Here is a 109,841-nt window from a genome sequence, read left to right on the forward strand (position 1 = left end):
GCGCGGAGCTGTGCCGCATCGCGAGCCACATGCTCGCGGTGGGGACGTTCGCGCTCGACGTCTACGGCGACTTCACCGCCATCTTCATGTACGCGACGCGGGACCGCGAGATCGTCCAGAACATCCTGGAGGACCTCACCGGCCAGCGGCTCATGTTCAACTACCTCCGGCTGGGCGGCGTGGCGTGGGACCTGCCGGATCCCCGCGAGGAGTTCTTCGAGAAGACCCGCGACTTCCTCGACGACCTGCCCGCCAAACTCGAGGAGTACCACGACCTCATCACGGGCAACGAGATCTTCCAGCTCCGCTGCGTGAACACCGGCGTCCTCGAACCGGACGTGGCGAAGAGCTACGGGACGACGGGACCGGTCGCGCGTGGGTCGGGCATCGACTACGACCTGCGGCGGGACGATCCCTACGGGTACTACCCCGACCTCGACTGGAACGTCGTCGTCGAGGACGGCTGTGACAACTTCGCGCGCGTGCTCGTCCGCCTCCGCGAGGTCGAAGAATCCGCGAAGATCATCGAACAGTGTCTCGACCTGCTCGAAGACTGGCCGGAAGACGATCGCGAGATCCAGAGCAACGTCCCTCGCACCCTCAAACCCGAGAACGATCGGGAGATCTACCGGGCGGTCGAGGCGGCGAAGGGCGAACTCGGCATCTACATCCGGTCGGACGGCACCGACAAACCCGCGCGCTTCAAGATCCGAAGCCCCTGCTTTTCGAACCTGCAGGCGCTCCCGGAGATGTCCGAAGGCGAGTACGTCCCCGATCTGGTCGCCTCGCTCGGTAGCCTCGACATCGTCCTCGGGGAGGTCGATCGATGAGCGCGGGCGATCTCACCGTCGCGCTGCTCCAGCAGGGTAACGCCTCCAACGCGAGCAACGCGAGCGGTAACGCGACGAACGCGACGAACGCCACCAACGCGACGGCACCCCCCGTCAGCGGGGGGACGCTCACGGACACGATCGGGAACCTGCTCGGCTTCGGCGGGAACATGGGGCCGCTCGAGACGTTCGTCGCGGCGCTGATCGCGGCGTTCATCGTCGGCAACATCATGCTCATCACGACCGCGATCGCGGGGCCGTGGGCGAAGCGGAAGATCACGGCGGCGTTCACCGACCGCATCGCGGTCAACCGGGTCGGGCCGTTCGGCCTGCTCATCATCGTCGCCGACGCGGTGCGCCTCCTCTCGAAGGAACTCATCATCCCCGAGGGCGCGGACCGCCCGGCGTTCGACCTCGCGCCCGTCGTGATGGTCGCCTCCGCCCTGCTCGGGTTCGCGGTCATCCCGATGGGTAGCGGCATCCAGCTCGCCGACCCCGAGGTCGGCCTCGCGTACGTCTTCGCGGTCTCCTCCATCGCCAGCGTCGGACTGGTGATGGGCGGCTACGCGTCGAACAACAAGTACTCGTTCCTCGGCGGTCTGCGCGCGGTGGCGCAGAACATCGCCTACGAGATTCCGCTCGTCGTCACGGCGGCGTCGGTGGTCATCTTCGCCGGCTCGCTCCAGATGAGCACCATCGTGAACATGCAGGCGGAGCCGCTGTTCACGGTGGCGGGCATCACCGTCCCCTCGTGGTACGCGTTCGTCAACCCGTTCGCGTTCGTGCTGTTCATCGCCGCCAACCTCGCCGAGGTCGGGCGCAACCCGTTCGACGTGCCCGAGGCCCCGACCGAGATCGTCGCCGGGTACCAGACGGAGTATTCCTCGGTCTACTTCGTGCTGATGTACCTCGCGGAGTTCCTGCACATCTTCCTCGGCGGGGCGATCATCGCGACGATCTTCCTCGGCGGCCCGGCCGGACCGCTCCTGCCCGGGTTCGTCTGGTTCATGATCAAGATCTGGGCGGTCTTCCTGCTGACGCAGTGGGCCCGCTCTGCGGTCCCGCGCGTCCGCATCGACCAGCTCATCGAGATCGGCTGGAAGGGGATGCTCGTGCTCTCCTTCGCCAACCTCCTGCTCACCGCCGTCATCGTGGGGGTGATCGTCTGAGACGGCCGGCCCCGGGGCGTTCCGGGGCGAGTCGGGCACCGCCCGACGACGCCCGGGCAGGCGGAGATCCCGGGGTTGAAATCCCCCCTTCGAGAAGGGTATACCAATGATTGGAATCCTCAAGGGCATGGCGACCACGATGAAACACGCCCTGGACGGGACGACGTTCACCGTCGAGTACCCCGACCAGGCACCGGAGGTCAGCCCCCGGTTCCGCGGCGTGCACAAGTTCAGCCAGGAGCGCTGCATCTGGTGTCGCCAGTGTGAGAACGTCTGCCCGAACGACACCATCCAGATCGTCACGGACGAACAGCGCAACGGCGAGCAGTACAACCTCCACATCGGCCAGTGCGTCTACTGCCGACTCTGCGAGGAGGTCTGCCCCGTCGACGCCATCCTGCTCACCCAGAACTTCGAGTTCACGGCGGACACGAAGGACGAGTTCGCCTACAACATGGAGCAGTTGAAGAACGTCCCCTGGTACAAGGACATCGACCCGCTCGCCTCCCGCGAGCCCGACCGCGGCGCGTGGATCGGCGAGGGCGAAGGCGACGTGGACTACCAGTAAAGCACCACTTTTTTGGGCGAGGTCCTCCTCGGCGTGGCGAAGCCACGCCTCGTCGAACCCCGCCCAAAAACCTGGACTAAAAACGCCGCTCGCTCGTTCGCTTCGCTCACTCGCTCGCGGTACGACACGGATCGAGCCGCACGCAAAACCTGTTTCCGCGAGCGAGAGCGAGGCGTGAGCGAAGCGAGCGCCTCGAACAGCCGAGCGGCGGAGCCGTGAGGCGAACGCAGTAAGCGGACGCTTGCCGAACGAGAGAAGCGAGTCCAGCAGTGGACGAAAAAGGCCGCTCCGAGCGGTAACGGGAGCGGTGACCCTGCTCTGTGAGGTGCCGCCAACGTTTCGCATCGATGGGTTCACCGCGTGGGGCGGAAAGTGACTAATAGCCGTAGATAGTACGGTACGTATGCCGGTAGTCAGCACGCCGAACGTACTCGGCGGCGACCCCCGTCTCGAAGGACGTCGTATCTCGGTACTACAGGTCGCTGATCTCGTACTCGCGGGGCACGGACCCGAGCACGTCGCCGACCAACTCGGCATCACCCTCGCGGAGGTCCACGAGGCGATGGCTTACTACTACAATCATCCCGACCAGATGGAGGCCGTCCGAGAAGCCTACGAAGACCTCGAAGCGGACCTGGCTGAACGGTCGAACGCGCCACACGCACCACCGTAGATGACTCGACTGGCGTTTCTCGTCGACGAACACGTTCCGCGCGTGTTCACCACCTCCTTACGGTCCAGTGGGTTCGAGGCGACGACCGCCCGAGAACGGTACGGAGAGAGGAGCAACGATCGAACGATCCTCGACGACTGTCGACGGGAGGAGATGGTCGTCGTCACCAACGACCGTGACTTCGTCCGGATGGGCGACGAACACGCGGGCATCGTGATGTATACCGACCGGACCCTATTGCTCGATGCGCCGCTCGAGGCAGTCGAGGCGATCACCCGAATCAATCGGTACTACACGCCGGCGGAGATTCGCAACACCGTCGAATGGTTGGACGACTGGACATAGCCGTCGGCTCGACGGACGACAGCGACTCCTCTAAACCGCTGCCCGTGCATGCGCGCTCGTAGACGATTCTCGAAACGTTGAAACCCCGAGCGCAACGACAGACACCAATGGCAGTAGCAGAGACACTAGCATTCGCGCTGTTCGCCATCGTAACGGTGGGGAGCGCACTCGGCGTCGTGCTCGTGCGTGACGTCTGGCACGCGGCGCTGCTCCTCGGGGTGGCGCTGCTGTCGGTCGCGGTGCACTACGTCATGCTACGCGCCGAGTTCCTGGCGGCGATGCAGGTCCTCGTCTACGTCGGCGGGGTCCTCATCCTCATCACCTTCGCGGTGATGCTGACCCGCGAGTCCGCCAGCGACGAGGAGGTGCCAGCATGACCACGCGTCCACGCTTGAAACTCGACGGCAGTAGCATGGTGCCGGGCCTCGCCGCGGTGGCGTTGTTCGTCGTCATGGCCGCGGTGTTCCTCACTGCGCAGTACGGCCAGCCGCAGGGCTTCGCCGAGGGGAGTATCACCGCGAGCATCGGCTACGCGATGTTCGACCTCGTGAACCTCGCCACCCACGAGTCCGAGGGCTTTCTCATCGCGTTCGAGATCATCGACGTCGTCCTCGTCGCCGCGCTGGTGGCGGCCGTGATGCTGGCGCGCCGCGAAGGCGGCTCCGCTCACGGCCCCGCCGGCGCGTCCGTTCGCACCGACGGCGGACGGGCGGACCGGGACGACTCGACCGAGGACGAACTGGCCGACGAACCGACCGACGGCGAATCCCCGGGGGAGGGCCGCTGATGGCCGTCCCCGTCCAGTACTACCTCGTGCTGTCGGCGGCGGTGTTCTGCATCGGCCTGTTCGGCATCCTGACCCGTCGCAACGCGCTGTTCTTCCTGATGAGCGTCGAACTCATGCTGAACGCGGCGAACATCAACCTCGTCGCGTTCTCCTACCAGTTCGGCAACCTCACCGGGCAGGTGTTCAGCCTGTTCACGATGGCGCTGGCCGCCGCGGAGGTGGCCGTCGGGATCGGCATCATCCTCGTACTGTACCGGAACTTCAGCGACGTGGACGTCACCAAGGCGACCACGATGAGGTGGTAAGATCATGGCAGGAGTATTCGACTACGCGCCGGCGATCGCACTGTTGCCGTTCGTCTCGTTCCTCGTCGCGCTCTTCGGGGGGAAGTACATGCCGAAGAAGGGCGCGCTCGCCGGCATCGTCGCGACCGGCGGCTCGCTCGCGCTGTCCGCCTGGGTGGCGCTGACGGTGCTCGGCGGCGAGACGTACAACCAGGTCATCTACACGTTCGTGGCCACCCAGGACCCGTTCGCCCTGGAGTTCGGCCTGCTGCTCGACCAGCTCTCCTCGCTGATGCTGGTCATCGTCTCGCTCATCGCGTTCCTCGTACACGTGTTCAGCCTCGGCTACATGAACGACGAGGGCGAGATCGGGCTACCGCGGTACTACGCCGAACTCGGCCTGTTCAGCGCGAGCATGCTCGCGTTCGTGATGTCCTCGAACCTGCTGATGGCGTTCATGTTCTTCGAACTGGTCGGGCTCTGCTCGTACCTGCTCATCGGCTTCTGGTTCCGTGACGACGGCCCGGCGTCGGCGGCGAAGAAGGCGTTCCTCGTCACCCGCTTCGGTGACTACTTCTTCCTGATCGGCGTCGTCGCCGTGTTCGCCACGTTCGGCACGGCGGCGTTCGCGGGGGGAGAGAGCTTCCCCCACCTCGCCGAACAGGCCCTGCACGGCGAGGCCCAGGTGAACACCTTCGGCTTCGCGCCGGAGACCTGGTTCACGGTCCTCGGCCTGCTCGTGCTCGGGGGCGTGATGGGCAAGTCCGCCCAGTTCCCGTTCCACACGTGGCTGCCCGACGCGATGGAGGGCCCGACGCCCGTCTCCGCGCTCATCCACGCGGCGACGATGGTCGCCGCTGGCGTCTACCTCGTCGCGCGCATGTACGGCTTCTACGCCCTCTCGCCGACGGCGCTCGCGGTGATCGCCTTCGTCGGCGGCTTCACGGCGCTGTTCGCCGCGACGATGGGCGTCGTCAAGCGCGAGATCAAGCAGGTGCTCGCCTACTCGACCATCTCCCAGTACGGCTACATCATGCTCGCGCTGGGGACGGGCGGATACGTCGCCGCCGTCTTCCACCTGACCACCCACGCGGTGTTCAAGGCGCTGCTGTTCCTCGGCGCGGGGTCGGTCATCATCGCGATGCACCACAACGAGGACATGTGGGACATGGGCGGGCTGAAAGACCGCATGCCCGTCACCTACTGGACGTTCCTCTCGGGGTCGCTCGCGCTCGCGGGCATCGTCCCGTTCTCCGGCTTCTGGTCGAAGGACGAGGTGCTGTTCGAGGCGCTCGTCCACGGCCTCGGCGGGAACCCGCTGCTCCTCGCCGCCTACGCAATGGGCCTGCTCGCCGTCTTCCTGACGGGCTTCTACACCTTCCGGATGGTCATACTGACCTTCCACGGCGAGCCCCGGACGGACACGGCGCGTGATCCCCACGGCGTTCGCTGGAACGTCAAGGGGCCGCTCGTCGTCCTCGGCGTGCTCGCGGCGGTCGTCGGGTTCATCAACGCCGCGCCGATCGCGGAGCTGACCGGCGCGCACGTCGACTTCCTCCACTCGTGGCTGTTCCACGGGCCGGAGAACCTCACCGGCGAGCACTACGAGACGCTGCTCGAGGAGTTCGCCGGCTACGAGGCCGCCTACCCGCTCGGCGAGGTCGGCACGATGCTCGCCTCCGCGGCGGTGTCGCTCGGCCTCGCGCTCGCCGGTGCCGGGCTCGCGGTGGCGCTCTACCGCGGCCCCGCGCCGGTCGAACACACGGACAGACTCGGCTCGATCAAGACGTTGCTCTTCAACAACTACTACCAGGACGAGTACCAGGTGTGGCTCGCCGAGGGCCTGACGGCGAACGTCGCCCGGGGTGCCGACAAGTTCGACCAGGGCGTCATCGACGGCGTGGTCAACGGCGTCTCCAGCGTCTCGCTGTTCTCCGGCAGCCGCATCCGGCGCATCCAGACCGGGATCGTCTCCAACTACGCCGCGCTGCTCACGCTCGGGCTGGTCGCGCTCATCGTCGCGCTCGGGCTGGTCGGGGGGTGGTTCTGAGTGCTGATCGAGGTCCTCATCGCCGCCTGCCTGCTCGGGGCGGCGATCACCTTCCTCGCCCCCGACCGCGTCGCCGGACGCCTCGCGTTCGCGATCAGCCTCGTGCCCGTCGTCGTCAGCGTCTACATGTACTCGGTCTTCGACGGCACGGGTAACGTCCTGCTGCAGGGCGGCCAGCCCGCCTTCGAGACCACGGTCGAGTGGTTCACGCTCGGGGCCTACCAGCTGTCCTACCACACCGGTCTGGACGGCATCTCGATGCCGCTTATCGCGCTCTCGACGATCCTGACGACGCTCGCCATCCTGAGCGCGTGGACGCCGATCGACGAGCGCCAGTCGCAGTTCTACGGGCTGATGTTCGTGATGGAGGCGAGCCTCATCGGCGTCTTCTCCGCGCTCGACTTCTTCGTCTGGTTCGTCTTCTGGGAGGCCGTCCTCATCCCGATGTACTTCCTCATCGGCGTCTGGGGCGGTCCGCGCCGGAAGTACGCCGCGATCAAGTTCTTCGTCTACACGAACGTCGCCTCGCTGGTGATGTTCGTCGGCTTCTTCACCCTCGTGTTCGGGCTGGGCGACTCGATCGCCAGCCTCGGCCTGCCCGAGATCGCGCAGGCGCTCAACCGGGGGGCGCTCGGCTCGGTCTACGGGCTCTCCGGCGACGCGGTCGCGCTGATCGCGTTCGTCCTCATGTTCTTCGGGTTCGCGGTGAAGGTGCCCGTCGTCCCGCTGCACACGTGGCTGCCCGACGCCCACGTCGAGGCCCCCACGCCGGTGTCGGTGATGCTGGCGGGCGTCCTCCTGAAGATGGGGACCTACGCCATGCTCCGGTTCAACTTCACGATGCTGCCGGAGGTGGCGACGGCGCTCGCGCCGTACCTCGCCGCGATCGCGGTGATCAGCGTCATCTACGGCGCGCTGCTCGCGCTCGCCCAGCAGGACCTGAAGCGCATCGTCGCGTACTCCTCGGTCTCGTCGATGGGCTATGTCATCCTCGGTCTCGTCGCCTACACCGTCTACGGGCTGGGCGGCGCGACCTTCCAGATGATCTCCCACGGCCTCATCTCGGGGCTGCTGTTCCTGTGCGTGGGCGTCATCTACAACACGACCCACACGCGCATGGTGGGCGACATGAGCGGGCTGGCCGACCGGATGCCCGTCACGGTCGGCGCGCTGGTCGCCGGCTCGTTCGCCTACATGGGCCTGCCGCTGATGGCCGGCTTCGCCGCGGAGTTCTTCATCTTCGTCGGCACGTTCGACGCCGGGTTCGCCGGCGCGCCCGTGTTCACCGCGCTGGCGATGTTCGGCATCGTCATCGTGGCCGGGTACCTGCTGTTCGCGCTCCAGCGGACGGTGTTCGGCGGGTTCTTCTCCGCGACCGACTACCCGGTGCGTGAGGCCGGCGTCCACGACCTCGTACCGCTGGTCGTGCTCGTCGTGCTCATCGTCGTGCTGGGGACGGCACCCGACATCGCGTTCGCGATGATCCGCGACGCGGTCGGCCCGATCCTCGACCTCGACGCCGCGGGCTACGCCAGCGTCGAGACGCTCAACGCGCTCTCCGCGCTCGGAGGTGTCCAATGATTCCGCTACAAACGACAGAACTCTCCGGGCTGGTCGCGCTCGCGCCGACGCTCGCGTTCGGCCTGACCGCGCTCGGCCTGCTCGTCGTCGACAGCATCGAACCGGAAGCGTCGAACCGCGGCCTGCTCGCGGGGCTCTCCGTCGTGGGGTCGCTGCTCGCGCTGCTCGCGACGGGCTTCGTCCTGTTCGCGACGGGCGGCGAACCGGTCCGGCTGTTCGGCGGACAGCTGATCGTCGACGGGATGAGCCTGTTCTTCACGTTCATCTTCGCGAGCGTGACCGCGCTCGTCAGCCTCGCGAGCTACGACTACCTGCGCGACACCCCCTACCAGGCGGAGTTCTACGCGCTGGTGTTGCTGGCGGCGACGGGCATGTCGCTGATGGCGACGTCGAACTCCTTCGCCACGGTGTTCGTCAGCCTCGAACTGTCCTCGCTTCCCTCCTACGCGCTCGTCGCGTACCTGAAGCGCAACCGCGGGAGCGTCGAGGCGGGCATCAAGTACTTCCTCATCGGGGCGCTCTCGTCTGCGGTACTCGCCTACGGGATCAGCCTCGTCTACGGCGTCACCGGGAGCCTCCTGCTGCCCGAGGTGGCGAGCGCCCTCTCCGGGGGCGTCGGCGACGGCCTGCTCGGCGTGCTCGGCATCGGCGTGCTGATGATCGTCGGCGGGGTCGCGTTCAAGACGGCCTCGGTGCCGTTCCACTTCTGGGCCCCCGAGGCGTACGAGGGCGCGCCCGCACCCATCTCGGCGTTCCTCTCGTCGGCCTCGAAGGCCGCCGGGTTCGTCGTCGCGTTCCGCGTGTTCGTCACCGCGTTCCCGCTCGAGGCGAACATCGGCGTCGACTGGGTGCTCGCGTTCCAGGTGCTCGCGTTCGTGACGATGTTCATCGGGAACTTCGCCGCCGCGACCCAGGAGAACGTAAAGCGCATGCTGGCGTACTCCTCGATCGGGCACGCCGGCTACGTCCTCATCGCGCTCGGCGCGCTCACTGGCGCGGGCGACAGCGGGTTCATCCTCGGCGCGGGGATGCTCCACCTCGTCGTCTACGGGTTCATGAACACGGGCGCGTTCCTGTTCGTCGCGCTCGTCGAGTACTGGGGCGTCGGGCGCACCTTCGAGGACTACAACGGCCTCGCGACCCAGGCACCGGTCGCCTGCGTGGCGATGACCGTCTTCCTGTTCAGCCTCGCGGGGCTGCCCATCGGCGGGGGCTTCCTCTCGAAGTTCTTCCTGCTGATGGCGGCCGTCGACGGCGGCGTGCTCCTGCTCGCCGCCGCGCTCGTCATCAACAGCGCGCTGTCGCTGTACTACTACTCCCGCGTCGTGCGGGCGATGTGGATCGAGGATCCGTCTACGCCCTTCGACATCGAGAGCTACCCGACGGGACTCTACGCCGCGGTCGTCGCCGCGGCCGTCGTCACCGTCGCGCTGCTGCCCGCCCTCGGACTGTTCTCCGACGTGGCGTTCGAGGCGGCCGCGACGCTCTTCTGACGGGCGGGGCGTCGTTCCGACTCGTTCGGTTCCGTTCGCGTTCGTTCCCGTTCTCGCCGTCGCGGGTCCGCCCGTCCCGGCGCTCCCGCCCCGCCGCTCCCATCCGCCTCGAGTACCGTCCGTCCGGCGGGACGCTCCCGCCGGAAGAACCGACCGATGGCGATCGATTCGATGCTCCGCCCGCAGAGTTTTACCCGCTCGCTCCGGTAGGGAGTGTATGACAACCCGGCTCGTCCTCGCCTGCGGGTCGTTCGGCCACTCGCTCTACGACGACCTCGGCGATCTGCCGGGGGAACTTCTCGTCGTCACCGACGAGGAGAGCCGCGTGGAGGCGTTGCGCGAGGAGAGTATCCCGGCGACCCGGGGTGACTGTGGCGACCCGGAGACGATCCGGGCGGTCGTCGACGAGGACGACCGCCCGGTCGAGACCGTCGTCGTGGCGGGCACCGACGCGGCGACGAACCGGCGCGCGGTCGCGGCGGCGCGCGAGGCGTACCCCGACGCGATGCTCCTCGCGTACGTCCCCGCGGAGACCGACGGAGAGACGCGCGACGCCATCGAGGCGGTGGCCGATCGGGTCGTCGACCCCGAGACCGTCCTCGCCCGGCGGATCCTCGAACCGACGCGGCGGGAGGGGCTTCGCGTCCGCCAGTTGCGTCGGCTCCTCCGCGAGATGGAGGGTCCCCTCGCCGTCGTCATGCACGACAACCCCGATCCCGACGCCATCGCGAGCGCCGTCGCGCTCTGCGCCATCGCGGAGACCGCCGGATGCGACGCCGAGGCGATCTACTACGGCGACATCACCCACCAGGAGAACCTCGCGCTCGTGAACCTGCTCGAGTTCGACCTGAAGAACCTCGAGCCGGGGGACGACCTCTCTGCGTACGGCGGGTTCGCGCTCGTCGACCACTCCCGGCCGGGGGTGAACGACCAGCTCCCCGAGGACACGGCCGTCGACGTCGTCATCGACCACCACCCGCCGCGCGAACCGGTCGCGGCGCGCTTCGTCGACCTCCGGAGCGACGTCGGCGCGACCAGCACCCTCCTGGTCGACTACCTCCGACTGCTCGGGGTGCGCCCCTCGACCGAGGTGGCGACGGGCCTGCTCTACGGCATCCGGGTGGACACGAAGGAGTTCAGCCGCGAGGTGTCGACCGACGACTTCGAGGCGGCGGCGTACCTCCTGCCGTACGTCGACCAGGCGACCCTCGAGCGGGTCGAGTCCCCGAGCGTGAGCGTCGACATCCTGGAGACGATCGGGCGGGCCATCCGCAACCGGCGGACGGAGGGGTCCGTGCTCACCTCCTGCGTCGGCCGCCTGCGCTCCCGGGACGCGCTGGCGCAGGCGGCGGATCGCCTGCTCGACATGGAGGACGTCACGACGACGCTCGTCTACGGCATCCAGGACGGCACCATCTACGCCTCGGCGCGCACCCGCGGCGCTGACCTCGACGTGGGCGAGACCCTCCGGGAGGCGTTCTCGCCGATCGGCGAGGCCGGCGGCCACGCCGACATGGCGGGCGCGCAGATCCCCCTCGGCCTCCTCGGGAGCGTCGAGGAGGACAGCGACGAGGAACTCCGGGGAATCATCGAGGACGTCATCACCGATCGCTTCTTCGAGACGCTCCGCTCGCGGCCCCACTGGGACCTCACCGAGCGGTTCGACGACGGGGTCGAGGGACTGCCGGCGGGGACCGGAACGCCCGACGACGAGCGGGGGTGAGACGGGGAGGGAAGGGACGAGAGGAGCGACCGGAGCGAGAACGACGGCCGAAGGGGAGTCGGCAGCCGCGGAGCGAGCACGGAGCACGGAGCGCGGACGAGGTGAGCGGGGTCGTCTCGACCGGGAAGGCTTTTGTCCGCGCGTCGTATGGAGTGGGTGATGCTCGACGCCGAGGAGCGCAAACTCCGCGTGAAGGACTACATGACGCGCGACGTGGTGACGGTGAGCGTCGACGACACCGTCGCGGACGTGAAGCGGCGCATCGCGGAGAACGAGGAGCACAGCGGGTTTCCCGTCTGCGACAGGCGGCGCGTCCACGGGTTCATCACCGCCCGCGACCTCCTGCTCGCCGGCGACGACGAGCCGATGTTCAAGGTGATGAACGACGACCTCATCGTCGCGCACCCGGAGATGGAGATCACGGACGCCGCGCGCGTCATCCTGCGCTCCGGCATCCAGAAGCTCCCGGTCGTCGACGACGCGGGGAACCTCGTGGGCATCATCTCGAACGCCGACGTGGTGCGCAGCCAGATCGAGCGCGCCACCCCGGGGAAGGTGAACAAGCTGATCGAGACGCTCCGGAACATCCACGGCGTCGGCATGCGCCAGGAGCGCCGGAAGGTGCCGCTCGCGTCGCTCACGCCCACGCAGTCGAAGGTCTACACCGACGAACTCGAGGGGCGGTCCTACGAACTGGAGAACGGCCTCGCGGAACCGCTCGTGGTCATCGACAACGGCGGCGATCGCCTCCTGCTCGCCGACGGCCACCACCGCGTGAAGGCGGCCAAGCGCCTCGGCATCGAGGAGATGGACGCCTACGTCATCGTCCTCGAGGAGCGCGTCCCGCTCGGAATGGCCGAGACCGCCCGCAAGGCGAACCTCGAGACCATCGACGACATCCAGGAGGTGGACTACGCCCACCACCCGCTGGTCGAGACGATCGAGCGCCTCCAGAAACAGGACGATTGACATCCTCCCCGCCCTGAAGGGCGAGGATTCCTCACGGTGGAGTCTCAGTCGTCCTGAGTCTCCACGGAGGCAACTTTCCCACTCGGTGTGGTACTCTGGTTTGTGTAGTCCTCGTTGGCCGTTGTCTCCACCGCGATGGAGGGCGGGCTATGATCGTCCCGCCAACTGTGTTTGTTCCACTTGAGGTACACGGGCCGTGCCATCGACCCAACCGCGTTCGTCTGCTGTCTCAGGAACGATTCCGAAGCCACGAGGTCTGCGTGTCCCTCGAATCCACACGGGCACGTCAGCGAATCCTCGTGACGAATCGTCTCCTCGCGCTCTCCGCACTCAGGACACTCCTGACTCGTCCACGCCTCGGACTCCTCCTCAACCGCAATACCGTACTCTTCACAGACGCTTTCGTTGTCTTCGAGGAAGGCTTGGCGGCGAGCGTAGTTCGTCTCGTTCCAGAGACTCGCAGAAGCGTCCAACCAGCGAACGAACACCTCTCGCTCTTTCGCAGAACGAGGGCGAACGTCGAACTGATTGGCTCGCTTCATCACCACATCTCACGAAATGTTCGTTTGTAAACGTATGGATTGGCATTGGAGACTCGACCCTGCTATCGTCGGTTGATTGTGAAGATGACGTCGGATTCATCCCCGCCCTTTAGGGCGGGGATCTCTCCTCGATTCTCCGTAACTCTCCGGATCCGACGTGAGAGACCGCCGCGACCGGCGGTTTTTTGCGCGCTCGGGTGGTACTTCTGTCACTCGGTACCCCGCCACGATGAGCGTCGAGACAGCACAGCGAAAGAGGGGAGGAGAGCGAGCAGCGGTCGTCATCGAGGGGCTGACGAAGACCTACGGCGACGTCCGGGCGGTCGACGACGTGACGCTCAGCGTCGAACCGGGCGAGGTCGTCGGCCTGCTCGGCCCGAACGGCGCGGGCAAGACGACGCTCGTCAAGTGCGCGCTCGGGTTGCTCGTGCCGACAGCGGGGTCGGTCCGCGTCGGCGACGTCGACGTGCTGGCAGACCCCGCCCGCGCGTACCGCCACGTGAGCGCGATGCTTGAGGGCGCTCGCAACGTCTACTGGCGGCTCACCGTCCGTGAGAACGTGCGGTTCTTCGCCGGGCTACAGGGCATCGACCCCCGGACGCGCCGCGAGGAACACGCGGCCCTCCTCGAGTCGCTCGACCTCGCCGAGCGCGCCGACGCCCCCGTGATGGACCTCTCGCGGGGGATGAGACAGCGGACGGCCCTCGCCTGCACGCTCGCGCGCGAGACGCCCGTGGTCTTCCTCGACGAGCCGACGCTCGGCCTCGACGTGGGGGCGTCCTACAGCCTCCGCCAGCGGATACGCCGTCTCGCCGACGAGGAGGGGCGCGCCATCGTCCTGAGCAGCCACGACATGGACGTGGTCCAGGAGGTGTGCGACCGCGTCGTCGTCCTGAGCGAGGGGCGCGTCGCGGCGGCGGGGAGCGTCCGGGAACTGGTCGGCCTGTTCGACGCGCGCGCGTACCGCGTCACCGTCTCGGGGTCGCTCCACGGGGCGACGCGCGATCGCCTCGAACGCGACCACGGCGTCGAGCGGTGGTTCCACACCCCCGAGGGGCTTCGCTTCGAGGTGACGCTCGCCGACTCGGGGGCGCTCTACGCGCTCGTCGAGGACCTCCGGGAGTCGAACGTGGCGCTGGTCTCGGTGGCGGCCATCGAACCGGATCTCGAGGACGCCTTCCTGCAGTTGACCGACCGGGGGGGACCGACGTGAGCGCGTCGTTCGCCGAGACCGTCGTCCTCGTGCGGGCGGTGGCCCGGAAGTCGCTCGTCCTCCGCGCGCGGTACGCGTTCGACACGGTGACGACCCTCCTCGTTGTCTACGCCTTCTTCGCGCTGGCGGTGTTCGGCGGGCGCGAACTCGCCCCGCGGGTCGTCGACGAACACCTCGGCGGGATCGTCGTCGGGTTCTTCCTCCTCCTGATGGCGAGCGTCGCGTACGCCGACCTCTCGTGGGAACTCGTCCGCGAGGCGGAGTGGGGGACGCTCGAACAGCTCTACGTGTCGCCCCACGGGTTCGGTCGCGTCGTCGCCGTCGAGACGGCCGTGACCCTCCTCGTGAGCTTCGCCTACGGCGTTGCCCTCCTGGCGCTGATGCTGGCGACGACGCGGACCCGGCTCCTGCTCGACCCCCTCACCGTCGTCCCGCTCGGCGCGCTCGCGCTCTGCTCGGCGGTGGGGGTCGGCTTCGCCCTCGGCGGCCTCGCCCTCGTCTTCGAGCGCGTCGAGAGCGCCCTCCGGCTGGCGCAGTTCGCGCTCGTCGCGCTCGTCGCCCTGCCCGTCGACGCCTACCCCGTCCTGAAGCTCCTCCCGCTCGCGCTCGGGAGCGACCTGCTCCGGGAGTCGATGGCCGCCGGCCGGCACCTGTGGGGCCTCCCGCCCGCCGACCTCGGGCTGCTCGTCGTCACGGCCGTCGTCTACGCGGGCGGGGGGTACGCCGTCTTCCGGCTGGGGATCCGGCGCGCGCGTACGACGGGGCGGCTGGGCCGGCACTGACCTCCGAGGACGACCGAACGCTCCCGATCGCCCGCGACTCGTCGCCCCCGTCCGAACCTTCATAGCTGTCCTTTACGAACGTCGATGCATGTTCGACGAGGACGACCTGCGCGAGATCCGGTCCGAGCGCGAGCGCTGGGAGGAGGAGACCCTCGATCCCGCGCTCTCCGCGCACGGCGAGCGACGGGAGCGGTTCGCGACGGTCTCGAACCACGAGGTAGATCGCCTCTACACCCCGGAGGACGTCGCCGACCTGGACTACGAGGAGGACGTCGGGTTTCCCGGCGAACCGCCCTACACGCGGGGCCCGTACCCGACGATGTACCGCGGGCGGACGTGGACGATGCGCCAGTTCGCGGGCTTCGGCACCGCGGAGGAGACCAACGAACGGTTCAAGTACCTCGTCGAGGAGGGACAGACCGGCCTCTCGACGGCGTTCGACATGCCGAGCCTGATGGGACTCGACTCCGACGACCCGATGAGCCTCGGGGAGGTCGGAAAGGAGGGCGTCGCGGTCGACACCCTGCGCGACATGGAGGTGCTGTTCGACGGCATCGACGTCGGCGAGGTCTCCACGTCGTTCACGATCAACCCGAGCGCCATCGTCGTCTACGCCATGTACCTCGCGCTGGCCGACAAGCAGGGCGTCCCGCGTGAGCAGGTCCGGGGGACGCTCCAGAACGACATGCTGAAGGAGTTCATCGCCCAGAAGGAGTGGGTCGTCCCGCCGGGACCCTCCCTCGACATCGTCACTGACACCATCGAGTACGCCGTCGAGAACACGCCGAAGTTCTACCCGGTGTCGGTGTCGGGCTACCACATCCGCGAGGCGGGGTCGACGGCGGCCCAGGAACTCGCGTTCACGCTCGCGGACGGCTTCGCCTACGTCGAGGCGGCCGCGGAGCGCGGCCTCGACGCCGACGAGGTCGGGCCGCTTCTCTCCTTCTTCTTCAACTCGCACAACTCCGTGCTGGAGGAGGTGGCCAAGTTCCGCGCCGCCCGCCGCATCTACGCGCGGGTGATGGCCGACCGGTTCGGCGCGACGACCGACGCCGCGAAGCGCCTCAAGTTCCACACGCAGACGGCGGGCCAGTCGCTCACCGCCCAGCAGCCGCTCAACAACGTCATCCGGGTCACGCTGCAGGCGGCCGCCGCCGTCATGGGCGGGACGCAGTCGCTGCACACCAACAGCTACGACGAGGCGCTCGCGCTCCCCTCGGAGGAGGCGGTGCGCATCGCGCTTCGCACCCAGCAGATCATCGCGGAGGAATCCGGCCTCGCGGACACCGTCGACCCGCTCGGGGGCAGTTACGCCGTCGAGGCGCTCACCGACGAGATGGAGGCCGAGGCGATGGCCTACATCGAGGAGATCGAGGAGATGGGCGACGGTTCGATCCGCGACGGCGTCCTCCGGGGCATCGAGGAGGGCTACTTCCACCGCGAGATCCAGGACGCCGCCTACGAGTACCAGTCGCGGGTCGACGATGGCGAGGAGACCGTCGTCGGCGTGAACAAGTACACGACGGGGGGCGAGGACGACGACACGGAACTGCTCCACGTGAGCGACGAGGTGAGAGACCGACAACTCGCCCGGCTGGAGGCCGTGAAGAAGGAGCGCGACGACGAGCGCGTCCGCGAGACCCTCGACGCGCTTCAGGAGGCGATCCGCGGGGGCGAGAACACCATGCCCTACGTCGTCGACGCCGTGAAGGCGTACGCGACGATGGGCGAGATCATGCAGGTGTTCGAGGCCGAACACGGCAGCTACACCGAGACCGTCACGCTGGCCTGACGGGACGAGAGTCGGGGAACTCAGTTCTCTTCTCTATTCAACGAGACGTAGTGCCCGCCGAACCGGGGATCGAACGTGAAACGGCGGAATTCTTTTGCGACGATACGCCGTTGTGTCACGTATGGAAGCGACCGACGGGCGCTCGCGATTGCTCGCCATCCTCGGAGAGTCGCCCTGCCGTGATGCGGACATCGACTTCGCGGTGGCGTTCGGTTCGCGGGTCGCAGGTACCCCGCAGCCGTCGTCCGATCTCGACGTCGCCGTCAAGTTCGCTGACGGCCTCTCCTCCCGCGAGCGATTCCAGAAGCGGTGTTTCCTCTCGGGTGACCTCCAGCGAGAGGACGCCCCGTTCGTCGACGTCTCCGACGTCGAAGCCCTCCCGCTCGACGTGGCCCACGACGCTGTCGACGGCGAGTTCCTCTGTGGCGACGAGCAGACGTTCCGCCGATTCAGGGCGAACGTCGAGGCGACGTTCGAGGAGCGGCGCGACGAGATCCGTCGCCACCAGCGTGGCGTGATAGACCGCATCGCGGAGAACGGACTACATGGCTGACGAGCGGGCCCCCAATCCTCAAACGGCGAGCGGACACCCGTCGCACGGCGTAGAGGAACGGGATTCGACCATCGGATATTCGTGTAACGAGAGTACTTCGACCGTGGTGCGTTAATCCTATTACTACGGCAGTAAACCGCTACCATGGTGATGAAAGTTCATGAGTGACTCAGGGGAGCACGCGCTCGAATCCCGACTGCGGGAGCAGGAGTACTTCCGTCCGTCGCCGAAGTTCGTCGGCCAGGCCAACGTCAGCGACCCGGCGGTCTACGACCGATTCGAAGACTTCCCGGCGGGGTTCGAGGAGTACGCCGACCTCCTCGACTGGGACGAGCACTGGGACGAGGTGCTCGACGCGTCGAACCCGCCGTTCTACGAGTGGTTCGTCGGGGGGAAGCTGAACGCCTCGTACAACTGCATCGACCGCCACCTGGAGGAGCGAAAGAACCAGACCGCCCTGCTGTGGGAGGGCGAGAAGGGCGAGGTCCGGCGGATCGCCTACCAGGACCTCTACCGCGAGGTGAACGAACTCGCCGCGGCGCTTCGGGCGGCCGGCGTCGAGGAGGACGACGTCGTCACCCTCCACCTGCCGATGGTGCCCGCCCTGCCGATCACGATGCTCGCCTGCGCGCGCATCGGCGCGCCCCACAGCGAGGTGTTCGCGGGCTTCTCCGCGACCGCGCTCGCCGATCGCGTCGACAGCGCGGACTCCGACTACGTCGTCACCATCGACGGCTACTACCGCCGCGGGGAGTTCCTCAACCACGTCGAGAAGGCGGACAAGGCGATGGAGGAGGTCGACGGCGACCCCGAGGTGCTCGTCTGGACGCGCCACGACGAACCCCACGAGAGCGTCGACGTGAGCGAGGACTACACGCTCGTCTCCGACCTGCTCTCCGAGCACCGCCGCGAGACGGTCGAACCCGTCTCGCGGGACGCCGAGGACCCCCTGTTCCTGATGTACACGTCGGGGACGACCGGCGAGCCGAAGGGCTGTCAGCACCGCACCGGCGGCTACCTCGCGTACGTGACGGGCACGTCGAAGTACGTCCTCGACATCGAGCCCGAGGACACCTACTGGTGCGCGGCCGACATCGGGTGGATCACCGGCCACTCCTACATCGTCTACGGCCCGCTCGCGCTCGGCACGACGAGCGTCATGTACGAGGGCGCGCCGGACTACCCGCACAAGAGCCGCATCTGGGAGATCGCGGAGAAGTACGACGTGGACGTCTTCCACACCTCCCCCACGGCCGTCCGGCAGTTCATGAAGTGGGGTCCCGAGTACCTGGAGGGCTACGACTTCGACTTCCGCCACATGACGACGGTCGGCGAGCCGATCCAGCCCGAGGCGTGGCTGTGGTACTACAAGCACATCGGGGACGAGGAGGCCGTCATCGTCGACACGTGGTGGCAGACCGAGACGGGCGGCCACCTCATCACGAACCTGCCCGCGCTGGAGGACATGAAACCCGGCAGCGCCGGACTGCCCTGTCCCGGCATCGAACCGGCGCTGCTCGACGACGAGGGCGAGGAGATCGAACCCGCCTCCGGGCAGGCCGGCAACCTCATCATCAAGCGCCCGTGGCCGGGGATGCTCCAGACCGTCTACGGCAACGACGAGCGGTTCATCAGCGAGTACTGGGAGGACTTCTCCGACACGGAGAGCGACGACTGGCGCGACTGGAACTACAAGGCGGGCGACGGGGCGGTCCACGAGCGCGACGGCTACTTCCGCATCCTCGGTCGCCTCGACGACGTGATGAACGTCGCCGGCCACCGGCTCGGCACGATGGAACTCGAGAGCGCGGTGGCGGAGGTCGAGGACGTCGCCGAGGCCGCCGTCGTCTCGCGCGAGCACGCGGAGAAGGGCGAGGTGCCCGACGTGTACGTCATCCTCCGCGAGGGGGTCGAGGAGACCGAGGAGGTCAGAGATCGCATCGTGCGCGCCGTCGAGGACGAGATCGGCAAGTTCGCCCGCCCGTCGAACATCGTCTTCGTCGACGACCTGCCGAAGACGCGCTCGGGGAAGATCATGCGCCGCCTCCTCGAGAACATCTCCAACGACGAGGACCTGGGCGACACGACCACCCTCCGGGACCCGAGCGTCCCCGAGGAGATCCGCCAGCAGATCCGGGGCGACTGAGCGGCCGGCCCGCGACCCACGGCGCACGCGGGGCGCTCCCCCGCCGACCGACCGGATAGTCGTCCTCGTCGGCACATACTCGACGGATTTTCAATCACGTTGACTCCTTTTGCGAAAATATAAATAGAAGATCGTTACACAGTGGTGACGTGGTGGGTGTGAACGGTACACGTGACGGGTCGGCGGGCGGGGGAGCGCAGCGTCGAGGAGGTCCGATCGGACGGCGTTCACCGACGGTCGGCCATCGACACGCGATCGACCACCACGGAGACTGATACTCATGAGTGAAGCCACGCCAGAGAGTGAGGCCGTGACGGAATCACGGGTGGAATCGCGAACGCAACCCGATTTGAACGAGTACTGGCGGCGGAACGTCAGGCTCATCGCCGGACTGTTCGCCGTCTGGTTCGTCGTCTCGTTCCTGATGGCGATCCTCCTCGCCGAACCGCTCAGCGACGTGTATCTCGGCAACCTGCCGATACCCTTCTGGTTCGCCCAGCAGGGTTCGATCATCGTCTTCGTCGTCCTCATCTTCGTCTACGCGCGACGGATGAACAAGCTCGACCGGGAGTTCGGGGTGGAAGACTGAATGTCGTCGCTCGTCACGCCCGTCGTCGCCCAGCTCGGACTCGGCGTGGACCAGTGGAGCCTCGCGCTCATCGTCGGGACCCTCCTCGTCTACTTCGGCGTCGCGATCTACATGCACGTCGGCGACACGGACGACTTCTACGTCGCCGGACGGTCCATCCCGGCGGTGGCGAACGGGGCGGCCGTCGCCGCGGACTGGATGTCGGCGGCGTCGTTCATCTCCATGGCGGGGCTGGTGGCCGTCCTCGGCTACGAGGGGTCGGTTTACCTGATGGGCTGGACCGGTGGGTACGTCGTGCTGGCGCTGCTCATCGCGCCGTACCTGCGGAAGTACGGCCAGTACACCATCCCCGACTTCATCGGCGATCGGTACTACTCGAACACCGCCCGCGGGGTCGCGGCGGTCGCCACGCTGTTCGTCTCGCTCACGTACATCGCGGGGCAGATGCGTGGGGTGGGGATCGTCCTCAGTCGCTTCCTCGGGATCAACATCGCGCTGGGCATCGTCGTCGCGCTCGCGCTCGTCGCGTTCATCGGCGTGCTCGGCGGCATGAAGGCGATCACGTGGACGCAGGCGATCCAGTACTTCGTCCTCATCGTCGCCTACCTCATCGTGACCGTCGCCATCGCCTACTCGCTGACGGGCATGCCCGTCCCGCAGGTGGCGCTCGTCACCGAGGGGATCGCCTCCCGGCTGAGCCAGCTCCAGGCCGAGATCGGCATGGGACGGTACATCCTGCCGTACAACGACTTCACCCTGCTTCAGGTGTTCACCATCACGCTCACGCTGATGATCGGGACCGCCGGCCTGCCGCACGTCATCATGCGCTTCTACACCGTCCCGAAGGCGTCCGACGCGCGCCGGTCCGTCGGCTGGGCGCTCCTGTTCATCGCCATCCTCTACCTGAGCGCCCCGGCGCTCGCCATCTTCGCGAAGTACAACCTGATCAACACGCTCAACGGTATGCCCGTCGAGCAGGCGCAGTCGATCCCGTGGGTCAGGCGCTGGGCCGAGACCGGCCTGCTGTCCATCACGGACAAGAACGGCGACGGGATCGTCCAGATGGCCGGCGGCGCGGCCAACGAGGTCGTCCTCGACCCGGACATCATCGTGCTCTCGACCCCGGAGGTCGCCGGGCTGGCCCCGTTCGTCGTCGGACTGGTCGCCGCGGGCGGGCTCGCGGCCGCGCTCTCGACGGCCGACGGGCTGCTCATCGCCATGTCGAGCGCCGTCTCGCACGACCTCTACTACAAGATCTTCCGCCAGGACGCGAGCCAGCGCGAGCGCCTCATCGTCGCGCGCGTGGTCATCCTCCTCGCGGCGGTCGTTGCGGCGGTCTTCGGCATCTACCCGCCGGGGTTCGTCGCCGAGGTGGTCGCGATCGCGTTCGGCATCGCCGCGGCGAGCCTCTTTCCGCCCATCCTCCTCGGGATCTTCGACAAGCGCATGAACAAGGAGGGGGCGGTCTCCGGCATCGTCGTCGGTCTCGGGTTCACGCTGGTCATGGTCGTGCTGATGCGCGCCCACGTCGTACTCGGACTCGAACGGCCGTTCCTCGACACGTTCCTCGGCATCAACGCCCAGGGGATCGGGCTGGTGGGGGCGATCCTGAACTTCGCCGTGGCGTTCAGCGTCTCGCGCTTCACGCCCGCCCCGCCAGACCGCATCGGGGAGATGGTCGAGGACATCCGCCTGCCCCGCGGCTCCGCGCACACGGTGACCGAAGGCGGCGGGACCGCGGCCGACGGCGGCGAGGACGTCGCGACCGACGGCGGGATCGACGGACCGGTCGACGGACCGGTCGACGGACGAGCCCGACGGGTCGACCGGGAGGACGCGACGACCGACTCGACGACGGACGATCCGACGACGGGCGATCCGATGACGGACGATCCAACGACGGACGATCCGACGACGGACGACCCGACGGCGGTCGACGACGCCCGCCCGGGGGACGAGTAGGTCGGTGTTCGACGCGGTCGGGGCGCGGGTGCCGCCGCGGCGGACGCTCGCGCTCCTCGTAGTCCGTCGGACCCTCGGCGTGTCGGCGTTCGTCTCGCTCTTCTACGTCGCCGCCTACTACCTCTGGGACCAGCCGTTCCCGACGCCGCTCGACCTCGCGGTCATCTTTCTGCTCGTCCTCGCGGGGACGCTCCTCGGCGTCGCGTTCAGCAGGGCCTGGCCGCTCCCGGCGGAGCGGGGACTCCCGCGGGTCATCAGGACCGTCCTGCTCGCGGTCCCGGCACTCGGCATCGGCATCGCGCTGCAGGTGCTCCTCGCGGGTGCCGTCGCCGATCGCGCGTACTACGTCGTCTTCGGGCTGTCCGCGTGGCTCGGCTCGACCTTCATCCGCGAGGGGGAGCGAGAGCCCGGGACGGAAGCGGGGGTAGAGACGGAAGGAGATGCGGAGGCCGAGACGGAGGCGGGAACCGACCGCTCCGACGCCTGAGCGTGCCCGACGCTCGGGCGTTCACGACGCTCAGCGGTCCGCGTCGATCGGTTCGGCGTACCGCTCGGAGACGAACACGATCGCGACGATGAGGACCCCGAGGATCGTCGCGAGCGTGATCGCGCCGTAGGCGGCGACGCCGAGCGACGTCCCCGGGAGCGGAACGACGCCGAACAGCCGCGGGTCCCACGGACCGGGGCGGACGATCGGCAGGATGTAGCCGAGTCCCCCCGCGACGGCGACCACGATGGCGTAGAGGATGAGCACGGCGGTCCGTCCCCGGAGGTGTGGCGTGTCGTCGCTCACACCCGCACTACGGAATCCCGTGTGATTACCCTTTTGAACCGCCCGCTCGAACCCACCCTATGGGCCAGAAGGAACTCATCCTCCTGATTCTCGTCGCCATCGCCGTGTTGATGTTCGTGAGCGGCATCGTCCTCGTCCTGAACACGGTCTAGGCGGGCGATCCGACCCCGCGCGCGGGCGGAGCGCGAATCGAGGGAGCGTGAGAAACAGTCGAATCGGGTGGTCGGGTTCGGTCGCGCTCAGGCGTCCTCGGTCGGACGCCCGCCGTCGGTCACCGCCTCCGTCTCCTCGCCGCCGTCCGCGACGGTCGTCTGGAGGCGGCGGTCGTTCCACAGGAACTCGCGACCCTCCAGGCCGACCTCCTCCAGGTTCCACGGGTCGGGGCCCGCGTCGGGCCCCTCGTACCACGACTGGACGAAGTTGTAGAGGAAGACGATCCCGCCGAACAGCATCAGGAACGCGCCGAGCGTCGCGGCGACGTGCAGCAGCTGGATGAGATCGAGCGACACGAGCTTGTCGTTGAACTCGTAGGTGGCGTACCGCCGCGGCATTCCCTCGTAGCCGAGCAGCAGCATCGCCAGGAACGTGATGTTCGTCCCGATCATCCACGTCCAGAAGTGCACCTTCGCGAGCGTCCGCTGGTACATCTTCCCGGCGTAGATCGGGAACCAGTAGTAGAGTCCCGCGAAGCCGGCGAACGCGATCGCCCCCATCACGATGTAGTGGAAGTGACCGACGACGTAGTAGGTGTCGTGGAGCACGAGGTCGACGGGGATCGACGCGAGGAACACGCCCGTCACCCCGCCGATGATGAAGTTCTGCACGAACCCGATACAGAACAGCATCGGCGTCGTCAGTCGGATGCGCCCGTTCCACATCGTCGTGATCCAGTTGAACACCTTCACGGCGCTCGGGATGGCGATGGCCAGCGAGACGGCCATGAACGACGCGCGGATGCGCGGGTCGATGCCCGTCGAGAACATGTGGTGGGCCCAGACGCCGAAGCTGAGCACGCCAATGGCGAGCGTCGAGTAGACGACGAACTTGAAGCCGAACAGCTTCCGACCCGCGAACCGCGGGAGGACGTAGCTGACGATCCCCATCGGGGGGAGCACCAGGATGTACACCTCGGGGTGGCCGAAGAACCAGAACAGGTGCTGGTAGAGGATGGGCGAGCCGCCCTGGACCGTGAAGAACGTCGTCGCGAAGTTCCGGTCGAGCAGCAGCATGATGAGCACGCTCCCGAGCAGCGGGAAGGAGAACAGGATGAGCCCCGACTGGGTGAGGATGGTCCAGCTGAAGATGTCGAGGTTGGCCCAGTTTACGTCCTCGCCCGCCTCGGTGAAGATGGTGGCGATGAAGTTGATCGCCCCCATGGTCGCCGAGACCCCCGTGAGGTGCAACCCCAGCAGCATCAGGTCCGCGCCGGCCTCGGGCTGTTCGATCGACAGCGGCGTGTACATCGTCCAGGAGAGCTGCGAGGGATCGACGCCGAACGGGGCGAGGAAGAACCCGGCCCAGATGAGGAGCGCCCCCGGCGGGAGCAGCCAGAAGGCGATGGCGTTGATCCGCGGGAACGCCATGTCGTCCGCCCCGATGAGGAGGGGGATCAGGTAGTTGGAGAACGCGGCGATGATCGGCGTCCCGAACAGGAACAGCATCGTGATCCCGTGGGTCGTCAGGAGGGCGTTGTAGAGGTTCTCTCCCTCCCCGACGCCCATCGCCTCCGCCAGGGGTCCGAGCACGTCGGCGGCGGGGGTGAGCAGTTCCGTGCGCATGAGGATGACGGCGAGACCGCCCCACACGAAGGCGATGACGCCGTACGCCCCGTACATCATCCCGATGTCCTTGTGATCGACCGTCGTCAGCCAGCGGATGAGGCCCGCCGGTTTCTCCTCCGTCGCGTACGCCGACTCCTCGCCGTACCCGCCGCCACCCCCGGCGAGCGGCGTGTACGACCGCCAGTCCTCGACGCGGGCGAGCATCACCGCAACGGCGGCGAGGAACACGCCCATGAGGACCGTCAGCGCAAGCTGTGCTGAGACTTCCATACGTTCCCTGCGTACTGGGGGATTAGAAAGGTTGTGTTCGCGCGTCGATCCGCCGACGGCGGGCGATCTCGCTCATCGGATCGACCAGCTCGTCGGGGCGAATCTCGCGTCCGAACCGGTCGCACGCCGGGACGCGACGAGCGGTTTCGCCCACCCGCGCGGTGCGGCCCGGCGGGATCGCTTCACTCGGCTGTCGTGGTCGCCTCGTCGTCGCCGGGCTCGAGGTCCCCGGACGAGCCCTCGACGGCACCCGCCACGGGCTCGCTCTCCCGCGCCTCGGTCTCTCCTTCCGCCTCGGCGATGGCCTTGCCCGCGTAGTACGTGAGGATCGCGAGCGCGAGGAACGGTGCGACGAGCAGCCCCATCTGGATGGTCGTGTCTACCGGACTGTACCCGAACGGGGCCAGGACGAGGAACACCCCGACGAAGAACACGATGATGAACAGGGGGATGATGTTCACCGAGAGGTCGAGCAGAGTCTCCCGGTCGAAGACGTCCGATGCCATACCGACACATTCGCGAGCGTCGTAAATAGTGTGTTGGTTCGACGTATGCCCCGCCCCCGGTCGGTCGCCGATCAGAGCGCGTCGGCGTCACGCTCGACGAGCTGGGCGGCCTGAGCCGCCGCGACCGCGATGACGCCGGCGAAGAGGACGGAAACGCCCCGCTGGATGACGCCGTTCATGTCTGGGCCGACCAGTCCGCTCCAGACGGTGTCGAGCGCCGTCGAGACGCCCTCGAACGGGAGGAGTTGCGACGCGACGACGACGGCCCCCAGGGCGACCAGCAGCCCGCCGACGATCGAGAGGGTGCCCCACGGTCGCTCGGCGTAGCCGGACTCCTGTACGATGCCCGCGACGCTCCCGGCGAACAGCAGGAGACCGCCCACCGACAGCGGAACGACGTTGAGGAAGACGCCGATCTCGGAGATGACGAACCCGAGGGCGACGAACAGCGGCCACGGACTCGACATCCGGTATTGATCGCTCAGTCCCGGTTGATCGTCCATACGGTACCGACGGGGCGACGCCACAAAAGGAGGTCGAATCGCGCGAGCGACGGACGCTCAGGCGAACGTCCGCGAGACGTCCTCGTTCTCCGCCGCCTCCTCCTGCTGGATCTTCTCCCAGGCGGCCTCGAAGTCCGTCATGTACACCTCGGTCCGGTCGTCGCGGATGGCGAACATCCCCGCCTCGGTGCAGACGGCCTTCACGTCGGCACCGCTCGCGTCCTCGGTCGCCTCGGCGAGTTTCGCGAAGTCGACGTCGTCCGCGACGTTCATGCTGCGGGTGTGGATCTGGAAGATGCGCTCGCGACCCTCGACGCCCGGCTTCGGCACCTCGATGAGGCGGTCGAAGCGGCCGGGGCGGAGGATGGCGCGGTCGAGCATGTCGAAGCGGTTCGTCGCCGCGATGATGGAGATCTGCCCGCGCTCGTCGAAGCCGTCCATCTCCGAGAGCAGTTGCATCATGGTGCGCTGGACCTCCGCGTCGCCCGAGGTCTTCGAGTCGGTCCGCTTCGACGCGATCGCGTCGATCTCGTCGATGAAGATCACCGCCGGCTCGTGCTGGCGGGCGAGTTCGAACAGGTCGCGCACGAGCTTCGCGCCCTCGCCGATGAACTTGTGGACGAGTTCGGAGCCGGCCATCTTGATGAACGTCGCGTCGGTCTGGTTCGCGACGGCCTTCGCGAGCATCGTCTTGCCGGTCCCCGGCGGCCCGTACAGCAGTACCCCCGCCGGCGGGTCGATGCCGACGGCGTCGAACATGTCCGGGCTGGTGAGCGGCATCTCGACGGTCTCTCTGACCTCGTCGATCTGTTCGTCGATGCCGCCGATGTCGGCGTAGGTGACCTCGGGCTTGTGTTCGACCTGCATGACGCGGGCGCGAACGTCGGTCTCGTTGTCGAGCGTCTTGACGATGGACAGCGAGTTGTTCACCGCGACGCGGCTGTCCGGCTCGATCTGCGACCGCATCTCCTCGGTGACGTCGGTGAGGGCCTCCTGGTTGTTGCCGTGTTGCTTGATGATGACCCCGTTTTCGGTCACCTCCTGAACGGTGGCGACGAACAGCGGCGACTGCTTGAGCTTCTTGTTCTCGTGGGTCAGCCGCTCGAGCTTCTGCTGGAACTTGTTGTTCTCGGCGTTCGCGTCGAGGAGCTTGTCCCGTATCTCCTCGTTCTGCCGTTCGATGATCTCGAGCCGTTCGCGGAGGGCTGAAATCTTGTCCTGCTGTGACGCGTCGTCGTCGTAGGGCAGGTCGACGTCGTCAACAGTGTCGGTCATTGGACCCGTCTAGCACGTGCGTTCATAAGAGGTTTCGGGTCAGTACAAGACCGCAAAAGCCGCGGTGAGCCGACGCCTGTCGGGCGGTTTCGGTCGGACGACCGTCCGCAGGAAGATTCATGGCGGTAATTTTGAATACAGAAATATTATTACGCAGCATCGAGAAGGGCGGGGCATGAGTACGACGTGCGAACCGGAGTCGGATCGAGGGGACGGCTGGGAATCGGTACGCGACCTGCCGCCGAGTGCGAAGCTCGTCGCGAAGGTACTCGAGTACGACGGACCGCTCACGCAGCGCGAGATCGCCGAGGCGACGCTCCTGCCGACCCGAACGGTCAGGTACGCCCTCACCCGGCTCGAGACGGTCGACGCCGTCGCCTCCCGGGTGTCGTTCACCGACGCGAGAAAGCGGATCTACTCGCTCGAATTATCAGATAATCAGTAACGTGTAACACTCAGACATTTGCCACTGTTCTTCGGACGGAACACTCACCGGTATGTGCGGGTTAGAAGGCCATTTACCGGCTGATACGGCGTTTTTCGGTAGGTCCCGGGTGCAGTGACTAACGCTAAAGACTGTCCAACAAAAACGAAGTCAGCACCTCAATGATCATATGTGTTTCATAACTATCCGAACGGAAAGTGAACGCCGGTGTAATGGCGCACGCAGTCATCTCGCTCGACGCGGAACTCGCCTGGGGGTTCCACGACCACCCCCACCCGCCGGCCCACGAGCGACGGCGCATGGCGGCCGGCCGACGCGGCTGGGAGACGCTCGTGGACCTCCTCGACGAGTTCGATCTCCCGGCGACGTGGGCGATCGTCGGACGGCTGTTCCTCGATCGGACCGACGATCAGCGCTACGCCACCTACGCCGCCGACGGCGGTGCGCCGGTCGACCCCCGGCCGCGTCCGGCGGACGACGATCAGTGGTACGGACGCGACCTCATCGATCGAGTCCGAGACGCGACGGTCGACCACGAGATCGGCTGCCACACGTTCACCCACCTCGACTTCACGGCTAGCACCACGACGGCCGACGTGGCCCACGCCGAACTCCGCGCCTGCGTCGACGTGGCCCGGGAGCGCGGGATCGAGATGAACTCGTTCGTCTACCCGCGAAACCGGGTCGCCCACCGGGACGTGCTCGCTGAGTACGGGTTCACCTGCTACCGCGGTCGGGAACCGTCACGGTGGTACGACGGCACGCCCCTCCGCGCCCTCGGGAAGTTCGCCTCCTACGCTGCCGGACTCTCCGCGCCGCCGGTCACGCACCCCTCCGTCGACGAGTACGGGCTGGTGAACATCCCCGCGTCGCTGCACCTGTTCGGCTTCGAGCGTCATGCCCGACTGTTCTCCCGCCCGTTCAACCGGCGACCGATCGTCACGCAGGCGAGGCTGGGCCTCGAACGCGCCGTCGAGGAGGACGGCGTCTTCCACGTCTGGTTCCACCCGAACGACCTCGTCGGTCCGGAGGAGGTGGGCCGCGTCCGGGACGTCTTCGCGCTCATGGACGCCATGCGCGAGCGCGGCGACCTAACCGTCGAAACCATGGGGGAGGTCGCGAAACGAACGGTCGCATGAGCAGTGACGAGTACACGGTTCGCCCGTTTCGGGCGGGCGACAGGCAGGGATACCTGCGCCTCTACGAGACGGTGTTCGGCGGACGGAAGGACCGCCGGTGGTTCGCCTGGAAGTACGAGGACAACCCGTACGTCGACCACGTCCCCATCTACGTGACCGAACGCGACGGCGACCTCGTCGGCGCGCGGTCGTTCTTCTGTCTCCGCCTCCGTGCCGACGGTCACACCTACGAGAGCCTCCAGCCGTGCGACACGATGGTCCACCCGGACCACCAGCGCAAGGGGCTGTTCACCCGGATGACCGAACGCGCCATCGAGCGCTACGCGGACGAGTCGTTCGACCTCTTCTTCGACTTCCCGAACGAGAAGTCCCTCCCCGGCAACCTCAAACTCGGCTGGGAGGTCGTCGAGACGATCCCGACGTACTACCGGATCCAGCACCCCGGCGCGTTCACCCCGTTCGGCGACGAGAGCCTCGTCGGCCGGGTCGTCGACGGGGTCGGGGCGGCGGCGATGAGCGCCTACTTCGACCTCCGGGGGGCGCGCGCGCGCCGACTCGCCAGGAGCGCGGGCGTCACCGTCTCCCGGTACGACGCGATCCCCGCCGAGACGCTCGTCTCGCTGTACGAGGAGTACGTCCCCGATCGCTTTCACGCCTGCCGCGACGAGACGTTCTACGGCTGGCGGTACGAGAACCCCGAGTACGAGTACACGACCTACGTCGCCCGACGCGGCGACGATCCGGTCGGGGCGGCGGTCGTCGGGACGAGCGCCCGACGCGGCGTCGCCAACCTGATGGACGTCCACCCGCTCACCGGCGGGTCGACCCACGGCCGGGTCTACGCGGCCCTCCTGCGGACGCTCCTGCGCGACGCCGAGGACGTGCCGATAGTGGCCGTCCGTCGGGGCGTCGTCCCCGAACCGGTGCTCTCGAGCTTCGGCTTCTTCCCCGACACGACCGTCCCGCTCTCGCAGTTCACGCAACCCGCGATCCTCGTCGCGCGCCCGCTGACGGACGAGCACTCGTGGACGATCGACGGGAAGGACCTCACGGACCCGGCCAGCTGGGTGGTCTCCATCTGCGAGAAGGACACGACGTAGCGGCGTTCGGCGAGGCGAACGGCGCGGAGCGGTCGACCGTCGCTCCACTGCGGTCACGGTTCGTCGGCCGCCGCCCCCTCGACGCGGTCGCGGTCCGCCGGTCGCCGCGTCGTCTCGGACCGCTCGGTCGGCGACTGCGCGTCGCCGTTCACCAGGTACACCCCGAGCAGCAGGAGGCCCCCGCCGCCGACGAACCCGGGGCCGACCGTCTCGCCGAGGAACGCGACCCCCAGCAGGACGCCGACGAGGGGCTGGGCGAAGAAGAACGCGGCGACCGCGCTCGCGTCCGCGTACTCCATCCCCTTGTACCAGCAGTACCAGGCGGCGGCGGTGCTGAGCAGTCCGAGGTAGAGGACGGCCCCGACGACGGGGGGCGTCGTCGGGATCGACTCGAGGGCACCGGGCCGCAGGGCGAGTTCGACCGGGACCAGCGCGCCGAACAGCGGAACCGACAGCACTGTCGCGTACGTGACCGTCTCGAGCGCGGAGTAACGCCGAACGAGCGGTTTCCCGAACGCGGTGAACGCGGCGAAACAGAACGCGGAGAACAGCAGGAGTCCGGCCCCGAGGAGAGTTCCGCCGGCGAGCGTCCCGAAGTCGTACCGGCCGGCCAGCACGACGAGCGTTCCGACGGCCGCGAGGGCCGTCCCGACGGCCCTCCGACGCGTGAGCCGCTCGTCGAGCGCCGTCACCCCGAGGCCGATGACGAACACCGGCGTCGAGACCGTCAACAGCGCGCCCTGGCTCGCGGTCGTCAGGTCGGTCCCCACGAACTGCGTCGTGAGCGCCGCCGTCAGCCAGACTGCCAGGCCGCCGAGCCGTCGCCACTCCCGCCGGGTGAACGATCGAGTCGGTCGCGTCAGCCGAACGATCGAATAGAGCGCGCCGGCCCCGATCGCGACCCGCAGGAACGCGAGCGTCAGCGGCGGGACCGCGCTGAACCCCCACTTGCTCACGACGTACATCCCGCCCCACAGCGCCGCCGCCAGGAGCGGTGCGGCCGCGAGGAGTCGATCGCGATCCATCGGGCCGACGGACGTTCGCCGGGCCGAAGAGTCGGTCGGTTCGTATCCCCCCTCGTCTGCGCCGGCGCGTCCCGAGATCTGTCGGGGCCGTCGAGGTCGTCAGCCCGAGCGATCCTCGGCGGGTGGCGCTTCTAACCCCGGCGGGAGCCCGAGGTGTTCGATGCCGACGCGCTCTTCGATCTGGAACCGGTAGAGCGTGGTGGCCTCCGACGCGCCCGCCCGTTCGAACACGTCCGGACGCCACTTCATCTCCAGGGCGGACCGAACGGCGTCCCGGTCGCTCGCGGGGACCTCGTCGATCGTCCCGGTGAGGAGGACGCTCCGCCAGTTGAACGGCGTCTCCGCGCGGTACACGAGGAACCGGGCGGCCTCCGCCCGGTCGCTCAGTTCCCCCTTCCGGTTATCGGAGCCGAGGACGTAGACGAAGTAGAGCCGGGCGTCACCGTCGAACCAGAAGGACATGGGACGCATCGCGGGCGCTCCCTCCGCAGGGAGACCGAGCACCCCCACGCTCTGGCTCGACAGGAACCCTCGAATCGCCTCGTCGTCCATGCGGACCATGCCGTAGTCGCCGAGATCGTCAATTGTCATCGAGTAAATAGAAGCGGCCAGGTCCCATAACGGGTTCGCCGGTTCCCGGGCGGCGGAGACGACGTCGTACCCCCTGAACTTCTTATACCGGTACGCACCATCCGACGGCATGGCCGACCCCGTCGCCGTCAAGCGCGCGCTCGCCCGGCTCGCCGCACCGACGGATCACGACAGAACCGTCGTCGAGCGGGCCGTCGCCGCCCGCGAGGACATCGAGCGGGCCGCGACGTTCGTCGAGTCGGTCGGACTGCCGCGGCTCCGCCGGGCCGTGGCGCGTACTCCGGGGGAGGAACGCGAGGGATTCGAGGAGCGCGGGGAACGCGGGGAACGCGGGGAGCGCGACGGACGCGAGAGGCGCGACGGACGTGCGGAACGCGATCCGACCGTCGCTCGGGAGGGGCGGGCCGCGCTCCGCGCGTTCGAGCGCTGTCGCGCCGCCGCCAGGGGGGACCACTTCCGCCCCGGTCACGCAACGGATTTAGGACCGGATACGAAACGAGGAGACAGATGACGCGCGTGATACATACCGGGGACACACACATCGGGTACCGACAGTATCACCGTCCGGAGCGCCGTCAGGACTTCCTCGAGGCGTTCGAGCGGGTCGTCGCGGACGCCGTCGGCGACGGCGTCGACGCGGTGGTCCACGCGGGCGACCTGTTTCACGACCGCCGGCCGGACCTGCCCGATCTCCTCGGCACGCTCTCCGCGCTTCGAACCCTCGACGACGCCGGGGTTCCGTTTCTCGCCGTCGTCGGGAACCACGAGTCGAAGCGGGGCAGGCAGTGGCTCGACCTCTTCGAGTCGCTCGGCCTCGCCGTCCGCCTCGACCGCGAGCCGCACGTGATCGGATCGACGGCGTTCTACGGTCTCGACTTCGTCCCCCGATCACAGCGCGACGCCCTCGACTACGAGTTCGCCGACCACGACGCCGACCACGCGGCGCTCGTCACCCACGGCCTGTTCACGCCCTTCGACTTCGGCGAGTGGGACTCGGCGGAGGTGCTCTCCGAGTCGACCGTCGCGTTCGACGCGATGCTCCTCGGGGACAACCACGCCGCGGACCGGGCGCAGGTCGAGGGGGCGTGGGTCACCTACTGCGGGTCGACCGAGCGCGCCAGCGCGGACGAGCGGGACGCCCGGGGGTACAACGTCGTCACCTTCGACGGCGAGGTGTCGATCGCCCGACGGGGGCTGGACACCCGTGAGTTCGTCTTCGTCGACGTCGAACTCGCGCCGGGGGAGGGGATCGAGCGCGTCCGCGAGCGGGTCGATCAGCACGACCTCGCGGACGCCGTCGTCATCGTCAGCGTCGAGGGCGACGGCGAGGAGATCGCCCCGGCCGAACTGGAACGCCACATCGTCGACCGGGGCGCGCTCGTCGCCCGGGTGAACGACCACCGGGAGTTCGAGGAGGTGCGGGACCTGGAGGTGAGCTTCGCCGACCCCGACGAGGCGGTCACCGAGCGCGTCCGCGAACTCGGCCTCAGCACGGCGGCCCGCCACGTCGACGAGGTGGTCCGGGCGAGCAAGGTCGCCGACGCGAACGTCGCCGAGGAGGTGGAGTCGCTCGTCGCGGAGGTCGTCGAGACGGGCGAGACGGAGGCCTTCGCCCGGACGGAACCCGGGACGGAAGTCGAGAACGCGGCGGACGAAGACGGGCAGGACGAGCAGACGGCGACCGGGAGCGAGGCGGCAGGGGGATCCGATTCCGGGGAGACGGGGACGGGAGCGGAGACGAAGATGGAGACGGGAGCGGAGACAGAGGGAGAGCCGGGGGCGGAGCCGGACCCCGCGACCGCGGCGACGACCGCATCCGACGCCGAGACCGACGAGGCCGGGAGCGAGGGACAGTCCACGATGGGTGAGTACTGATGCAGTTCGAGCGCATCCGGCTGGAGCACTTCAAGTGCTACGACGACGCGGACCTCCACCTCGACCGCGGGGTGACGGTCATCCACGGGCTGAACGGGAGCGGGAAGTCGTCGCTGCTCGAGGCGTGCTTCTTCGCGCTGTACGGCGCGAAGGCCCTCGACACGACGCTCGACGAGGTCGTCACCATCGGGCGGGACGAGGCGACGGTCGAACTCCGGTTCGTCCACGGGGGCGAGCGCTTCCGCCTCGAGCGTCGCGTTCGCGTCAGCGACGACCGCGCGCAGACCGCCTCGTGCGTCCTCGAGACGCCCTCCGGGACCGTCGAGGGCGCTCGCGACGTGCGCGCGTACGTGACCGATCTCCTGCGGATGGACGCGGAGGCGTTCGTCAACTGCGCCTACGTCCGCCAGGGCGAGGTGAACAAGCTCATCAACGCCTCGCCGAGCCAGCGCCAGGACGTGATCGACGACCTCCTCCAGCTCGGGAAGCTCGAGGAGTACCGCCAGCGGGCGAGCCAGGCCCGCGTCGGCGTCGGGCGGGTCCGCCGCGACCGGCGCGCCGTCCTCGACAGCGTCGAGGAGCGCATCGCCGAGAAGGAGGAGGAGGACCTCCACGGTCGCCTGAACGCCCTGGAGACGGAACTCAACGAGGCGAACGAGACGCTGGAGAACTACGAGCAGCAGCGCGAGAGAGCCCGCGAGAGCCGCGACGACGCCGAGGAGGTGCTCGACCGCTACGAGGAGACCCGAGACCGGCTCGACGCCCTCGACGCGGAGATCGACGACCTCCGGTCGGACGTCGCCCGGGCGGAGCGCGAGCGCGAGGAGCACCGTGAGGCCGCGCGGGAGAAACGAGAGCGCATCGCCGACCTGGAGGAGCGGGTCGAGCGCCTGCTCGCGGACACCGCCGTCGGGGAGCGGACCGAGGAGGCGATCGACGCCCGGCTCTCGGCGCTCGCGGAGCGCGACGAGGACCTCGCAGAGCGGGCGAACGAGCGACGGATGCAGGCGCAGGCGTTCGACAACCAGTCAGAGCGCCTCGCCGAGCGCGCCGACGAGCACGAGACCCGGGCGGCGGAGAAGCGCGAGCGCGCCGAGACGCTCGCGGCGGACGCCGAGGAGGCCGAGGCAGCCCTCGAGGCCGACCGCGAGACGATCGAGGACCTCGACGCCGAGGCGGAGATCCTCCGGGAGCGGTTCGTCGAGGCGTCGATCGAACCGGGGGAGGCGGCCGCCCGCCTCCGCGACCTCCGCGAGGAGCACGAGTCCGTCCAGGGGCGAGTCGCGGAACTCGTCGCCGATCGGAACACGACGGCGGAGCGCCTCGAGGAGATCCGGGACCTGCTCGACCAGGGGAAGTGTCCGGAGTGCGGCCAGCCGGTCGACGACTCGCCTCACGTCGAGTCGCAGTCGGAGTACGAATCGAGGGTGAGCGACCTCGACGCGAAGCTCGAGGCGCGGCGCGACGAACTGGCGGCGCTCGACGCGCGCGTCGAGCGCGCCGAGGACCTGCTCGAGGCGGAGAACCGCCTGGGAGAGATCGAGAGCCGCCGCGAGTTGCTCCGGGAACGCATCGCGGAGCGCGCCGAGTCGGTCACCGAGAAGCACGAGCGCGCCGACGAACTCCGCGAGGAGGCCGCCGACCTCGAATCGGCGGCGGCGGAGAAACGCGCGGTCGCGGCGGAGAAGGCCGACGAGGCCGACGCGGAGCGCGAGACGCGCGAGTCGATCGTCGAGGAGCGCGAGACGCTCGCGAGCGAGCGGGAGGCGCTCGAATCGGCCCGCGACCGCCTCGCCGAGATCGCGGAGGCGGAGGCGGCCGTCGAGGACCACCGCGGGAAGCGCGCGCACCTGGACGAACTCAACGACCAGCGCCGCGACCGCCTCGCCGAGAAGCGCGAGCGCCGGTCGGAACTCGCGGAGGAGTTCGACGAGTCGAGCGTAGAGACGGCGCGAGAACGGCTGGAGAACGCCGAGGACTACCTCGAGCGGGTCGCGTCGGCCATCGAGGAGGTGACCGAGCGGCGCGACGACCTCGTCGGCCGCATCGAGCGGACCCGCGGTGAGCTGTCCGACCTCGAACGCCTGCGCGAGGAGCGCGAGGACCTCCTCGCGACCGTCGAGTACCTCGAGTCGCTCTACGACGAGACCCAGCAGCTCCAGGCGATGTACGCCGACCTCCGGGCGGAGCTTCGCCAGCGAAACGTCAGGAAGCTCGAACAGCTACTCAACGAGACGTTCGACCTCGTCTACCAGAACGACTCCTACGCCCGCATCGAACTCGACGGCGAGTACGAACTCACGGTCTACCAGAAGGACGGCGAGCCGCTCGACCCCGAGCTGCTCTCCGGCGGGGAGCGCGCGCTGTTCAACCTCTCGCTCCGGTGCGCCATCTACCGCCTGCTCGCGGAGGGGATCGAGGGGTCGGCACCCATGCCGCCGCTCATCCTCGACGAGCCGACGGTGTTCCTCGATTCGGGGCACGTCTCGAAGCTCGTCGAACTCGTCGAGTCGATGCGTCGGGTGGGCGTCGAGCAGATCGTCGTCGTGAGCCACGACGAGGAACTCGTGGGCGCGGCCGACGAACTCGTCCACGTCGAGAAGGACCCCACGAGCAACCGCTCGACCGTCGAGCACCACGAGGCGGCGTCGCTGACGGCGCTGCGGGCGGAGGGGGACTGACCACCGTCGATCGGGTCGTCGATCGCGCCCGCCGTCCCCGCTCACCGGCGCTCAGCGGAGCGGGTCGAGCGCCTCGCGCGCCCGCGGCGTCGCGTCGTAGCCCGGTTCGCCCGCCACGTCCGCGGGTTCGACGAGGCCCGCCGCGCGGAACTCCGTGAGCAGACCGAGCACGTCGCTCTCGCAGAGGTCGTACGCGCCCATCAGATCGCGGGCGGCGATCGGGCCGCGGCGGTCGAGTTCGAGGAGGAGGCCGAGACCGCGATCGTCGTGGACCGCGGTGAGCAGCCGACGGACAGGGTCGGGCACCGCTCGCGCGGCGGTCTCGAGCGGCGACTCCCCCTCGACGCGTTCGAGGCGGTCGTTCGCGACGTATCGCTCCTCTCCGGTCGCCGGATCGCGAACGCGAGAGGCGTCGCTCGAGCGCTTGAGGAGGAGGTAGATCGTTCCGTCGTCGGCGCGAACCGTCTGCATGCCCGCCCCTTCGGTCCCCACGGATTAGTCCCGTTCGGCGCGGTCGTCCTGGTAGCTCCGGTAGTACCGGTAGCCGAACAGGAGCGCAAGCGCGCCGACGCCGAAGACGACCCCGCCGAGGCGGTACTGCGCGCGGAAGACGACGAACATCAATCCGAGGCTGACGGCGAACAGGCCGACGTTCGCCATGAGGACGGTCGCCCAGAAGGCGCGGAAGAGTTCGTCCGACACGTCCGCGTCCGCGAGGTCCTCGGGGGCGGCGTACTCGACGCGAGGGCCGATGCTCTCGGGGTCGAACTCCTCCGGCTCGTCCGGCCAGGCGTCCTCCTCGTCCTCCTCGAAGGGGTTCACGGCGTTACGTACTCGCGCACGGCGAAAAAGGTCCCCGGTTGCAGCGTCCCCGGTTGCGGTGCCGCCGTCGTACGCCCGATCCGTTCGGACCGTGTCTGCATCCTTACGCCCCGATGACGGTTCGGCTCCTCTCAGAGTACGTCGTCGAGTCGGATCGTGCTCCCCGCGAGGATCCAGGCGAGGGGGTTCTGCGCGTCGTAGAAGACCAGCCCCTCGTCCGTCTCGTACGTCTCCGTCGTCTCTACGGCCTCCGAGACGTCCGGCTCGTGACGCGACTCGTCGATCGGCTCACCTTCCGACGGAACATCGTTATCGGCCATGGTCGCACCGGAGTGGTATGCCATGTCACAGTAAATGCTTTGCGGCAGCGGAGATTCCCCCGCGCGCCACCGGGGCCGACACCGCGGGGATTTTTACCGGAGAGGGCAAAGTCCACCTATCATGCAACAGAGCGGGTTGGGCGACTTCGAGGCGGGCGGCGGTGGCCGCGACGCCCGCGACCTCGTGGAGGCCGAGGCCGAGGCGGTGGCCGGCGACGGCGCGGGCCTCGCCCCGGAGGTGGTCGACACCTCTTCGTACCGCTATCCCGACGCCGACGGTGCCGTCGAGCTGTTCGTCACGCAGGTCGACTACACCATCGAGGGGAGCGGCCGCGACGAGCACCCGGTCGTCCACGTCTTCGGCCGGACCGCGGACGACGAGGTCGAACACGTCAGGGTCCGCGAGTTCGAGCCCTACTTCTACGCGCCGACGGACTCGCTCGAGGGCCGCCCCGAGGAGGAGTTCGACCGCCTGCTCGACTCCCGCGAGACCGACGAGGACGGCGACCCGTTCGTCAGCATCCGCGGCGAGCGGTTGACCAAGATCGTCGGACAGACCCCCCGCGACGTCGGGCAACTGCGCGACCGCTTCGACCACTACGAGGCGGACATCCTCTTTCCCAATCGCCTCCTCATCGACAAGGACATCACGAGCGGCGTACGGGTGCCCTGTCGCCGGAACGACGACGGCGCGATCGACGTTCCCCACCAGGAACTGCGACCCGTCGAGATGGACGCGACCCTCCGGGTGAACACCTTCGACATCGAGGTCGACGACCGCTCGGGCTTCCCGGAGGAGGGCGAGGAGCCGATCATCTGTCTCACCAGCCACGACAACTACCGCGACGAGTACGTCGTGTGGCTCTACGAGGCTCCCGACGGCGCGGGCGGCCCCGACTCGCTTCCGGGGTACGATCCGCTCCGCGAGGGGCCGGCCGTCGAGGTCCGGGCGTTCGAGCGGGAGGAGGACATGCTCGCGGCGTTCCTCGACTACGTCGACGAGACCGACCCCGACGTGCTGACGGGGTGGAACTTCGCCGACTTCGACGCGCCCTACCTGCTCGACCGACTCGAGGTGCTCGGCGGCGACGGCGCCCTCGACCCGAACCGGCTCTCCCGGGTGAACGAGGTCTGGCGCAGCGAGTGGCAGGGCCCGAACGTCAAGGGTCGGGTCGTGTTCGACCTGCTGTACGCCTACAAGCGCATCAAGATCTCCGAACTCGACTCCTACCGCCTCGACGCGGTCGGGGAGGCCGAACTCGGCGTCGGTAAGGAGCGCTACCCCGGCAGCATCGGCGACCTCTGGGAGGAGAACCCCGAGCGACTGCTCGAGTACAACCTGCGCGACGTCGAACTCTGCGTCGAACTCGACCGCAAGCAGAACATCGTCCCGTTCTGGACGGAGGTGGCGTCGTTCGTCGGCTGCAAGCTCGAGGACGCCACCACCCCCGGGGACGCGGTGGACCTCTACATCCTCCACAAGGTCCACGGCGAGTTCGCCCTCCCCTCCAAGGGGAGCGTCGACAGCGAGGAGTACGAGGGCGGCGCGGTGTTCGACCCCATCACCGGCGTCCGGGAGAACGTCTCCGTGCTCGACCTGAAGTCGCTCTACCCGATGTGCATGGTGACGATCAACGCGTCCATCGAGACGAAGGTCGATCCGGCGACCTTCGACGGGGACACCTACGTCGCGCCCAACGGGACGCACTTCCGCCAGGAGCCGGCCGGCATCATCCGGGAGATGGTCGACGAACTGCTGGAGGAGCGCGACCGGAAGAAGGGCCTGCGCGACGAGCACCGACCGGGGTCGGACCAGTACGAGACCTACGACCGCCAGCAAGGAGCTGTCAAGGTTATTATGAATTCTTTATATGGAGTACTCGGTTGGGATAGATTTAGGCTCTACGACAAGGAAATGGGGGCCGCCGTAACCGCGACGGGACGCCGAGTTATCGAGTTCACCGAGACCGTGGCGAACGAGATGGGCCACCGGGTCGCGTACGGAGATACGGATTCCGTCATGTTGGAACTCGGCGGTCAGGTTTCGAGGGACGAGGCGATCGAGCAGGCGTTCGCCATCGAGGAGGAGATCAACGCCTCCTACGACGAGTTCGCGAGCGAGGAACTCAACGCCGACCACCACCGGTTCCAGATCGAGTTCGAGAAGCTCTACCGTCGGTTCTTCCAGGCGGGCAAGAAGAAGCGCTACGCCGGCCACATCGTCTGGAAGGAGGGCAAGGACGTAGACGACATCGACATCACGGGCTTCGAGTACAAGCGCTCGGACATCGCGCCCATCACCAAGGAGGTCCAGAAGCGCGTCATCGAACTCATCGTCAGGAGCGAGGGCGAGGGGTACCGCGAGGAGGTGAAGGAGTACGTCCACGACGTGATCCAGCGGTTCAAGGAGGGCGACATCGGCGTCGAGGAGATCGGCATCCCGGGAGGTATCGGCAAGCGCCTCGACAACTACGACACGGACACGGCGCACGTCCGCGGGGCGAAGTACGCGAACCTCCTGCTGGGGACGAACTTCGGGCGAGGGTCGAAGCCCAAGCGCCTCTACCTGAAGGGCGTCCACAACGACTTCTACGGACGCGTCGAGCGCGAACTCGGTATCGACGCCCGGACCGACGCGCTCTACCGCGAGTTCCGACAGAAGGAGGACGTCATCTGCGTCGAGTACGCCGATCAACTGCCGGAGGAGTTCGAGATCGACCGGGAGAAGATGCTCGATCGCACCCTCCGCGGCCCCATCGAGCGCATCCTCGACGCCATCGACGTCTCCTGGGACGAGGTCGAGAGCGGTCAGACCCAGACCGGCCTCGGGCAGTACTTCTGATCGGGGAACGGGCCGGTCCGAGGCGCACCCGTTTCGAACCGGGCGCTCGGAACGCGAGGCGTCGCCACGCGCCGGCCCCCGGCCACTCGGTGAGCGCCGAGTGGCCACCATTGACTTTGCTATACGAAAACATCGTTTGTCGCTGCCGGAAGCGGAATTAGGTCAGATACGAAAACATTATACACGTCACGCACCGATGGTGGGACGATAACCGTAGGTGCTCGTTATGGCACGATTAGAGATACAGAACCTTCACGCGGAGGTCAACGAGGAAGGCGGAGAGCAGATCCTGATGGGCGTCGATCTCGAGGTGGAATCCGGCGAGATCCACGCGCTGATGGGACCGAACGGGTCCGGGAAGTCGACGATGGCGAAGGTCATCGCCGGGCACCCGGCCTACACGGTCACCGAGGGCGAGGTGCTGATCCACCTGGAGGACGGCGACTTCGGCGAGGACTTCGAGATCCCCGAGGACAAGCGCACGTGGAACCTCCTCGACCTGGAGCCGAACGAGCGCGCCGCGCTCGGCGTGTTTCTCGGCTTCCAGTACCCCGCCGAGATCGAGGGCGTCACGATGGTGAACTTCCTCCGCACGGCGCTCAACGCCAAGCTCGAGGAGCGCGAGGAACTCTTCGAGGAGGACGAGGGCGAGGAGGACGAAGCGGAGGAGTCGGGGTACGCCACCTCCCCGATGGAGGGGCCGGTCGACGAGGGCGAGGTCGGCGTCGCCGAGTTCCAGGGGCTCCTGCGCGAGAAGATGGAGCTGCTGGACATGGACGAGAAGTTCGCCACCCGGTATCTCAACGCCGGCTTCTCCGGCGGGGAGAAGAAGCAGAACGAGGTGCTGCAGGCCGCCATCCTCGAACCCTCGATCGCCGTCCTCGACGAGATCGACTCCGGGCTGGACATCGACCGCCTGCAGGACGTCTCCGCGGGCATCAACGCCCTCCGCGACGAGCAGGGGACGGGCGTCCTCCAGATCACCCACTACCAGCGGATCCTCGACTACGTCGAGCCCGACCACGTCCACATCATGCTGGACGGGAAGGTCGTGAAGAGCGGCGGTCCCGAACTCGCCGAGGAACTCGAGGACAAGGGGTACGACTGGGTCCGCGAGGAGGTCTACGGGACGGCGTGAGGCGGTCACGTAACCGAATTCGGCTAGGACAAGCACATAAGTAAGCAAGCGTAACCACAGACAATGAGTTCCGAACAAGACCACCTCAAAGAGACGGACACGGAAGCTCGCTTCGAGTTCAAGAAGGAGCAGCGCGCCGCGTTCAAGTCCGAGAAGGGGCTGACCGAGGAGACGATCCGCGTCATCTCCGAGGACAAGGACGAACCGGAGTGGATGCTGGAGCGCCGCCTGCGCGCGCTCCGGCAGTTCCACGAGATGCCGATGCCGACCGACTGGCCGGGCCAGCCCGACCTCTCGGAGGTCGACGTCGACGAGATCGTCCCGTACATCCGCCCGGACATCGAGACGCGCGGCGGTGCGGAGAGCTGGGAGGACCTCCCCGAGGAGATCAAGGACACCTTCGACAAGCTGGGCATCCCCGAGGCCGAGAAGAACGCCCTCTCCGGCGTCGGCGCGCAGTACGAGTCGGAGATCGTCTACCAGAACATGCAGGAGCAGTGGCAGGAGAAGGGCGTCGTCTTCATGGACATGGACCGGGCCGTGCGCGAGCACCCGGAGATCGTCGAGGAGTACTTCATGACGAAGTGCGTCCCGCCGAGCGACAACAAGTTCGCCGCCCTCCACGGGGCGGTCTGGTCCGGTGGGAGCTTCGTCTACGTCCCGGAGGGCGTCACCGTCGAGATGCCGATTCAGGCGTACTTCCGGATGAACTCGGAGGGGATGGGCCAGTTCGAACACACCCTCATCATCGCCGAGGAGAACTCCGAGGTCCACTACATCGAGGGCTGCTCCGCACCGAAGTACTCCGCGTTCAACCTCCACAGCGGGGGCGTCGAAGTCTTCGTGAAGGAGGGGGCGCACGTCCAGTACTCGACGGTCCAGAACTGGTCGAAGAACACCTACAACCTCAACACCAAGCGCGCCATCGTCGAGAAGGACGGCACGATGGAGTGGGTCTCCGGCTCGATGGGGTCGAAGGCCACCATGCTCTACCCCTGTTCGATCCTCAAGGGCCCCGGTGCGACGGACAACCACATCACGATCGCGTTCGCGGGCAAGGGCCAGAACATCGACACGGGCGCGAAGGTCTACCACAACGCCCCCGACACCAAGTCCACGATCGAGTCGAAGTCGATCTCGAAGGACGGCGGGCGCACCAACTACCGCGGGCTCGTCCACATCGCTGACGGGGCGACGAACTCCTCGACCAGCGTCGAGTGCGACGCGCTCATGTTCGACAACGAGTCCACCTCGGACACGATGCCGTACATGGAGATCGAGGAGTCGAAGGTCGACGTGGCCCACGAGGCGACCGTCGGGAAGATCGGCGACGAGGACGTCTTCTACCTCCAGTCGCGCGGACTGGACGACGACGACGCCAAGCAGATGATCGTCGCCGGCTTCATCGAGCCGATCACGGAGGAGTTGCCGATCGAGTACGCCGTCGAACTCAACCGGCTCATCGAGCTGGAGATGGAGGGAAGCCTCGGGTAACCCCCGGAGGATCTCATGAGTACGCAGGTACACGCAAACCTCACCGAGGAGCAGGTACGGGAGATAAGCGATCGGCTCGGCGAGCCCGAGTGGCTGCTCGAGACGCGCCTCGACGCGCTGTCGGCGCTCGACGACCTCCCCTTCCCGGACGTGATCCACACGCCGGGGCGCAAGTGGACGGACCTCGCGGATCTCGACTTCGAGTCGTTCGTCGATCCGCTCACCGCCGCGGAGGAGAAGGACCTCGTCGCCCCCGAGACCGAGGGCGTCGAGGTGCTGCCGTTCGCGGAGGCGGTCGACGAGCACGAGGCGCTCTTGAAGGAGTACTTCGGCTCCGTCGTCGATCCGGAGACGAACTACCTGACGGCGCTCTCGACGGCGCTGTTCAGCACGGGGACCGTCGTCTACGTCCCGAGGGGCGTCACCGCGGAGGACGTGAAGATCCGCACGACGATGAACTCCCGGTCGCTGTTCAACTACACGCTGATCGTGACCGAGGAGTCCTCCTCGGTCACGATCCTCGAGCGGCAGGATAGCGGCGAGGAGGCCGTCGAGGGCGACCGCTACTACAGCGGCCTCGTCGAGGTCGTCGCGGGCGAGAACGCCTACGTCCAGTACGGCAGTCTCCAGGACCTCTCGGAGGAGACGTACAACTACCAGCTCAAGCGCGGGACGACCGACACCTACGGGACGGTCAACGTCGTCGACTGCAACATCGGCTCGCGCCTGACGAAGACCTCCGTGGAGGTGGCCCTCGACGGCGACGCCTCGGAGACGAAGATCGTCGGGGCGTTCTTCGGCCACGAGGACCAGCACTTCGACGTGGACGCGCGCGTCTGGCACAACGCCGAGCACACGACCGCCGACCTCGTCACCCGCGGCGTCGTCGACGACCGCGCACGGTCGGTCTACGAGGGCGTCCAGCACGTCGGTCGCGACGCGTGGGACACCAACTCCTACCAGCGGGAGAACACCCTCATGCTCTCCGACGAGAGCGAGGCCGACGCCTCCCCGAAGCTCATCATCAACAACCACGACACCGAGGCCAGCCACGCGGCGACGGTCGGGCAGGTCGACGCCGAAGACCTGTTCTACATGACCTCCCGCGGCGTCCACGAGCGCCTCGCGAAGAACATGCTCGTGGAGGGCTTCTTCGTGCCCGTCCTGGAGGAGATCGCGGTCGACGAACTCCGCGAGGACGTGCAGTCGCGCATCCGCGACCGGTTGCGGGCGCGCACGAAGTGAGCAAAACAGGGACGCGGGGACCTCCCCCCTCGTAACTCGTACGCTGTTCTTCTCGCCTTTCGAGCGCCGATCTCTCCCTCAGCGGTCGTCTAACAGATCGATGCCCCGTTCGACGACAGCGTCGGTCACGAAGAGGGTAGTCTCGCGTTGAAGCGCCCGCATGAGCGAGGCGGCCTCCTCTCGCTCGAGCGTCCCGCGTGCGTATCCCAGTGCGATGATGCCGAGCGATCCGTGCACCTCGACGTCGGCCGCCGTCGCCGCCTCTCGGGCGGCGAGGTCGTCGGTCAGGAGGATCACGTCGCGTTCGTTCGCCACCGCCAGGGCCGCCGTCTCCCCCGGATCCAGCTCCGCGGTTACGCTCGGATCCCCCTCTGCGGTTACGAGATCGTGATCGACCTCGGACAGTCCCTTCGGAACGCCGCCCTCTTCCAGTTCCCGGTAGACCGTTCTGGGGATAACGAGGGCGTCGAAGGCGGCCAGGAGGTCGAGCGAATCGATCTCCGCGAGATGGATGAGCGGCCCGCGTCAGAGGCTGCGACGAGCGTCACGCATTGAGACCCCACTCCACGTCGTCCTCGACGATCGCGCGCTCGCGCTCCGCCCGCTCGATCTTCGTTCGTCCGACGCGCTCGATAGCCTCCTCGCGACCGAGATCGCCGTCGAAGTACGCAGAGATGACGACGTCCACCCACAGGTCCTCGAGACTCCGTTCGAGCGCGCGCTCGAAGACCTCCGACTCCGGAACGCCGCGGGCCGACGCGATCTCGCGCACTCGATCCGAGAGTTCTGCGCCCATACCGGTTTATCCTTCGGCACGCTACTTAAACTCACGTTGGGGCGGAGTGTCGCGGCTCCTCCGACGAACGACCGCGAACGACGGAACGACGTCGTCGGTACGCCACTGTGATCGTTCCACCCGCGTGAAAGCGGTAACCGACGCGGCGTTGCCCAACGATCAAGCGCGTGACGCTCGAATCGAGACAGTTGCTACCATGGGAGACATAGACGTCGCCATCGGCATCGACGCGGACTGCGTCGCGGGCTGGCTGGGCTCCTACGGCGGGGCGGACTCGCCCGCGGACCTCTCGCGGGGGCTCCTCGCCGGGACGGAGGGCATCCCGCGGCTGCTCCAGGTGTTCGAGGACATGGACGTGGACACGACGTGGTTCGTCCCGGGGCACACCATCGAGACGTTCCCCGAGGAGTGCGCGGCGGTCGCCGAGGCGGGCCACGAGATCGGCACCCACGGCTACACCCACGAGAACCCGACGGACCTCGCGCGCGAGCAGGAGGAGGCGATCCTCACGCGATCGATGGACCTCATCGAGGACCTCACCGGGTCGGAGCCGGTCGGTCACCGCGCCAGCTGGTGGGAGTTCAGCGAGAACACGCCCGAACTGGTCGAGGAGCACGGCTTCCTGTACGACAGCAGCCTCATGATCCGGGACTTCGAGCCGGTCCGGATGCGCAAGGGCGACGCCTGGCACCGGATCCAGTACGATCAGGACCCCGAGACGTGGATGAAGCCGTACGAGCGCGGCGAGGAGACGGACGTCGTGGAGATACCCATCAGCTGGTACCGCGACGACATCCCGCCGATGATGTTCATCAAGCAGCCGAACTACAACTACGGTTACACCAGCCCGCGGATGGTGTACGAGGAGCTGTACAAGGCGCACTTCGACTACCTCTACCAGCGCCGCGGCGCGGGCGTCTACACGCTCACGATCCACCCGGACGTCCACGGTCGCCCGCAGCTGATCCCGCTGCTGGAGGAGTTCATCACGTACGTGAAGGGCCACGACGGCGTCGAGTTCAGCACGCTCGCGGACGTCGCCGAGAAGTACGACGCGGACGAGAGCGTCTACGAGAGCGAGGGGCGGTTCGTCTGATCGGTGGCGATGGCGGGGAAACCGACGGTCGCCGTCCTCGGGACGGGCGGGACGATCGCCAGCACGGATACGGACGACGGTGCCGAACCGACCCGGAGCGCGGCGGACCTGCTCGAGGCGGTCCCGGAACTCGCGTCGTACGCCGACCTCGTCGTCGAGGAGGTCGCGGAGCGGCCGAGTTTCGACGTGGACTTCGAGACGGTCCTCGCGCTCGCGGACGCGGCGCGCGACGCGGACGCGGACGGGATCGTCGTCACCCACGGGACGGACACGATGGCCGAGTCGGCCTACGCGCTCGATCGCCTGCTCGACGGAGGGACGCCGGTCGTCTTCACCGGGGCGCAGCGGCACGCGGACCTGCCGGGAGCCGACGGCCCGGCGAACCTCCTTGCGGCGGTCCGCGCGGCGGCGGACGACCGACTGCGGACGGCGGGCGGGACATACGTGGCCTTCGACGACGAACTCCACGCCGCCCGGTCGGTCGAAAAGCTCCACACCAGCCGCCTCGGGGCGTTCGAGTCGCCGACCGTCGGGCCGGTGGCGTCGTTCCTGCGGGGCGGGATCGAGTTCCACCGATCGCCGGGGAGCGACGCGCCGCGACTCGACGTGGAGCGGGCGACGGCGACCGTCCCCGTCCTGTCCTCGGGGATCGGCGTCGGCGACGCGGGGTTCCGGCGGGCGCTCGACGCCGGGGCCGACGGCGTCGTCGTCGAGGCGACCGGGATCGGGAACACGACCGGCGCGCTGGGTGAGGCGATCGCCGAGGCGGTCGCCGGCGGCGTTCCGGTCGTCGTGACCTCCCGGTGTCCCGCGGGACGCGTCCAGCCCGTCTACGGCACGCCCGGCGGGAGTCGAACGCTGGCTGAGGCGGGCGCGCTCTCCGGCGGTCGCCTCTCGGCGGCGAAGGCGCGCGTCGAACTGCTCCTCGCGCTGAGCCGGCGGGAGCCGGAGCCGGAGCCGCCGACCGAGGCGCTGTTCCCACCGTGGAGTCCCGCGGACGGGGAGGAAACGACTTAACTGTCCACGCGCGAGAGGTCCACGTATGACCGGATCGGACACCGAACGCCCCCGCCGTCGTCGGCCATGAGCGTCTCGCGTCCCGTCGCGTCGGACCACCAGCTCGCCCGGCTCCTCCAGATCGGGATGGTCCTGGAGGAGGTCGTCGAGGCCCGGTCGGCGAAGCACGCACAGACGATGGACGGCGACGAACTCGACGCGGAGGTGTACGCGCTCCTCGAGCACGCCGCCGAGGAGTCGGCGGACCACCGCGCGCGGCTCGAGGCGCTCGTCGACGAACTCGACGCGGAACCGGTCCCGTTCGACCAGATCGAGGCGCTCGTCGAGGCGCAGTACGGCCAGACGAAGCCCGAGGACTTCGACGGCGTCCTGTACGATCAGCTCTGCAACGAGGAGACGGCGTACAAGTTCTACGACGACGTCATCGCGGCCATCGAGACCTCGGAGGCGACGTTCAGCATCGACACGAAACGGCTCGTGACCACGCTCTCTCGGATCCGCGAGGAGGAAGCCGAGGGCGTCGAAGAGGTGACCAAGCTGATGGAGACCCGAGCATGAACACGGCCGACCAGTACCTGAAAGCCATCTACCTCGCCCAGAAGTCCGAGGACGGACCCGCCGCGACCGGCCGCGTCGCCGAACTGCTCGACGTCAGCCCCGCCAGCGCCAACGAGATGATCGGCAAGCTCGAGGCGCGGGGGCTGGCCGACCACGAGAAGTACAAGGGCGTCTCGCTGACCGACGACGGGATCGTCCGCGCCCGCGACGCCCTCCAGAACTACTGCATCATCGAGCGGTTCCTCGTCGAGGTGCTCGACGTAGAGGAGTTCCGCGCCGAGGCGAAGACCCTGGAGAGCGTCATCGACGAGACGGTGGCAGAGCGCCTCGACACCATCATCGACCGCGAACCCGCCTGCCCCGACTGCTTCGACCCCGAGGCGGACGTCTGTGCGCTCCTCGAAGTCGAGTACCCAGAGACGGCTGACTGACGGCTCGAAGCCTTGAAGTACGGCGGCGCGGAACCTCAGACCGTCGTCCCGCGGTGAGCGAATCCAGAGGGTTCGCGCTCCGCCGAGCGAACTGAAGCCCCGTGGTGGTGAGTAAATCCGCAGGATTTACGAGGTACACGGGACGGGCGAACGAAACGGTCGAAGTCCCGTGGTGGTGAATGAATCTTGCGGATTCGTGAGGTACACGGGGCTGAGAGCGTGAAACGAACGAAGTCCCGTGGTGGTGAGTAAATCCGTAGGATTTACGAGGTACACGGGCCGAGCGAACGAAGCGAGTGAAGTCCCGTGGTGTAGCGGCCAATCATAACGGCCTTTGGACGTGTGCGGACCGTTCCGGCGCGGAAGACAGCCGTTGACCCCGGTTCGAATCCGGGCGGGACTATCGTTAACTAGTGAGAGAGTCCCAGTTTACGACGAGCGAGGGCGTTACTCTGTCCACAACGACCAGAAACTCGTCGGGTAGTCCGTTCGGATGGTGCTCGCGGCAGGGGGGACCGCAGTCCGAGCGCGGTAACACACGCTCCCCGATCGAGTCCCCGGCGAGTCACTCCGTCGGTCCGGGGGCCGCTCTCCGCGCAATGACGTCGCCGGTGGATCGGACGGTCACCTCGTAGCCGGCGTACGTCACCGACAGCGAGACGTCGGTCGGGGATCGGCCGTCCGGGATCGACTGGAACAGCGCGTCTAACGCGTCCGGATCGACGCTGTCGTGCAGCGGGTTCATGGCCATCGGTTCTCGACCCCTCGCTCGGGCGACGGTTTCGATGACCGCGACAGATGGCGAGGTGACCGACCAGTCGTATGTGGCGTAAATCGTCTCCGTAGCCTGGGCGGGGATTCGTCGGTCGGTGGCTCGCTCATCGTCGCTCATCGTCAGTCTGTGAGAGACACGGGGAGAACCCGGATAACTATTTCGTGAGTATCCGAGTAACAGAGCGTGTCGTCGCTCGTTCTCCGGATCGATCGAGTCACGGTGGGGGATCGGGCGGTGGTCTCCGAGGACCGCGAGACGATGATCCAGATGCACCACGTACATCTCCCGAAGGTAGCGGACCACGGGTTCGTCTGCTGGGATCGAGAGACGGGGACGGTGACGAAGGGGCCGCAGTTCGACGACATCAGGCCGCTCCTGACGGTACTGATGGAGAATCGGGACGCCCTCCCGGACGGGACGATAGTCGATAGCCCGCCGCCGCCGTAGAAGCTGCCACGGGTGTGGCAGCGATGGCACGGAAGGTCAGTGGTTGGGACCCTACCGAACTCCGTGCCACGTGGCGATTCGAACCGACTCCGTATAACCTTACTGTGATTATCTGGGTAAACGTTTGGGCGGCGTGGTTCCTCGCCGTTTCCGCCTCGAACGGCCGGCATAGAGTACATACGCCCCGTCGGCCTAATCGAACTATGCCGAAGGAGTTAGACCAGGTAGACAAGGGGATCCTGTACATGCTTCAGCGGGAGGCCCGGGAAACGACGGCGCAGGCGATCGCCGATACGGTCGGCGTCTCACCGAGTACCGTTCGGAATCGCATCGATCAACTCGAGACGGACGGAGTCATCCGGGGGTATCATCCGGAGATCGACTACGAGATGGCGAGTCTCCCCCTGCGGGTGCTCTTCATCTGCACCGCGCCGGCGACCAAACGGACGGAGTTAGCGAACGAGATCATGAATGTCCAGGGAGTGATCGACCTCCGCGAGATGATGACCGGACGGAGGAACGTCCACGTCGAGATCGTCGCGACGAGCACGACCGACATCTCCCGCATCGCGGACGCCATCCACGACCTGGGGCTCGAAATCGAGAGTTCCGAACTCGTGAAACGGCGACAGATGCAACCGTTCGACCACTTCCAGTTCAGGGAGTAGATGGGCGGGACGCGGACGCCGCCGGCGAGCAGGTGGATTGTTGAATCCGCAGCTATACGGGGTATATTCTACGATGAACACGATTATCGATCGGGCTTTCTGAATTTATTGCCGAATATTTGCGAGATTCACAACGTAATTGGCGCGCGATACGTAGATTCATGCTTGTTGAGCCACTGTAACCCACTACGCTGAGCGATTCCGGCGCGCGGGACTGGTCGACCGAACAGGAACTGTCTTGTGACCGCCGAGTCAACAGCGGAGACGGTGCCGGACGATCCGGTAGCATGGTTGGGACCCATGGACGAGTTATCTAATCACCAACAAGCGGTCGAATTGCTACAGCAACTTGGCTTGAAGGAGTACGAGGCGAAGTGCTTCGTCGCCCTCTCGCGGATGCCGAAGGGAACGGCCAAGGAGATCAGCGAGACGTCCGACGTTCCCCGCACGCGCGTCTACGACGCGATCAGGGTGTTGGAGACGAAGGGGCTCGCGGAGGTCCAGCACTCGAACCCCCAGCAATTTCGGGCCGTCCCGATCGCCGAGGCCGCCGAAACGCTCCGGGAGGAGTACGAATCGCGGACGGAGACGCTCGTCCGGACGATCGAGGACATCGATCCGGCACCGGCTGACGAAGACCGGGAGATAGCACACGAAGTCTGGGCGCTGTCGGGCGTCCCGGCGATCACGAACCGGACCCGACAACTCATCGACGCCGCCGAGCGAGAGATCGTCCTCGTCGTCGGTCGCGAAGCGGTCCTCACGGAGGAGTTGGTCGAACAACTGGGAGCGGCCCAGGAGACGGGACTTACGGTCGTCATCGGGACCGTCTCCGAGCGGCTTCGCGATACCATCCAGGATGCGCTCCCCGACGTCGAGGTGTTCGTCTCGGGCTTGGAGTGGCTGAACAGCGATCCGACCGACGCCAGCGACGAGACGGCGATCAGTCGACTCCTGCTGATCGACCGGAACACGATCCTGGTCAGTTCGGTCACGACCGACGAGACGGACGGGGACACCACCGAGACGGAGCGGGCGGTGTTCGGCAGAGGGTTCCACAACGGGATCGTGGTGATCGCTCGACGACTCATGGCGACGGGGTTACATACGGACGACGATCCGCAGTGACCCAGAACGTCGACGCTCCCGATTCGAATAGCGCTCGAAACTGTTGAATTCCGCGCGCGTCCGTCGGGCGGAGCGGTCGGCTGGCCGTAACCCCTTGGCCAATCGACAGTGTGGTGTGATGAAGAGGGTGAATCGCCCACCCTACGCGAAAGTCCTCACGACTCCGGCCGGCGCGAAATCATCGCAGCACCCTCCCGTTTCGCCCGGATCGTGACAGACACGAGTAGGGGAGCGACATCGGCGAACGCGCCCTCGTGTGCCATCCGTCCATGCGTGGTTCGGTGTCGAGGCGTGCCACCTCACGCCGGACCGTACGGCTTTTATGTGATTCCGCGTCCCTGTACCGGCATCCTCCGCGGCGTCGGTACACCTCGAATAGTTGCAGGCCCGACGCATCTCTCCTAGCCGTTCGAAGCACCGTACATCGAATCTGTTTTCACGCAGATCACATCTGCGTATCACAGAACATCTTATAATTTAATTAATAGCATATGTCTATAAATAGAAAATTACTCAAGGATCGGGGGTAAATGGTAGGACGAGGATAGCTGGCACTCCACCGAGGGGTGAGGGCGCATCCCGCTCCGCCCGAAATCATCGACGTTTCCGCCGTGGTCAGGTCGAAGCACAGGTGTGGGGAAAGATCAGCCGGCTGTCCTCACGGTCGCATCGTGGGGATGGGATCGGTCGATCCGCGGGCGGTGCCTCTGACAGTTCGCCCGCGCTCGAACCGTTATTCGGTCGGATCTCTTCGCCCCGAGTGCCACTGTGGCTGGGATTATTTTAAGAATTATGGCCGTAGAGAGGGGTGCCTCGACGATATAGTGCCCCTCGATGGTGACCCGGGGAGCGAATGTCCTCGCTCCGCCACGGATCTCGTGGAGTGATTCCGCGAGTGAGCGCATCCCGGGTTCGGTAACGGAGGTCGGTCGCCCAACGTGAAGGCGAGCGCGGAGCGTTACGGGATTTCGAGGGGAAGGCCCCGTGCTTTAGCGCGGGGATGAATCCGACAACGGGGGTGCCACCCACGATTATTACGTAGTCCGACGGCGTGTCCAGAAGCGAGCACATCGGGCAAAAATTGGAGTTGGATTGGGGTCTCCGTCAACAAAAAGCAACCCTGCGTCGGATGTCTACTCGCCCCCTTGTGGGTGAGTCGGGTCGATGGCACGACCCGTGAGGTGCGAGCGGATACCCAAGCATCCCACGCCTCGAATGAGGCCCGACGCACTACTCACGAACCACAGCCAGACCCCGTGGTCTGGTCAGGGTGCCTCCGGGGACGCACGAACGACGTGCTGTCCCACGAAGGAATCCTCGCCCGTCAGGGCAGGGAGGATATCAAAGGTACGCCGCGTCCCAGCGGGAGGCCTTGCTGACGTTGCCACACTCGTTGCAGTGGACGCGGTCCATCGTGTCGACGGCGATGTCGAGGCTACCGCAGTTCCCGCAGTAGTAGCCCCAGCGCGTCTCCCGATCGGTGTCCGAGAACGCCGTGAAGAAGGGACCGAGGCTGGCGCGGAAGGCGTCGTCGTGGTCGACGTAGACCCGTTTGCCGTCGTCGGTCGTCACGGCCTCCAGTTCGGTCGGTTCGCCCTCGACGTAGACGTTCTCGACGTAGTCCGTTCCGTCGATGTCGACGTGATCCTCGCCGACCTTCTGGAAGCCGAGGTGTCTGTAGAACTGGTTTCCGTCGGTGTTGTCCCGGAGGACGCGCCCGTGCAGACGAGTGCCACCCATCTCCTCGAGGCGCTCGCGGGTCTCGGCGAAGAGCGCGCTGGCGATCCCTTCGCCTCGGTAGTCGGGGTCGACGTGCAGCCAGTTGAGGTCGGCGTCGCCCTCCTCGTCGAGGACGACGCTCTCGCTGAAGGCGCGCGGTTCCCCACCCTCCTCGGCGACGAGGACGAGTTGGTCGTCGTCTTCGATCCGCTCTGCGAACGCCTCGTCGCTGTACCACTGCTTGACCGCCCCCTCGATGGTCTGCGGACTCAGCGTGTAGGATGCCTCCATCGACCGGCGGGCGATCTCCCGAACCGTCTCCACGTCGGCGGCGTCGGCAGCGCGTACCTCCATGCCCCATCGCACACGGTGGGAGAAAATAAAGCTACCCCGCCAAACGCGTGAAGCTCCCGATTCCGTTCGCCTCAGTGCCCGAGGGCCCGTTCCAAGAGGCCACAGATCACTCACGGAAGAGAGAGATATAGCAGCGACGGAGGTCCGCCGGAGGGTGTGATACCTTGTCGTAAACCTCAAGAGCGGAAGTGCAGTAATTACGGTCAATATGAACGAAGGGATTCGTCGGGGGTGGTCTCATGGGGGTCGAAATTAGGGAGTCCCCCGTTACTGATTCGGGGTTCGAGGAGATGAAGCAGTTCGCGCACGACTACCTCGCCGCGAGCGTCGAGAGCGAGGACACCGGCGGGCGGATGCGCTGGTACCCGTGGCACTCCGCTGAGTACCGGTTCAACCACATCCTGAACGTCGTCGATCTCGCGACGAGGATCGCGGAGCGCGAGGGTGCGAACGTCGACGTGGTCCGGGTCGCCGCGCTGTTCCACGACATCGCGAAACTGGAGGTCGACCAGGACGTCCACGCGGAGGAGGGTGCCCGCGTCGCGCGCGAGTACCTGACCTCGCACGGCGACTACCCGCAGTCGTTCGTCGAGGAGGTCTGCGCCGCCATCCGCGATCACTCCTACCAGGGGTCGCTCACGGACCTACCCCTCGAAACGCGCTGTCTCATCGAGGCGGACCTGCTCGACAAGGTGGGCGCGAACGGGACGACGCTGATGCTCCTCCGGATGGGCTACGAGGCGCGCACCCACATGGACGCCTCGGAGATGGTCGCCCGTGTGCTCGAACGCGGCGAGGACGCCGTCCGGCGCATCGAGAGCGACACCGCCGAGAGCATCGCCCACCAGCGGCTCAAACGCGTCCGCTGGTTCCGCGAGTGGCTGGAGAGCGAGATCGCCGAGGTGGAACCGGGCGACGATCGCGCCTGATCAGATCGCTCCGGCCACCGCCCGCGCCGCGTCGACGAGGAAGTAACAACCGAACCCCGCGAGCACGAGCGCGCTGAGTCCGGCGACCGCCGGTGCGAGCGTCCGGGTGCGCCGCTCCGCCGCCGTCAGCGCCGCCGGGAACGCCGTTATCCAGACGACGATTCCGCCGAACAGCCCCGCGAGCAGCGCCGGACTCCCCGTCCGCACGACGAGGACCCCGTCGAGCCCCGCCGAGAGCGGTTCGAGCACGTCGAGCGTCCCGGGGTTCAGCAACCCCACGCCGACGGTGAGCCAGAAGAGGATCTGGTAGGGGTTGGTCAGCGCGAGCGCGAACGCCTTCCGGAACCCCCTGCCGTCGGCTCCCGCGGCACGAAAGCCCGCGCGCACCTCGCGGACCGCGCCGTACGCGAAGTAGAGCATCAACGCGCCACCGGCACCGACCATGACCGCCCGCACGGTCGGAAAGCGCCGCACGAACGTGACCACGCCGAGCAGCGACCCGACCAGGAAGCAGAGGTCGGCCGTCATCGCCCCCAGACCGGCGCGGAAGCCCGCAGACCACCCCCGGACGACGCTCTCCTCGGCGATGATCGCGTTCATCGGCCCCGGCGGGGCGGCGAGCGCGAGACCGAAGACGACCCCCGCGAGGAACGTGACGACTGCACCCATCTCCGACTACGTGTTCGCGGACGGGGAGAAAAACCTGTGGAAGCCCTGCGAGGGTTTATCACCGATACCGCGGCCAGGGTCCCCGTGATCTGACGATCGCCGCGGGCCGCCCTGCGATCGCGCGGCACACCGGTCCGCGGACGCGACGTGCCGCCTGTTCGCCCCGTTCCGCTCAGAACCCCTGTCCCATCAGGTGACTCCTGAGGAGGTCGGCGTCCTTCGCTCCGGCCGCCGTGTTGACGAGGACGACGGTGGCGTCCTCGTCCAGATCGTCCGCCATCTCCCACGCCGCGCTCGCGGCGGCGGCCGCGGAGACGCCCACGCCGACGCCCTCGCGACTGGCGACGGTTACCGCGCTCTCCAGGATGTCGTCGTCGTCGGTAGCGACGGCACCGCCGCCGCTCTCGCGCAGCGCCGTCTGGACGAGGTCGCCGCCCGGGGGATCGGGTCGCTCTAGCCCGCCGCAGACGGTGTCCGGAACCTCCCACGGCTCGTGCTCGCTCGCACCCGCCTCGAACGCCTCGACGATCGGGGCGCAGCCGGTCGACTGGGCGGCGTACAGCGGCGGCACGTCGTCCACGAGCCCCAGCTCTCGGAACTCCCGCGCGCCCTTGTGGAGCCCGACGAGCCCGTCGCTCCCCTCGAACGGGTAGAAGACGGCGTCCGGTACCTCCCAGTCGAGCTGTTCGAGTAGCTCGAACAATATCGTCTTCGCGCCCTCGTGGCGGTACGGCGTCTCGAGCGCCGCGAGCGAGTACCGCGGTTCCTCGGCCATCGCCTCGCGGAACGCCTCCTCGGCGTCCGGCAGTCGCCCCTCGACGACGCGCATGTCGCCGCCGTGGACGTTGATCATCGCCTTGTTGAGGAACGTCGAGCGCGTCGGAACGAACGGACGGCTAGCGACGCCCACCCGAGCGGCGTACGCCGCCGCCGAGTACCCCGCGTCGCCCGTGGTCGCGAGCGCCACGTCCTCGGCCCCGTGGAGCCGAGCGGCCGTCAGCGCCAGCGCCATCCCGCGATCGGCGAACGTTCCCGTCGGGTTTCCCCCCTCGTCCTTCACGACGACGCGCTCGACCCCGAGTTCGTCCGCGAGGACCGGACAGTCGATCAGCGGCGTCCCTCCCTCGCCGAGCGTCGCGAGCGACGCCGCCGGAAACGGAAGCAGTTCGGCGTACTTCCCGAGCCCCGGCCCGCGGGATTCGATCGCCGCCCGGTCGAGATCGATCGCGTCGTAGTCGTAGACGGCGTCGAGGACGCCGCCGTCGGGATGGTGGCTCGTCTCGACGTCGAAGCGTCGACCCGTCTCCGTGCAGACGAGACCGTCGAAGGCCGCAGTCGTCTCCATGCGGACGCTATCGTCGGGGGCGACAAATCGCTGTCCTTCGCCGTCTCGACGGGAGGGCAGGCGCGGCGGCCGTGAATAGCGCCTGCCGTACCGATTCGTTCCTGCTCGCCACCGACGGGTCGGCGGAACCGTCCGGGGACGGAGAGTCGACAGCGTATTTACCCGTTCCGCGAGAACGCCCGGCATGACACGCGCAGCGGTCGTGGGTGGTGGACTCGCCGGACTCGTCGCCGCTCGACGCCTGGCGGACGCGGGCGTCGACGTCGAACTGTTCGAGGAGAACGCCGAGGTCGGCGGGCGCGTCCGCAGCGTCCACGAGGACGGGTTCACCTTCGACCGCGGCTTTCAGGTGCTGTTCACCGCGTACCCGGCCGCGCGCCGCGAACTCGACTACGACGCGCTCTCCCTCAGGTCGTTTAGGCCGGGGGCGGTCATCGCCCGCCCGGGGGAGCGGTCGGTGCTCTCGGACCCGCTTCGCGACCCCGGTGCGCTCACGGAGACGCTGTTCAACCGGGAGATCGGCCTCGCCGACAAACTCCGAACGTTCGCGCTCCAGCGCGAACTCAGACGGAAGGACGGCGAGGCGATCCTGAACGGCGGCGACGACGACATCGGGTCGTACCTCGCCGACCGCGGGTTCTCTCGGCGGTACGTCGAGAACTTCGCCGCGCCCTTCTTCGGCGGCATCACCCTCGACCGGTCGCTGTCGTCGTCGAGCGTCGTCTTCGAGTACGTGTTCAAGACCCTCGCGAGTGGCGCGATCGCCGTCCCGGCCGACGGGATGGGCGCGATCCCCGAGCAACTGGTCGACCGCGCTCGCGACGCGGGCGCGACCGTCCGCCGCGAGGCCCCCGTCGAGGCCGTCACGCCCGACGGCGACGGCGTGACGCTGGCGGTCGACGGCGCGGAGGCATCGTTCGACGCCTGCGTCGTCGCGGCGGACCCGAAGACGGCGGGCGACCTGACGGGCGTCGAGACGCCGACCGAAGCCCGGGACTGCGTCACGCAGTACTTCTCGCTCCCCGAGCACGTCGACCTCGATACGGGACGACGCATCGTCCTCAACGCGGCCGACGACAGGCCGAACGAGATCGTCCCGCTCTCGGCCGTCGCGCCGGAGTACGCGCCGGAGGGGACACAGCTTCTGAGCGCGACGTTCCTCGGCGACCCGGACGACTCCGACGCGGACCTCACGGCGGAGGTGCGCGAGGCGCTCGAATCGTGGTACCCTGCCCGCCGGTTCGACGACCTCGAACACCTCCGCACCGAGCGCGTCCCGTTCTCGCAGTTCGCCCAGCCCCCGGGGTTCCGTCGGACCCTCCCGGCGACGGACGCGCCCGACGGACCGATCTACCTCGCCGGGGACTACACCCGGTGGTCGTCGATCGACGGCGCGCTGGAGAGCGGGAGGCGCGCGGCGGACGCCCTGATCGGGAATCTAGAGTAACCGTCGGAGGTCGCCGAGCGGCGGGAAGGCGCGCGTCTCGTCGGCCCCCTCGTCGCGGACGATCGGCCGGAAGCGGTCGACGTCGTCTGTCAGGGGGGATCGAAGGGTCGATCCACGCCCCACCGTCCCGTTGACCGCCACGCCGCTCGCGAGGCGGGTGAAGGCGGGGAGGACGAGCACGTCTGCCCCGCGGTAGCAGCCCTCGCCGTAGAGGAAGCACGGCCAGTCCCGCCCCTCGATGGTGATCTTCGGGTGGTCGTGGCCGACGACGTAGCGCGGGGCGTCCCGGTCGTCGGGTTCGGGTGGCTCGTGACCGTGGAGGACGACGGTACCGTCCGCGAGCCGGTAGGTACGGGGGGTCCGCCCCGACCACACCGCGTCGAGCATCGCGTCGTGATTTCCCGGCGTGACGACGAGCCGCGCGCCCGACTCGAGGACGAGTCTCTCTAGCGTCGCGACGGTCTCCGGAACCCCCGCCGGGACGCGGTCGAACGCGTGGAGCACGTCGCCCGCGAAGACGACCTCGGCGGGGGCGAAGCGGTCGAGCAGCGCGCCGAGACGCTCGACGAGGTCCGCGCGCTCGCCGAGCGGGAACGTCACGTCGGAGGTCGCGTCCTTGCCGACGTGGAGGTCGGCGAGGACGAGCGCGTCGGCGTCCGCGAGATGGACCGCGCGGTCGCGGAACGCGAACCCGTCCGGCACGTCAGCTCGCCGCCTGTTCGCGGGCGGTCGCGTACGCCTCCTGTAGTTGCCTGAACGCCTCCCGGTCGCCGCCCTGGTCAGGGTGGGCGGTCTTCGCCTTCTCCCGGTAGGCGACTCGCACCTGCCGCTCGGTGGCGGTCGCGGGCAGGCCGAGCACCGCGAACGCCGCCCGGGTGCGATCGAGCGCCCCCGAGTCGTCCGCCCGTGAGTCCTCGCCGCCGCCGAAGTCGATCGTCGGCGTCTCGAACGGGAGGCGGCTCCCGAGGTAGAACCCCGGCATCTCGTGTTCGACGAGGACGGCGTACGTGGGCGACGCCTCGATGGCGATGAACGCGCGGCCGTCGAACGTGATCGCCACGTCGCGCTTCGGGAGGTAGAACTCGACCGTGTACCCCTCGACGAAGTGGTCCTCGGCGAACGGTTCGCCGATCGCGGTGAGGTACTCGCGGATCTCGGCCCGCCGGCGCGTCTCGGTGCTGCGGCTCGGCTCCGAGGGCGGCGGGTCGGGGTAGAGCCATCGCCCCAGGAGGAAGGTTCCCGCGGCGACGGCGCTCAGGAGGAGGCCGATCAGGACGCCGAGGAACAGCCAGTTGGGGACGACCGCCAGCACCTTGAACACACCCGCTATTGGAGGTGCGATACCAAGAATCCCTCGCTGACGGCGCGGACGCGGGACCGACTCAACCGATGTACCGGAGGTCCTCGTCGCTGGGGGCCTGCTGGGCACCCTCCATCTCCTGGATCTTCTTGATGACTTCCTCCATCTCCTCGGCCCGCTCCTCCAGGGAGTCGTAGCCGACGTCGAAGCCGACGATTCCCTGGAGGACCTCGAGGACGGCGCGGGCGCTCTTCGGATCGACGAGGTAGCCGCTGGTCTCGCCCATCAGGCAGGCGGTCGGAATTCCGCGGCGCTCGCCGAGACCGAGCAGGAGGCCGCTGACGCCGACGATGCCGCCCGCGGGTTCGTCCTCGCGGAACTCGACGCGCGGTTCGAGTTCCTCGATGAGCGCGTCGTCGGAGGCGGCGGCGATGACGTCGTACTCGTCGATGAGTTCGCCCGTCGGGACGCCGCCCAGGGCGTAGATCCGGGAGACGCCGTGGTCGACGGCCACGTCGATGATCGCGTCGGTGATGAGGTAGTGGCCCTCGTTGTCCTGCGCCTGGTGGTCGCCCGTGAGCACCAGCAGGTCGGCATCGTCGGTCTCGACGGCGTGGAACTCGAGACAGACGAGCTGTGAGCGACCGTTCTCGACGGTCACCTGCGGGGGGAAGTGCCGGGAGTAGAGCCGCGCGACGAGGGTCGTCTCGAACTCCTCCAGCAGGTGCTCGGCGGCGAGTTTGCCGACGTGCCCGACGCCGGGCAGCCCCTCGATGAGCACGGGATCGTCGAGGGCGACGTCGGCGAGGACCTCGGTGTGAACTTCGTCCATGTGCGCCTACTCGCGAGCGCGGCGCTTAAGTGCGCGTCGGTACTCCCCGTACCGGTCCGTCGGGTCGTAGGGCGCGGGCGCGCTGTTGACCGCCGAGCCGCCGCACTCGGGGCAGGCGTCGGAGAGGGTGTACACCGGGCGGTCGTGACGGTCGCGCCACGACGCGCAGACCCGGATGTCGCTCTTCATTTACTCGTCTTCGGTCTGGCGCTCGCGGTGGAAGACGGCGCTGCCGCCGCGCTCCTCGATCGTCGCGCGGGCGCGGTCGGCGCTGGCCTCGAGGGCGCTCTCCGCGACCTTGTAGCTCGGCGCGCGCACCTTGATCCGGTACTCGGGCGCGCCGACGTAGCTGACGGAGAGTTCGATCTCCTCGGGGATCTCGCCGTTGCCCTCGGCGGCCTCCAGGGCGGCCTTCACGTCGTCTACCCCGTCGGGGCTGGGCGAGCGCAGGTGGACGTACCCCGTGATGTTGACGTACGGGACGGAGACGTTCTCGCGGGCGGTCTCGACGATGGCGCTCACCTCCTCGTCGTCGAGGTCGGTTTCGGAGAGCGCCTCCGCGCCGTGGATGGCCGCCTGCTCGAAGCCGTCGTAGAGCGAGCCGAACTCGCCGAGCAGTTCGTTGGCGACGGCGATGTACTGCTCGTCGGTCATCTCCTCGCCGAACGCGAGCGTCATCCACTTGTCGGCCTTCTGCTCGTTCTTCCATTCCTGGACCTTGTCAGAGCGCTGGTGCTCGTTTACGTCCTTGATCGAGAGGTCGATCTGCTGGGAGGACTCGTTCACGTCGAGCACCTTGCAGACGACGAGTTCGCCGGGCGTGACGTGGTCGCGGATGTTCTTGATCCACCCGCTCGCGACCTCGCTCACGTGGACGAGGCCGCGTCGGTCCTCGTACTCCTCCAGGTCGACGAACACGCCGAAATCGGTGATCTCGTCGACCTTGCCGACGACGAGGTCGCCGGGGTCGGGCCAGCCGGTGTACTTCATACCCGGTGGTAACCGTCTCGCGAGAATAAAAGCACCGTCACGCGAGCGCCGGGCGTCGGGGGCCGGGCGTCGCCGTCGCTGGTCGGCGGAGAACACGAACGGCGAGCGGTATCGGAGGAGTCGCGTCGGTTCAGTCGAGTCGGTCGGTTCCGTCAGTTCCGTGGGGTCGGTCAGTTCAGGCGCGCCGCTCGACCGTCTCGAGGACCTCGCCCTCGATGTCGGCCTTGCCGCCGGTCGGGCGGACGAGGACGTGCCCGCAGACGGCGCAGGCGACCTCGGTCGCGGCCTTGCCGTAGACGACCTGCTCGTTCTCGCAGTCCGGGCACCTGACCTGGTAGAAGTTCCCCGCCATGGTCTACTCCTGGAACTCCAGGCGGCCCGCGCGCCAGCCCTCGCGGAGGTGCGCCTTCCCGCACTCGCTGCAGCGGTAGACGAGGTTCGTCTTCTTCGTCGGCTTGTCGCCGCCGGGCACCTTCGAGAACTTCCCGGCGTTACCGATGCCCGACCCGCGGCGGCGGCGCTGGCGGTCGTTGACCTTCTTCATCCCGGTGGTGCGGCCGCGTCGGACCTTCTCCACCTCGTGTTCGTTGTGCTCCTTGCAGTGGGGGCAGTACGTGTTGAACCGGCGTGGCATCTGCATGGTTATTGCAGCGTGGTACTCGACCGCCGCTTAAAACCCGTTTGGTATCGAGTCGGCCGATCGGGCGCGGAGACGCGGCCCGCACGCCACGGCCGCCAGCAGGATTTATTACATAGGTATTCTCATCGATAATTGGGTAGACGCCGGCGAATCTCACGATTCCCGGCCCGTCTATCCGGAGAGAGACATCGATGCGAGAGACATCCACGCGATCTACGCGACGCCAGTTCGTCCGCCGCGCGACCGCCGCGACCGCAGGGGCCCTCACCCTGGGGGCGCTCGGTTCCCCGGCCGCGGCCGCGACGTACGTCCCGGTGGTATCGACGCGCGAACACTTCGACGACAGTGCGACCCTGACGAGCGGTCACACCGCGACCGACTACGACACCGACGGAACCGTCCCGGGGGTCGACGTCGGCTGCGTCGACGACCTGCTCGTGTTCGTTCACGGCTGGGACAAGAAGAGCAGCGAGAGCGAGGCCGAGGCCGCCGCGGAGGAGAAGTTCGAACACGCAGACGCCCGCCTCGACGCCGAGGGCTACTGGGGCACCGTGGTCGGCTACTCCTGGGACAACGACAAGGGCGGCGGCGTCGACTACGGCTGGGCCGAATCGAAGGAGATCGCCACGAAGAACGGTCCGAAGTTGGCGAACTTCCTGACCGACTACGCGTCCGCCTGCGGCGGGACGATCCGCCTCGCGTGTCACTCCCTCGGGGCGCGGGTGACGTTCAGCGCCCTCCAGACGCTCGACGGCTGGGGGTACGCCGACCTCGTCGAGTCGGTCCACGTCCTCGGCGGGGCGGTGGACAACGAGCGCCCGACGCTCGAACACGGCGACGGGTACGACGCCGTGGCGAACGTCACGCGCGCGACGTTCAACTACTACAGCGGGGAGGACGACGTGCTCGAGTGGGTCTACAACTCCTTCGAGTTCGACCAGGCGCTCGGCGAGACGGGCGCGGAGAGCGGGAACGCCGTCCCCGGCAACTACACCGACTTCGACGCCACCGGCCAGGTCGGCGACGATCACTCGGGTTACCTGGACGCCCTCACAGACGAGATGGTCTACCACATGCGGTACGTCTCGTACTACGACTGAACGGCCCGAACCCGGCGACGAGGCGCTGATCACCACGCGTGTCGGGTCTGTCCCCGGGGCGTGAACGATTTATTCGTCTCGGAGTAAACTTTTTTGTACATGCGGCGCGAAGTGTTACCATGGCCACCAGAGGAGTCCACGCTCACGACCGACTGTACGTCGACGGACGGTGGGTGTCCGCCGAGCGGACGCGCGACGTCAGCGACCTCGCGGAGGGCGGCACCTTCGCGACGGTCGCGGCCGCGACCCCGGAGCAAGCCGACGCCGCGCTCGCGGCCGCGGAACGCGCGCAGGCCGCGATGCGCGAGAGCACCGTCGTCCAGCGCGCCGAGTGGCTCGACGCCATCGCCGACGGGATCGAGGAGCGCGCCGACGAACTCGCGGACGTCATCGTCCGCGAGGCGGGGAAACCGATCACGAGCGCGCGAAACGAGGTCAACGCCGCCGCGGAGCGGTTCCGCCGCGCCGTAGAGGAGGTCAGGACCATGCGCGGCGAGTACCGCGAGGGGACGACGTCGGGCCACGAGGGGTGGCGCGCCATCGTCAAGCCCGTCCCGCGCGGGACCGTCCTGTGCATCTCGCCGTACAACTACCCGCTGTCGACGACGGCGCTCCAGGTCGCCCCCGCGCTCGCGGCGGGCAACAGCGTCGTCCTCAAGCCCGCCAGCCAGACGCCGGTCAGCTCCAAGCTGCTCGCCGAGGTCGTCGCCGACGTCGGCCTGCCCGACGGGGCGTTCAACTACGTCACCGGCCCCAGCAGCGAGATCGGCGACGTCCTCGCCGGCGACGACCGTGTCAACGCCATCGCGATGACCGGTTCGTCGGCCGCGGGCAAGCACGTCGCCCGGGAGAGCGGCATGGTCGAACTGCACATGGAACTGGGCGGTAACGCCCCGGCGATCGTCTTCTCCGACGCCGACCTCGCGGCGGCGGCGGCGGCGAGCGCCAAGGGGTCGCTCAAGTACGCCGGACAGCGCTGTTCGGCGGTGAGTCGCGTCCTCGTCCACGAGTCCGTCCACGACGAATTGGCGGGCCGCATCGACGAGGAGATGGACCAGTGGCAGCCCGGCGACCTCTTCGACGAGGAGACTGCGCTCGGCCCGCTCATCGACGAGGGGCAGGCGGAGTGGGTGGAGGAACTCGTCGAGGACGCCGTCGAACGCGGCGCGTCGCTCGTCCGCGGCGGAGAGCGCGACGGGCAGTTCTTCGAGCCGACCCTGCTGACGAACGTCCCCCACGACGCGTGCATCCTGCGCGAGGAGCAGTTCGGTCCCGTGGTCGCGATCGCCTCGTTCGAAGACGAGAGCGAGGCCCTGGAACTCGCGAACGCGGGCGAGTACGGACTCGACGCCGCCGTGTTCACCGCGGACTACGACCGCGCGATGCGACTCGCCGAGCGGATCGAGGCCGGCGCGGTCCGCATCAACGGCGCGCCGAGCCACGGCCTCGGCGACATCCCGTTCGGCGGCGTGAAGGACTCCGGCATCGGGCGCGAAGGGCTGGGCGTCTCCATCGAGTCGTTCGTCCAGCGAAAGAGCATCGTCCTGTAGACCGTGAGCGGGAGCGACGCTCACTCGCGGAAGCGACGGCCCGCCGACGCGGTCGGGTCCGCCTCGGCGCGGCGCAACAGTAAGATCGTCTGCACGCTCGGGCCGGCCTCGGCGTCGCGCGAGACCGTCGAAGGGCTGATCGACGCGGGGATGGCCGTCGCGCGCATGAACGCGAGCCACGGCACCCTCGACGACCGGCGCGCGCTCGCGGAGACCGTTCGCGCCGCCGCCGGCGAGCGGAGCGTCGCCCTCATGCACGACATCCCCGGACCCGAGGTCCGGACCGCCCCGCTCGACGACCCCGTGGGGCTGGAGGCCGGCGAGACGGTCCGGTTCGTCCCCGACGCGTCGGTCGACCTCCCGACGGTCGGGATCTCGGAGTCGATCGCGGCGGCGGGACCGGGCGACCGGGTACTGATCGACGACGGGCGGATCGAGGCGACCGTCGAGCGCGTCGAGGGCGACGCCGTCGTCGCCCGTATCGACAGCGGCGGCGACCTCGAGAGCCGCAAGGGCGTGAACGTTCCGGGCGTCGACCTCGACCTCCCGTCGGTGACCGAGGACGACCGCCGGGAACTCGAACTCGCGGCCGAACTGGAGGTGGACTTCGTCGCGGCGAGCTTCATCGGGAGCGCAGACGACGTGTACGCGGTCAACGAGGTGCTCGAGTCCCACGGCGCGGACGTACCCGTCGTCGCGAAGATCGAGCGCGCCGACGCGGTCGAGCGCCTGGACGAGATCGTCGACGCCGCGGACGGCGTGATGGTGGCACGCGGCGACCTCGGCGTCGAGTGCCCGATGGAGGAGGTGCCGCTCATCCAGAAGCGGATCATCCGACGCTGTCGGGAGGCCGGCGTCCCCGTCATCACGGCGACGGAGATGCTCGACTCGATGGTCCACGCTCGCCGCCCCACTCGCGCCGAAGCCACCGACGTGGCGAACGCGGTGCTCGACGGGACCGACGCGGTGATGCTCTCGGCGGAGACCGCCGTCGGCGACCACCCCGTCCGCGTCGTCGAGACGATGGCCCGCATCGTCCGGAGCGTCGAGGCGAGCGAGGAGTACGCCACCGCGAGGGAGCAGTGGGTCCCCGCGGCCGGGGAGACGAAGACGGACGCGCTCGCGCGCTCGGCGCGCTTCCTCGCCCGCGACGTCGAGGCCGACGCCATCGCCGCCGCCAGCGAGTCCGGCTACACCGCGCGGAAGGTCGCGAAGTACCGCCCCGAGCGCCCCATCGTCGTCGTGACGCCCGACGAGCGCGTCTACCGCCAGCTGTCCCTCCTCTGGGGGACCGTCCCCCGTCTGTCGCCGCTCAGCGTCGGCGCGGCGGACGCCGTCATCGAGGCGGCGGCCACCGAGGCCCTCCGGGTCGGCGCGGCCGAACCGGGCGGCACCGTCGTCGTCCTCTCGGGGATGATGAAGGAACTGGAGGGAACGAACACCACGAACACGCTCAAGGTCCACATGGCGGCCGACGTGATCGCGTCCGGCCGGATCACGGTGACCGGCCGCGCGACCGGTCCCGTCGTCCGGACCGAGACGGGCGACCTGCGGGACGCCCCCGAGGGGGCGATCGTCGCCCTCCCGGAGGACTTCGCGGGCGAGTTCACCGGCGACCTCTCGGCCATCGGGGGGCTGATCCACGAGCGCCCCGAGTCGACGAACTACGCCGCCATCGTCGCCCGCGAACTGGGGGTCCCGATGGTCGGCGACGTCACCCTCCCGGACGACGTGCCCGACGGGACGCGCATCACCGTCGACGGCGAGCGCGGCGTGATCTACCGGGTGCCGGGCCAGGAGGCGTGAGCAGGAACGCGACGGTCCCCCGGCGGTCTCGCGACGCGCCCGGAGACTCGAAGCGCTTAACCGCCAGTCAGTGCGAGGAGGGTACATGAAGAACCTCATCATCAACGGGGACCCCGGCATCCGGAAGGACGCCGTCATCGAGCACGACGGTGAGGAGGTCGTCTGCTTCTCGGTCAAGCGCCAGGGCGACTGGCACGGCCCCGAGCGGGTCCAGCTCTGGTGTACGATCGGCGACGAGTCAGAGCGCGAGGCCTACGAGCGCCGCGAGTACATCCCGATGCACCTCGATACGGACCACGTGGACGCCGAGGCGGTGACCGTGATCAAGGCGAAGGGCGACATGGCCGTATAAACCGCCACCTTTTGCCGCGGTCGCGTGCGCGCGTCACGCATCCGCGGTCGCGCGCCGGCTCCCTGGCAAAAGCTGGACCAAAAGCCTTCGTCACCCCCTCACTTCGTTCGGGGGTTCCTCGGCCCGCTCGCTCGCTCCGCTCGCTCGCGGTGCGAGTTGGAGTGTGACGATGGTCGCGCCCCCGTCGAATCGCCCTGCGTCGTGCTGCCAGTTGTACCCCCGTGCCTTTTACCCGGTTCCTCGTAGGCCCTCGCATGTTCCCCGAGCGCATCGAGACGGAGCGCCTCGCGCTGGAGCGGTTCTGCCGGGAGCGAGTGGACCTCCTCGACCTGTATCGCCTCTTCGCCGCGGGGAGCGCGAGCGCCGACGGCGTGTTCGAGTACGTGCCTCACGACCCCTATCGGACGGTCAAGGAGGCGCGGGACCGACTGGAGCGGGCCGAGCGGCGGTGGAGCGAGGGTGAGGCGGCCTGGTACGCCGTCTACCCGGCGGAGGGCGAACTCGCGGGGTACGCCGCGCTCTCGGTGGAGTGGGAGCGCCGAACGGGGAGCCCGGGGTTCGTGTTCGCGAGGCCGTTCTGGGGGCGCGGGTACGCCGGGGAGTGCGCGACCGCGCTCACCGAACTCGCGTTCGACCGCCTCGACCTCGACCTGGTCGCCATCGGGTACGAGGAGGGAAACGAGAACTCGAGGCGGGCCGTCGAGAAGTACGTCGAGCGCTACGGCGGGCGGTACGACGGCGTGCTCCGGAACTGGACGCCGATCGGCGACGACGTGCTCGACCACCACCGGTACACCATCACGCGCGGGCAGTATCGGCGTGCGACCGAGTGAATTCACGTCGTCAGTCGCCGCTCGGCTGTTCGAGGCGCTCGCTTCGCTCACGCCTCGCTCTCGCTTGCGGGAACAGGTCTTTCCGGGGAAGTCACTGTGCCGTACCGCGAGCGAGGCCGAAGGCCGAGCGAGCGGCCTTTTTAGTGCAGGTTTTTGACCGGGGGTCGAGCGCCCGCCGTAGACGGGCGCGAGGCCCCGGTTAAAAAAGTGCTTTCGAAGCATTCAGTTAGCCCCGTTTCGAATGGTCGGTATGGACGAAGACACGGGAATGAACCGGCGCGACTTCCTCCGCGCGGCGGGCGCGGGCGCGGGCGTCGTCGCCGCGAGCGGGGCGGCCGCGGCGCAGGGTAACGAGAGCGGCGGCGGCAACGCGTCCGGTGGGAACGCCTCCGGCGGTGGCGGTGGTGGCGGCGGGAGCGGGCCGATCGACTACGGCGGGTGGCTCGACGGCGCGAACGGGTGGGAGGAAGGCGGCACCGTCGACATGCGGGGGAAGAAGAAGGTGACGGTGCAGGTGGGGGTGGGCGAGGGGGGGCTCGCGTTCGATCCGGTCGCCGTCCACGTCGACGAGGGCGCGACGATCGTCTGGGAGTGGCAGTCGGCCGGCCACAACGTGGCGGCCCAGCAGGGAGCGGACTTCGCCAGCGACATCCAGTCGTCGGGCACCTACGAGTGGAAGGCGACGGGCGGGCCGATCGTCACCTATCAGTGCGATCCCCACGCCGGCCAGGGCATGCTCGGCGCGATCGCCATCGGCAGCAACGTCCCGCGGGCCGCGCCCACCGGTCCGGTCAAGCCCGCCGTCTCCGACGGCGCGAAGACCCTCGGCATCGCGACCATCATCGCGATGGTCTCGACGCTCGGCCTCGCGTACTTCTTCATCCGGTACGGCGGCGACTACGAACAGTAGGGCGCTCCGCTCGTCGCGTCGATCGTTCCCGTCGGGCAGTCGTTCACCGACCGTCGCGACGAACTCCTCTACGCCGGACCGCCGTCCACGCCGGAACCGGAACGGCCGCTATCAGATCGTCTCCGGACCCTCGTGAACCACGAGTTCGACCGGGCGCTCCTCGCCCTCCAGGTCGGCGACGATGCGTCTGACGACGCGCTCTGCCTCCTCCATGATCTTCGGCTTCACCTTGTCCACCACCCAGTCGAGCGAGACGAACCGCGGGAGCGAGATCGCGCTCCGATCGACCGACCCGGAGGAGAACTCGACGACGAAGCGCACGCGGGAGGCGTCCGCCTTCCCCGGGGGGGCCTCCTCGGGGACGTGCTCGACGGCCCAGTGGCCGTGCGCGTGGATGTCCTTCACGACCTCCCAGTCGATGCGTTCGGGCGGGTCCACGTCCGTCACCCGCGAGCGGGCGGTGTAGGTGAGCTTCCACCACGCGAAGGTGAGGTCGTACTCGGTCCCCGGCGACCCGTCGCCGTGCCGCCTGACCTCCGTCAGGTGCTTCGAGTAGTCGGCGTAGCGCGGGAAGTCGACGAGGAAGTCGTAGACCTCCTCGGGGGGGAGATAGACGATGGTGCTGACTTCGACGGAGTCCACGGGGTGCCGTTGACCCGCCCGCGCCGTAAGTGTTCACCACGCCGGTGAACCGGGGCGTTTGTTACCCCCTCGCGCCGAGCGCGGGTATGGAAGACGCAGCGACGCACGACGTCTGCATCGTCGGCGGCGGGATCGCCGGGCTGACCGCTGGTATCTTCACCGCGCGGGCGGGCCTCGACACGCTCGTCGTCCGGGGCGGCGAGTCCATCCTCCGGCGGAACGCCCACCTGGAGAACGTCCCCGGCTTCCCGGCCGGGGTCAACCCGCGCACGTTCCTCGACCTGACCGAGCGACAGGCCGAGCGCGCGGGGTGCGCGTTCCTCGACGGCGAGGTGACCGACGTCGCCCGCGACGCGTCGGGCTTCGACGTGCAGGCGGGGGAGTCGGTCGTCCGGGCCGACTTCGTCCTCGTCGCCACCAAGAACGCGACGGACTTCCTCGCCGACCTGGACGTGGGGATCATCAGACGCGGGAGCAAGACCTACCTCGACGTGGACGAGTACGGCCGGACCGACGTCGAGGGGCTGTACGCGGCCGGCCGCGTCGCGGAGAAGCGCCACCAGACGGTCGTCGCGGCGGGCCACGGCGCGGACGTGGCGATGACGGTCGTCGAGGACGCGGACGTGCCGTTCTACCACGACTGGGTCGCCCCCGAGGGCTACTTCACGGGCCGCGACCGCGAGGTGCCCCCCGGGTGCGAGGAGATCGACGACGGGGAGCGCCTGCGCCGCGAGCGCGAGTCGATGGAGGCGATGCGCGAGGCGTTCGCCGAACCGCACCCGGACGACCCGACGCCCCACCCGAGCCTCCGGGAGGAGTAGGGCGCGGCGATCGGGACGGGACGGAGCCAACGTCGGAGTCGGGGCCGAAGTCGAAGCCAGGGTCGGGGTCGTTTTTATACGCCGGTCACGAACCCCGGGTATGCTCGAAGGCGTCAACGTCGCGCTGGGGGTCACGGGGTCGATCGCGGCGGTCAAGACCGTCGAACTGGCCCACGAACTCCGGCGGCGGGGAGCCGAGGTCCGGGGCGTGATGACCGGGAGCGCGCGGGGGATCGTCCACCCGTGGGCGCTCGAGTACGCCACCGGCACCCCGGTCGTGACGGAGATCACGGGGCGCGTGGAGCACGTCGAGCTGTGCGGCCGGGAGGGCTGGGCCGACGTCCTCCTGATCGCCCCGGCCACCGCCAACACCGTCGGGAAGGTGGCGGCCGCCGTCGACGACTCGACGGTCACGACGTGCGCGACGACCGCCCTCGGCGCGGGCGTGCCGGTCGTCGTCGCCCCCGCGATGCACGAGCCGATGTACGACCACCCGGGCGTCCTCGACGCGATCGAGCGCGTCCGCGAGTGGGGCGTGGCGTTCGTCGACCCGCGGGTCGAGGAGGGGAAGGCGAAGATCGCGACCGAGGAGGCGATCTGCCTCGACGTCGCCCGCGCGGTGGACGGGCGACCCCTCGCCGGGCGGCGGATCGTCGTCACCAGCGGCGCGACGAGCGAGCGCATCGACCCCGTTCGAACCCTCTCGAACCGCGCCTCGGGGCGGATGGGGCGGGCGGTCGCCCGGGCGTGCTACGTCCGCGGCGCGGACGTGACGCTCGTCCACGACGGTCCCGACGTTCCGTACGCGACCGTCGAGCGCGTCGAGAGCGCCGCCGAGATGACCGCCGCGACGGAGGCCGCCTGCGACGACGCCGACGCTCTCGTCTCCGCGGCGGCCATCTCCGACTACACCGTCGAACCGAGCGACGAGAAGATCCGATCGGGAAAGCGGCTCACGCTCGACCTCGAACCCACGCCGAAGCTCATCGACGCCGTCCGCGAGGCCCACCCCGACCTCCCCATCGCGGGGTTCAAACTGGAGACCGCCGCCTCGGACGAGGCGCTCGCCGAGGCCGCCCGCGGCCCGCTCTCCCGGACCGGCCTCGCCTTCGTCGTCGCCAACGACGCGAGCGTGATGGGCGAGGACGAGACGCGCGCGCTCGTCGTCCGGGCGGACAGCGCCGACGAGTTCGTCGGGACGAAGGACGCCCTCGGCTTGCGCGTCGCCGACGAACTCGCGCGTGAATTCGCCTGATCCAGTTCGATTGATCCGGTCCGATCGCGGTTGCGACTCGGTCCGGTCCGATCGCGCGGCGTCAGCCGGTCGCGTTCGCGTTCCGTCCGTCGACGGTGACGTTCCCGGCCGCGGGACCGCCGATCGCGTCGCCCGCGTTCCCCCGGATGAGGGTCTCGCTGACGGTGACGTCGGTCGCCTCGACCAGCCGCGCCGGCAGGGCGCGGATGCCGTCGCCGCCGTTGTCCGCGACGGTGCTGTTCGACACGTCGAGCGTCCCCGCGACGAGGATCCCGTCGCCCGCGTTGTTCGAGAGGGTCGTGCTGAAGACCCCGACGTCGGTGCTCTCTGCGACGACCAGCCCCGCCGCGTCATTGCCGGTCACGGTGGCGTTGGCGAGCGTCGCGCCCGACACCTCGTCGAGGAAGACGCCCGCGCCCCCGTTGTCCCGGACGACCGTGTCGCGGACCGTCGGCGTACCCGACGCGAAGAACAGCCCGCCCTTCCCGTTGTTCTCGACGACGTTCCCGATCAGGGTGGTCGCCTCACCGGGCGCGGTGGACAGCCCGTAGCGGCCGTTGTCCGCGAGCCGGTTGTTCTCCAGGGTCACCGACCCGAGCAGGACGTTCACGCCGTCGCCGGTGTTGTTGACGACGGTGTTGTTCGCCAGCGTCGCGTTACGCGGCGCGGTGACGGTGACGCCGACGCGGTTCTCCGAGAAGGTGCTCCCCGCGATCGAACTGTTCCCCCCCGCGAGGTCCGCCCCGGCCTCGAACCCGCTCGCGGTCACGTTCCTGACGGTGACGTTGTCGCCACCGACGACGACGCCGGTGCCGGTCCCGTTGCCCGCGAGTTCGCGGCCCGCGCCGTCCAGGGTGACGTCGTCCGCCTCGATCGTCAGGCACGTGCCGTCTGCGGAGAGGTTCCCCCCGAGGACGTACTCGCCCGACACGTCGATCGTGGTGCAGGAGTCGACGGTGGTCGGGTTCGTCGATCCCGGCGGCGTCGCTCCCGCGAGCGCCGACGACGCGACGAACAATACGACGAGCGCTACCCCTCCCTGCCGCCACTGCCCAGGTGCCATATACGCTCCGTCTGGGGAGGAGACTGGCTTGGTTACTCGGCGGTGAATACCGGTTATCGGCGGCTTAACCACCGACGAAACGGGACGGACACGGCGTCCGACGGTATCACGCCTCCGCCTGCTCCTCGCCGTCTGCGGGTTCGTCCGGGCGACTGTCCGGCATCCCGGGCCAGGTCGCGCCGAGCGCGAACTCGACGCCCATGCGCTGGGCCGACCGCGAGATCATGTGTGCTCCCGTCGGAGCGGTGATGAACAGGAAGACGATGCCGACGATGGCGGTCAGCGACTGCCCCGCGGGGGTGAAGTAGACCGTCGCCGCGAGGAACATCGAGGCCGCGCCGAGGGTGGTCGCCTTGCTGGTCGCGTGCATCCGGTTGTAGACGTCGGGCAGACGCAACAGCCCCACCGTGCCGACGAACAGGAAGAAGCTCCCGACGACGACGAGGGCGGTCGTGACGGCCGCCTGTAGCGTGCTCACCATGGTCACTCGATGATGTCCCCCTCCGTGACGTACCGCGCGACGGCGACGGTGCTGACGAAGCCGATGATGGCGAGCACGAGGCTCACGTCGACGAACAGCGCCTCGCCGGTCTGGAGCGCGAACAGCAGCGCGATGGCGACGACGTTCGTCGCGATCACGTCGAGCGCGACGACGCGGTCGGGCGTCGTCGGCCCGACGATGACCCGGTAGCCGGCGAGCAGGGTGAGCCCGCTCGCGACGAGCAGGCCCGCGAAGACCACCGGCCCGAGGAGGCCTGGCAGTTCAGTCGCCACGGACGCCACCTCCGGGCCGCGGCGGGGCCGCCTCCTCGGGTTCGACCTCCTCGTCGAAGATGATCAGCGCGAGGTCCTCCCACGCGCGGATGGGGTCGACGACCGCGTCGTAGTCGCTCTGTCCGGTGATCGCGTGCACGTACAGCGTGTTGGTCTCCTCGTCGTAGTCCATGGTCAGGGTTCCGGGGGTGAGCGTGATGCTGTTGGCGATGGTGGTGATCGCGACGGGGTTCTCGACGCGCAGCGGGACGGCCACCACGTCCGGCTCGATGGGGAGCGACGGGCTCAGGACGCGGTAGGCCACGTCCAGGTTCGCCGTGATCAGCTCCCGCAGGAACACGAACAGGTAGAGCGTCGCCTCGGGGACGACCCGCACCGCCCGCGGGACGTCGATCTCCTCGGCGTAGAGGTCGCGCGTCGCGTAGGCGATTGCGAAGCCGACCGCCAGTCCGAAGACGAACTGGCCGAGCAGCCCGAGCGGGGTGAGCGGCGCGCCGCTCACGAACACCCACAGGACGGCCAGCACGCACCCGACGGCGGGCCAGCGCTTCACGCGCCACCACCCCCGCTCCGGAGGACCGCGTCGACGTACGCACCGGTGTCGGTGCCGACCCGGGCGGCCCGCTCGGCGGCCGCGTAGAGCGGCTCGAACCCGATCCCGAGGACGACGATGCTCACCGCGAGCGCGACGGCCACGACCACGAACAGCGAGTCGACCGACGACTCCTCGACGCCGGGGGAGGGCGCGCCCCAGAACCCCCGGTTCCACGCGAGCGAGAGGTACGCGATGGTGAGGATCGCGCCGCCGAGGGCGACGGCCAGCGCGAGCGCCGACTCCGCCTCGACGGCCGCGTCGAACACCAGCAGTTTACCGAAGAAGCCCGACAGCGGCGGAATACCGATCAGCGCGAGCGCGCCGACGAAGAACGATCCCGCGAGCACCGGCTCCCGTTCGGAGATCCCGCCCAGGTAGTCGAAGGTGACGGTCCCGAGGGTCTTCTCGACGGCCCCGCTGACGAGGAACAGCAGCCCCTTCGCCAGCCCGTGGTTGACCGAGTAGATCAGCGCGGCGGTGACCCCGAGGACGCGGAGAGCGCTGTCGGCGGGCGCGGCCGCCGCGAGCGCGAGCGGCAGGACGATGAACCCGACCTGCCCGATGCTCGAGTAGGCGAGCAGGCCGTCGAGGTCGGAGCGGTTCATCGCGCCGACGCCCCCGACGACGATGCTGCCGACGGCCATCGCGAACAGGATCGGCGCGAAGAACGCGAGGAACGACCCCTCGATCCCGAAGACGGCCCGGGGCAGTTCCGCCGCGGCGAAGATCGTGAAGTACAGCCGGACGATCGCGTAGATGCCCACCTTCTTCACGACGCCCGCGAGCACCGCCGTCACCGGCGAGGGGGCGGCGCGGTAGGCGTCCGGCACCCAGAACTGGAACGGGACGATCCCCGACTTCAGCGCGAACACCGAAAGGAGCATCGCCGAGAGACCGAGGACGGCCGCGAGGTCGACGTTGAACTGACCCGCGTTCGCGAGCCGACGGGCCATGTCGGCCATGTTGAGCGTCCCCGTCGTGGCGTACAGCCCGCCGATGGCGAGGAGCATGACCGCGCTCCCCACCAGGTTGAGGAAGGCGTAGTGCAGCGCCGCGCGGGTCTGTTCCGGGCCGCTGTAGAAGACGACGAGCACGTAGCTCGACATGAGCATCACCTCGAACCAGACGAACAGGTTGAACACGTCGCCCGTGAGGAACGATCCGGTGATCCCCACCACCATGAGGTGGTACAGCGGGTGAAACGAGAGCCGCTGGCCGACGTCGTTCACCGACCGGACGGCGAAGACGAGCGCCGCCAGCGTGACGACCGCCGTCAGGCCGAGCATGAACACGGAGAGCGGGTCGGCGACGAACGAGATGCCGAACGGCGCTCGCCAGCTGGAGAGCTGGTAGACGATGTACCCGTCCGCGTCGGCGGCGACGGCCATCGCGAGCGCGACGACCGTCGCGCCGTAGGCGAGGCTCCCGAGGACGCTCACCGCGCGCTGGAGGCGGAGTCGCGAGCGCAGCGCGAGCGTCGCGACGGCCGCGAACAGCGCGACGAGCAGCGGCGCGACCACGAGGTCCATCCCGCTGGCCGGTGCCACCCCGGCCTGGAGCAGCGACGGCGTCACAGCTCCACCTCCTCCTCGCCGAGTTCGCGCAGGTCGATGGTGCCGTGCTCCTCGTAGACGCGGTAGGTGAGCACCAGCGCGAACGCCGTCGTCCCGAAGCCGATGACGATGGCGGTGAGCACCAGCGCCTGCACGAGCGGGTCGGTCACCGTCGACGGGTCGACGTGGCCGCCGTGCCCGAGGACGGGCACCGACCCGGTCAGCCCGCCCATCGTGACGAGGTAGACGTTCGTCGCCTGGCTGATGATCGTGACGCCCCAGACGACCCGGACGACGTCGCGGCGCAGGAGCAGGAACGTCCCGACCGCGAACATCGCGCCGAGGACGACCGCGAGGACGACCTGGGTCATTCGCGACCCACCACCGCGAGGATCGTCAGGAGCGCCCCGACGACGACGAAGTAGACGCCGAGGTCGAACCAGAGCGCGCTCGCGATCTCCACCTCGCCGTACAGCGGCACGTGCTCGACGAACACGACCACCTGGGTCAGGAAGTTCCCGCCCAGCGCGATGAACGTCGCGCCGGCGACGGCCGCGAGACCGAGGCCGAACGTGAACGTCCGGCCGTACTCGGCGATCGCGCCGCCCTCGAACTCGGCGTCCGAACCGACGTGGAGCAGCTCGCGCTGGACGTAGTCCTGACCGAAGACGATGTAGACGAGCGCGAACGCGACCACCGTGAGCACGCCCGCGATGAACCCGCCGCCGGGCAGGTTGTGCCCCTGGATCAACAGCGCGACGGCCGTCAGCAGGACGATCGGGACGACCGCGCGCGCGACGGTGCGGGCGATGAGCGTCGTCGGGTGGTCGGAGCCCGAACTCACGCGCGCTCACCCCTGTTTCGCATCCCGACGAGGGTCAACACCGCGAGCGCCGCCATCGCGATCACCGAGATCTCGCCCATCGTGTCGAAGGCTCGGAAGTCGACCAGGATCACGTTCACGATGTTGCTCCCGCCGCCCGCGTCGACGATGAGGTGGCCGTGCTCCTCCGGGACGGGTGCGGTCTCGACGAAGAACGTCGCGATCCCGTCCTCGGGGCTCGCCGCCGTCGTCAGCAGGACGGTGAGCGTCACCGTCCCGCCGACGATCCCCGCGACGACCGCGTCCGGGATCGCCTCTCGGCGGTTCAACTCGCCGTAGAACGCCGGGAGCTTGTCGAGCACGAGCAGGAAGATCAGCAACACGAGCGTCTCGATGACCAGCTGGGTCAGCGCGAGGTCCGGCGCGCTCGCGAGGATGAAGAAGATCGCCACCATGAAGCCGACGATCGAGAGCGTCAGCACGCCCGCGACGTGCGAGGGAGCGACGCTCACCGCGACCGCGCCGATCACGGCCACGAACGCGACCACCATGATGGGGAGTTCGAGGCCGACCCCCGTGATCGCCGGGAGCCCGACGCCGCCGACGACGTACCCGGAGAGCGCGAGCGCACAGACCGACAGCAGCACCGTCGCGGCGTAGGTGCGGAGCTGCCGGGTCTGGACGTACGCCGGCACGAGGTCGCTCCCGACGGCGAGCGCCCGCATCGAGCCGTCGTAGTAGGCGTTCGGCGAGAGGACCGGGACCGAGGCGAGGCGTCTGACGCCGAGGTGCAGGCGGTCGTAGAACGGGTACGCCGCCGCGCCGATCGCGATGGTGACGGCGCTCATGAGCACGTAGGGACTGAGCGTCGTCGGGAAGTGGAGGTCGAAGTCGTGGGCGTGGAGGAGCACGCTGTCGAGCGCCGGTTGCGCGACGGTCGCGACGAACACCTGCGGCAGCAGCCCGGTGTAGGAGAGTGCCGTGTACGCCCCGATGACCGTCAGCGCGAGCGGCGGTAGGAGCATCGGCAGCGGCGGGCGGTGGACGTGTCCGAGGTCGTCGGACCGCTCCCCGAGGAACAGCGAGAGGAACTTCACGGAGTAGAGGAACGTGAAGACGCTCCCGAACACCGCCACGACGGGCAGGAGCCACCAGATCCCGCCGAGGTCGTGGGCGACCTCGTAGGTCGCCTCGAACAGCAACTCCTTCGAGTAGAACCCCGCGAACGGGGGGACGCCGGCCATGCTGAGCGCGGCGATCGCCGTGACGCCCGCGGTGATCGGGAGGTCGTGGCGCAGCCCTCCCAGCTCCGAGATGGCGCGCGTCCCCGCCTCGTGGGCGACGATGCCCGCGACGAGGAACAGCGTCGCCTTGAACACCGCGTGGTTGAAGATGTGGAGGACGCCCGCCTCCCCGCCGTAGAAGGTCTCGAGGCCGAAGCCCGCGACGATGAGACCCAGGTGGGAGGCCGTCGAGTACGCGAGCAGCTCCTTGATGTCGGTCGCCCCGACCGCCAGTATCGCGGCGACGGTCATGGTCAGCAGGCCGAGCGCGGCGAAGAACACCATCCACTCCTCGGTCAGCAGGAGGGGGCGGAACCGCCCGACGAGGTAGACGCCCGCCTTCACCATCGTCGCGCTGTGGAGGAACGCGGAGACGGGCGTGGGGGCCTCCATCGCGTTCGGTAGCCAGACGTGAAGCGGCACCTGCGCGGACTTCGCCGCCGCGCCGATCCCGAGGAGCACGAGCACCGGGACGTAGAGGCCGCGCGCTTCGAGCGCCTCGCGGACCGCCCCCGCGTTCTCGATCAGTCCGGGTGCGTTCTCGGTCCCGAACAGCGCGAACGTCGCCTGCCCGAGCGCGTCGGGCGAGACGTAGTTGAGCAGGAGGAACCCGACGAGCATGAACAGCCCCCCGGAGACCGTGATGAGCATCGACTTGCGCGCCGCGTAGAGCGAGGAGTCGCGGCGCTGGTAGTGGCCGATGAGGACGAACGAGGAGACGCTCGTGAGTTCCCAGAAGACGAACAGCGCGACGAGGTCGGCCGCGAGCGCGATCCCGAGCATCGCGCCCATGAACACCAGCAGCGTGGTGTAGTACTTCGCCTGCCCCGGCTCGCCGTGCATGTACCCGCCGGAGTAGGTGAAGATGAGGACACCGACTCCGCTCGCGAGCAGCCCGATGAGGAACGCCAGCCCGTCGAGATAGAGCACGAGCGAGACGTCGAGGGAGGGGATCCACTCCACGCTGACGGTGCCCCGGGTCCCGTACTGCGTGAGCAGGAGCCCGAGACACCCGGCGGCGATCGCGGCCGCGTAGTACGCGGTCCGCTCGCCGAGCCAGCGGTAGACGAGTGGGGTCGCCGCCGCGCCGACGAACGGGAGCGCCAGCACGGCGAGGAGAATCGCCGGTTCCGGTTGCACAGTAAGAGGAGCGGGCGAGGCGCGCTTAATAGTTCTCAAACGCCACCGACGACGGGAGCGCGCGGTAGCGACGGCGACGCGGCCTCTCGTCCCCGCGAAGGTCTCCACGCGCCCCGTTACCTCGATCCTGTCGACCACCCCACACGGTCACCCCGACCACACTAACTTATATTCTTGTATGTCACGTTTTAGATAATGAACCTCCGCGCGACACCGACTCGCGTCACGGTCGGGATCGTCGTCGCGACGCTCCTGCTGTCGGGTCCCCACGGCGTCGTCGATCTCACGCCGGAACGGGGTTCGGGGTTCGGCTCGGGCGAGGGGGCGGCGTCCGTGCGCGACGTGGCGCTCCCGGACGCCGCGACGCTGGAGCGCGGTCGCTACGGCGCGGACGCCTACGCGCTCTCGGTCCCTCCGGCACGGGCGACCGTGCGCGACGTGACGGGACGGCCGATACTGGTCTACGCGGTGAGCGTCCCCGACCTCGGGTACTCGCGCGTGACGCTCCGCTCGCTCGACGCGACGACGACGGGGCGGGTGGAACTCGCGCTCGCCCGCGACGCCTTCGCGCCCGACCGGATCGACCGGGCGACGTACGAGGCGGAACTGTCCCTGACGCTCCGATCGGGCGAGGAGGTGACGGTCCTCCGCCGGGAGACGGTGACCGTCGAGGTGGTCGGGTGAGCGTCGTCGGACGGCTCGACCGCCGACGCGCCGACGCGGCCGCGGGACTCACCGCCGCCGCGCGCGCGGCGGGCCGCGCGCTCTTCGGCGACCGCCTCGGGGTCGTCGTCTTCCTCGCGACGACGCTGTTCGCCCTCTCCTGCTGGCGGGTCGGCTTCTTCATCACCGACAACTACACGATCGCCAACGCGCTCGTCGGGGTCTCGCGGGGACACCTCTGGATCCCCCCGGCGGTGACGTACGGCGGTTCGCCGGATACCCCGGGGATGCACCTCGTCGGGGGGCGGCTCTACGGGCGCAACTACGGCCACGTCTTCCTCGCGCTCCCCCTCCTCCGGGCGGTCGAGGCGGTCGCCGCCGTCGCCGACCCGCGCGTCGCGCTCGCCGCCTGCTACGGCCTCCTCCTGCTCGCCCTCTCGACGGCGATCGGGCGGATCGCGGGACGCCGACGCGCGTTCGAACTCGGCGGGAGCGCGCTCTCGCTCGCCGTCTTCGCCGCGAACCTCGCCGTCGCGACGCCTCTCGATCCCGTCTGGTTCCCGATGCTGGCGCTGCAGGCGAGCACGATCGTCGCCGCCGGAATGGTCGCGGTCCTCCTCTACCGCCTCGTCGCGCGCGCCCACGACCGGCGCGCTGGACTGTTCGCGGGGCTCGCGGGCGTCCTCGCGACGCCGGTCGGGTTCTGGGCGTCGATCCCGAAGCGCCACGTCGTCGTGACCGCGCTGACCCTCGCCGCGCTCTACTCGCTGTACCGGAGTCGCGAGGGCGACCCGACGTCGGAACGACGGTTCCGGGCGCTCGCGTACGCCTGGGTCGCGCTCCTCGCGTGGGTCCACGCGCCGGAGGCGCTCGTCGTCCTCGTCGCGCTGCTCGCGGTCGATCTCCCCACCGCGCGCGCGAACGACCCGCGGACGCTCGCGACCGTCGCGGCGGCGTTCGGGGTCGCGCTCCTCCTCTTTCTGCTCACGAACGCGCTCGTCGTCGGCACGCCGATCCAGCCGCCGCGCCTGTGGCCCGACTACGCCGGGGGACCGCTGCCGCCGGTCGCGGGGGACGGCGGGGCGACACCGGGCCCGGGCACCGGCGGCGACTCCGCCGTCGGCGGTCCCCGCGGGGCTCGCTCGCCGGACGCCCCCACCGGACGGCCGGATCCGAACGCGGGCGGCGGCGTCCTCGGGAAGGTGGGCGTCCTGCTCGCGCTCCTGACTCGCGGGGCGCGCGCCGTCGTCGAACGCCCGGCGCGCCTGCGCTACACGTTCCTCAGGAGCGGGACGATCCCGGGCGTGGACGAACCCGGGATCGGTCAGGCGATCAACCTCACCGTCCTCGAATCGGTCCCCCTGCTCGGGGCGCTCTGTCCCCTCCCCGTCGCGCTCGCCCGGCACCTCCGCTCCGGACGGCGACTCCCCGACGGGCGCGACCCGACGGTCGTCGCCGACGCCTTCGCGGTCGCCGTGAGCGTCGGCCTGACGCTCGTCTACCTCCCCCGCCTGCCGCTCCACGCGCAGGTCACCGTGCGCTATCTCCTCCCGCTGTTCGCCCTCGGCGTCTACGGCGTCGCCCGACAGACGCCGGTTCGGCGCGTCCTCGCCGCGCGGGGGCCGCTCGTCGGGTGGACGGTGGTCGTCGGTGTGCTCGTCGGGGGACAGGCCGTCTTCGCGTGGCTCGCGCTCACCGACGCGGCGCTCGGCGAGGCGATGCAGTTTCACGCGTGGCTCGGCCTCGCGACGGCCGGCGGACTCGCCGCGTGGCTCCTCGTCGCCCGCGCCGGGCGGTTCCTGCCCCGCGTCGGTGCGGTCTGCCTCGGCCTCGCGCTGGCCGCGGGCGCGGACCTCGCGCTGTTCGCGTCGTTCGTTCACTTCGCGGACGCGGGCGTCCACGCCCTCCCGCTCGCCCGGGCGCTGGCCGCCGCGCTCGCCACCGGGTGACGACGGGTCGATCGCGACGGCGACGTGTGACGAGGCGAGCGGCGACGCGAGGCGACCCGACGACTCCCCGGCGTGCGACGGGGAGTCAGTCCCGTCGCGTACCACCGTCATTTTTACCACCCACCGAATAGGGGCGACATGGACAAGCTCGCCCGGTCACTGCGCGAGGCACCGATCATCGAGAAGGGGGACTACCACTACTTCGTCCACCCCATCAGCGACGGCGTGCCGATGCTCGAACCCTCGCTCCTGCGCGAGATCGTCATCAAGATCATCCGGAAGGCGAACTTAGAGGAGGTCGACAAGATCGTCACGCCCGCCGCGATGGGCATCCACATCTCGACCGCCGTCTCGCTCATGACCGACATCCCGCTCGTCGTCATCCGCAAGCGACAGTACGGGCTGGAGGGCGAGGTCTCGCTCGCGCAGGTGACGGGCTACTCGGAGAACGAGATGTACATGAACGACGTCGCCGAGGGCGACCGCGTGCTCGTCCTCGACGACGTGCTCTCGACCGGCGGGACGCTCCGCGGGATCACCCAGGCGCTCGAGGAGGTCGGAGCCGACGTCGCCGACATCGTCGCCGTCATCAAGAAGGTGGGCGGCGAGAACGCGATGGCCGACTACGACGTGAAGACGCTGATCAACGTCGACGTCGTCGACGGACGGGTCGTCATCGTCGACGAACACGGCGACGGGTGAATTTCGAGGGAGGACGGCGAATCGGCGGGCGACATAACGGGCGCGAAAGCGGCGACCGGCGCGGGGTAACCCACACTTTTCCGGAGGGCGCGCGTAACGACGACGATGGCATCAGCGCTGTTCGTCGTAAGCGAGGAGGGGTACTGGGGCGAGGAGTGTATCGAGCCGCTGACGACGCTCGACGAGGCGGGCGTGGACGTCACGGTCGCGACGCCGACCGGAGGCCCGGCGGTCGTCGACGAGCGCTCGGTGGACCCCGAGACCGTCGGCGAGGAGACCGCAGAGCGGATCAGGGAGGTACACGAGACCGACGAGCGGCTGAACGACCCCGAGGCGCTCGCGACCGTCGACGCGGCGGACTTCGACGCCGTCGTCTTCCCCGGCGGCCACGGCACCGAGTGGGACGTGAACCAGGACCGCCACGCGCGGGCGCTCCTGCGCGACGCCGTGGAGAACGAGGGAAGCGTCGCGCTCGTCGTCTGCCACGCCGTCGGCCTCCTCGGGTTCACCCGGGCGAGCGACGGCTCGTTCCTCGTCGAGGGGCGCGACGTCACCGGCTTCCCGAACGACTGGGAGGAGGGCATCGTCGACGAGAACGACCTGATGCCCGACGGGCGAAAGCTCCCCTACTGGGTCGAAGACGAGGTGATCGCCGCCGGCGGCGACTGGGACGCCGAACTCGACGAGGACGTGAGCGTCACCGTCGACGGCGACCTCATCACCGCCCGCGGCCCGGAGTCCTCGGCCGCCGCCGCGAACGAACTCCAGCAGGCGCTCGCGAGGGACGCCGACGCAAAGCCGTAGGCCGGTCGCGCGGTCGAATCGCTCCGGAAACGATCGGAAACGAATGGCCGATTTTCTACGTGGGATCGCGACTCGACGCTCGGTGTGTGGATCCGAGAGAAGTAGCGGGAGGTAGATTCGAACTACGCGGACTCGCTTCGCTCGTCCTCTCGTTCAAATCTACTCCGGACGATATACACGGAACCACGTAGGGGCGTCGAGCTAAAACTCACGCCCGGAGCGTGGGTCTGAGAGAAGTAGCGGGAGGTAGATTTGAACCACGGTCGCTCATCCCGCTCGCTCCCTGATTCAAATCTACTCGACGCTATCGTCGTGGCGCACGGCTCACGACTCGCTTCGCTCCTCGTTCGCTGTGTGCGCCACAGAAGATAGCGGGAGGTAGATTTGAACTACCGATCTCCGGGTTATGAGCCCGGCGGAATCTCCTGGCTATCCCATCCCGCTACATCTTCGTACCGCACTCGGGTAAGTAAGGGTTGTGATTCGACCGCCGTCTGTCACTCGGGGGCATCGGTCACCGTCGCGACCGGCGAGACGGTCGGTCGCGAGGACGGCGTCGGGCGTCAAGGCGTCCTCCCCCTCGGACGGAAGACGTATGCGCGAGGCGACCGGTCACCGGACATGGAGTGGGGGCTCGTCGCCCGGTGGCTCGTCGTCTCCCTCGGCCTGTTCGCCGCCGGGCTCCCCGTCGCCGCGGCGCTGACGCCGCGGCTCCCCGACCGCGGCGCGGGGATCGCCCTCCCCCTCTCGCTGCTCGTCGTCGGGAGCGTCGCCTACTGGGTCGGCCACCTCGCGTTCGGCCCGATCGCGCTGGGCGCGGGGCTGCTCGCCCTCGCCGGGGCGTCGGCGCTCGCCCACCGGCTCGGGGCGCGACCGCACGGGCGGCGCGCGGTCGAGACGGCGCTCGTGTTCGCGGTCGCCTTCCTGTTTCTCGTCGCCGTCCGCGCCGTCGATCCGGCGGTCCACGCCACGATGGGCGAGAAGTTCCTCGACTTCTCGCTCCTGCGCGCGCTCCTCCGGACGGAGGCCCTCCCCCCGCTGGATCCGTGGTTCGCGGGCGAACCGGTACGGTACTACTACGGCGGGCACCTCCTCGCCGCGCTGCTCGCTCGGCTGACCGACATCGAGGCCCGGTTCGCCTACAACCTCGCGCTCGCCGGGTTCTACGCGACCCTCGTCACCGCGGCCTACGGCCTCGCGGGCGCGCTCGGCGACGCGAGGGGGGCCTCCCGACGGACGGCGGGTGCGCTCGGGGCGTTCTTCGTCGGGTTCGCGAGCAACCTCTACACGCCGCTGCGCGTCCTCGGCGCGTTCCTCCCCGAATCTGTCGCGGAGGCGGGTGCGGTCCTCGTGGGCGTCCGGGGATTCGAGGCCGCAGGCTACCGGCCCGTCGCCGACTTCACGTACTGGGGGGCGAGCCGCGTCGTCCCGGGGACGATCAACGAGTTCCCGCTGTTCGCGTGGCTCAACGGCGACCTCCACGCCCACATGACGAGCGCGCCGTTCCTCCTGCTCGCGGCGACGCTGTGTTACGCCTACTTCCGGACGCCCGCGGCGGCGCACCCGCGACGATGGGCGCTGCTCGCCGTCCTCGCGCTCGACGCCGGGTTCGTCGCGGTCGTCAACACGTGGTCGCTCCCGACCGTGCTCGGCCTGACGTGGCTCGCGCTCGCCTTCGCCCCGGCCTCGCCCGCGACGCTCCTCCCGCGAACGCTCGGCGGAGCGCCTCGCCCCGACCGGCGCGACTCGGCGGGCGACTCGGTGGAGGGCTCGCGCGGGCGGCGAGTCGCTCGGCTCGGCCGCGAACTCCGCCGGGACGGATCGGCGCTCGCCGTCGTCGTCGCGCTCGCGCTCATCGCGCTGCTCGTCTCGCTCCCCTTCTGGACGACCAGCGCGAGCGCCCGGTCGGTCGCCCTCGTCCCCCCGGGGGATCGAAGCCCGATGTACGCGCTGCTGGTCGTCCACGGGGGATTCCTCGCGGCGTTCGTCCCCCTCCTCGCGCGACGGACGAGGGCGGTCGCGGGGGACCCGCGGGCGCGGCGGCTCGCGTGGGGGGCCGCCGCGGGGGGCATCGCGCTGTGGCTGCTCGGGTTCGCCGCGCTCGGCCTCCTCCTGCCCCTCGCGCTCTGCGCGTGGTGGCTCCTGCGCGCAGACCCCGACGACGGGACGGCCTTCGCGACGCTCCTGATCCTCGCCGCGGCGGGGCTGGTGATGCTCGTGGACCTCGTCTACGTCCGGGAGCGGGCGGGCCCCGGCCGGATGAACACCGTCTTCAAGACCTACGCGCAGGTGTGGGTGCTCTGGTCGCCCGCCGCGGGGGCCGCGCTCGCCGGCCTCGCTCGCAGTCCCGGGTCGACCCCAGTCGGGGCGTCGTTCCGGCGCGCCGCCCGCGGTTCGTTCCCCGGGAGGATCGGGGCGAGGGCGAGCAGGGAGAGGGGATCGGGGCTTACCGCCGGGCGCGTCCTCGTCGCCGCGCTCGTCCTCTCGATGTCGGTCTACGGCGCGCTCGCGCTGACCGACCACTTCACCGCCAACCCGGGGCGCTACGACGCCGAGGCCGCCGAGGTGTACCCCCGCACCGACGACCCGACGCTCGACGCGCTCGCGTTCGTCGAGACGTACCACCCCGACGAGTACGAGGCGATCCGCTGGCTCGGCGCGCGCGAGGGGCGGCCCGTCGTCGCCGCCGCGCCCGGCCTCGACAGCTACGGGTGGACGAACGCCGAGACGACGCTCACCGGCCTCCAGACCGTCGCCGGGTGGCGACACGAGGTGGGCTACCGCGGTCCGGAGGCCTACTCCGCCCGAGTCGAGGACGCGGATCTGATCTTCACGGGGACTCCCGCACAGCGCGCCCGTCTGCTCGATCGCTACGACGTGCGCTACGTCTACGTTGGCCCGAACGAGCGCGAGCGCTACGGGACGGTGTCGTTCGAGGACGTACCCGGCGTGCACGTCGAGCGGCGGTTCGAGGACGTGACGATCTACGAGGTGGAGCGGTCGGCGGGCGACGATCCGCCCTCCGATGCGGAGGAACGATGAAGAGCGAGGAGCAGGTCGTGAAACAGGATCCCGCTGGGTGGGCACACGACAATTACCCGGGTAATCGTTATCCGTCCGAGGGGTGTATTCGCGCACATGGCGACCGAGGACGACGAGACGACGGTGAACGGGAGTTACGCGGTCACGATCCCGGCGTCGGTGCGGGAGGACCTCGACCTCGAACCGATCGACATGGGTGAGACGAACGCCGTCGAGATCACCGAGGACTACGACTGGTCCTGAGTGCAGCGCTGACGCATCCGGGATATTTGAGCGGGGGAGGAACCCCGCTGGCGCGTTCCTCTGTTGCACCCGCGAGCGAGACTGCCGAGCGTCCGCGCCGCGAAGCGGCGCGGTTCACCGCGGACGCTCCGCGTCCGCGGCCTTTTTTGGTCCAGATTTTTTGGCGGGGGTCGAGCGGCCGCCTTCGGCGGCCGCGAGGCCTCCGTGAAAAAAGGTGGTTTCAGAGCGTGTAGTCGTTCTCGCCCGTCTCGCTCTCTAAGAACGCCGTGATGAGGTCGATGGCCGCACTGACGTCCTCGCGGTGGGCGCTCTCGGTGACGGTGTGGAGGTAGCGCGTGGGGATCGAGATCGCGCCGACCGGCTTCGCGCCGTAGGAGTTCTGGAAGCCCGCCGTGTCCGTGCCGCCGCGGGGGAGCACCTCCGGCTGGACGGGGATCTCCCGCTCCTCGGCCACCGCTCGGAGGCGGCGGTTCACCTTCGGGTTCGTGATGACCGACGAGTCCTTGAGCTTGATCGCCGCGCCCTCCCCGAGGCGGGTGACCTGCTCTCCCTTCTCCACGCCGGGGAGGTCGCTCGCGACGGTCACGTCCATCGCGATCGCGAGGTCGGGATCGAGGTCGACGCCGAGGGCCGCCGCGCCGCGCAGGCCGACCTCCTCCTGGACGGTGGCGGCGAAGTGGATCGTCGCGGTCGGGTCCTCGATGCGGCGGGCGGCCTCGAGCACGGCGAACAGGCAGACCCGATCGTCGAGGGACTTGCCGGTGACGAGGTCGCCGACGACGGTCGTCGTCTGGTCCATCGAGACGAGGTCGCCGACCGAGACGCGCTCCCTCGCGGCGTCGCCGTCCATGCCCAGGTCCACGTAGACGTCCTCGACTTCGAACTCGTCGCCCTCGTCGTCGGACTCGAGGTGCGGCGGGGGCGAGCCGATGACGCCCGGCAGGTCGCCGTCCTCCGTGTGGACGGTGACGCGCTGGGCGCGGAGGACGTCCGCGTCCCACCCGCCGAGCGCGTCGATCTGGAGGAACCCCTCGTCGGTGACGTGCCGGACCATGAAGCCGATCTCGTCCATGTGCGCGCCGACGAGGACGGCGTAGTCGCGCTCGCCGCGAATCGTCCCGACGACGTTGCCCATCGCGTCCGAGCGGACCTCGTCGGTCGTCTCCGCGAACTCGCGGCGGACGATCTCGCGGACGCGGTCCTCGTACCCGGGAACCCCCCGCGCTTCCGTCAGTTCCTTCAGAAGGTCGTAGTCGAAATCGAACTCCGCCATACCCACGGTCGGCGCGGTCGCAGTATAGGCGTAGCGACTCGCGAGCGCGTTGGCCGCTCGCGAGTCGCCCCACGCAGTGTTCGCCCCTCCCCGTTCCTCCTCGCCCCTCCCCGTCTCTCCTCGCCCCTCCTCACCAGTTTTCGGCCCGCCCGCTCACATCCCCCGCTCACAATCCCCGCTCACACCTCCCGCTCGACGACGAAGCGGGTGAACGCCGTGAGTCGCTCGGCGGGTTCGGATTCGAGGTCGAGTGCGGCGACGTGATCGCGGGCGCTGGCGGCGAGGTCGCGCGCCTGCCGGCGGGCGTACTCGACGCTTCCGGTCGCGGAGAGCAGTTCGACGACCTCGCGCACCTCCTCGTCGGTGTTCTCCTCGGCCCAGAGCAGTTCCTCGAGCCTGGCGACGTCCGCGGGGTCCGCGTGTTCGGCCGCGTGGATGACCATCAGCGTCTTCTTGCCCTCGCGGACGTCGTTGCCGACGCCCTTGCCGAACTCGCCGCCGGCCTCCATGCTCGTCTCCACGTCGAGCACGTCGTCCGCGATCTGGAAGGCGACGCTCATCCGCTCGGCGTAGCGGGCGACCTCGCGTTCGGTCTCGCGGTCCTGCCCGGTGACGATGGCCGCGAGGCGTGCGACGATTCGACCCAGACAGCCGGTCTTGCAGGCGCACATCTCCAGGTACTCCCGCTCCGTGATGTCGATGGCTCGCCCGTTGTGCCAGCAGATGTCCATCCCCTGCCCGAGGTGCGTCCGGTTGAGTTCGTGCATGAGCATCTCGTAGGCGGCCAGCCGGGTCTCGGCGTCGAGTTCGGCGGGGTTGCGGGTGATTACCTTGAGCGGGAGGAAGTACATCGCGTTCCCGGCGTTGAGCGCCACGTCGACCCCGTGGTCGTGGTGGAGCGCCGGTGCCCCGCGGCGCATCGTCGCCCCGTCCTCCACGTCGTCCACGATGATGGTGCCGTTGTGGAGGATCTCGGGGATGCAGGCGTAGGGGAGGAAGTCGCGCGGGTCCTCGCCGAACGCCTCACAGAAGACGAGAAAGAGCACCGCGCGCCAGCGCTTGCCGCCCCGGTCGAGGAGATCCCAGAGCGGCGAGGCGAGCGCCCGCTGGATCGCGTCCGGATCGTAGGCGTAGGACGCGGGGCCGAAGAAGTCCGTGAGGTACGCCTCGTCGATCGTCCGGGGGAGCAGGCGCTCGATTTCCGCGTCGATGACTGGCCGCCACTGTTCGAGGACGTCCCGCATGCTACCTCCGGTGTCGCGCGCAGGGCAAAAAACGCTCGCCATTCGCGCGGCGCGCGGAATCGGAGTTGGGGCCGGGACCGGGACTGGTGAGTCGACCTCCCGATCGACCCCGCGACGGACTGACAACGCTTAGGCCGCTGCCCGTCCGACCCGACGACATGACCGAGTGGATCGGCGTGACGTTCACGAGTCGAGTGGGGTGGGACCACCTCGAGACCCTCGTCGACGTCGGCGACCGGATGGCCGGCAGCGACGGGGAGCGCGAGGCGGCCGAGCGCACCCGCGACGCGCTCTCTGCCGCCGGCGCGCGCGACGCCCACCTCGACGAGTTCGAGGTACAGAGATGGACGCGCGGCGACAGCGTCGTCCGCGCGGGCGGCACCGAGCAGGCGTGTCTCGCCCTCCCGCGCAGCCCCGCGGGGAGCGCCACCGGCGAGTTCGCCGACCTCGGCTACGGCCTGCCGGAGGACTTCGACGGCGACCTCGACGGGAAGGTCGTGATGGTCTCGTCGGACGTCCCGGACTACTACGAACGGTTCATCCACCGCCGGGAGAAGTACTACCGGGCGGTGCGGGCGGGGGCGTCGGCGTTCGTCTTCAGGAACCACGTCGAGGGCTGTCTCGCCCCGACGGGGAGCGTCGGAACGCCGGAGGATCCCATCGGCGACGTCCCGGCGGTCGGCGTCTCGAGCGAGGTGGGCGCGCGGCTCGCGCGGCGGTTCGGCGACGCTGGCGAGGCGGTCACCGTCGAGGTCGACTGCGAGCACGGCCCGGCGACCAGCCAGAACGTCCACGCGGTCCTCGGGCCCGCGACCGACGAGGAGGTGTTCGTGACGAGCCACGTCGACGCCCACGACATCGCCGAGGGCGCGATGGACAACGGCGCGGGGACGGCGATGGTCGTCGAACTCGCCAACGCGCTCGCAATGCGCGAGCGGGAACTCGAGACGCGGGTCCACTTCGTCTGTTACGGCAGCGAGGAGGTGGGCCTCTGCGGGTCGAGTTACGACGCCGGGAAGCGCGACCTCGACTCGATCAAGGCGATCGTCAACTGCGACGGCGTGCTCCAGGGTCGGACGCTCTCGGCGTACACGCACGGGTTCGACGACCTCGACGCCGTCCTCCGGTCGGTCGCGGAGCGCTTCGACCACCCGATCTCGACGAACCCCCAGCAGGGACCGCACAGCGACCACTGGCCGTACGTGCTGTCGGGAGGCGTCCCCGCCTACCACGTCACGAGCGAGACCGGCGAGCGGGGACGGGGGTGGGGCCACACCCGGGCGGACACGCTGGACAAACTGGAGTCGCGCGACCTGCGCGAGGGGGCCATCCTCCTGACCGACCTCGTCGTCCGCCTCGCGCGCGAGGACACGACGATCGCCCGCCAGTCGCGGGAGGAGATCGTCGCCGCCCTCGAGCGGGAGGGCCACGCCGAGGGGCTCCGGGTCACGGGGGACCTCCCGTGATCGGGGCCGCGAGCGTGAGTCACGCTTTTGGACGGGCGACGCGAGGGGGGCAGTAATGACGAGCGACGAGGGCGGGGGCGCGGGCGACCGATCGACCGACCCGGACGGCGTCGCCCGGGTCGGCGTCCCGGGGTCGGTCCCCGGGTCGGTCACCTCGGCCATCGAGGACGCGGACGCGGAGTACGTCGCCGTCTCCCCGGACGACCTCCCCCCGGACCTCGACGCGGTCGTCGCGGTCGGCGAGGGGACGGTGCTGTCCCTCGCGCCCGACTGCCGCACGCCGATCCTCGCGGTCGACGCGGACTCGCCGCTCTCCGTCCCGCTGGCGGCGGTCGACGAGGCGATCGCGACCGTCGCGGCGGGAGCGGGTCGGACCGTCGAGGTGCCGGTCGTCGCGGCCCGCCACGCCGGCGGGCGGACCCACGCGCTGATGGACGTGATGCTCGTCGCCGCCTCCCCGGCGCGGATCTCGGAGTACTCCGTCGAGAGCGGCGGGCGGACGGTCGCGCGCTTCCGCGCCGACGGGGTGGTGGTCGCCACCCCGTTCGGCAGCCACGGCTACGCGCGAGCGGCGGGCGGCCCGGCGCTCGCGCTCGGGAGCGGCGTCGCCGCGGTCGTCCCCGTCGCGCCGTTCGCCATCGATCCCGACCGGTGGGTCCTCCCGCTGGGAACGGTGACGCTGCGCGTCGAGCGCGACGAGGCCGCCGTCGAACTGCTCGCTGACGACCGCAGCGCGGGCCCGGTCGCGCCGAACGATCCCGTGCGCGTCGAGCCGGCGGGGTCGCTCCGATTTCTCGCGACCGACGGGCGAGGATTGGAAAGGCACTAAAGGGAGCGCAACGCCCACCTACGTATGGAACCCTCGGCTTCCTCGGTCTCGCTGTTCGGCCCGATCGACGCCATCCTCGGGCCGTACATCGGCTACATCCTGCTCGCCCTCGTGGTGGTGAACATGGTCGCCCGGGCGGCCGAGCACGGACAGCACGTCAAGCAGGCGCGCGACGGCGGCGCGGACGCGCTCACGCGCAGTCCCGTCCGCGTGGCGACGAACGCCCTCCTGCTCGTCGGCGCGTTCTACTTCGCGACCGTCGAGTACCACGCGGGGATCGTCCTCTCCGTGCTGGTCGTCGGCCTGGTCATCGCCGACCTCTTCGAGTTCGAGTCGCGGCTGGTCGAGGCCCGCCGCGAGATCGACATCGAACGACCCAAGGGCTCCATCGCCGCGTCCGTCCTCGTGCTGCTGTACGCGGCCTACACCAGCCTGTTCTTCCTCATCGCCGGCGTCTGGGACGCGATCATCTGAGGCCGGCGCGACGCCCGGTCGCTCGCTCGTCCCGGTCGCGCCCCCGAATCGCCCCCGCCGCGACGCCCAGGATCGCCGCGGCGGGACTCACTTCTCTCGCGACTGGCTGATGTTCCGCATCCGGCCGCCGCAGTTCGGACAGTCCCCGGGGCGGGAGTCCGCCTCGACTCGCTCGCCGCACGCCACGCACTCGTACGTGTACGGCGGATCCCGCTCGTACGGATCTTCGGCACCCATGTGAGGCGCTACCGAGGCGACGCCCCTATGCCTTGTGGCAGTCGTTTCGACACGCGGACAGGAACTGTCGGGTCGAGCGTCGGCGTCGAGAAACGAGTGAAGGCGGTCGCGTCCCGCGTCGCTCGCCGACGCGTACCGCGGGAGAGGACGGTGCGGTGGTTCCGATTCGATTCGATCCGACGCCGGCCGACGCGACTCGACTACTGTCCGGCGCGCGCCTCGCGGAGCTGGTTGATCGCCGGGATGACGACCCAGAAGGTGAACGCGCCGATGAGGGCGAAGTAGAAGAACCCTTCCTTGAGGACGAGCGCGAGCTGGTCGTAGAACGTCAGCGTCTCCGGAGCCGGCGTGATGAGCTGTCCGCTCGCGAATTCGGGGGTGTTGTACCAGCCGGCGAAGACGAGCCAGCCGAACCCGCCGAGGATGAGCGCCGAGAGTCCCTTGATGAATTCGTCAGCCATTATCGGACGTTAGTCACGGTCGTCTTTAGGGTTTCCCATTCCCTCGGTGCGAAACCGGGTCCCGAGGACGTAGGTCCCCGCGCCGACGCCGATGAGTACGATCCCCAGGAGCGCGAAGACGACCTGCAGGACGCCGGAGGGGACCGGGAGCCGCGGGAGCGCCGACTGGACGGCGAACGGAACGGGGGGGAGGACGGCCGGGAGGCCGACCGCCGTCCCGACGACCCCCGGGACGCCGAAGAGCGACGCGTAGAACAGCGCGCCGCCGACGAGGACGCGCTCGCCGACCGACGCCGTCGGCCGCAGTCGGCGGTAGCCGAGGTAGAGCGCGAGGGGGAGGGCGACGCCGACGACCAGCCCGAGCAGCAGGAACCGCTGGACGACGTTGGTCGCGGCGTCGAGAAACAGGAACCCGAGGACGACGAACGTAACGGCGACGAGCGTCGAGGAGACGATGACGGTCTTGTAGAGGTCGAGTGAGACCACCACGTCGCCGTCCGCCCCGCGGCGCGGCTGGTCGGGTCCGTCTGACATGATAGCAGTGAGGGGCCGCGCTTACTTCACTTCGGCGGACGGAGCCGGTAGTACCGCCGGTTGAGTTCGAACATGTACCCCTCGCGCATCGACTTGAGCACCGCGTAGGCGATGAACCCGCCCACGAACGGGAGCAGGAACGTCAGGTCGAACAGCAGGTGCGGCTCGACCGGCACCAGGTTCTTGATCGACAGGACGCTGATCGTCGCCGCGAAGATCACGCCGAAGACGCCGACGGCCGCCCAGAACGGCTGCTCGACGGGGCGGCGGGCCGACCCCTTGTTGAGGAAGGGGACGATGGCGATGAACCCGACGACGACGAGGTTCGCCAGCACGCCGTAGGTCCGGTCTGCCATCAGCTTCTGGCCGCCCAGGAGGCTGATCTCGGGGTTGAGCGGGCCGAGCTTGAGCAGGCCGAACGACCAGTAGAGATACCAGTCGGGCAGGATGACCGGCGGCGTCTGACTCGGGTTCGCCGGCGCGTCGATGTGCGGGGGCAGCGCCGCCGCGAGGAAGATGATCATGCCCACGAAGAAGCTCGTCAACGCGAGGTTGCGAATCATCTCGTGGGGCCACGTCGGGAAGCCGAGGACGTCGCGCTCGATGTAGCTCGACTCCGTGCGGAGGTCCTGGTCCTCCCGGCGGGCGCGTTCGAAGTACTCGTACGTCAGGCGAGGCAGCCCCTGAGAACGAGCCTTCCGCTCGCTCCACGTGGGCGTCTCGTCGTCCGGGGCAACGATGCCGGTCCCGTCGGCCCGAACCTCCTCGCCGCTCTCGTCGCTCGGAGGCATGTCTACGTACCACTCTCTAGCTGGGGGGCAATCTTCAACGTTGTGTTAGACGCCTCGGCGGTACGGAGGAAAAACGAGCGACCGCTTGCCGATGGCCGGGACGTGACGCGACGCTCGCGAGGGACGAGAGGGAGAAGAGGACGGACGAACCCGCGTGCCGGCTCAGTGCGGCTCAGTGCGGCTCGGCGATGCCCTGCATCCAGACGATGCCGATGTGGATGGCGATGAGCGTCGTCGCGACGAACGGGAGCAGGAAGACGTGGATGATGTACATCCGCTGGAGCGTCGCCTGGCTCAGCGTGAAGCCGCCGAACAGCAACTGGGCGACCCACTCGCCCGCGAGCGGGATCGAGAGGCTCATCTCGACGCCGATCTGGCCGGCCCAGAAGGCGAGCTGGTCCCACGGGAGCAGGTAGCCGGTGTACCCGAAGACCATCGTCAGCGAGATGAGGACGATGCCGATGATCCAGTTGAGTTCGCGCGGTTCCTTGTACGCGCCGGTGAAGTAGACGCGAAGCATGTGCAGGAACACGGCCGCGACCATCACCTGCGCGGACCACCGGTGTAACGACCGGAGGAAGAACCCGAAGTTCAGCTCGGTCATGATGTAGGTGATGGAGCTGTACGCCGCCGTCGGGTCGCCCGTCGTCGCGGGCGAGTAGTAGAACCCGAGGAGCGCGCCGCTGATGGCGGCGACGACGTAGGCGATGGTACTGAACGACCCGAGGGCGTACAGGGGATACCAGTACCAGAACTTGTTGTCGAGGTTGTACTGTTCGGTGTGGCTCTTGGGCATCTGGAGGTTGACCTTGTAGTAGAGGTTCTCGAGGACCTCGAGGTAGTCAACGATGCGCAGACGCCGGTCGAGCCAGATGAGGACCGTCAGGTAGCCACGCTCGACCGGCGAGAGCTCCTTGCTCTGCATCCAGCCGTCGTGGTCCATCTCGTCCTTGCGTTCTAGGCTCATGGGGTTTGGTGACTCACAGGGGTTCGATCGGTTTAGCTATTCTCCACTGCCGCCGCTCTCCGGTTCGGGCCGCGGGAGCGCGACGAAGGACTTCTGGACCCAGCTGTAGGGGGCGTACACCGACTGGTGACACTGGCAGTACACCTTGTTCTCGGCGTTGAACTTCGCGCTGTCGGGGTAGGCCTTGAACGCGGGGACGCAACAGAAGTGCGTGCACTTGTCCAGCCACGCCATGAAGCCGGTCTCGGTGGTCGCCGCGCGGATGAACTCGGCGATCGGGCCGTCCTGCTGGCGCATCTCGATCACGTCGTCGCTGCGGACGACCTGCACCGGGATGGTCTCGGACGCCTCGACGTCCTTCGAGCGCCAGGTCGCCATCGCGGGCTTGCCGAGCCCCGGTCTGCCGACGCCGGTGTCGAAGTTCTTGTAGTCGTCGAACATCGAGACGTTCAGCGGTTCGCCCTCGGGGATCTCAGCCTGCCACTCGTAGGGCGAGTCCGCAGAGGAGAGAAACGCGTTGTCCTGGTCGGCGCTGGGCTGGATGCCCGAGTAGGTCTGGACGCCGCAGTACTGGAACCACTCGGAGGAGTACGTGACGCCGCCGAGTTCCGTCTCGGCGACCTCGAACGTCTGTCCGGCCTCCTCCTTGGTCTTCACCTCCGGCCAGAGACCCTGAATGGTGCCGTCGTCGGCGATCTCGACCGGGATGACGGGCATCCCGCGCGGGGCGGGACCGTCGGTGTTCTCGATGCCGACGAACTTCGTGATACCGCCGCCGGAACCGATCGGCGCGGTCGCCGTCCCGAGGGCGGCGGCCGCGCCCGTCCCGGCACCGGCGAGCACTCCTGCGCCGACCACTCCCTTCACGAAGCGTCGGCGACCCGTTTCTGTCGGATATTTGTCGTCGTCTGCCATGTTATCGTTTGTAGTAGGGGTAGACCGCGCGCTTTACGTTCTCCCACGCGTCGCCGCCGGACTGCGTGCCGTGGACGTCCTCCTCGCGGACGTAGAGGTCCTCCCACTTGCGCCGGCGTTTCTTGACGATCATCACGTCCGGCAGGAACTCCTTGCGGTAGAGCAGGAGGATGAACGACAGATCGACGAAGACGAGCGCGAGCAGGCCGCCCAGGAACATGTTCCCGAACGGGTCGAGGCCCCACCCGCTGGTGAGGCCGTAGGTGAACATCCCGACGAGCACCACCTCGATGACGGTGAGCAACACGATGGCGATGGCCGCCGTCGTGCTCTCGCGGGCCGGTTCGTAGCGGTGGATGTCGCCGTAACTGTTGTTTCCTGAACTCATCAGTTACCACCCTTCGTGTTGGGGCTCTCGCCGTACTTCAGCAGGAAGAACGTGAAGATGAGCGAGGAGAGCATCATCATGATCGTCGCGATGCCGACGAAGTGCGGCTGGAGGGGCACGCCCATCTCCTCGGGGTCGGCCGGTTCCGCGGCCGCGGCGGTGGCCGACTTCCGCGGGACGTTGTCGCCGATGGCGATCGCGCCGAGCATGCCCTGGCCGGCGTGGGGATCGCACTGATAGGTGACGATGGGCCCGCCGGTCGCCTTCCACTCGTAGGTACCGGACGACTGGATGTCGCTGGCGAAGTCCGCTCCCTGCTGGGCCGCCACGTTGTGGCCGGCCGACTGCCACTCCCAGACGATCGTCGCGCCCTCGTCGACGTGGACGGCGACCGGATCGAACGCGAGCCCCCCCTCGCCCACCCCCACCTGCACCGTCACCTTCTTCTTCCCGCGGGCGTCGACGGTGCTCCCTTCGGACCAGCCGTTCGCGCCGTCGAGCCACCCGCCGTAGTCGATCGGCCCGCTCCCGCCGCCACCACCGCCACCGCCGCCGGCGGAGGCGTTCCCACCGGACGCGTTGCCCCCTGTAGCATTGCCCCCGGTGGCGTTTCCCCCGGTGGCGTTACCACCGGAGGAGGCGTTTCCGCCGCCGGTCGTGTTGTTCCCGCCCGCCTGGGCGGCGGCTGACCCGGCGGCAGCCGTGACGACACCGGCGGTCCCGCCGGCCGTCATGAGAAATTCCCGTCTATTCATGCACAGTCTCACTCCGAACCGGGTTCGTATAAACCCACCGAACGCACCGAGAGGGTCGCTCTCGCCCCTACGCGGCGTTCTCGCCGGAATCAGTGTCGGAGCGTTCCTCGCCGGGGTCGGGCAGTCGCCCGCGCTCGATCTCGTCGAGGAACGCCGGGCGCTCGTCGGAGTCCAGTCCGATCGCCCGCAGGCGGTTGCGGTACTCCTCGGCGCGGAACCGATCGGACAGGCGGGCGTTCGCCACGATCAGGAACAGCAGGCCGCCGATGACCAGGAGGCCGAACCCAACCGTCACGGCGAGGAGCACGTCGACGCCGAAGAGGGGGACGGACGCGAACATGAACAGCGCCATCAGCAACTGGACGCCGCCGACGATCTGGAGCATCCGATTGCCGAGTTCGCCGCTCCCCTCGGGTACGTCGAGCGGCCGGGGCAGGGTCTCGCCCTCGGGCGGGTCGGGCACCTCGTAGTCGTCCATCGAGCAGAGCGCGACCGTCGGTTTCACGTCGCGCAGGACGGTGCCCGTCCCCTCGACGCTGCCGTCGAGGGAGACGACCGCGTACCCCTCGTCCGAGTAGGCGACGACGCGATCCGGCTCCGAGAAGCGCTCGAGGCGCGCGAACACGTCGCGGTCGGCGATGCGGTTCTTCAGGTCCGCCTCGACGCGGTCGAGCAGTTCGGGACCCGTGATCCACGTCTCGGGGTCGAAGACCGCCTCCCACTCCTCCGCGGACATGCGGGCCATGTCCTCCGGCCCGAAGTCGTCGAAGTCGTACTTCTCTTCGACCTGCGCGCGGAGTTCGTCGAGTGAACTATCGTCGTCCGTCGCCCCGCCCGGCGGCGACTCGCGGACGTCCCCCTCCCCGTCCGCAGGGTCCGTCGCGTCCGCGGCGTCGTCGGGTTCGTCGGCCGACGACCGGGGGTCAACCATGTCCGCGAGTACGCCGGCGCGTCGTATAGGCGTTCCGACGACGGCCGCCGCACCGCCGCCACACCGCCGCCTCGCGGCGCTTTCGTCACCCTGAAGCGCCCGCACCTCGAAATCCGTGTATGTTCGGACTCGGCGAGGCGGAGATCGCGACCGTCGTCGCCGTCTCGGTCACGCTGAGCTTTCCCCTCTTCCTCTACGGCGCGTGGATCATGATCGACGCCGAGGCGGTGACGTGGGGCGTCCTCGTCCGCCACCTGAAGTTCATCCTCAGCGGCCTGACGCTGACGACGGTGCCGCTCCTCCTCTGGATGGCCCCGCGCTTTCTCGATCAACTGAACGGCTTCGCGGCCCTCCACGCCTTCCTCGGCTTGCAGGCGTACGCGATGCTCGCCTTCGGCGGGACGGGCATCGTCCGGGTCTTCCGCGCGAAGTGGCGGCACAACCTCTATCACGACTACGACGAGGACGTCCTGCTCGACGAGATCGGCGACGAGAACATGCGCTTCTGGCGGCGACGCATCCGCATCGGCGTCTTCGGCTACGTGTTCTTCTGGCTGCTCGCCTACGTCGTCGGCATGGCGCGCTACGTCGTCAAGTACGGGATCGTCTAGCCCCAGGGTTCGCCGCTCGCCAGGTCGACCTCGTGGTCGAGCTTCGAGGACGGACAGATCGTCTCGAGCACGCAGTCGGCGCAGTCGGGGTTCCGCGCGGTGCACGTCGCCCGCCCGTGGCTGATCATCAGGTGCGTGTACTGCTGCCAGTCCGCCTCGGGGACGACGGTCATGAGGTCGCGCTCGATCCGCTCGGGCGTCTCCTCCTCGGTGATGGCGAGGCGGCGCGAGAGCCGCCGGACGTGCGTGTCGACGACGATCCCCTCGACGGTGTCGTGGCCGTGCTGGAGGACGACGTTCGCCGTCTTCCGGCCCACGCCCTTCAGGTCCGTCAACTCCTCCATCGTGTCCGGGATCTCCCCGCCGTGCTCCTCGACGATGGTGTTCGCGGCGCTCTTGAGCCACGTGGCCTTGTTGTAGTGGTACGTGATCGAACTGATGTCCTCGTCCAGTTCGTCCACGTCGGCGTTCGCGTAGTCCTCGGGGGTGCGGTACTTCTCGAAGAGATCGGCCGTGACCTGATTGACGCGCTCGTCGGTGCACTGCGCGGAGAGCACGACCGCGACGAGCAGTTCGAGGCGGTTCGAGAAGTCGAGCGAGATGGTGGAGTCGGGGTACTCCTCGTACAGCCGCTCCAGTACCTCCTCGACCTGCTCCTCGCGCGTCGGCAGTGGTGAGCCCATGGGTGATCCCCGGATGGGCGGAACTTCCCGGTGTCGCCTTCGATCTCCGGCCCGCGTTTCCCCCCGCCCGCATACTTATAGCATTTCGTGACTATCTCGCGGTATGGCACCGTCGCTCCGTCCGCACGCGGTCGTCTCGCCGGAGTCGGGGACGGCGTGGCTCGCGATCTGGTTCTCGCTCCTGTACGCCGTCGTCGACCGCGCCGCCGGAGCCCTCGTTTACGCGATTCGCTCGTTCGTCCCGGGGCTGGACGCCGCCCACGTCTCGACGGCGCTCGCCGGACTGCTCTGGGGCGCGCTCCTGACCGTCGTCGGCGTCGAGATCGTCCGGCAGTACCGCGCCAACCCGCGGGCCTTCGGCGATCGCGACGTCCTCCGGGCGTTCCTCGACGGACACCGCCCCGACCGGGAGCGGCACGTCGCAGCGCTCACCGCCGCGCTCGTCGGCGGGGCCGTCGTCGCCGTCGCGCGCGATCCCTTCTTCGCCGCGCTCGACGGGGCGAGCCGCGTGCTCGTCGCGCTCGTCGAGACCGGGACGCTCGCGTCGTTCTCGCGGACGAGCCTCGTCGGCGGGGGAATCTTCCTCTGCGGGTTCGCGCTGTTCGCCTACGGCGTGGATCGCTTGCTCACGGGCGCGCACCGGGAACTGCTGTTTCTGTATCACAGCCGGCGGTAGGACTCACGTCGAGTCAGGCGAGGAGGCCCCGCACGTCTCCCCTGATGCGGTCCACCACGGCCGGTTCGGTTCCGTCGGGTACCGTCAGGTGGTGAAAATCGTTCATGATTCGGACCATCGCCAGCGCCTCGTAGAGCGGTTCGGGCATCGAGAGCGTCTCGGCGCGGTCCGGTGCCGTCGCTCGATAGCCCGAGAGCATCGCGTCTCGTACGAGCGGTCGGCGGTCCGGGACGTCGGGGAGGCCGGCCAGGAAGGCCCCGCTGAGGAGGTAGACGGCGAACTCGACGTCGAACGCCGCCGGCACGGCGAGCGTGTATCCCCAGTCGAGCATCCCCGTGATCTCCCCCGTTTCGGGCTCGACGAGGAGGTTGTGGAGCCCGTGATCGTTGCGCCCCAGGACGGGATCGAACGGCCCCTCCAACTCACCGATACCCGCCGCGAACCACTGACTCAGTTCGTCCGTCAGATCCGAAAACCGGGAGTCTGCGTGCCGGTCGAGTTCCCGGCCGACGCGGTCGCGCAGGTAGGTCGGCCAGTCCTCGCGCGGGTCCCCGACCGTCAGCTCTGCCGGATCGTCGCTTGGCCGCCCGCCGGTCAGTTCGGGGCCGTCGTGGCGGACGTGGCCGAAGCGATCGACCGCCGGAACCGAGTGCAACTCGGCCAGGTGCTCGCCCGTCTCCCGGGCGAGTCGCCGAAGCACACCGTCGTCGAACCGGGAGACGCACTCGTACGGGAGTTCCTCGCCGGGAAGCGCACGCATGAGGTAGAACGGCGTCGGGAGGGTTCCGTGACCGTCGACGACGCCGAACACGTCCGGAACCGGAATCGACGTGTGGGCGGCGAGGATCGCCTGGATTCGAGCCTCGGTCGGAATGCCCCAGGGCCGTCCGTCGGGTGACGCCTTCAGATATCGTTCCCGTGCGGCGTCGCTGCCGGAAGCGACGATCCGATAGACTGAACAGAAGCCCCGTTCGGCCGCGTCGATCTCGCGAGGTTCCAGGGTCGGCTCGATCGACCGAACCATCTCCTCCACGGTCGACTCGGGAATCTCCCGAGCCTCGGGGATGTCGTCCACGACCCGCGTTCCGGGGCGTTCCGTAGAACCCTTTCGGTGCCGTGTCAGCGTCTCCCATGCCGTCGGCGTCAGCAGGGACGGAGCGTAATGGGAGGTGGTCGAACCCGCTCTCGACAGAGACGTCGACCCGGACTGGATCAGGTCGTCGTCGGACGACCGAGCGCCCCTACAGCCCGAGTTCGCGCCCGAGCACGAGCCGCTGGATCTCGCTGGTCCCCTCGCCGATCTCCATGAGCTTCGCGTCGCGGTAGAACCGCTGGGGCGCGAAGTCGGTCGTGTAGCCGTAGCCGCCGAGCACCTGCACGGCGTCCTCGGCGACCTCGCGGGCCGCCACGCTGGCGTCGTACTTCGCCAGCGCGGACGCGCGGGTGACGTCCTCGCCCTCGTCGTACAGGACGGCCGCCTTGTGCGTCAGCAGGCGGGCGCGCTCGATCTTCCGGTCCATCTCGACGAGCATGTCGCGGACGGCGTCGAACTGCCCGATGGGCCTGCCGAACTGCTCGCGCTCCTTGGCGTAGTCGAGGGCGGCCTCGAACGCGCCCTGGGCCAGGCCGGTCGAGAGCGCCGCGATGGAGATACGCCCGCCGTCGAGCGTCTTCATCGTCTGCTCCCACCCCTCGCCCTCCTCGCCGAGCAGGCGCTCGGCGGGGACCCGGCAGTCCGTGAACTTGATCTCGCAGGTCGGCGAGGCGTTGAGCCCCATCTTCTCCCACTCGGTGACGACTTCGAACCCGTCGTCGTTGCGGGGGTCGACGACGAACGTCGAGATGCCGTCGTAGCCCGCCTCGGGGTCGGTGACGGCCTTCACGAGGATCGACCCGGCGACGCTCGCGTTCGTGATGAACTGTTTCGTCCCGTCGATGACGTACTCGTCGCCCTCGCGCGTCGCCGTCGTGTCCATGTCGCTCGCGTCGGACCCGGAGCCGGGTTCGGTGAGCGCCCACGCGCCGACGTACTCGCCGGTCGCGAGCGGGGTGAGCCAGCGCTCCTTCTGCTCGTCGGTGCCGAACAGTTCGATCGGCTTGCTGGCGAGGCTCGTGTGCGCGGCGTAGGAGAGGCCGACGGAGCCGGAGACGCGCCCGAGTTCCTCGGTGACGAGCGCGTACGTGAGCTGATCGCCGCCGAGGCCGCCGTACTCCTCGGAGATAGGGACGCCCATCACGTCGAGGTCCGCCAGCGCCCCGAAGATCTCCTCGGGGAATCGGTGCTCCTCCTCGAGTTCCCACGCGATGGGCTCGATCTCCTCCTCGCAGAACTCGCGCACCGTGTCGCGGATCATCCGGTGCTCGGCGGGCAAGCTGAAATCCATGCACCGAGTCGCGGGGGAACGCTGATAAACGCTCCGGCAAGTGTTGCCCGCCGCCGAACCGACCGTAGCGAGGGGACGGATAGCTGGTCGGGACGGTTCCGGGCGGTCCCGAGGTCGGCACCGCCAGGGTCCGACCGCGCTAGAAGTACCGACCCAGGTTGCCGAGATCGATCCCGAGGATGTCCTCGAGCAGTTCGATCAGTCCCTGGGGGGGTTCCGGGTACTCCGGCCGGTCGGGACGCCTCGTCTCCCCGGGCGTCCCGCCGTCGGGGGTTCCGGAACCGCCCGAACCGTCGGAGCCGTTCGAGCCGTTCGACCCGTTCGATCCGCCAGCACCGCCCGACCCGCCGGAGCCACCCGAGCCGGCAGAGCCGTCCGAGTTACCCGAACCGTCGGTACCGTTCGATCCGCCGGAGCCGTCGCTACCGCCGGACCCACCGGCCCCGTCGGAGCCGCCGGAGCCGCCGGACTCCCCCGAACCGTCGGATCCATTCGAGTCGCCGCCGTCGGAGCCGGAGCCACCGCCGGATCCATCCGAGCCGCCCGTGGGCTGGTCGATCGCGAAGAGGTTACCGTGGCTGAAGGTCGTCCAGCCGAGGAGGCGCTCGTCGCGGACGGGTCGACCCTTCGAGTTGATGGCGTCCTGGTGCTGCTGGACGTAGGTCGGCTCGTTCTTGATCTCGCTGCCGCGCGACGTGATCACGTCCAGGTAGCCATCCTCCTGCCAGCGCGAGTAGGCGAGTTCGTACGCCGACGCTCCCTCCTCGCGCTCGCGGGCGGAGAAGCCCCGAGCTTCGCCGTACTTCTCGTCGAAGCGGTCGGGGTTGAGGACGTACTCGACGTACCCGTCGAACATGAGTTTGATCGCGGAGCCACCGTACTTCTCGTAGCTGTAGAGGTCCTGGCCGTAGTGGCGACCCAGTTCCGCCATCGTGACGTACGCCTTCAGCGCGTACATCGAGTAGCTGAGTCCCTCCGACCGCTCGATCTCGTTGGCGAGGAGGCCGTCCCGACGGAGTTGCCCGAAGGCGTGCTGCCGGACCCGGTCGAACGAGGCGCGTAGCTGACCGGAGTCGCCGACGTACGCCGCCCCCGCCGCGTGGCAGACCTCCCGCCAGACGTAGATGTTCTGGATCCAGTCGGGCACGCCCGTCGGGAGCGTCTCGAGGAACGTCGCGGTCCACTGTTCGAGGTCGGCCTGCGATCCCACGCCGTCGCGGTCCCAGGCGGGGTGGTCGCGGACGAGTTCCGCGCCGTACCACATCTTCGGGATGGTGATGTAGAGTTCGATCCCGTCGGTCACCTTCGGGCGCATCCGGGTGGCGGGGTCGAGGAACCAGTGATCCAGGAACTCGACTGCCTTCTCCGCGTACCGGTCTTCGCCGGTGAACTGGTAGGCGAGTCCGAGATCACGGATCCGGTCGCCCATCTCGATGGCGGCCGTGTAGTCCCCCCGCGTCCCCGACCCCGGCCCGCCGGTGTCGAAGGTGTGACCGTCACCGTTGTCGGTGACGCTGCGGGGGTCGGCCTCGAGCGAGGCGTTCGCGTCCGCGATGAACTCCTCGTACGCGCTCGCCCACGGCTCTTCACCCGCCTCCACCTGCCGTTTCACCCCGGCCAGTTCGTCCAGGTGCACGAACAGCGCCGGTCGACTCTCGCCCGTCGGGAGGGACGCGTCGGACGGTTCGGCGGTGGCGACCGCCGATGCGCCGAGGCTCGTACCCGCCGCCGCGACGGCCGCGAACTTGAGATACTGACGTCTGCTGCACGAGGAACGCGCTTCTTCGAGTTCTTCCATGCTCGACAACCCCCTCAATGTCTCCCCATGTATTTCTTTCGCAGGTTAATGTGTTGTTATAATTTTAATCTGCCTATAATTGAATTTCTGTAAAGTTATTGCCCCCTTTCGAACGGTTTTCGTCGACGGATCGTACCGGCGTCGTGACACTCGGCGGAGGGAGCCTCGTCTATCGGTTTAGGGCGGGACTGTAGGGGACAACACTCATACGTGGCGCTCGTCTCGTATTCCCATGGCCTTCCGTCGGTTGTTGAAGGGGAACATCGAGTGGGAGCGCCTGGAGGGCGTGATGGTGGAGGTGGCGCGCCGGTACGGGCGGGAGGAGGCCCGGGTGGAGTTTCTCGACGCGGACAACTGGCTCTCGACGCCGTGCGTGGTCGAGGACCGGTGGTTCGTGAAGGTCATCTCCCGACAGCACTCGCTCCTGCACGCGATCCTCACGACGGGGCGGAACCTCGGCGCGTTCTCGAGCGGGCAGGAGGGGTTCTTCGAACACGTGGGCGATCCGGTGGAGATGGCCGAACTCGAACTGGACGCGACCCGGCGGATGCGCGAGCTGGGGGTGAACGTCCCCGAACCGATCGAGGCGTTCGAACACGACGGTCTCGGCGTGCTCGTCGTGGAGTACCTGCCCGAGTTCAGGACGTTCGACGGGCTCGACGCCGCGGACGTGATCCGCTACGCGCCCGACCTCTTCGAGTCGCTCGCGCACATTCACGACGCCGGACTCGCCCACGGCGACCTCCGCGCGGAGAACGTCCTCGTCGCCCACGGCCGCCTGTACCTCATCGACGCCACCAGCGTCCGCGAGGGCGCGATCGAACAGGCCCGCGCGTACGACGTGGCCTGCGCGCTCGCCGCGCTCGCGCCGCTCGTCGGGGGCCGCGCCGCGGTGGACGCCGCGCGCGAACACTACCCGATGGACGTGCTCCTGGCCGCCCGCGACTTCCTCGACTTCGTCAACATGCGCCCGGACCACGACTTCGACGCCGCGAACGTGAAGGGCGAGATCGAGAAGGACGCGAGCAGCGACGCCTAGATGCCGACGGAGAGGAGGAACGGGGTCGACCCGAGCCAGAACAGCGCGAACGCGAGCGCCGCGACGACGAGCGCGTACTGGTACGGCACGTCGCGCTCGATGCGGGCGTAGAGCGCGAGACCGACGAGCGCGGCGCTCACGCCGCCGACGAGCGCGAGCGCGAGCCCGCCGAGTATCCAGGCGAACGTGTTGTCCGGATCGCCGGGGGTCGCGCGCTCGCGCACGCGAAGTAACCAGAACACGAGGAGACCGACGGCCGTGACGAACACGAGGGCGAAGTAGCCGAGCGTTACGGCACCCCCGAGCGTCTGGAGGGGGTGAAGGAAGCGAAGGGGACCCATACGTACCGTCTGCGGAGACGACCGGATAACCGTTCCGGAGGGGTCCTCACTCGGTGATCTCGATGCGGACCGGCTCGGAGTCGTCCCCGTCGTCCCGGTGCTCGCGCCCGAGGTGTCGCTCGACGAGGCGGACGTTTCTGACGTTCGCCTTGAACACCGCGTCGAAGATCGCCCCGACGATCGGGACGGACCCCACCACGGCGTCCGCGGCCACGTTCGTCAGCATCCGCACGATCGTCGAGTACGGGACCCCGAGGTTGGCCGCCTCGTAGACGATGTACAGCGAGAGGCCCGTGCCGATGAGGTCGCCCGCGTTGCCGGGCGCGAGGCTCAGGATCGGATCGATGCCGAAGCGGAAGTCCGTCCCGGGGAGGCGAAACCCGTCGTCGAGCAGGTGCGCGACCGCGCGCATCCGTCGAAGCGCCGCCTCGTCGTTCGGAAGGTCGATGTCGGCGTTCACACCGTTCATACTGCCCCCAGGGTGCGCGGCGGCTTGAGGGTACGTATATGTTCGATCGGAGAACGGTCTCGGCGGGTCGCGCACCCGGAAACACGGTGAGTTTTTACCGCCCTCTCGCGCAATTCTTACCACGTCATGAGCCAGCAAGTTCAGGAACCCTACGCGCACTACATCGCGGGGGAGTTCGTCGACCGATCCGGTGACGGCGAGACGTTCGAATCGGTGAACCCGGCGACCGGCGAGTCGCTCGGCGAGTTCCAGCGCGGAACGCCGGAGGACGTGGAACGCGCGGTCGAGGCCGCCGAGAGCGCCTTCGAGGAGTGGCGCTCGCTGTCCTACATCGACCGCGCGGAGTACCTCTGGGAGATCTACCACGAGCTGAAGGAGCGACACGAGGAACTCGGACGTGTAGTCACGAAGGAGTGCGGGAAGGAGATAAGCGAGGGGAAGGCCGACGTGACCGAGGCCTGGCACATGGTCGAGTGGGCCGCGGGCGACGCCCGCCACCCGAAGGGCGACGTCGTCCCGAGCGAGATCCCGGCGAAGGACGCCTACATGCGCCGCAAACCGCGCGGCGTCGTCGGCTGCATCACGCCGTGGAACTTCCCCGTCGCCATCCCGTTCTGGCACATGGCCGTCGCGCTCGTCGAGGGCAACACGGTCGTCTGGAAGCCCGCAGAGCAGACGCCCATGTGCGGCCAGATCATCGCCGAGATGTTCGACTCGACGGGCATCCCGGAGGGCGTCTTCAACATGGTGCAGGGCTTCGGCGACGCCGGCGCGGCCATCGTCGACAGCGACGTCGACACCGTCCTGTTCACCGGGAGCGCAGAGGTCGGCCACGAGGTCGCCCGCAAGGTCGCCGAACAGCCCGGCACGCTCGCGGCCTGCGAGATGGGCGGCAAGAACGGCATCGTCGTCACCGAGAACGCGGACCTCGACGTCGCCGTCCACTCCGCCGTCATGTCGAGCTTCAAGACGACCGGCCAGCGCTGCGTCTCCTCCGAACGTCTGATCGTCCACGAGGACGTCTACGACGAGTTCAAGCAGCGCTTCGTCGAGGTCGCGGAGGGGATCTCCGTCGGCGACCCGCTCGACGAGGACACGTTCATGGGGCCGGCCATCGAGCCGGAGCACGTCGAGAAGATCCGCAAGTACAACGACCTCGCGCGCGAGGAGGCCACCGAGGTGCTCGTCGACCGCACCGAACTCGACGACTCGGAGATCCCCGAGGGCCACGAGGGGGGCAACTGGGTCGGCCCGTTCGTCTACGAGGTCGAGTACGACGACGAGGGCGAGCAGCGCTCCATCCGCGAGGAGGTCTTCGGCCCCCACGTCGCGCTGATGAAGTATTCCGGTGACATCGAGCGGGCGGTCGAGATCCACAACGACACGCCCTACGGGCTGGCCGGCGCGGTCATCTCGGAGGACTACCGCCAGATCAACTACTACCGCGACCGCGCGGAGGTCGGCCTCTCCTACGGCAACCTCCCCTGCATCGGCGCGGAGGTCCAGCTCCCCTTCGGCGGCGTGAAGAAGTCCGGCAACGGCTACCCCAGCGCCCGCGAGGTCATCGAGGCCGTCACCGAGCGCACCGCCTGGACGCTCAACAACTCGAAGGAGATCCAGATGGCACAGGGCCTCTCGGCGGACATCAAGACGCAGGAGGACTGACCGCCACCGCCCCTCGGCGGTCCGCGATCCGCGATCCGCGGTAGCGGTCGGTTCGTCTCTTCGGCGCGTCTCGCGCGGCGATACGTCTAGTGGAAACGCGACCGGACGGAGGAGACGCGACTGAACGAGGGGAAGCGATCGAGGGAGACGCGACCGAACGAGAGAGACGTGACGGACGAAAGGGGCGAAAGGGGAGGCGGGACGGAGTGCCGTCGAGTCCGGGCACCTCGACGGCGTGGTGACGGCGGCCTGCGCGTTTCCGCGTTACCGAACGAACGAGAAAAGCGCCCGTCCGGCACTCGTTACTCGGGCCGCGTTCGTACATAAAGGTTGGTACCTGCCGCCGTCCCGGTCCCCGCGGCCGTCGTCGCCCGCGACGTCAGCGCCGATCCCGGAGCGCGGGGAACTCCTCGCGCACCGCCTCGATCCGGTCCGCCTCCACGTCCGCGACGACGAGCGCCGGGTCGTCCCCGCAACTGGCGAGCGGGACCCCCCACGGGTCGTAGACGGTCGAGCGACCGAGGAGGGTCGCGTCGTCGAAGCGTCCCGAGCCGTTGGCCGCGGCGACGTAGCACAGATTTTCGACCGCGCGTGCGCGTGGCAGCAGTTGCCAGTGCTCGACCCGCGGGTAGGGCCACGCGCTCGGGACGCAGACGAGCGTCGCGCCCGCGTCCGCGAGGGCGCGGTAGAGTTCCGGGAACCGGAGGTCGTAGCAGGTCGTCGTCCCGATCCTGAACCCGTGGAAGTCGACGACCGGGAGCGACTCGCCGGGGACGAGCAGTTCCGCCTCGGCGGAGTCGTAGCCGAAGAGGTGGCGCTTGCGGTAGACCGCCCGTCGCTCGCCCGACCGGTCGAGGAACACCGACGTGTTTGCGTACCCCTCGTCGGCCGGACCGCCGTCGGTCGTCGAGAGGTCCTCGACGATGCTTCCGGCGACGATCCCGAGGTCGTGCTCGCGGGCGGCCTCCGCCAGCCGCGAGAGCGTCGGGCCGTCGAGCGACTCCGCGCGGCGGGCGTAGGCGTCGAACGCGAAGTAGCCGACGGTGAACACCTCGGGGAGGACGACGAGGTCGGCACCGCGCGCGGCGGCCGCGGCGACCGCGTCGGTAGCGCGCGCGACGTTCCCCGAGACGTCGCCGGCTTCGATCTCCAACTGGGCGAGTGCGATGCGCATGCGACTCAGGTGGTGGCTCAGACCTGCTCCCTGATAGCGGCTTCGAGGTTATCGAGTTCGGCGTCGAGGTTGCGCTTGAAGAACCGTTCGACCCCGGGGAGCTTCCCGTCGACGACGAACCGATTGGTGAGGCGCGTCCCGCCGTCGGTCGGTTCGAGTTCGTGCTCGCCGACGACTCGCATCACCTTCGAACGACCGACGAACCGGACGTACCGCGGCGGATCGACGGTCGTCTCCCGCGTCTCGACGGCGATCGTGCGCTTGACGAGCGGGATGGGGAGTTCGACGTACCACGTGGCGGTTCGCTCTCCGGTGGTCTCGAAGTCGGTGACGACGCTGATGGGACGCGCCCGCTTCTCCGGGTCGGAGATGAAGTCCCACACGTCCTCGGGCGGCGCGTCAAGCTCTATGGTCCGCTCTACCCGGACGGTCATACCGGCCCTTCACCGCCTACCGTAAAAAGTGTCCTATCCCAGGGTGACGCGCCAGGTCGTCGACCGCGCTCGCCCCCACTTCTCGATCTCGATGTCGTCGCTCGAGTCGGCGAGACGCGGGAGCCGAGCGCCGACCTGCTTCGCCGTCAGACCGATGCTGTCGGCGATGCGCTTCGCCCGGAAGTAACTCTCTCCCTGGGAGACGCTGTCACGCAGGTAGTCGAGGATGCGCTGGTCCTCCTCGCTCAACTCGGCCATAGCCACACTACGTAACTCGACGGATTAACGGTTACGGCATTATACAGAGCCGGGGGAGAGACGCCTCCGAACGGTGTCGTCCCCGGTGGCCCTCGACGATCGCAGGATCGATCGGCCGCGGCCGCCGTCGAGCCCGTCCCCCGTCGATCGCGTCACGACGGGCCCCCCGACGGTGTCAGGGCCTGTCGTAGACGTGCAGCGCGGCGATGGCGAGCGCGCCGGCGAGCATCGCCGCCGCGAAGCCCCACGCGGAGAGCACCTGGTTCTCGCCGACCGCGGCCGCGTACATCACGACCGCGCCGCCCAGCCCGATCAGCCCGAACACAAGCGCGAGCCCGAGTTCCATGTCCGTCGCCGACGCCGTCTCTGTCATACCCGTGGAGCGGACGCGACGGGTAAAAATACCCCCGGTTCGCGCGAGGGCGTCGGCGACCGCCGCGGACGGAACGGTTACCCCCTCCCGGCGTACAGTCGCGAACGATGCGCGCAGCAGTCCTCTACGAGTACGGCGAACCGCTGGTCATCGAAGACGTACCGCGGCCGGACCCGGAACCGCACGGCGTCGTCGTCGAGGTCGAGGCCTGCGGCGTCTGTCGGAGCGACTGGCACGCCTGGATGGGCCACGGCGAGTGGGCCGACGACCGCGTTCCGCGCGGACAGGTGCTCGGGCACGAACCCGCCGGTACCGTCGTCGCGGTCGGCGAGCGGGTCGCCGAGGTCCGCGAGGGCGACCGCGTCGCGCTCCCGTTCAACCTGGGCGACGGCACCTGTCCGTTCTGCCGGAACGGCCACGGGAACGTCTGTCCGAACGGTCTCGGCCTCGGGTTTCACCCCGACGCGCCGGGCGCGTTCGCGGAGCAGGTCCACCTCCCGTGGGCCGACTACAACGCCATGCCCCTCCCCGGCGACCTCGACGCTCGCGACGTTGCGGCGCTCGGTTGCCGGTTCATGACCGCGTTCCACGCGCTGGTCCACCGCGTCTCCCTCGCGCCGGGCGACTGGGTGGCGGTCCACGGCTGCGGCGGCGTCGGCCTCTCGGCCGTCCACGTGGCCGACGCGCTCGGCGTTCGCGTCGTCGCGGTCGACGTGCGCGAGTCGGCGCTGGACCGCGCGACCGACCTCGGCGCGGACGAGACGGTGGACGCGCGGGACGCGGACGTCCCCGAGGCGGTGCGGGCGATCACCGACGGCGGCGCGCACGTCTCGCTCGACGCGCTCGGCCGGGCCGAGACGTGCCGGAACTCGGTCGCGTGCCTCCGGCGGCGCGGCGAACACGTCCAGATCGGACTCACGACCGACGAAGAGCGCGGCGAGGTCTCGCTCCCGACCGACCGGATGGCGATGGACGAACTGTCGTTTCACGGCTCGCGGGGGATGCCGCCGACGCGGTACGACGAACTCCTCGGCCTCCTCTCGTCGGGCGACGTCGACCCGGGGCGACTGGTGAGCCGCCACGTCGCGCTCGAGGCGGTGCCGGAGCGACTTGCGGCCATGACGGCGTACGAGACGGAGGGCGTCGAGGTGGTGACCTCGTTCTGACGCGCTCTGCGGGAGACCCACGGAGGGGGCGAGCGGCGACCGGACGATCACTCCGCGGCTTCGGTCTCCGCCCGAGCGTCGGCCGCCTCCCACTCCGCGACGAGGTCGTCCGCGGTGGTGACGGTGGCTCCGTAGACCTCCTCGAGGTAGGCCAGCCCGCGGCGGTGGTCGGTTTCGGTGAACGCGTCGACGGCGTCGACGGGAACGACGAGGTCGTACCCCCGGAAGAACGCGCTGGCGGACGCGTGGCGGACGCACATGTTCGTGTGGAGGCCGGTCAGGACGAGCCGATCGACGCCCAGGCTACGCAGGTGCTCGTCGAGGCCCGTCCCGTAGAAGGCGTCGTAGGTCCGCTTCTCGAACACGTGGTCGCCCTTCTCCGGGGCGAGCGCGCCGATCACCTCCGCTCCCTCGGTTCCCTTCATCGCGTGCTCGCCCCAGACGGCGAGTTCGAAGTCCTCCGGCAGGTGGGCGTCGTTCGCGTAGACGACCGGGACGCCGTGGTCGCGCGCGGCCGGGAGCAGCCGTTCGAGCGTCGGGACGATCCGCTCGGCCCGCTCGGCGG

The 109,841-nt window shown here is 68.7% G+C and carries 115 protein-coding genes, 2 tRNA genes and 2 pseudogenes (2 of these 119 running past the window's edge); 63 read left to right on the plus strand and 56 right to left on the minus strand.

Annotated features, from left to right (window positions below; genetic code table 11):
- The 13 genes from NKI68_RS13750 to NKI68_RS13810 form a co-directional block, all read left to right on the plus strand.
- Positions 1-830: the final stretch of an NADH-quinone oxidoreductase subunit D gene (locus NKI68_RS13750; protein WP_254543671.1), read on the plus strand. Its footprint begins 850 nt before the window's first position; only the last 830 of its 1,680 coding nucleotides appear in the window; its start codon lies beyond the left edge, outside the window; the stop codon is at positions 828-830.
- A gap of 170 nt (positions 831-1,000) precedes the next feature.
- Positions 1,001-1,999 (plus strand): complex I subunit 1/NuoH family protein, encoded by a 999-nt coding sequence (locus tag NKI68_RS13755; RefSeq protein WP_254546434.1) that lies wholly within the window; start codon positions 1,001-1,003, stop codon positions 1,997-1,999.
- 106 nt (positions 2,000-2,105) lie between these two features.
- Positions 2,106-2,567, plus strand: a complete 462-nt coding sequence (locus NKI68_RS13760; protein ID WP_254543672.1) for a NuoI/complex I 23 kDa subunit family protein — start codon at positions 2,106-2,108, stop codon at positions 2,565-2,567.
- A 403-nt stretch (positions 2,568-2,970) separates the two neighbouring features.
- Positions 2,971-3,240, plus strand: coding sequence for a DUF433 domain-containing protein (locus NKI68_RS13765; protein WP_254543673.1), 270 nt, complete (start codon positions 2,971-2,973; stop codon positions 3,238-3,240).
- Complete coding sequence (locus NKI68_RS13770) at positions 3,241-3,585, plus strand: DUF5615 family PIN-like protein (RefSeq protein ID WP_254543674.1); 345 nt, start codon at positions 3,241-3,243, stop codon at positions 3,583-3,585.
- A 107-nt stretch (positions 3,586-3,692) separates the two neighbouring features.
- Positions 3,693-3,962 (plus strand): NADH-quinone oxidoreductase subunit J, encoded by a 270-nt coding sequence (locus tag NKI68_RS13775; protein WP_254543675.1) that lies wholly within the window; start codon positions 3,693-3,695, stop codon positions 3,960-3,962.
- Positions 3,959-4,372, plus strand: a complete 414-nt coding sequence (locus NKI68_RS13780) for an NADH-quinone oxidoreductase subunit J (protein ID WP_254543676.1) — start codon at positions 3,959-3,961, stop codon at positions 4,370-4,372. The genes NKI68_RS13775 and NKI68_RS13780 overlap by 4 nt, the downstream gene beginning before the upstream one ends.
- Positions 4,372-4,677, plus strand: coding sequence for an NADH-quinone oxidoreductase subunit NuoK (gene nuoK, locus NKI68_RS13785; protein ID WP_254543677.1), 306 nt, complete (start codon positions 4,372-4,374; stop codon positions 4,675-4,677). Before NKI68_RS13780 ends, nuoK begins: the two co-directional genes overlap by 1 nt.
- Positions 4,678-4,681: 4 nt before the next feature.
- The gene (gene nuoL, locus NKI68_RS13790) at positions 4,682-6,706 is read left to right on the plus strand and encodes an NADH-quinone oxidoreductase subunit L (protein ID WP_254543678.1); all 2,025 of its coding nucleotides are present in this window, start codon (positions 4,682-4,684) and stop codon (positions 6,704-6,706) included.
- Positions 6,707-8,287 carry a complex I subunit 4 family protein gene (locus NKI68_RS13795; RefSeq protein ID WP_254543679.1) on the plus strand — a complete coding sequence of 527 codons (1,581 nt, stop codon included), beginning with the start codon at positions 6,707-6,709 and terminating at the stop codon, positions 8,285-8,287.
- Complete coding sequence (locus NKI68_RS13800; protein ID WP_254543680.1) at positions 8,284-9,780, plus strand: NADH-quinone oxidoreductase subunit N; 1,497 nt, start codon at positions 8,284-8,286, stop codon at positions 9,778-9,780. The genes NKI68_RS13795 and NKI68_RS13800 overlap by 4 nt, the downstream gene beginning before the upstream one ends.
- Positions 9,781-9,997: 217 nt before the next feature.
- Complete coding sequence (locus NKI68_RS13805; RefSeq protein WP_254543681.1) at positions 9,998-11,503, plus strand: DHH family phosphoesterase; 1,506 nt, start codon at positions 9,998-10,000, stop codon at positions 11,501-11,503.
- Positions 11,504-11,662: 159 nt separating this feature from the next.
- A complete protein-coding gene (locus tag NKI68_RS13810) occupies positions 11,663-12,472 on the plus strand; it encodes a CBS domain-containing ParB/RepB/Spo0J family partition protein (protein WP_254543682.1) in 810 nt (269 codons plus the stop codon).
- A 44-nt stretch (positions 12,473-12,516) separates the two neighbouring features.
- Here NKI68_RS13810 and NKI68_RS13815 read toward each other — a convergent pair.
- Positions 12,517-12,867: pseudogene (locus NKI68_RS13815) on the minus strand (zinc ribbon domain-containing protein); the annotation flags it as partial.
- 376 nt (positions 12,868-13,243) lie between these two features.
- Here NKI68_RS13815 and NKI68_RS13820 point away from each other — a divergent pair.
- From NKI68_RS13820 to NKI68_RS13855, 8 genes are all read left to right on the plus strand, one after another.
- Complete coding sequence (locus NKI68_RS13820) at positions 13,244-14,227, plus strand: ABC transporter ATP-binding protein (RefSeq protein ID WP_254543683.1); 984 nt, start codon at positions 13,244-13,246, stop codon at positions 14,225-14,227.
- Complete coding sequence (locus tag NKI68_RS13825) at positions 14,224-15,009, plus strand: ABC transporter permease (protein WP_254543684.1); 786 nt, start codon at positions 14,224-14,226, stop codon at positions 15,007-15,009. Before NKI68_RS13820 ends, NKI68_RS13825 begins: the two co-directional genes overlap by 4 nt.
- A gap of 88 nt (positions 15,010-15,097) precedes the next feature.
- A complete protein-coding gene (locus tag NKI68_RS13830) occupies positions 15,098-16,801 on the plus strand; it encodes an acyl-CoA mutase large subunit family protein (protein WP_254543685.1) in 1,704 nt (567 codons plus the stop codon).
- 121 nt (positions 16,802-16,922) lie between these two features.
- Positions 16,923-17,354 (plus strand): nucleotidyltransferase domain-containing protein, encoded by a 432-nt coding sequence (locus NKI68_RS13835; RefSeq protein WP_254543686.1) that lies wholly within the window; start codon positions 16,923-16,925, stop codon positions 17,352-17,354.
- Positions 17,355-17,514: 160 nt separating this feature from the next.
- On the plus strand, positions 17,515-19,500 hold the full coding sequence (gene acs, locus NKI68_RS13840; RefSeq protein WP_254543687.1) for an acetate--CoA ligase: 1,986 nt from the start codon (positions 17,515-17,517) through the stop codon (positions 19,498-19,500).
- Positions 19,501-19,780: 280 nt separating this feature from the next.
- Positions 19,781-20,089, plus strand: coding sequence for a DUF4212 domain-containing protein (locus NKI68_RS13845; RefSeq protein WP_254543688.1), 309 nt, complete (start codon positions 19,781-19,783; stop codon positions 20,087-20,089).
- Positions 20,090-22,051 carry a sodium:solute symporter family protein gene (locus NKI68_RS13850; RefSeq protein ID WP_254543689.1) on the plus strand — a complete coding sequence of 654 codons (1,962 nt, stop codon included), beginning with the start codon at positions 20,090-20,092 and terminating at the stop codon, positions 22,049-22,051. It abuts the gene before it with no gap.
- 4 nt (positions 22,052-22,055) lie between these two features.
- Positions 22,056-22,538 (plus strand): hypothetical protein, encoded by a 483-nt coding sequence (locus NKI68_RS13855; protein ID WP_254543690.1) that lies wholly within the window; start codon positions 22,056-22,058, stop codon positions 22,536-22,538.
- 30 nt (positions 22,539-22,568) lie between these two features.
- Here NKI68_RS13855 and NKI68_RS13860 read toward each other — a convergent pair whose 3' ends face one another.
- From NKI68_RS13860 to pan1, 5 genes are all read right to left on the minus strand, one after another.
- The gene (locus NKI68_RS13860) at positions 22,569-22,844 is read right to left on the minus strand and encodes a DUF7520 family protein (protein ID WP_254543691.1); all 276 of its coding nucleotides are present in this window, start codon (positions 22,842-22,844) and stop codon (positions 22,569-22,571) included.
- 239 nt (positions 22,845-23,083) lie between these two features.
- On the minus strand, positions 23,084-24,895 hold the full coding sequence (locus tag NKI68_RS13865; RefSeq protein ID WP_368410838.1) for a cbb3-type cytochrome c oxidase subunit I: 1,812 nt from the start codon (positions 24,893-24,895) through the stop codon (positions 23,084-23,086).
- A 182-nt stretch (positions 24,896-25,077) separates the two neighbouring features.
- Positions 25,078-25,401 (minus strand): DUF6684 family protein, encoded by a 324-nt coding sequence (locus NKI68_RS13870; protein ID WP_254543692.1) that lies wholly within the window; start codon positions 25,399-25,401, stop codon positions 25,078-25,080.
- A gap of 71 nt (positions 25,402-25,472) precedes the next feature.
- Positions 25,473-25,904: a DUF7541 family protein gene (locus tag NKI68_RS13875; RefSeq protein ID WP_254543693.1), complete on the minus strand. Its 432-nt coding sequence runs from the start codon at positions 25,902-25,904 to the stop codon at positions 25,473-25,475.
- A gap of 57 nt (positions 25,905-25,961) precedes the next feature.
- Positions 25,962-27,179 carry a proteasome-activating nucleotidase Pan1 gene (gene pan1, locus NKI68_RS13880; RefSeq protein WP_254543694.1) on the minus strand — a complete coding sequence of 406 codons (1,218 nt, stop codon included), beginning with the start codon at positions 27,177-27,179 and terminating at the stop codon, positions 25,962-25,964.
- Positions 27,180-27,354: 175 nt separating this feature from the next.
- On the opposite strand from pan1, the gene NKI68_RS13885 reads away from it, so the two are divergent.
- The 3 genes from NKI68_RS13885 to NKI68_RS13895 all read left to right on the plus strand — a co-directional run bounded on the left by NKI68_RS13885 (position 27,355) and on the right by NKI68_RS13895 (position 29,863).
- A complete protein-coding gene (locus NKI68_RS13885) occupies positions 27,355-27,624 on the plus strand; it encodes a MarR family transcriptional regulator (RefSeq protein ID WP_254543695.1) in 270 nt (89 codons plus the stop codon).
- A 212-nt stretch (positions 27,625-27,836) separates the two neighbouring features.
- Positions 27,837-28,763: a polysaccharide deacetylase family protein gene (locus NKI68_RS13890; protein ID WP_254543696.1), complete on the plus strand. Its 927-nt coding sequence runs from the start codon at positions 27,837-27,839 to the stop codon at positions 28,761-28,763.
- The gene (locus NKI68_RS13895; RefSeq protein WP_254543697.1) at positions 28,760-29,863 is read left to right on the plus strand and encodes a GNAT family N-acetyltransferase; all 1,104 of its coding nucleotides are present in this window, start codon (positions 28,760-28,762) and stop codon (positions 29,861-29,863) included. The genes NKI68_RS13890 and NKI68_RS13895 overlap by 4 nt, the downstream gene beginning before the upstream one ends.
- 53 nt (positions 29,864-29,916) lie before the next feature.
- Here the strand turns inward: NKI68_RS13895 and NKI68_RS13900 are convergent, their stop codons facing one another.
- Positions 29,917-30,888: a DMT family transporter gene (locus NKI68_RS13900; protein WP_254543698.1), complete on the minus strand. Its 972-nt coding sequence runs from the start codon at positions 30,886-30,888 to the stop codon at positions 29,917-29,919.
- 99 nt (positions 30,889-30,987) lie between these two features.
- Entirely contained in the window at positions 30,988-31,479 is a 492-nt protein-coding gene (locus tag NKI68_RS13905; RefSeq protein WP_254543699.1) for a pyridoxamine 5'-phosphate oxidase family protein, read from the minus strand.
- A gap of 109 nt (positions 31,480-31,588) precedes the next feature.
- Here NKI68_RS13905 and NKI68_RS13910 point away from each other — a divergent pair, with 109 nt between their 5' ends.
- The 3 genes from NKI68_RS13910 to rad50 are packed head-to-tail and all read left to right on the plus strand — an operon-like array spanning position 31,589 to position 36,035.
- Entirely contained in the window at positions 31,589-31,990 is a 402-nt protein-coding gene (locus NKI68_RS13910) for a DUF7966 family protein (protein ID WP_254543700.1), read from the plus strand.
- A complete protein-coding gene (mre11, locus tag NKI68_RS13915; protein ID WP_254543701.1) occupies positions 31,987-33,354 on the plus strand; it encodes a DNA double-strand break repair protein Mre11 in 1,368 nt (455 codons plus the stop codon). Before NKI68_RS13910 ends, mre11 begins: the two co-directional genes overlap by 4 nt.
- Positions 33,354-36,035: a DNA double-strand break repair ATPase Rad50 gene (gene rad50 / locus NKI68_RS13920; RefSeq protein WP_254543702.1), complete on the plus strand. Its 2,682-nt coding sequence runs from the start codon at positions 33,354-33,356 to the stop codon at positions 36,033-36,035. The genes mre11 and rad50 overlap by 1 nt, the downstream gene beginning before the upstream one ends.
- 51 nt (positions 36,036-36,086) lie before the next feature.
- On the opposite strand, the gene NKI68_RS13925 is transcribed toward rad50, so the two are convergent.
- The 3 genes from NKI68_RS13925 to NKI68_RS13935 form a co-directional block, all read right to left on the minus strand.
- Positions 36,087-36,506, minus strand: coding sequence for a DUF7346 family protein (locus tag NKI68_RS13925; protein WP_254543703.1), 420 nt, complete (start codon positions 36,504-36,506; stop codon positions 36,087-36,089).
- 24 nt (positions 36,507-36,530) lie between these two features.
- Positions 36,531-36,857: a DUF7322 domain-containing protein gene (locus NKI68_RS13930; protein ID WP_254543704.1), complete on the minus strand. Its 327-nt coding sequence runs from the start codon at positions 36,855-36,857 to the stop codon at positions 36,531-36,533.
- A gap of 131 nt (positions 36,858-36,988) precedes the next feature.
- Complete coding sequence (locus NKI68_RS13935) at positions 36,989-37,177, minus strand: DUF7331 family protein (protein ID WP_254543705.1); 189 nt, start codon at positions 37,175-37,177, stop codon at positions 36,989-36,991.
- A gap of 121 nt (positions 37,178-37,298) precedes the next feature.
- On the opposite strand from NKI68_RS13935, the gene NKI68_RS13940 reads away from it, so the two are divergent.
- The 4 genes from NKI68_RS13940 (at position 37,299) to sufD (ending at position 43,896) form a co-directional block, all read left to right on the plus strand.
- Positions 37,299-40,019 carry a DNA-directed DNA polymerase gene (locus tag NKI68_RS13940; RefSeq protein ID WP_254543706.1) on the plus strand — a complete coding sequence of 907 codons (2,721 nt, stop codon included), beginning with the start codon at positions 37,299-37,301 and terminating at the stop codon, positions 40,017-40,019.
- A 226-nt stretch (positions 40,020-40,245) separates the two neighbouring features.
- Positions 40,246-41,157, plus strand: a complete 912-nt coding sequence (locus NKI68_RS13945) for an ABC transporter ATP-binding protein (protein ID WP_254543707.1) — start codon at positions 40,246-40,248, stop codon at positions 41,155-41,157.
- 63 nt (positions 41,158-41,220) lie between these two features.
- Positions 41,221-42,651 carry a Fe-S cluster assembly protein SufB gene (gene sufB, locus NKI68_RS13950; protein WP_254543708.1) on the plus strand — a complete coding sequence of 477 codons (1,431 nt, stop codon included), beginning with the start codon at positions 41,221-41,223 and terminating at the stop codon, positions 42,649-42,651.
- A gap of 15 nt (positions 42,652-42,666) precedes the next feature.
- Positions 42,667-43,896 (plus strand): Fe-S cluster assembly protein SufD, encoded by a 1,230-nt coding sequence (sufD, locus tag NKI68_RS13955; protein WP_254543709.1) that lies wholly within the window; start codon positions 42,667-42,669, stop codon positions 43,894-43,896.
- A 78-nt stretch (positions 43,897-43,974) separates the two neighbouring features.
- On the opposite strand, the pseudogene NKI68_RS23815 reads toward sufD, so the two are convergent.
- Positions 43,975-44,444 (minus strand): annotated as a pseudogene (locus NKI68_RS23815) (PIN domain-containing protein).
- On the minus strand, positions 44,441-44,692 hold the full coding sequence (locus NKI68_RS13970; protein WP_254543712.1) for a hypothetical protein: 252 nt from the start codon (positions 44,690-44,692) through the stop codon (positions 44,441-44,443). The pseudogene NKI68_RS23815 and the gene NKI68_RS13970 overlap by 4 nt, the downstream one beginning before the upstream one ends.
- Positions 44,693-44,888: 196 nt before the next feature.
- Between NKI68_RS13970 and NKI68_RS13975 the strand changes: the two genes are divergently transcribed.
- The 5 genes from NKI68_RS13975 (at position 44,889) to NKI68_RS13995 (ending at position 48,197) form a co-directional block, all read left to right on the plus strand.
- Positions 44,889-45,788, plus strand: a complete 900-nt coding sequence (locus NKI68_RS13975) for a polysaccharide deacetylase family protein (RefSeq protein WP_254543713.1) — start codon at positions 44,889-44,891, stop codon at positions 45,786-45,788.
- 9 nt (positions 45,789-45,797) lie between these two features.
- Positions 45,798-46,805 (plus strand): asparaginase, encoded by a 1,008-nt coding sequence (locus NKI68_RS13980; protein WP_254543714.1) that lies wholly within the window; start codon positions 45,798-45,800, stop codon positions 46,803-46,805.
- A 66-nt stretch (positions 46,806-46,871) separates the two neighbouring features.
- Positions 46,872-47,363 carry a ferritin-like domain-containing protein gene (locus NKI68_RS13985; protein ID WP_254543715.1) on the plus strand — a complete coding sequence of 164 codons (492 nt, stop codon included), beginning with the start codon at positions 46,872-46,874 and terminating at the stop codon, positions 47,361-47,363.
- Positions 47,360-47,794 carry a metal-dependent transcriptional regulator gene (locus tag NKI68_RS13990; RefSeq protein ID WP_254543716.1) on the plus strand — a complete coding sequence of 145 codons (435 nt, stop codon included), beginning with the start codon at positions 47,360-47,362 and terminating at the stop codon, positions 47,792-47,794. Before NKI68_RS13985 ends, NKI68_RS13990 begins: the two co-directional genes overlap by 4 nt.
- A gap of 300 nt (positions 47,795-48,094) precedes the next feature.
- Positions 48,095-48,197 (plus strand) — tRNA-Gln (locus NKI68_RS13995).
- Positions 48,198-48,359: 162 nt separating this feature from the next.
- Here the strand turns inward: NKI68_RS13995 and ddfA are convergent.
- Complete coding sequence (gene ddfA / locus NKI68_RS23590; RefSeq protein WP_368410953.1) at positions 48,360-48,851, minus strand: DdfA family disk-determining factor; 492 nt, start codon at positions 48,849-48,851, stop codon at positions 48,360-48,362.
- Here ddfA and NKI68_RS14005 point away from each other — a divergent pair.
- The 3 genes from NKI68_RS14005 to NKI68_RS14015 all read left to right on the plus strand — a co-directional run bounded on the left by NKI68_RS14005 (position 48,753) and on the right by NKI68_RS14015 (position 50,812).
- Positions 48,753-49,016 carry a DUF7344 domain-containing protein gene (locus tag NKI68_RS14005; protein WP_254543718.1) on the plus strand — a complete coding sequence of 88 codons (264 nt, stop codon included), beginning with the start codon at positions 48,753-48,755 and terminating at the stop codon, positions 49,014-49,016. The two genes, ddfA and NKI68_RS14005, sit on opposite strands and share 99 nt — an antisense overlap.
- Positions 49,017-49,219: 203 nt before the next feature.
- Complete coding sequence (locus NKI68_RS14010; protein WP_254543719.1) at positions 49,220-49,684, plus strand: Lrp/AsnC family transcriptional regulator; 465 nt, start codon at positions 49,220-49,222, stop codon at positions 49,682-49,684.
- 300 nt (positions 49,685-49,984) lie between these two features.
- Positions 49,985-50,812, plus strand: a complete 828-nt coding sequence (locus NKI68_RS14015) for a TrmB family transcriptional regulator (RefSeq protein ID WP_254543720.1) — start codon at positions 49,985-49,987, stop codon at positions 50,810-50,812.
- Between the two features lie 1,341 nt (positions 50,813-52,153).
- Here the strand turns inward: NKI68_RS14015 and NKI68_RS14020 are convergent.
- A complete protein-coding gene (locus tag NKI68_RS14020) occupies positions 52,154-52,885 on the minus strand; it encodes a GNAT family N-acetyltransferase (RefSeq protein ID WP_254543721.1) in 732 nt (243 codons plus the stop codon).
- 239 nt (positions 52,886-53,124) lie between these two features.
- Here NKI68_RS14020 and NKI68_RS14025 point away from each other — a divergent pair, with 239 nt between their 5' ends.
- Positions 53,125-53,814, plus strand: a complete 690-nt coding sequence (locus NKI68_RS14025) for an HD domain-containing protein (RefSeq protein WP_254543722.1) — start codon at positions 53,125-53,127, stop codon at positions 53,812-53,814.
- Here NKI68_RS14025 and NKI68_RS14030 read toward each other — a convergent pair whose 3' ends face one another.
- On the minus strand, positions 53,815-54,483 hold the full coding sequence (locus NKI68_RS14030) for a LysE family translocator (protein ID WP_254543723.1): 669 nt from the start codon (positions 54,481-54,483) through the stop codon (positions 53,815-53,817).
- A 172-nt stretch (positions 54,484-54,655) separates the two neighbouring features.
- Positions 54,656-55,828, minus strand: a complete 1,173-nt coding sequence (locus tag NKI68_RS14035; RefSeq protein WP_254543724.1) for a threonine synthase — start codon at positions 55,826-55,828, stop codon at positions 54,656-54,658.
- A 184-nt stretch (positions 55,829-56,012) separates the two neighbouring features.
- Between NKI68_RS14035 and NKI68_RS14040 the strand changes: the two genes are divergently transcribed.
- The gene (locus tag NKI68_RS14040; protein ID WP_254543725.1) at positions 56,013-57,275 is read left to right on the plus strand and encodes an NAD(P)/FAD-dependent oxidoreductase; all 1,263 of its coding nucleotides are present in this window, start codon (positions 56,013-56,015) and stop codon (positions 57,273-57,275) included.
- Here NKI68_RS14040 and NKI68_RS14045 read toward each other — a convergent pair.
- The 7 genes from NKI68_RS14045 to NKI68_RS14075 form a co-directional block, all read right to left on the minus strand.
- Positions 57,267-57,977 (minus strand): metallophosphoesterase, encoded by a 711-nt coding sequence (locus tag NKI68_RS14045; RefSeq protein ID WP_254543726.1) that lies wholly within the window; start codon positions 57,975-57,977, stop codon positions 57,267-57,269. The two genes, NKI68_RS14040 and NKI68_RS14045, sit on opposite strands and share 9 nt — an antisense overlap.
- A 1-nt stretch (position 57,978) precedes the next feature.
- Entirely contained in the window at positions 57,979-58,596 is a 618-nt protein-coding gene (locus NKI68_RS14050) for a J domain-containing protein (RefSeq protein WP_254543727.1), read from the minus strand.
- A gap of 61 nt (positions 58,597-58,657) precedes the next feature.
- Positions 58,658-59,407, minus strand: coding sequence for a proteasome assembly chaperone family protein (locus NKI68_RS14055; RefSeq protein ID WP_254543728.1), 750 nt, complete (start codon positions 59,405-59,407; stop codon positions 58,658-58,660).
- A gap of 6 nt (positions 59,408-59,413) precedes the next feature.
- Entirely contained in the window at positions 59,414-59,596 is a 183-nt protein-coding gene (locus NKI68_RS14060) for an RNA-protein complex protein Nop10 (RefSeq protein WP_254543729.1), read from the minus strand.
- The gene (locus NKI68_RS14065; protein ID WP_254543730.1) at positions 59,597-60,397 is read right to left on the minus strand and encodes a translation initiation factor IF-2 subunit alpha; all 801 of its coding nucleotides are present in this window, start codon (positions 60,395-60,397) and stop codon (positions 59,597-59,599) included. It abuts the gene before it with no gap.
- Positions 60,398-60,572: 175 nt separating this feature from the next.
- Positions 60,573-60,749: a 30S ribosomal protein S27e gene (locus NKI68_RS14070; RefSeq protein WP_254543731.1), complete on the minus strand. Its 177-nt coding sequence runs from the start codon at positions 60,747-60,749 to the stop codon at positions 60,573-60,575.
- 3 nt (positions 60,750-60,752) lie between these two features.
- Entirely contained in the window at positions 60,753-61,037 is a 285-nt protein-coding gene (locus NKI68_RS14075; protein ID WP_254543732.1) for a 50S ribosomal protein L44e, read from the minus strand.
- Between the two features lie 191 nt (positions 61,038-61,228).
- Here NKI68_RS14075 and NKI68_RS14080 point away from each other — a divergent pair, with 191 nt between their 5' ends.
- The 6 genes from NKI68_RS14080 (at position 61,229) to NKI68_RS14105 (ending at position 67,588) form a co-directional block, all read left to right on the plus strand.
- The gene (locus tag NKI68_RS14080; protein ID WP_254543733.1) at positions 61,229-62,137 is read left to right on the plus strand and encodes a DUF726 domain-containing protein; all 909 of its coding nucleotides are present in this window, start codon (positions 61,229-61,231) and stop codon (positions 62,135-62,137) included.
- Positions 62,138-62,256: 119 nt separating this feature from the next.
- On the plus strand, positions 62,257-63,687 hold the full coding sequence (locus NKI68_RS14085; RefSeq protein WP_254543734.1) for an aldehyde dehydrogenase family protein: 1,431 nt from the start codon (positions 62,257-62,259) through the stop codon (positions 63,685-63,687).
- Between the two features lie 3 nt (positions 63,688-63,690).
- Positions 63,691-65,493, plus strand: coding sequence for a pyruvate kinase (gene pyk / locus NKI68_RS14090; protein WP_256562621.1), 1,803 nt, complete (start codon positions 63,691-63,693; stop codon positions 65,491-65,493).
- A gap of 85 nt (positions 65,494-65,578) precedes the next feature.
- Positions 65,579-65,845, plus strand: a complete 267-nt coding sequence (locus tag NKI68_RS14095) for an HAH_0734 family protein (RefSeq protein ID WP_254543735.1) — start codon at positions 65,579-65,581, stop codon at positions 65,843-65,845.
- 254 nt (positions 65,846-66,099) lie between these two features.
- A complete protein-coding gene (locus tag NKI68_RS14100; RefSeq protein ID WP_254543736.1) occupies positions 66,100-66,678 on the plus strand; it encodes a GNAT family N-acetyltransferase in 579 nt (192 codons plus the stop codon).
- A gap of 250 nt (positions 66,679-66,928) precedes the next feature.
- Entirely contained in the window at positions 66,929-67,588 is a 660-nt protein-coding gene (locus tag NKI68_RS14105; RefSeq protein ID WP_254543737.1) for a plastocyanin/azurin family copper-binding protein, read from the plus strand.
- A gap of 111 nt (positions 67,589-67,699) precedes the next feature.
- On the opposite strand, the gene NKI68_RS14110 is transcribed toward NKI68_RS14105, so the two are convergent.
- The gene (locus NKI68_RS14110) at positions 67,700-68,230 is read right to left on the minus strand and encodes a type II toxin-antitoxin system RatA family toxin (protein WP_254543738.1); all 531 of its coding nucleotides are present in this window, start codon (positions 68,228-68,230) and stop codon (positions 67,700-67,702) included.
- A gap of 86 nt (positions 68,231-68,316) precedes the next feature.
- Here NKI68_RS14110 and NKI68_RS14115 point away from each other — a divergent pair, with 86 nt between their 5' ends.
- Entirely contained in the window at positions 68,317-69,051 is a 735-nt protein-coding gene (locus NKI68_RS14115; protein ID WP_254543739.1) for an NAD(P)/FAD-dependent oxidoreductase, read from the plus strand.
- Between the two features lie 100 nt (positions 69,052-69,151).
- Positions 69,152-70,306 (plus strand): bifunctional phosphopantothenoylcysteine decarboxylase/phosphopantothenate--cysteine ligase CoaBC, encoded by a 1,155-nt coding sequence (coaBC, locus tag NKI68_RS14120; RefSeq protein WP_254543740.1) that lies wholly within the window; start codon positions 69,152-69,154, stop codon positions 70,304-70,306.
- A 61-nt stretch (positions 70,307-70,367) separates the two neighbouring features.
- Here coaBC and NKI68_RS14125 read toward each other — a convergent pair whose 3' ends face one another.
- From NKI68_RS14125 to mbhE, 8 genes are all read right to left on the minus strand, one after another.
- Entirely contained in the window at positions 70,368-71,369 is a 1,002-nt protein-coding gene (locus NKI68_RS14125) for a right-handed parallel beta-helix repeat-containing protein (protein WP_254543741.1), read from the minus strand.
- Positions 71,370-71,475: 106 nt separating this feature from the next.
- On the minus strand, positions 71,476-71,850 hold the full coding sequence (gene mnhG / locus NKI68_RS14130; protein ID WP_254543742.1) for a monovalent cation/H(+) antiporter subunit G: 375 nt from the start codon (positions 71,848-71,850) through the stop codon (positions 71,476-71,478).
- A gap of 2 nt (positions 71,851-71,852) precedes the next feature.
- Positions 71,853-72,143: an MrpF/PhaF family protein gene (locus NKI68_RS14135; RefSeq protein WP_254543743.1), complete on the minus strand. Its 291-nt coding sequence runs from the start codon at positions 72,141-72,143 to the stop codon at positions 71,853-71,855.
- Positions 72,133-72,696 (minus strand): Na+/H+ antiporter subunit E, encoded by a 564-nt coding sequence (locus NKI68_RS14140; protein ID WP_254543744.1) that lies wholly within the window; start codon positions 72,694-72,696, stop codon positions 72,133-72,135. The genes NKI68_RS14135 and NKI68_RS14140 overlap by 11 nt, the downstream gene beginning before the upstream one ends.
- Positions 72,693-74,267: a complex I subunit 5 family protein gene (locus NKI68_RS14145; RefSeq protein WP_254546437.1), complete on the minus strand. Its 1,575-nt coding sequence runs from the start codon at positions 74,265-74,267 to the stop codon at positions 72,693-72,695. The genes NKI68_RS14140 and NKI68_RS14145 overlap by 4 nt, the downstream gene beginning before the upstream one ends.
- Positions 74,268-74,308: 41 nt before the next feature.
- The gene (locus NKI68_RS14150; protein WP_254543745.1) at positions 74,309-74,662 is read right to left on the minus strand and encodes a sodium:proton antiporter; all 354 of its coding nucleotides are present in this window, start codon (positions 74,660-74,662) and stop codon (positions 74,309-74,311) included.
- On the minus strand, positions 74,659-75,135 hold the full coding sequence (locus NKI68_RS14155; RefSeq protein ID WP_254543746.1) for an MnhB domain-containing protein: 477 nt from the start codon (positions 75,133-75,135) through the stop codon (positions 74,659-74,661). Before NKI68_RS14155 ends, NKI68_RS14150 begins: the two co-directional genes overlap by 4 nt.
- Positions 75,132-77,537, minus strand: a complete 2,406-nt coding sequence (mbhE, locus tag NKI68_RS14160; protein ID WP_254543747.1) for a hydrogen gas-evolving membrane-bound hydrogenase subunit E — start codon at positions 77,535-77,537, stop codon at positions 75,132-75,134. The genes NKI68_RS14155 and mbhE overlap by 4 nt, the downstream gene beginning before the upstream one ends.
- A 195-nt stretch (positions 77,538-77,732) precedes the next feature.
- Here mbhE and NKI68_RS14165 point away from each other — a divergent pair, with 195 nt between their 5' ends.
- From NKI68_RS14165 to NKI68_RS14180, 4 genes are all read left to right on the plus strand, one after another.
- Positions 77,733-78,221 carry a hypothetical protein gene (locus NKI68_RS14165; protein WP_254543748.1) on the plus strand — a complete coding sequence of 163 codons (489 nt, stop codon included), beginning with the start codon at positions 77,733-77,735 and terminating at the stop codon, positions 78,219-78,221.
- Positions 78,218-80,149: a hypothetical protein gene (locus tag NKI68_RS14170; RefSeq protein WP_254543749.1), complete on the plus strand. Its 1,932-nt coding sequence runs from the start codon at positions 78,218-78,220 to the stop codon at positions 80,147-80,149. The genes NKI68_RS14165 and NKI68_RS14170 overlap by 4 nt, the downstream gene beginning before the upstream one ends.
- Before the next feature lie 138 nt (positions 80,150-80,287).
- On the plus strand, positions 80,288-80,851 hold the full coding sequence (gene hpt, locus NKI68_RS14175) for a hypoxanthine/guanine phosphoribosyltransferase (protein WP_254543750.1): 564 nt from the start codon (positions 80,288-80,290) through the stop codon (positions 80,849-80,851).
- 105 nt (positions 80,852-80,956) lie between these two features.
- The gene (locus NKI68_RS14180; RefSeq protein ID WP_254543751.1) at positions 80,957-81,655 is read left to right on the plus strand and encodes a type 1 glutamine amidotransferase domain-containing protein; all 699 of its coding nucleotides are present in this window, start codon (positions 80,957-80,959) and stop codon (positions 81,653-81,655) included.
- Positions 81,656-82,024: 369 nt separating this feature from the next.
- Here the strand turns inward: NKI68_RS14180 and NKI68_RS14185 are convergent.
- A tRNA-Met gene (locus NKI68_RS14185) sits at positions 82,025-82,099 on the minus strand.
- 177 nt (positions 82,100-82,276) lie between these two features.
- Here NKI68_RS14185 and NKI68_RS14190 point away from each other — a divergent pair.
- Together NKI68_RS14190 and NKI68_RS14195 are read left to right on the plus strand one after the other, a co-directional pair.
- On the plus strand, positions 82,277-84,697 hold the full coding sequence (locus tag NKI68_RS14190; RefSeq protein ID WP_254543753.1) for a DUF2298 domain-containing protein: 2,421 nt from the start codon (positions 82,277-82,279) through the stop codon (positions 84,695-84,697).
- Positions 84,698-84,793: 96 nt separating this feature from the next.
- On the plus strand, positions 84,794-84,940 hold the full coding sequence (locus NKI68_RS14195) for an AbrB/MazE/SpoVT family DNA-binding domain-containing protein (protein WP_254543754.1): 147 nt from the start codon (positions 84,794-84,796) through the stop codon (positions 84,938-84,940).
- Between the two features lie 220 nt (positions 84,941-85,160).
- Here the strand turns inward: NKI68_RS14195 and NKI68_RS14200 are convergent, their stop codons facing one another.
- On the minus strand, positions 85,161-86,213 hold the full coding sequence (locus NKI68_RS14200; RefSeq protein ID WP_254543755.1) for a M42 family metallopeptidase: 1,053 nt from the start codon (positions 86,211-86,213) through the stop codon (positions 85,161-85,163).
- Between the two features lie 179 nt (positions 86,214-86,392).
- Positions 86,393-87,457 carry a polyprenyl synthetase family protein gene (locus tag NKI68_RS14205; RefSeq protein WP_254543756.1) on the minus strand — a complete coding sequence of 355 codons (1,065 nt, stop codon included), beginning with the start codon at positions 87,455-87,457 and terminating at the stop codon, positions 86,393-86,395.
- Between the two features lie 158 nt (positions 87,458-87,615).
- On the opposite strand from NKI68_RS14205, the gene NKI68_RS14210 reads away from it, so the two are divergent.
- From NKI68_RS14210 to NKI68_RS14220, 3 genes are read left to right on the plus strand one after another with little or no spacing between them, the layout of a single operon-like run.
- Positions 87,616-88,923 carry a M28 family peptidase gene (locus tag NKI68_RS14210; protein ID WP_254543757.1) on the plus strand — a complete coding sequence of 436 codons (1,308 nt, stop codon included), beginning with the start codon at positions 87,616-87,618 and terminating at the stop codon, positions 88,921-88,923.
- A 55-nt stretch (positions 88,924-88,978) separates the two neighbouring features.
- Complete coding sequence (locus NKI68_RS14215) at positions 88,979-89,752, plus strand: NAD(+)/NADH kinase (RefSeq protein ID WP_254543758.1); 774 nt, start codon at positions 88,979-88,981, stop codon at positions 89,750-89,752.
- Between the two features lie 24 nt (positions 89,753-89,776).
- Positions 89,777-90,226, plus strand: a complete 450-nt coding sequence (locus NKI68_RS14220) for a DUF7313 family protein (protein WP_254543759.1) — start codon at positions 89,777-89,779, stop codon at positions 90,224-90,226.
- 87 nt (positions 90,227-90,313) lie between these two features.
- On the opposite strand, the gene NKI68_RS14225 is transcribed toward NKI68_RS14220, so the two are convergent.
- From NKI68_RS14225 to NKI68_RS14265, 9 genes are all read right to left on the minus strand, one after another.
- Complete coding sequence (locus tag NKI68_RS14225) at positions 90,314-90,463, minus strand: rubrerythrin-like domain-containing protein (RefSeq protein ID WP_254543760.1); 150 nt, start codon at positions 90,461-90,463, stop codon at positions 90,314-90,316.
- Positions 90,464-90,663: 200 nt separating this feature from the next.
- Positions 90,664-90,924 carry a DUF7314 family protein gene (locus NKI68_RS14230; protein WP_254543761.1) on the minus strand — a complete coding sequence of 87 codons (261 nt, stop codon included), beginning with the start codon at positions 90,922-90,924 and terminating at the stop codon, positions 90,664-90,666.
- Positions 90,925-90,933: 9 nt separating this feature from the next.
- Entirely contained in the window at positions 90,934-91,458 is a 525-nt protein-coding gene (locus NKI68_RS14235; protein ID WP_254543762.1) for a DUF7315 family membrane protein, read from the minus strand.
- Positions 91,459-91,484: 26 nt separating this feature from the next.
- Positions 91,485-92,249, minus strand: coding sequence for a cytochrome b family protein (locus NKI68_RS14240; RefSeq protein ID WP_254543763.1), 765 nt, complete (start codon positions 92,247-92,249; stop codon positions 91,485-91,487).
- A 172-nt stretch (positions 92,250-92,421) separates the two neighbouring features.
- Positions 92,422-93,216: a cytochrome b gene (locus tag NKI68_RS14245; protein WP_254543764.1), complete on the minus strand. Its 795-nt coding sequence runs from the start codon at positions 93,214-93,216 to the stop codon at positions 92,422-92,424.
- 36 nt (positions 93,217-93,252) lie between these two features.
- Positions 93,253-94,083 (minus strand): ubiquinol-cytochrome c reductase iron-sulfur subunit, encoded by an 831-nt coding sequence (locus tag NKI68_RS14250; protein ID WP_368410839.1) that lies wholly within the window; start codon positions 94,081-94,083, stop codon positions 93,253-93,255.
- Between the two features lie 49 nt (positions 94,084-94,132).
- Complete coding sequence (locus NKI68_RS14255; RefSeq protein WP_254543766.1) at positions 94,133-94,519, minus strand: DUF7318 family protein; 387 nt, start codon at positions 94,517-94,519, stop codon at positions 94,133-94,135.
- Entirely contained in the window at positions 94,519-95,274 is a 756-nt protein-coding gene (locus NKI68_RS14260; RefSeq protein ID WP_254543767.1) for a plastocyanin/azurin family copper-binding protein, read from the minus strand. Before NKI68_RS14260 ends, NKI68_RS14255 begins: the two co-directional genes overlap by 1 nt.
- Positions 95,275-95,341: 67 nt before the next feature.
- The gene (locus NKI68_RS14265; RefSeq protein ID WP_254543768.1) at positions 95,342-96,205 is read right to left on the minus strand and encodes a DUF7319 domain-containing protein; all 864 of its coding nucleotides are present in this window, start codon (positions 96,203-96,205) and stop codon (positions 95,342-95,344) included.
- A 119-nt stretch (positions 96,206-96,324) separates the two neighbouring features.
- On the opposite strand from NKI68_RS14265, the gene NKI68_RS14270 reads away from it, so the two are divergent.
- Positions 96,325-96,816 (plus strand): DUF7321 family protein, encoded by a 492-nt coding sequence (locus tag NKI68_RS14270; protein ID WP_254543769.1) that lies wholly within the window; start codon positions 96,325-96,327, stop codon positions 96,814-96,816.
- Here NKI68_RS14270 and nth read toward each other — a convergent pair.
- The gene (nth, locus tag NKI68_RS14275) at positions 96,813-97,499 is read right to left on the minus strand and encodes an endonuclease III (protein ID WP_254543770.1); all 687 of its coding nucleotides are present in this window, start codon (positions 97,497-97,499) and stop codon (positions 96,813-96,815) included. The genes NKI68_RS14270 and nth overlap by 4 nt on opposite strands.
- Positions 97,500-97,602: 103 nt before the next feature.
- Between nth and NKI68_RS14280 the strand changes: the two genes are divergently transcribed.
- On the plus strand, positions 97,603-98,175 hold the full coding sequence (locus NKI68_RS14280) for a hypothetical protein (RefSeq protein ID WP_254543771.1): 573 nt from the start codon (positions 97,603-97,605) through the stop codon (positions 98,173-98,175).
- 13 nt (positions 98,176-98,188) lie between these two features.
- Here the strand turns inward: NKI68_RS14280 and NKI68_RS14285 are convergent, their stop codons facing one another.
- The 3 genes from NKI68_RS14285 to NKI68_RS14295 all read right to left on the minus strand — a co-directional run bounded on the left by NKI68_RS14285 (position 98,189) and on the right by NKI68_RS14295 (position 102,357).
- Entirely contained in the window at positions 98,189-99,250 is a 1,062-nt protein-coding gene (locus tag NKI68_RS14285) for a phosphotransferase family protein (RefSeq protein WP_254543772.1), read from the minus strand.
- A 166-nt stretch (positions 99,251-99,416) separates the two neighbouring features.
- Positions 99,417-100,559 carry an acyl-CoA dehydrogenase family protein gene (locus tag NKI68_RS14290; protein ID WP_254543773.1) on the minus strand — a complete coding sequence of 381 codons (1,143 nt, stop codon included), beginning with the start codon at positions 100,557-100,559 and terminating at the stop codon, positions 99,417-99,419.
- 139 nt (positions 100,560-100,698) lie between these two features.
- Entirely contained in the window at positions 100,699-102,357 is a 1,659-nt protein-coding gene (locus NKI68_RS14295) for an alginate lyase family protein (protein ID WP_254543774.1), read from the minus strand.
- Positions 102,358-102,589: 232 nt separating this feature from the next.
- Between NKI68_RS14295 and NKI68_RS14300 the strand changes: the two genes are divergently transcribed.
- Positions 102,590-103,396 (plus strand): RIO1 family regulatory kinase/ATPase domain-containing protein, encoded by an 807-nt coding sequence (locus NKI68_RS14300; protein ID WP_254543775.1) that lies wholly within the window; start codon positions 102,590-102,592, stop codon positions 103,394-103,396.
- Here the strand turns inward: NKI68_RS14300 and NKI68_RS14305 are convergent.
- Positions 103,393-103,737, minus strand: a complete 345-nt coding sequence (locus NKI68_RS14305) for a hypothetical protein (protein WP_254543776.1) — start codon at positions 103,735-103,737, stop codon at positions 103,393-103,395. The two genes, NKI68_RS14300 and NKI68_RS14305, sit on opposite strands and share 4 nt — an antisense overlap.
- Positions 103,738-103,783: 46 nt before the next feature.
- Positions 103,784-104,206 carry a DUF4112 domain-containing protein gene (locus tag NKI68_RS14310; protein ID WP_254543777.1) on the minus strand — a complete coding sequence of 141 codons (423 nt, stop codon included), beginning with the start codon at positions 104,204-104,206 and terminating at the stop codon, positions 103,784-103,786.
- Positions 104,207-104,332: 126 nt separating this feature from the next.
- Here NKI68_RS14310 and NKI68_RS14315 point away from each other — a divergent pair, with 126 nt between their 5' ends.
- On the plus strand, positions 104,333-105,871 hold the full coding sequence (locus tag NKI68_RS14315) for an aldehyde dehydrogenase family protein (RefSeq protein ID WP_254543779.1): 1,539 nt from the start codon (positions 104,333-104,335) through the stop codon (positions 105,869-105,871).
- A 379-nt stretch (positions 105,872-106,250) separates the two neighbouring features.
- Here NKI68_RS14315 and NKI68_RS14320 read toward each other — a convergent pair whose 3' ends face one another.
- The 4 genes from NKI68_RS14320 to NKI68_RS14335 all read right to left on the minus strand — a co-directional run bounded on the left by NKI68_RS14320 (position 106,251) and on the right by NKI68_RS14335 (position 108,110).
- Positions 106,251-107,045 (minus strand): nitrilase-related carbon-nitrogen hydrolase, encoded by a 795-nt coding sequence (locus NKI68_RS14320; RefSeq protein ID WP_254543781.1) that lies wholly within the window; start codon positions 107,043-107,045, stop codon positions 106,251-106,253.
- 17 nt (positions 107,046-107,062) lie between these two features.
- Positions 107,063-107,479 (minus strand): SRPBCC family protein, encoded by a 417-nt coding sequence (locus tag NKI68_RS14325; protein ID WP_254543783.1) that lies wholly within the window; start codon positions 107,477-107,479, stop codon positions 107,063-107,065.
- Between the two features lie 33 nt (positions 107,480-107,512).
- On the minus strand, positions 107,513-107,737 hold the full coding sequence (locus NKI68_RS14330) for a DUF7123 family protein (protein WP_254543784.1): 225 nt from the start codon (positions 107,735-107,737) through the stop codon (positions 107,513-107,515).
- A 175-nt stretch (positions 107,738-107,912) separates the two neighbouring features.
- Positions 107,913-108,110 (minus strand): DUF7525 family protein, encoded by a 198-nt coding sequence (locus NKI68_RS14335; RefSeq protein WP_254543785.1) that lies wholly within the window; start codon positions 108,108-108,110, stop codon positions 107,913-107,915.
- A gap of 107 nt (positions 108,111-108,217) precedes the next feature.
- Between NKI68_RS14335 and NKI68_RS14340 the strand changes: the two genes are divergently transcribed.
- Complete coding sequence (locus NKI68_RS14340; RefSeq protein ID WP_254543787.1) at positions 108,218-109,276, plus strand: zinc-dependent alcohol dehydrogenase family protein; 1,059 nt, start codon at positions 108,218-108,220, stop codon at positions 109,274-109,276.
- 47 nt (positions 109,277-109,323) lie between these two features.
- On the opposite strand, the gene NKI68_RS14345 is transcribed toward NKI68_RS14340, so the two are convergent.
- A protein-coding gene (locus tag NKI68_RS14345) for a cysteine hydrolase family protein (RefSeq protein WP_254543788.1) crosses the window boundary here: on the minus strand, positions 109,324-109,841 show its 3' portion. Its footprint extends 58 nt past the window's final position; only the last 518 of its 576 coding nucleotides appear in the window; its start codon lies beyond the right edge, outside the window — the gene reads right to left on this strand; the stop codon is at positions 109,324-109,326.

It is taken from the genome of Halomarina pelagica (genome assembly GCF_024228315.1).
GTDB lineage: Archaea > Halobacteriota > Halobacteria > Halobacteriales > Haloarculaceae > Halomarina > Halomarina pelagica.

What these genes read in the sequence shown, in the direction of transcription:
- NKI68_RS14075 (WP_254543732.1), bottom strand. Translation starts at nt 61,037, where the DNA reads ATGCAGATGCCACGCCGGTTCAACACGTACTGCCCCCACTGCAAGGAG.
- NKI68_RS14145 (WP_254546437.1), bottom strand. Translation starts at nt 74,267, where the DNA reads ATGGACCTCGTGGTCGCGCCGCTGCTCGTCGCGCTGTTCGCGGCCGTC.
- NKI68_RS13830 (WP_254543685.1), top strand. Translation starts at nt 15,098, where the DNA reads ATGTTCGACGAGGACGACCTGCGCGAGATCCGGTCCGAGCGCGAGCGC.
- NKI68_RS14040 (WP_254543725.1), top strand. Translation starts at nt 56,013, where the DNA reads ATGACACGCGCAGCGGTCGTGGGTGGTGGACTCGCCGGACTCGTCGCC.
- NKI68_RS14195 (WP_254543754.1), top strand. Translation starts at nt 84,794, where the DNA reads ATGGCGACCGAGGACGACGAGACGACGGTGAACGGGAGTTACGCGGTC.
- NKI68_RS13980 (WP_254543714.1), top strand. Translation starts at nt 45,798, where the DNA reads ATGGCGGGGAAACCGACGGTCGCCGTCCTCGGGACGGGCGGGACGATC.
- coaBC (WP_254543740.1), top strand. Translation starts at nt 69,152, where the DNA reads ATGCTCGAAGGCGTCAACGTCGCGCTGGGGGTCACGGGGTCGATCGCG.
- NKI68_RS14095 (WP_254543735.1), top strand. Translation starts at nt 65,579, where the DNA reads ATGAAGAACCTCATCATCAACGGGGACCCCGGCATCCGGAAGGACGCC.
- NKI68_RS14030 (WP_254543723.1), bottom strand. Translation starts at nt 54,483, where the DNA reads ATGGGTGCAGTCGTCACGTTCCTCGCGGGGGTCGTCTTCGGTCTCGCG.
- NKI68_RS13775 (WP_254543675.1), top strand. Translation starts at nt 3,693, where the DNA reads ATGGCAGTAGCAGAGACACTAGCATTCGCGCTGTTCGCCATCGTAACG.
- NKI68_RS13810 (WP_254543682.1), top strand. Translation starts at nt 11,663, where the DNA reads ATGCTCGACGCCGAGGAGCGCAAACTCCGCGTGAAGGACTACATGACG.
- NKI68_RS14210 (WP_254543757.1), top strand. Translation starts at nt 87,616, where the DNA reads ATGACCGAGTGGATCGGCGTGACGTTCACGAGTCGAGTGGGGTGGGAC.
- NKI68_RS14035 (WP_254543724.1), bottom strand. Translation starts at nt 55,828, where the DNA reads ATGGAGACGACTGCGGCCTTCGACGGTCTCGTCTGCACGGAGACGGGT.
- rad50 (WP_254543702.1), top strand. Translation starts at nt 33,354, where the DNA reads ATGCAGTTCGAGCGCATCCGGCTGGAGCACTTCAAGTGCTACGACGAC.
- NKI68_RS14295 (WP_254543774.1), bottom strand. Translation starts at nt 102,357, where the DNA reads ATGGAAGAACTCGAAGAAGCGCGTTCCTCGTGCAGCAGACGTCAGTAT.
- NKI68_RS14085 (WP_254543734.1), top strand. Translation starts at nt 62,257, where the DNA reads ATGGCCACCAGAGGAGTCCACGCTCACGACCGACTGTACGTCGACGGA.
- hpt (WP_254543750.1), top strand. Translation starts at nt 80,288, where the DNA reads ATGGACAAGCTCGCCCGGTCACTGCGCGAGGCACCGATCATCGAGAAG.
- NKI68_RS13870 (WP_254543692.1), bottom strand. Translation starts at nt 25,401, where the DNA reads ATGGCATCGGACGTCTTCGACCGGGAGACTCTGCTCGACCTCTCGGTG.
- NKI68_RS14205 (WP_254543756.1), bottom strand. Translation starts at nt 87,457, where the DNA reads ATGCGGGACGTCCTCGAACAGTGGCGGCCAGTCATCGACGCGGAAATC.
- NKI68_RS14070 (WP_254543731.1), bottom strand. Translation starts at nt 60,749, where the DNA reads ATGGCGGGGAACTTCTACCAGGTCAGGTGCCCGGACTGCGAGAACGAG.
- NKI68_RS14260 (WP_254543767.1), bottom strand. Translation starts at nt 95,274, where the DNA reads ATGAATAGACGGGAATTTCTCATGACGGCCGGCGGGACCGCCGGTGTC.
- NKI68_RS13800 (WP_254543680.1), top strand. Translation starts at nt 8,284, where the DNA reads ATGATTCCGCTACAAACGACAGAACTCTCCGGGCTGGTCGCGCTCGCG.
- NKI68_RS14290 (WP_254543773.1), bottom strand. Translation starts at nt 100,559, where the DNA reads ATGGATTTCAGCTTGCCCGCCGAGCACCGGATGATCCGCGACACGGTG.
- NKI68_RS14330 (WP_254543784.1), bottom strand. Translation starts at nt 107,737, where the DNA reads ATGGCCGAGTTGAGCGAGGAGGACCAGCGCATCCTCGACTACCTGCGT.
- NKI68_RS13760 (WP_254543672.1), top strand. Translation starts at nt 2,106, where the DNA reads ATGATTGGAATCCTCAAGGGCATGGCGACCACGATGAAACACGCCCTG.
- ddfA (WP_368410953.1), bottom strand. Translation starts at nt 48,851, where the DNA reads ATGTACGTGGTGCATCTGGATCATCGTCTCGCGGTCCTCGGAGACCAC.
- NKI68_RS13935 (WP_254543705.1), bottom strand. Translation starts at nt 37,177, where the DNA reads ATGGCCGATAACGATGTTCCGTCGGAAGGTGAGCCGATCGACGAGTCG.
- NKI68_RS14230 (WP_254543761.1), bottom strand. Translation starts at nt 90,924, where the DNA reads ATGGCTGACGAATTCATCAAGGGACTCTCGGCGCTCATCCTCGGCGGG.
- NKI68_RS14240 (WP_254543763.1), bottom strand. Translation starts at nt 92,249, where the DNA reads ATGCCTCCGAGCGACGAGAGCGGCGAGGAGGTTCGGGCCGACGGGACC.
- NKI68_RS14245 (WP_254543764.1), bottom strand. Translation starts at nt 93,216, where the DNA reads ATGAGCCTAGAACGCAAGGACGAGATGGACCACGACGGCTGGATGCAG.
- NKI68_RS14060 (WP_254543729.1), bottom strand. Translation starts at nt 59,596, where the DNA reads ATGAAGAGCGACATCCGGGTCTGCGCGTCGTGGCGCGACCGTCACGAC.
- NKI68_RS13835 (WP_254543686.1), top strand. Translation starts at nt 16,923, where the DNA reads ATGGAAGCGACCGACGGGCGCTCGCGATTGCTCGCCATCCTCGGAGAG.
- NKI68_RS14150 (WP_254543745.1), bottom strand. Translation starts at nt 74,662, where the DNA reads ATGACCCAGGTCGTCCTCGCGGTCGTCCTCGGCGCGATGTTCGCGGTC.
- NKI68_RS14180 (WP_254543751.1), top strand. Translation starts at nt 80,957, where the DNA reads ATGGCATCAGCGCTGTTCGTCGTAAGCGAGGAGGGGTACTGGGGCGAG.
- NKI68_RS13905 (WP_254543699.1), bottom strand. Translation starts at nt 31,479, where the DNA reads ATGACAATTGACGATCTCGGCGACTACGGCATGGTCCGCATGGACGAC.
- NKI68_RS14305 (WP_254543776.1), bottom strand. Translation starts at nt 103,737, where the DNA reads ATGGGTCCCCTTCGCTTCCTTCACCCCCTCCAGACGCTCGGGGGTGCC.
- nth (WP_254543770.1), bottom strand. Translation starts at nt 97,499, where the DNA reads ATGGGCTCACCACTGCCGACGCGCGAGGAGCAGGTCGAGGAGGTACTG.
- NKI68_RS14010 (WP_254543719.1), top strand. Translation starts at nt 49,220, where the DNA reads ATGCCGAAGGAGTTAGACCAGGTAGACAAGGGGATCCTGTACATGCTT.
- sufB (WP_254543708.1), top strand. Translation starts at nt 41,221, where the DNA reads ATGAGTTCCGAACAAGACCACCTCAAAGAGACGGACACGGAAGCTCGC.
- NKI68_RS13890 (WP_254543696.1), top strand. Translation starts at nt 27,837, where the DNA reads ATGGCGCACGCAGTCATCTCGCTCGACGCGGAACTCGCCTGGGGGTTC.
- NKI68_RS13780 (WP_254543676.1), top strand. Translation starts at nt 3,959, where the DNA reads ATGACCACGCGTCCACGCTTGAAACTCGACGGCAGTAGCATGGTGCCG.
- NKI68_RS13820 (WP_254543683.1), top strand. Translation starts at nt 13,244, where the DNA reads ATGAGCGTCGAGACAGCACAGCGAAAGAGGGGAGGAGAGCGAGCAGCG.
- NKI68_RS14265 (WP_254543768.1), bottom strand. Translation starts at nt 96,205, where the DNA reads ATGGTTGACCCCCGGTCGTCGGCCGACGAACCCGACGACGCCGCGGAC.
- NKI68_RS14165 (WP_254543748.1), top strand. Translation starts at nt 77,733, where the DNA reads ATGAACCTCCGCGCGACACCGACTCGCGTCACGGTCGGGATCGTCGTC.
- NKI68_RS13925 (WP_254543703.1), bottom strand. Translation starts at nt 36,506, where the DNA reads ATGCAGACGGTTCGCGCCGACGACGGAACGATCTACCTCCTCCTCAAG.
- NKI68_RS13885 (WP_254543695.1), top strand. Translation starts at nt 27,355, where the DNA reads ATGAGTACGACGTGCGAACCGGAGTCGGATCGAGGGGACGGCTGGGAA.
- NKI68_RS14015 (WP_254543720.1), top strand. Translation starts at nt 49,985, where the DNA reads ATGGACGAGTTATCTAATCACCAACAAGCGGTCGAATTGCTACAGCAA.
- NKI68_RS14055 (WP_254543728.1), bottom strand. Translation starts at nt 59,407, where the DNA reads ATGGACGAAGTTCACACCGAGGTCCTCGCCGACGTCGCCCTCGACGAT.
- mre11 (WP_254543701.1), top strand. Translation starts at nt 31,987, where the DNA reads ATGACGCGCGTGATACATACCGGGGACACACACATCGGGTACCGACAG.
- NKI68_RS14200 (WP_254543755.1), bottom strand. Translation starts at nt 86,213, where the DNA reads ATGGCGGAGTTCGATTTCGACTACGACCTTCTGAAGGAACTGACGGAA.
- NKI68_RS14025 (WP_254543722.1), top strand. Translation starts at nt 53,125, where the DNA reads ATGGGGGTCGAAATTAGGGAGTCCCCCGTTACTGATTCGGGGTTCGAG.
- nuoL (WP_254543678.1), top strand. Translation starts at nt 4,682, where the DNA reads ATGGCAGGAGTATTCGACTACGCGCCGGCGATCGCACTGTTGCCGTTC.
- NKI68_RS13970 (WP_254543712.1), bottom strand. Translation starts at nt 44,692, where the DNA reads ATGGGCGCAGAACTCTCGGATCGAGTGCGCGAGATCGCGTCGGCCCGC.
- NKI68_RS13940 (WP_254543706.1), top strand. Translation starts at nt 37,299, where the DNA reads ATGCAACAGAGCGGGTTGGGCGACTTCGAGGCGGGCGGCGGTGGCCGC.
- NKI68_RS14315 (WP_254543779.1), top strand. Translation starts at nt 104,333, where the DNA reads ATGAGCCAGCAAGTTCAGGAACCCTACGCGCACTACATCGCGGGGGAG.
- NKI68_RS13985 (WP_254543715.1), top strand. Translation starts at nt 46,872, where the DNA reads ATGAGCGTCTCGCGTCCCGTCGCGTCGGACCACCAGCTCGCCCGGCTC.
- NKI68_RS14335 (WP_254543785.1), bottom strand. Translation starts at nt 108,110, where the DNA reads ATGACAGAGACGGCGTCGGCGACGGACATGGAACTCGGGCTCGCGCTT.
- NKI68_RS13770 (WP_254543674.1), top strand. Translation starts at nt 3,241, where the DNA reads ATGACTCGACTGGCGTTTCTCGTCGACGAACACGTTCCGCGCGTGTTC.
- NKI68_RS14220 (WP_254543759.1), top strand. Translation starts at nt 89,777, where the DNA reads ATGGAACCCTCGGCTTCCTCGGTCTCGCTGTTCGGCCCGATCGACGCC.
- NKI68_RS14235 (WP_254543762.1), bottom strand. Translation starts at nt 91,458, where the DNA reads ATGTCAGACGGACCCGACCAGCCGCGCCGCGGGGCGGACGGCGACGTG.
- NKI68_RS13765 (WP_254543673.1), top strand. Translation starts at nt 2,971, where the DNA reads ATGCCGGTAGTCAGCACGCCGAACGTACTCGGCGGCGACCCCCGTCTC.
- NKI68_RS14100 (WP_254543736.1), top strand. Translation starts at nt 66,100, where the DNA reads ATGTTCCCCGAGCGCATCGAGACGGAGCGCCTCGCGCTGGAGCGGTTC.
- NKI68_RS13900 (WP_254543698.1), bottom strand. Translation starts at nt 30,888, where the DNA reads ATGGATCGCGATCGACTCCTCGCGGCCGCACCGCTCCTGGCGGCGGCG.
- NKI68_RS13945 (WP_254543707.1), top strand. Translation starts at nt 40,246, where the DNA reads ATGGCACGATTAGAGATACAGAACCTTCACGCGGAGGTCAACGAGGAA.
- NKI68_RS14320 (WP_254543781.1), bottom strand. Translation starts at nt 107,045, where the DNA reads ATGCGCATCGCACTCGCCCAGTTGGAGATCGAAGCCGGCGACGTCTCG.
- NKI68_RS14270 (WP_254543769.1), top strand. Translation starts at nt 96,325, where the DNA reads ATGTTCGGACTCGGCGAGGCGGAGATCGCGACCGTCGTCGCCGTCTCG.
- NKI68_RS13895 (WP_254543697.1), top strand. Translation starts at nt 28,760, where the DNA reads ATGAGCAGTGACGAGTACACGGTTCGCCCGTTTCGGGCGGGCGACAGG.
- NKI68_RS14225 (WP_254543760.1), bottom strand. Translation starts at nt 90,463, where the DNA reads ATGGGTGCCGAAGATCCGTACGAGCGGGATCCGCCGTACACGTACGAG.
- NKI68_RS14340 (WP_254543787.1), top strand. Translation starts at nt 108,218, where the DNA reads ATGCGCGCAGCAGTCCTCTACGAGTACGGCGAACCGCTGGTCATCGAA.
- NKI68_RS14105 (WP_254543737.1), top strand. Translation starts at nt 66,929, where the DNA reads ATGGACGAAGACACGGGAATGAACCGGCGCGACTTCCTCCGCGCGGCG.
- NKI68_RS14125 (WP_254543741.1), bottom strand. Translation starts at nt 71,369, where the DNA reads ATGGCACCTGGGCAGTGGCGGCAGGGAGGGGTAGCGCTCGTCGTATTG.
- NKI68_RS14310 (WP_254543777.1), bottom strand. Translation starts at nt 104,206, where the DNA reads ATGAACGGTGTGAACGCCGACATCGACCTTCCGAACGACGAGGCGGCG.
- NKI68_RS13850 (WP_254543689.1), top strand. Translation starts at nt 20,090, where the DNA reads ATGTCGTCGCTCGTCACGCCCGTCGTCGCCCAGCTCGGACTCGGCGTG.
- NKI68_RS14325 (WP_254543783.1), bottom strand. Translation starts at nt 107,479, where the DNA reads ATGACCGTCCGGGTAGAGCGGACCATAGAGCTTGACGCGCCGCCCGAG.
- NKI68_RS13755 (WP_254546434.1), top strand. Translation starts at nt 1,001, where the DNA reads ATGGGGCCGCTCGAGACGTTCGTCGCGGCGCTGATCGCGGCGTTCATC.
- NKI68_RS13845 (WP_254543688.1), top strand. Translation starts at nt 19,781, where the DNA reads ATGAGTGAAGCCACGCCAGAGAGTGAGGCCGTGACGGAATCACGGGTG.
- NKI68_RS14215 (WP_254543758.1), top strand. Translation starts at nt 88,979, where the DNA reads ATGACGAGCGACGAGGGCGGGGGCGCGGGCGACCGATCGACCGACCCG.
- NKI68_RS14190 (WP_254543753.1), top strand. Translation starts at nt 82,277, where the DNA reads ATGGAGTGGGGGCTCGTCGCCCGGTGGCTCGTCGTCTCCCTCGGCCTG.
- NKI68_RS13805 (WP_254543681.1), top strand. Translation starts at nt 9,998, where the DNA reads ATGACAACCCGGCTCGTCCTCGCCTGCGGGTCGTTCGGCCACTCGCTC.
- NKI68_RS13975 (WP_254543713.1), top strand. Translation starts at nt 44,889, where the DNA reads ATGGGAGACATAGACGTCGCCATCGGCATCGACGCGGACTGCGTCGCG.
- NKI68_RS14300 (WP_254543775.1), top strand. Translation starts at nt 102,590, where the DNA reads ATGGCCTTCCGTCGGTTGTTGAAGGGGAACATCGAGTGGGAGCGCCTG.
- sufD (WP_254543709.1), top strand. Translation starts at nt 42,667, where the DNA reads ATGAGTACGCAGGTACACGCAAACCTCACCGAGGAGCAGGTACGGGAG.
- NKI68_RS14115 (WP_254543739.1), top strand. Translation starts at nt 68,317, where the DNA reads ATGGAAGACGCAGCGACGCACGACGTCTGCATCGTCGGCGGCGGGATC.
- NKI68_RS14065 (WP_254543730.1), bottom strand. Translation starts at nt 60,397, where the DNA reads ATGAAGTACACCGGCTGGCCCGACCCCGGCGACCTCGTCGTCGGCAAG.
- NKI68_RS13875 (WP_254543693.1), bottom strand. Translation starts at nt 25,904, where the DNA reads ATGGACGATCAACCGGGACTGAGCGATCAATACCGGATGTCGAGTCCG.
- nuoK (WP_254543677.1), top strand. Translation starts at nt 4,372, where the DNA reads ATGGCCGTCCCCGTCCAGTACTACCTCGTGCTGTCGGCGGCGGTGTTC.
- NKI68_RS13865 (WP_368410838.1), bottom strand. Translation starts at nt 24,895, where the DNA reads ATGGAAGTCTCAGCACAGCTTGCGCTGACGGTCCTCATGGGCGTGTTC.
- acs (WP_254543687.1), top strand. Translation starts at nt 17,515, where the DNA reads ATGAGTGACTCAGGGGAGCACGCGCTCGAATCCCGACTGCGGGAGCAG.
- NKI68_RS14280 (WP_254543771.1), top strand. Translation starts at nt 97,603, where the DNA reads ATGGCACCGTCGCTCCGTCCGCACGCGGTCGTCTCGCCGGAGTCGGGG.
- NKI68_RS14080 (WP_254543733.1), top strand. Translation starts at nt 61,229, where the DNA reads ATGCGAGAGACATCCACGCGATCTACGCGACGCCAGTTCGTCCGCCGC.
- NKI68_RS14255 (WP_254543766.1), bottom strand. Translation starts at nt 94,519, where the DNA reads ATGAGTTCAGGAAACAACAGTTACGGCGACATCCACCGCTACGAACCG.
- mnhG (WP_254543742.1), bottom strand. Translation starts at nt 71,850, where the DNA reads ATGGTGAGCACGCTACAGGCGGCCGTCACGACCGCCCTCGTCGTCGTC.
- pan1 (WP_254543694.1), bottom strand. Translation starts at nt 27,179, where the DNA reads ATGACCGACACTGTTGACGACGTCGACCTGCCCTACGACGACGACGCG.
- NKI68_RS13910 (WP_254543700.1), top strand. Translation starts at nt 31,589, where the DNA reads ATGGCCGACCCCGTCGCCGTCAAGCGCGCGCTCGCCCGGCTCGCCGCA.
- NKI68_RS13990 (WP_254543716.1), top strand. Translation starts at nt 47,360, where the DNA reads ATGAACACGGCCGACCAGTACCTGAAAGCCATCTACCTCGCCCAGAAG.
- NKI68_RS14020 (WP_254543721.1), bottom strand. Translation starts at nt 52,885, where the DNA reads ATGGAGGTACGCGCTGCCGACGCCGCCGACGTGGAGACGGTTCGGGAG.